The sequence below is a fragment of the Noviherbaspirillum pedocola genome, from assembly GCF_016632335.1.
In the GTDB taxonomy this organism is placed as follows: domain Bacteria; phylum Pseudomonadota; class Gammaproteobacteria; order Burkholderiales; family Burkholderiaceae_D; genus Noviherbaspirillum_A; species Noviherbaspirillum_A pedocola.
The window spans coordinates 974,114-1,086,448 of record NZ_JAEPBG010000001.1 but is presented as its reverse complement, the minus strand read 5'-3'; the positions used below and the strand labels follow the sequence as shown (position 1 = coordinate 1,086,448).

Below are 112,335 nucleotides of genomic sequence, written 5' to 3'. Positions count from 1 at the left end.
GAAGCGCTGCGCGCGCTGGCGCGCGGCGCCTGCGACATCGCCGGCTTTCATGTGCCTATCGGCGAGCTGGAAGCGCCCGCGCTGGAACAGTTCCGCGAACTGTTCAACGCATCGCAGGTGATCATCAGCGTCGCCACGCGGCGGCAAGGTCTGATGGTCGCGCACGGCAATCCGAAGAACCTGTGGACAGTGCGCGATCTGCTGCGGCCCGACATCGTGATCGTGAATCGCCAGCAGGGCTCGGGCACGCGGGTGATTCTCGATCTGCTGGTCAGGCGCGAAGGCGCGAGCGCGCAGGACATCGCCGGCTATGAAAGCGTGGAGCTGACGCATGCGGCGGTGGCCGCGTATGTCGCCAGCGGCAAGGCCGATGCCGGCCTCGGCGTGGAGACCGCGGCGCGCCAGTTCGACCTGGATTTCGTGCCGCTCTTGTCCGAGCGCTATTTCTTCGTGTGCGAGCGCGCCACGCTTGCCGATGCGCGCTTCCAGGATGTGCTGGCTTTCCTGAAGACGATGCAGTTCCGCGCGCAGATCAGCAAGCTGCCGGGCTATGACGCCGGCTCGACCGGCACGGTGATGGAGCTGGCGCAGGCGTTTCCGGAACTGGGCATGCAAGGCGCATGAGCGCAGCCATGCTTGCTGCTTGCCGCTTGCCCGATCAGGCCTCGCCTCGCATCGTTTCAGGTTCGCCCGGATCTCAGCGAAGATCCACGATCATTTCCGGCCTGGCCGCGCGAAGTTCTTCGCAGGCAGCTTTGATGCCTTTATCGTCGTGAGGGAAGCGAAGTATCAACATGACCAGGCCAGGATGATCCTTCAGTCCGCGTATCGTCGCGGCCCAAACCTTCGCATCGAACTCGTCATCACTGGCCAAGAGCTTGAGATCAAAATAATGAAGCGACTTGTTATGCGCAAGTCCGCGCAGCAGTTCTGAAGCGTCGAGCATATCCCGGGTCGTCACGCTGAGTTCGCGCAGGCTATCCGTTGCGGCGAGCGCATCGGCAAAACCTCCCAGATTCTCGGGGCGCAAATCGCAGTCAACGCTCAGTTTTGTTCTCAGCAGCTGTGCCAGCGGCGGCTGCACGGCATAGAGGCTGATGTCCTGCAACTGTGGATGAGCTTTCATGAATGCGGCCCAATCCATGCCGCCCTTTTCAAACTCCCCATCGGTCGAGCGCAGCAAAAGCCTTTCCAGATTCGGCCAGCTGGCCTCATGGCCTTTGAGCGCCAGGGCGGCATCGAGGTCCTCGGATGCGAATTCCAAGTGCATGTGTTGCAGGCTGCTCAGCTTCGCAAGCATCGGCATCAGAGGTTCGATCTGATCCAGTTTCAGGTCCACCGAGAGCGGCAATAGCGCAGGGCTGGAAAGCATATCGCCCAGAGTTTTCAGAGATTCGTCGGAAATCTCTTCGTCGCCATTCTTGTGATATTTGAAGGCCAGTGGCAGCGGACTTGCTTCGGGTCTGCTTTTGAGACGATGCAATAGCCGGATCGCAGTACGCTTCAATTCCTCATTCTGATGGTCGCCGAGCTCGAGCCGCATCGATTTGATAAATGGCGATGCCGCAAGGCCATCGAGGAACGGACCCAAGAGCAGGTCGTGGATGCGCTTATCCTTATCGCACAGATCAATCGCGACATGGCCGAATTCCTTTGCGCATTGCTGCCCCAGTGCATGAGCGGTTTTCCTCGTCTCCTCGTCAAGAGCCTCGATGTGCGCCTTTGCGCTTCCATCGTCCAGTGCGACGGAGTTCAAACGCTTGCGGTGAAGGTCCCAGGCGGCCCCCAGTTTGTGGCGAGTAAAGCACCATGCGTCGTCCCACAGTTCGGTATCGAATTTCGAAAAGTTGGTCAGCGCCTTGTGCGCCGGTCCGTTCTGGTTTTCCGTTTCCCGAGCGGCATCGAAAGTGTTTATTGCAGGAGTTGCGGGGCTATCGGTGCTTGTCGGCGCAAGTATGCGGGGTGCCGCTGTATTGCTTGGCGGCGCGGCCGGATTGATCACTGTGGTCAGGATGGCGGCCTCTGGCGTCGGTGCAGCGTTGACTTGAGGAAGATGGGAAGGAAGCGGCGACACGGGAAATACAGGAGTGCCGTTATGGACGTCGCCCTCATTCAGCCCTGGTTTGCCAACGATAATGTCCATTCAAAAAACTCCTTGTTTGATCGGTTCGTCGAGAAAAGCAAGCGTTCAAGCCATGCTTGCGGCCGACGTAGGTGACCGTTCGATGTAGCCAGTTCCCTGCCTCGATAACGACGTGAGGGACAGCGCGGTACGTCGCATCGAACTCTCGCTATATGCATATCTCTGCATATATAAATCCCCGAAATCTCTGCTCCTGTCGGTAAACCTTCTCATATTGCGATGTACTGTCTTCTGCGCCTACCATCGCCTCACTTGAACGGCATCCTGTGCATATAGGAATCACTTTGCATATATGCCGCTGCCGTGCTCACCACAAGCAACGAGGAGACGATCATGTCCACAGCCATCGCCGAAGCCGCATCGAATGCGGCCGTACGGCAAATCATCGAGGCCAGGCGCGCCATGTCCGGCGCACTCCTGCCCATCCTGCACGACATCCAGCATGCGCTCGGCCATATCCCGGCTGATGCGGTGCCGATGGTTGCCGAGGCGCTGAATCTGTCGCGCGCCGAGGTGCATGGCGTGATCAGCTACTACCACCATTTTCGCGAGCAGCCGGCTGGCCGGCATGTGGTGCAGATCTGCCGCGCCGAAGCCTGCCAGGCGCGCGGCGCGGACGCGCTGGTGGCGCATGCGAAGTCCGCATTGGACTGCGACTTCCATCACACCAGTGCCGATGGCGCGGTCACGCTGGAGCCGGTGTATTGCCTCGGGCATTGCGCGGTTGGCCCGAACATCGCGATCGACGATGCGCTCTTTGCGCGCGTGTCGCCACAGCGCTTCGACATGCTCGTCGCGGGCAAGCGGGGTGAGCAATGAGCATCAAGGTCTACGTTCCGCGCGACTCCACCGCGCTGGCGCTGGGCGCCGACGAAGTGGCCTCCGCGATCACGGCCGGCGCCATGGCGCGCGGTATCGAAATCGAACTCGTGCGCAACGGCTCGCGCGGCCTGTTCTGGCTGGAGCCGATGGTGGAAGTGGCCACGCCGCAAGGCCGCGTCGCCTTTGGCCCCGTCGCCATTGAAGACGTGCCGGCTCTGTTTGCAGCCGACTTCCTGTGGGGCGGCGAACATGCGTTGGGGCTTGGCCTGACAGAAGAGATCCCGTATCTGAAGCGACAGGAACGGGTCACCTTCGCCCGCGTCGGCATTACCGACCCCGTGTCTCTCGACGACTACCTCGCGCATGACGGCTATGCGGGCCTCTCCCGCGCGCTGGACATGGCAAGCGAAGCCATCGTGCAGGAAGTGCTGGACTCGGGCCTGCGCGGCCGCGGCGGCGCCGCCTTCCCGACGGGCATCAAGTGGAAGACGGTGATGCACGCGCAGGCCGCGCAGAAATACGTTGTCTGCAATGCAGACGAAGGCGACTCGGGCACCTTCTCCGATCGCATGGTGATGGAAGACGATCCGTTCATGCTGATCGAAGGCATGACCATCGCCGGCCTCGCGGTCGGTGCAACGCAAGGCTACATCTACGTGCGTTCCGAGTATCCGCATGCGGTAGCCGCATTGAACGAAGCGATTCGCCATGCACGTGAAGCCGGTTATCTCGGCAACGACATCCGCGGATCAGGACGCGCCTTCGAACTCGAAGTGCGCATGGGCGCCGGCTCCTATGTATGCGGTGAAGAGACGGCGCTGCTGGAAAGCCTGGAAGGCAAGCGCGGCATCGTGCGCGCCAAGCCGCCGCTGCCGGCGCTGCAGGGCCTGTTCGGCAAGCCGACCGTGATCAACAACGTAATCTCGCTGGCCGCGGTGCCGCTGATCATGAGCAAGGGCGCAGCTTACTACCGCGACCTCGGCATGGGCCGTTCGCGCGGCACGCTGCCGCTGCAGCTGGCCGGCAACTTGAAGCATGGCGGCCTGGTGGAAAAGGCGTTCGGTATCAGCCTGCGCGAACTGCTGTACGACTTCGGCGGCGGCAGCGCCTCGGGACGGCCGCTGCGCGCGGTGCAGGTCGGCGGGCCGCTTGGCGCGTATCTGCCCGAATCGCAGTTCGACACGCCCATCGATTACGAAGCCTTTGCTGCGATCGGCGGCACCGTCGGCCATGGCGGCATCGTCGCGTTTGATGACAGCGTCGACATGGCCAGGCAGGCGCGCTATGCGATGGAATTCTGCGCGGCCGAATCCTGTGGCAAATGCACGCCGTGCCGCATCGGCTCGACCCGTGGCGTCGAAGTGATGGACAAGATCATCAAGGGGGAAAGCCGGCCGCAGCAGGTGCATCTGCTGCGCGACCTGTGCGACCTGATGCTCAATGGCTCGCTGTGCGCCATGGGCGGGATGACACCTTATCCGGTGCTGTCGGCGCTGAATCACTTCCCGCAGGACTTTGGCGTCGACAGCGGCGCGCTCAACTGATCAGCCCGCAGCAGGGCAAAGGAATGACGATGAATGCAATCGACTTGAAACGGCCCGATCTCGGCACGCCGGAGAAGGAATCGGAAATCATGGTGACGCTGGAGATCGACGGCGTCGAGATCAGCGTGCCGCAGGGCACCTCGGTGATGCGCGCCGCAGCCATGGCTGGCACTTCGATACCGAAACTGTGCGCCACCGAAAGCCTGGAAGCCTTCGGCTCGTGCCGGCTGTGCCTGGTTGAAATCGAAGGCCGGCGCGGTTATCCGGCATCGTGCACCACGCCGGTGGAAGCCGGCATGCGCGTGCGCACGCAGAGTCCGAAGCTGCAGGACATCCGCAAGGGCATGATGGAGCTGTATATCTCCGACCATCCGCTCGACTGCCTGACCTGTCCAACCAATGGCAACTGCGAGCTGCAGGACATGGCCGGCGTGGTGGGTCTGCGCGAAGTACGTTACGGCTATGAAGGCGAAAACCATCTGAAGCTGAAGAAGGATGATTCGAATCCCTACTTCACCTACGACCCGTCCAAGTGCATCGTCTGCAACCGCTGCGTGCGCGCCTGTGAAGAGACGCAAGGCACCTTCGCGTTGACCATCGATGGCCGCGGCTTTGCCTCGCGCGTGACAGCCGGCCAGAAGGACAGCTTCCTCGCATCGGATTGCGTGTCCTGCGGCGCCTGCGTCACCGCCTGCCCGACCGCCACGCTTACCGAGAAGACCGTGATCATGATGGGCCAGGCCGAGCACAGCAAGGTCACCACCTGTGCCTATTGCGGCGTGGGCTGCTCCTTCATCGCCGAGATGAAGGGCAATGAAGTCGTGCGCATGGTGCCGAACCCGGATGGCCGCGCCAACCAGGGCCATGCCTGCGTCAAGGGCCGCTTCGCCTGGGGGTATGCGACGCACCAGGACCGTATGCTGAAGCCGATGATCCGCAGCAGGATCACCGACCCGTGGCGCGAAGTGTCGTGGGAAGAAGCGATCAGTTACGCCGCTTCCGAATTCCGCCGCATCCAGGCCAAGTACGGCCGCGCCTCGGTTGGCGGCATCACCTCGTCGCGCTGCACGAATGAAGAAACCTACCTGGTACAGAAGCTGGTGCGCGCCGCCTTCGGCAACAACAATGTCGACACCTGCGCGCGCGTGTGCCATTCGCCGACCGGCTACGGCCTGAAGCAGACGCTGGGCGAATCGGCCGGCACGCAGACCTTCGATTCGGTGCGCAAGTCGGATGTGATCATGGTCATCGGCGCGAACCCGGCGTCGGGCCACCCGGTGTTTGCTTCGCAACTGAAGCGCCGCGTGCGCGAAGGCGCAAAGCTGATCGTGATCGACCCGCGCACCACCGAGATGGTGAAGTCGCCGCATGTCGAAGCCTCGTATCACCTGAAGCTGATGCCGGGCACCAACGTCGCCATCGTCAATGCGCTGGCGCATGTGATCATCACGGAAGGGCTGCACCAGCCCGCGTTCATCAATGAGCGCTGCGATGTCGAGTCCTTCGATGAATGGGCCGAGTTCGTATCGCTGCCGGAGAACTCGCCGGAAGCGGTGGCCGAGATCACCGGCGTGCCGGCCGAGGACATTCGCGGCGCGGCACGACTGTATGCGACCGGCGGCAACGGCTCGATCTATTACGGCCTGGGCGTGACCGAGCATGCGCAGGGTTCGACCATGGTGATCGGCATCGCCAATCTCGCCATGGCCACCGGCAACATAGGCCGCGAAGGCGTGGGCGTGAATCCGCTGCGCGGTCAGAACAATGTGCAGGGCTCGTGCGACATGGGGTCGTTCCCGCATGAGTTGCCGGGCTACCGCCATGTGTCCGACACCACGGTGCGCTCGCAATTCGAAGCAATCTGGAATTGCACGCTGGATGCCGAGCCGGGCCTGCGCATTCCCAACATGTTCGACGCCGCGCTGGAAGGCAGCTTCATGGGCCTGTACTGCGAGGGCGAGGACATTGTGCAATCCGATCCGAACACCCAGCATGTGACCGCGGCGCTGGCGGCGATGGAGTGCATCGTGGTGCAGGACCTGTTCCTGAACGAGACCGCGAAGTATGCGCACGTGTTCCTGCCGGGTTCGTCCTTCCTGGAAAAGGATGGCACCTTCACCAATGCCGAGCGCCGCATCTCGCGCGTGCGCAAGGTGATGCCGCCCAAGGCCGGCAAGTCGGATTGGGAAGTGACGATGATGCTGGCCAATGCGCTCGGCTATCCGATGCATTACCGGCATCCGCGCGAAATCATGGACGAGATCGCTGCGCTGACGCCGACCTTCACCGGTGTTTCCTACAAGCGCATCGACGAGCTCGGCGGCAGCATCCAGTGGCCGTGCAACGATGCCGCGCCCGAGGGCACACCGACGATGCACGTCGAAGCCTTCGTACGCGGCCGTGGCCGCTTCATCAACACCAAGTTCTTCGGCAGCGGCGAGAAGGTCACGCGCAAGTTCCCGCTGGTGCTGACCACCGGCCGCATCCTGTCGCAGTACAACGTCGGCGCGCAGACCCGCCGCACGCACAACAATGTGTGGCACAGCGAAGACCGGCTCGAAATCCATCCGCACGATGCCGGGGAACGCGGCATTGCCGAGGGCGACTGGGTCGGCATCGCCTCGCGCGCCGGGCAGACCGTGCTGCGCGCCACTGTCACCGAGCGCGTGCAGCCGGGCGTGGTCTACACCACCTTCCATTTCCCGGAGTCGGGTGCGAACGTGATCACCACGAACTCGTCGGACTGGGCCACCAACTGCCCGGAATACAAGGTCACCGCAGTGCAGGTCACGCGGGTGAGCCAGCCTTCGGCATGGCAGCGTTCCTACAACCGCTTCAATACCGAGCAACTGAAGCTGGCTGGTGAAGAGCGCATCGCGCTCGATGCGAAATAGGGGGATGGCAATGGCAATACGCCTCGTTGAAAACGACAGCGCTTTGGTGCGCATTGCGGTGGAACGCTGGACCGCGCAGGGCTGCATGCCCTGTGTGGATGCCGTGGCCGAGGAAGCGCCGGTCGCGCTGGAATACAACGGCATCTCGCATGCGGTAATGCTGGCAACGCCGGCGGACCTGGAAGACTTCGCGCTCGGCTTTTCGCTGTCCGAAGGCATTCTGCAGAACCCCTCGGAACTGTATGACTGTGAAATCGTGGAAAGCTGCGATGGCTGGCGGGTGGCGATGACGATTGCCAGCGAACGCTTCCATGGCCTGAAGGAGCGGCGGCGCAATTTGACTGGCCGCACCGGCTGCGGCCTGTGCGGCGCCGAGACGCTGGCGCAGGCGATACGCCGGCCGGCGCCGACGCGCGGGCATGTCGTGTTCTCGTCCGAGAGCCTGCATGCCGGCATGCGCGCGATGGCGGCGCGCCAGCGGCTGCAGCGTGACACCGGCGCCACGCATGCGGCCGCATGGATGGATGCCGATGGCGCGATTCGCCTGGTGCGCGAGGATGTCGGCCGCCACAATGCGCTGGACAAGCTGATTGGCGCAATGGCGTCGGCAAGGATGAGCTTCACCGATGGCGCAGCCTTGATCACCAGCCGCGCCAGTTACGAGATGGTGCAAAAGGCGGCAACGATGGGCATCGGCCTCCTGGCCGCGATCTCCGCGCCGACGGGCCTGGCGGTGCGGCTGGCCGAGGAAAGCAATGTCACGCTCGTTGGTTTCGTGCGCGAGCGCGGGCATGTGGTGTATTCAGGATCGCAGCGGCTGGCGCAGGCCGCGTGAAAAGGGAGAAGCAATGAGCGGCAGCAATGTGGAAAACCTGGTCGCGATGGCGAATCAGATCGGCGATTTTTTCGAAACGATGAAGAACCGCGAGCGTTCGCTCGAGGAAATCACCGGGCATCTGAAGCGCTTCTGGGAGCCGCGCATGCGGCGCGCGCTGATGGCGCATGTCGATGCGCGGGGCGGGGAGGGCTTGAAGGCGATTGTGCTCGAGGCGTTGACGGCCCATCGGGAGATGATGGTTTGATGCGGTTGGGCTGACAAGCCCGGCATCGCGCTCCCGCGGAGCCCGCGAGCAGGTTGGGCTCCTTCGTCATCCCAACCTGCGCATTCCGCTTCACCTGCCGAAGCCGCGCAACAGAAAATCCATCGTCCCGTTCCACCGTGTCATCACCTCGGTATAGGGACTGTGCCGCAGCGTGAAGCCGCTGTCCTCCGGGCTCTCGCGCAGCACGCCATGCTCGGCCGGCTTGAACAGGTTGCCATTGTCGGGCCGGTCCTCCGCCTCGCGCCGTTGCTGCATGTTGATCACAAAGGTCTGCAGCAGCTTGTCGGTCATGCCTGGCGCGATGCTCATGAAGGTCGAGCCGGCAACCGAGGGCTCGCCGACATACACATCCCGCACCGGGTGCGCCGCCGCATGCAGGATCGCATCGGCCACGACTTTGGGCGCATACACCGGCGGCGGCAGCGCGGGCTTTTGCGGCAGATAATTGCGCGCATGCTCGGTCAGCATCGTCGAGACCGAAGCCGGCTTGATGAGCGTGATCGATACCGGCGCGCCTTCGTTATCCGACTCGACCCGCAGCGCATCGATAAAGCCTTTCACCGCATGCTTGGAAGCCGAATACATCCCCTGCAGCGGCAGGCTGAGGTCCGAGGCGACGCTGCCTACGGTGATGATCGCGCCGCCGTGTCCGCGCAGATGGCGGCGCGCCGCAAGCGCGCCATGCACCACGCCCCAGAAATTGGTGTCGAACAGGCGGCGGTTCTCCGCCATCGTCGCGTCATCGAGACGGCCATAGATGGAGACGCCGGCATTGTTGACCCAGGTGTCGTAATGGCCAAAGCGCGCGATTGCGTCGGCGCTGACGCGCTGCACCGCGGCTTCATCGCCGACATCGGCGGCGATCGCCAGCGCTTCGCATTGCCGCTGGCGCAGTTCATCGCCAAGCGCGGACAGGGCGCGTTCATCGCGTGCGACCAGCACCAGTTTGGCGCCGCGGCGCGCGGCTTCGCGCGCAGTTGCCAGGCCGATGCCGCTGGTGGCGCCGGTAATGACGATGACTTGCTCGGAAAGGGGTTTCAGTTGCGCTCGCATGCGGGCCTCCTTTCGTGACGAGGAAGCTTCGATGATAGGCAAAGAGTCGCGCAGGCAGTTGGAAAGCGATATTGCGTTTGTTTCGGAACAATCGGGCCTGGACGATGATTCGGCTGATACCCCGATCAGCTTCTCAACGAAATGTCATGCGTGCGCTACGCCAAAGCGTTCTGCCAAGCTTGCCAGGCGCCTGTCGAGCGTCCACAGGCTTGCACCTGGTGTAATCAGCGTGGATACCAGGAGCGCCATGTCCACAAAACCGCATCCGAGCCCATAGATTTGCTCCTGCTCAATGAAGCGCATCAGTTCGGCCAGAGTTACCTGTTTCGTGGTTTGCAGTGCGCCAATGAGGGAAAGGGTCCGTTCGCGTGGCGCGGGGGGGCGTGCCGCAAGCCAGCTCTCCGATGATCATCGGATGCGTCGCCACAAGATCGAGCTGCAACAGGGCTGTCAACGCATCGTTGTGCTTTCTAAAATGTGCAACCCATACCGATGTATCGACGAGTACTTTCATGACGAGGATGGGTCGCTTCTGCGGCGCGGTATGTCTTGCATCTCGGGTGATGTGCCACCCAGTGCGGCAAGACGTTTGCCCGCTTGCACTCTGATGAACGTCTTGATCGCTTCCCTGAAGAGATCGGATTCTTCCATGGAGGAATCGGCCATTGCGAGTGCCTTTTCATATAAGTCATCATCGATTGTGACAGTGGTTCTCATGGCAGCCTTCCACATAAGGTTTGATGCGATAGTGCATCGTCTTGAGAATCAAGACAAGCACCTTCAGGTTTCCCGATTGAACCATTAACCCCGGAAAATATCGAAAGGCTCGATGCGCAATACCTTCCTCGCGCCGATGAAGCTCGACACCGCTGCGATCACCATCACCATCGCGAGCGCAATGCCAAGATTCCACCAGGTGATCAGCGCCGCATAGCCGGGCAGCCGCCATTTCGCCAGCCCGATCAGCAGCGTGCACAGGCCAATGCCGAGGCCATAGCCGGTCAGGGCGGTGAAGCCGGCCTGGAACATGATCATCGCGATCAGCTCGCTGCTCTTCGCGCCGATGGCCTTCAGCGCGCCGAACTTGTCGAGGTTTTCCAGGATAAAGGTATAGAAGGTCTGGCCCGAGATCGACAAGCCGACGATGAAGCTGATCACCGTCATCAGGAGGATGTTGGTGCCGATGCCGGTCTGGTACTTGTAGAAGTCGCTGATGCGCTGGATGAATTCCTCGCGCGTCAATGCGAGATAGCCCAGGCGCGCGACTTCGCTCTTGATGCGGGCAATGTCCGCGCTCGTCTTGGCTTCGACCAGGATGTAGGACACGGTATAGCGGCTGGTGGGCAGATAGGCGGTGGCGCGGCTGTAGGTGGTGTACAGCGTGGGCACGCCGAACAGGCCGCCGGAAGCGACTTCGGCGATGCCGACCGTGACCGCGCGATGGTCATTGATCTGGAATTCCGTGCCGATGCCGGGCTTGCCCAGCTTGCCGTACTCAGCGTCACGCACGACGATGAAGCCGTTCTCGGCATAGATGTCGCGGATGTCGCCCTGCGCCAGCGGCGGCCGGCCCAACAGGCTGGTATCGTCCAGGCCGATCACGGACACGGCTTGGTAGCTGCCATCGCCAAGCTTGACCAGCGCGCCGCCGGAGTACAGCGGCACGGCATAGCGCACGCCGGGGATGCTGCGCACCGCGCTGACCAGATAGTCCGGCACCGGAATGGTGCTGGCCACGGTATTGACCGCCGGGTCCATCACCCAGATGCCGGCGCCGATGTTGGTGACCGTGGCCGAGGAGCGCGACAGGATGCCGGCGAAGATCGAGGTCATCTGCACCATCAGGAACACCGCGAAGGTAATGCCGATCAGCAGCGCCGAGAACTTGCCGCGGTCGTTGGTCAGAAGCTTGTAGGCGATGCGCAGCGTGCCGGGCAGCGTTGTCATGGCTGCACCTCCGCATTCCACCAGCCGCCGCCGAGCGCGAGATACAGCGCGGTGGTGTCCTGGAAGCGCTGCGCCTGCGCGGCGATATGGTTGATCTGCGCCTGCTGCAGCTGCGTATTCGCGACCAGCACATCGACATAGCCGACCAGGCCGGCCTGGTAGTTCGCCTGCACCAGCTTGAGCGCCATGCGCGCATGCTCCAGCGCTTCATTCTGCGCAGCCAGGGCCTGGGCGTCATGATCGAGCGCGCTCAATACGTCGGCGACCTGGGCATAGGCATTGATCACCGTTTGCCGGTAATCCGCCTGCGCCTTGTCATATGCCGCGCGCGCCGCTTCGCGCCTGTGTGCAAGCGTGCCGCCGTGGAACAGCGGCATGTTGACCGCGGGACCAATGCTCCAGAACTTCGCGTTGGGGTCAGTGAGGCTGCCGAGCGTGGCAGAGTTCCAGCCGAAGTTGCCCGAGAGGTTCACGCTGGGCAGCAGTGCCGCCGTGGCCACGCCGATATTGGCGCTGGCCACGTGCAGCAGCGCCTCGGCCTGCAGGATGTCGGGCCGCTGGCGTACCAGTTGCGAAGGCAGCGACAGTGGCAGGTCGGACGGCAGGCGCAGCGCGTCCAGCGTCAATTCGGGAGCACTGCGCTCGGATGGCGCGCTCCCGCACAGCGCGGCATACAGATGCGCCGCCGCATCGGCTTTCTGACGCAGCGCCTGCAGGCCGGCGCGACTGGAAGCCAGGGCGCTGGCGATGGCCAGCACGCTGGAATAGGGCGCGGTGCCGGCATCGGACTGCGTGCGCGCGATCTGCAGTTGCTCCTGCTGGCGCGAGATCAAGTCTTCGGTGGCCGTGATCTGGGCTGCATAAGCAGCGCGCGCGATCAGGGTGTTGACGACATTGCCGGTGAGTGTGAGATAGGTCGCCTGCAGCGCTTGCGCGCCATAGTCTGCCTGCGCGGCGAGCGCTTCGACGCCGCGGCGCTGGCCGCCGGAGAGGTCGAGCGCATAGGCCACCGAGGCACTCAGGGTATAGAGGTTGAAGATGCCGGAAAACGCATTGATGCCCAGGCGCAGCGGCGAAGTGCGTTCCCGGACCGCGGAAAAGCCGATGTCCAGGTTCGGATAGAACACGCCATCACCGGCGCGCAAATTCTCCTGGCTGGCGCGCAGGTTGGCCTGGGCCGATTGCAGGTTCGCATTGCCCGCGAGCGCTTGCGCGAGAGCATCGTCGAGCGCGACCGATCCGAACAGCCGCCACCATTGCGCATCGACTTCCTTTTGCGGCAGGAAGCGCTGTGCAACGCCCTGCGCCGCGGCGGTGGCGGCCGGCACCTCGTTTCCAATGTAATGCGCCAGCGCGGGCGCTTGCGGCCGCTGGAAGTCCGGCCCCGCGGCGCAGGCCGACAGCAGCAGGCAGGCAAGCGTAGCGATGTGTCTCATTGCGCCGCCTTCTGGCCGATATAGACATCGACCAGCTGCCCCGGATACAGCTGCAATGCCGCATTGCGCGTGAAGCGGAAGATCACCGGCAACACGCGCACATCGACGCGTTCCTGGCGCTGGTTCGACAAGGCGATCTTGGGCGATACATACGGCTGCACCCGCACGAATTCCAGCGGCAGCTTCACATCGCTGCCGCGCACCGACATCTGCGCGACGATTGCATTCGGGCTCGGCAGGCGCGCGATCAGGATCTCGTCGATATAGCAGCGCACCTGGTAGCTCTCGGGCATGCCGCCCATCAGGAGCACCGGCGCCATGGCCTGCGTATAGCTGTTGTAAATGCCCTGCGGCGATACATAGCTGCCGACCGCGGCGTTCACCGCCAGCACCACGCCATCGACCGGCGCGCGCAGCGTGTACTTCTGCAGCAGCGCCTCCGAAGCTTCCGCAGCCTTGCTCAAGGCGCTGTACTGCGCCTGCGCATTCTCGATGTCGTAACGCCATGCGCCGGCCTTGGTCAGAGCGTACTGCCGTCGCGCCACCTCCAGCGCCGCTTGCGCCGCGTTCAGCCCGTTGCGCGCATTGTCGATGGCTTCGCGGCTTACCGAGCGCGGCTCGATTGCCTGTGAGCGCTGCTGCTTGTCGTACTGGTCCTGCGATGTCTTCAGGCCCGCCTCGGCCTGTGCCACCTGCGCCCACGTGACAGCCAGGGTTTCCGCGCGCGGCTGCGCGCGCAGGGCCGACAGCGTGGCAAGCGCGCTTTGCGCCTGCGCGCGCTGCTGGCCGGCAGTGGCGCGCGGCACCGTGTCCTCGATCTGCAGGATCGGCGTGCCGGCCTTGACCGTCGCGCCTTCCTGCACCAGCAGGGCCTTTACGGTGCCGCTGACCTCGGGATAGATGCTGATGTTCTGCCCATCCGGCAAATCGCTTTCCACGATGCCGTTGGCATAAATGCCCTGCGCATACGGATTGGCGGCCGGCTGGAAGGCGGGCGGCTGCGCCGCGCTTTCCACGCCGAGAAAATAGGCCGCGCCCAGGCCGAGCGCAGCGCCGACGAGCGCGGCGATGAAGATGGGGCGATTGCTCATCGCGCCTCCCTTTCCAGTCCGGTGATGCGGCCGTCTTCCATGTGCAGGATGCGGTCCGCATAGTCGAAGACGCGCGCATCGTGGGTCACGACCAGGATGCAGCGCTGCTCACTCAGCAATTGCTCGCGCACGAAGCCGAGAATGCGCCGGCCGGTGTCGCCGTCGAGCGAGGCGGTCGGTTCGTCCAGCACGAGGATGTCGGGCCGGGCAACAATGGCGCGCGCGATCGCCACGCGCTGCTGCTCGCCGCCGGACAGCTTCACCGGCGGCAGTTGCGCTCGCGTCTCCAGGCCTACGACCTCCAGCATCTTCATCGCTTCGCCCAGCGCTTCATCCCAATTGCGCTTTTGCAGGATCAGCGGTATCGCGACGTTCTCTACGGTCGTCAGGCGTGGAAACAGGTGGTAATCCTGGAACACGAAGCCGAGGGTCTTCAACCGAAACGCCGCCAGCGCATCGCTGTCGAGCTTCCAGATATCGATGTCCTCCACCAGCACGCTGCCGGCGTCGGGGCGCAGAATGCCCGAAAGGATGCTCAACAGCGTGGTCTTGCCGCTGCCGGAGGGGCCGACGATGTACAGCATCTCGCCGTGCCAGGCGTCGATGCTGGCGTCATTGATGGCGAGGGTGCGCGCCGGTCCTTCGCCGAACCATTTCATCAGGCCTTTCGCGCTGACTGCAACGCTCGGCATCTTCAGAAGCTCCCGGTCGTGAGCAAAAGGCGAGAGTGGCGCAGGAAAGCAGGGGCGGGATGCGGCGTCATGGGATCGGTAGCGAGATTGGCGAGAGGCAGCATTGCTGCTGCCGTGTTGGCGGCATGACGGATGGCGATTCGTGCACGCTGCATGAGCAGTCTTGACGATGCCGTGCGCCGCTTCCCTGATCCAGGTCAAATTGTCATGGCTGGCAAGCAACGCAGGCTTCTGTATGCATTCGCGTTTTCGGCCCCGCCTGGCAGCGCAAAAATAATATGCATTCTTTCTGCAGATTTTGATACACTGCCTGCCGTCAACGAATTCCACACAACGATGCGCATCACACGCTTTTCCGACATCGGCCTGCGCGTGCTGATCTACCTGGCAGGAACCGGGCAGCGGCAAGGTTTGGCGACGGTTGGAGAAATCTCCAGGCAGTTCGATATCCCGATCAATCACCTGGTCAAGGTGGTGGCGCGGATGGCCCACGCCGGCTGGATACAGGCGGTGCGCGGCCGCAACGGCGGACTGTCGCTGGCATCGGACGCGAAGACGCTGCGCATCGGCGCGGTGCTGCGCGAGCTGGAAGGCGATGCCGAACTGGTCGACTGTGCCGGCATGGATTGTGCGCTGAGCAACGATTGCATGCTGCGCGGCGCGCTGGCTGCGGGATTGCGCGCGTTCTATCAGGCCATGGACCGCTATACGCTGGCCGACCTGGTGAAGGGAAGCGTTGGCGAACAAATCATCGTCATGCATCGGCGTTTCGCGCAGGAAGCGCTGCAGACATGAGGCATGAACAACAAGGATAGTCTGCCCGCAAGGGCAATTTTTTTGGATTTAAAACTGCATTTTTAATGCATATTCAGGAGAAGTCATGGTTTCCGCAGTCGCTCGTCCCTATATCGATGCCAGCGTTCCCGTGTTGCGTGAGCATGGCGTAGCCATTACGCGCACCTTTTACCGCAACATGTTCGCCGAGCATCCGGAGCTGACCAATTTGTTCAACATGGGCAATCAGGCCAGCGGCGTGCAGCAGCAATCGCTGGCGGCCGCGGTGTTCGCCTATGCGGCCAATATCGACAATGCTGCCGCGCTGGGGCCGGTGGTGAGCCGCATCGTGCACAAGCATGTGTCGGTCGGCATACGGGCCGAGCACTATCCGATCGTTGGCAAGCACTTGCTCGGGGCCATCAAGGAAGTACTGGGCGATGCCGCGACCGAGCCGCTGATCAATGCCTGGGCCGAAGCCTATGGCGAACTCGCAGATGCGCTGATCGCCGCGGAAAAGGCGATGTATGAAGCCGCCCGTACTGCTCCCGGCGAACTGCGCGCCATGCGCGTGACCTCGGTGTCGCATGAAAGCGAGGACATTCGTTCCTATCGCCTTGAGCCGGTGGACGGCAAACCGGCGCCAGATTTCCAGCCGGGCCAGTATGTGAGCGTGTCGGTCACCTTCGCGGACGGCCGCACCCAGCTGCGCCAGTACAGCCTGTCCGATGCGCCCGATGGCAAGACGCTGCGCATCTCGGTCAAGCGCGAGCTCGAGGCGGATGGCAAGCCGGCTGGCGAAGTGTCGAACTGGATCTACCGTCATGTGACCATCGGCAGCGTGCTGCAGCTCACCCATCCGTTCGGCGACTTCACGCCGGATGTGCGAGCGCAGGAACCCATCGTGCTGCTGTCGGCGGGCGTGGGCATCACGCCGATGATCTCGGTGCTCAATACGATCGCCAAGACCAATCCGCAGCGCGAGGTGGTGTTCGCCCATGCCGCACGCGGCGAAGCCTGGCAGGCGCATCGCGCTGACATCGAAGCGGCGCAGGCATTGATGCCGAAGCTGCGCGTGGCGACCTTCTACGAAGATGGCACGGGCACGGGCGCTGGCGTGTTCGCCGGCACCATGGATGCGGCAAAGCTGCCGCAGTGGGCGCATGCGGATGCAAAGGTGTATTTGTGCGGCCCGATCGCTTTCATGCAGGCGCAATGGGCGGACTTGCTGGCCGTGGGCGTGCCGCAGCAGAAACTGCACCGCGAGGTGTTTGGTCCGGAGCTGTTGAATTATCTGGGCTGATATCTGCAGCCTGGCGCGGCTGATCGGCCGCGCTTTTTTTGTTTAGTCCGTTCGCATCCTGCATGGCCTGCGTGCGTGCTCGCACATAGGCCGGTACCTGTGTGCATCGATCACTGCTGGACAGGCTTCCCGCCTGCGTCATGCGGCTTTTGCGCGGCCGATGCGGCGTGGTCAGTGAAGGCGTGGCGGATGGCTCCTTTCACAAACCGGTCACTGAATCTGTCCGCCGGGATGGCATCCTGGATCTGTTTTACGTCGACCCCCTTGCGCACAGCCAGCGCGATGCTTGCGGACAGCCAGTCGGCGGCAGCGGATTCGCGGTTGCCGTTTTGCGGCAGCAGCGGCGCAAGGCAGGACAAATATTGCAACACCTCTTCTCCGCTTCTTTCCTCAAGGAGCGACAGGCCGCCGATCAACCAATTGAATTGCTCCTCCCTGTCGGACGACTCCAGCGCGCCGAGTGCGTCGAACTGTTTCGTCTGGGTTGCCAGGCTAGGATCCGTCACGATGCGAACCAGCAGCGTAACGTTGCTTGTCTGAGTATTCTTCAGCATGGTTTCGCAAGTGGCATAGGCGAATAGTCCATTCCAGGGGTTGCTTCGCCCTACTGAAAGTACGACATTCCACAGCCCGGCGAGGGCAGTATCGATCAGTTCCTGATCGCCCTTGAAGGTCTTAATCGCATAGGAAGGCATGCCGGGAATATCGATATATGCATTCCACTCCATGACGTTCAGCATTTCCTTCGCGGCCTTGTCACTATCACCATCCGCAGCGTGTCCTGGAGCAAGCAGGCAGGCGGCAACCGCACCGCGTGTCGCCATGCCGTTCAACGGCACACCTGATTCTTCATTCTCCGGGATGGTCACGAGAACTCTGGGGACGTACACCGGGCGCAGTGTCGGCTTGAGCGAAAGGAGGAATTTTGCCGCGACCTTGGGCCGGTCTTCCACATCGATCGATCGAAGATTTCTATATGCCAATTGGTCCGGCATTGCCTTTGCTATCAGGTTTGTGCTCCCGAAGAACTTGTCGGCGGTAGTTTTATCGGTCAACCAGAATCCGGGGGGGTGGAAAGTTTCAGGCGTGACGACACGTAATGAAATGTTGACCAGGATATCGTCAGGACAGGTTGAGATGCTGAAAGTCGAGGTTTGCGGGGTAGAAGATGTTGAGTGTGCTGGCGAGTTGACAGACATGACGGTGTTTTCCGTAGAAAGTGAAGCCACGTATGTAGGCACTTCTCATTTTTTGTTCCGCCGGGCGGGCACCGCTCAGGTCAAGGCTGGTCTACGGTTTTTGTCAGTTTCGACATCATGTTTAAACATTGGAAGTGCAAACTTTCTCCACTCGCCAGGTTTCGCAGAGGCGCGTCTGAGTTCGCCGATTGCGACTTCCCACACAGTCACTCCAGAGGTTACGCATGCGTCACGACAGTCTTCCACCCGACCCAATGCCGGACCCGCTCCAGGAACCGCCGGCCGACATCGTTCCCGAACTGATTGCGAGCGTGTATGTAGAAGCGCCGCCAGTGCAGAAGCGCCAGTTGCTGGAAACACTGCTGCGGCCATTGAGCCTGCTGGCGCTGGTCGCGCTGGCTGGCGGCAAGTTCGCGCGTATTCGCCTGCGCAATGGCGAAGTGAAATCGCCGATCGCAATCGAGGATGCGCAAAGGGTGTCGGCCTATGAGGTGGCGGCGCTGGTGCGCTATGTGCAGCAGGCCAATGAGGAGGTGGTGGAGGTGCTGGTGAAACAGTTGCGCTCGCTGCCCTTGCTGCCGGAGCGCATCGCCAGCCTGAGGATGCGGCCGGCGTTCTGAAGACAGCGCGCTGACCATGCATGGGCGCATGGTCAGCGCGCAGGGCGATTACTCCACCGTTACCGACTTCGCCAGGTTTCTCGGCTTGTCGACATCGGTGCCGCGTGCCAGCGCGGTGTGATACGCCAGCAGCTGCAGCGGCACCACGTGCAGGATCGGCGACAGCAGGCCGTAATGCTCGGGCAGACGAATTACGTGTATGCCTTCGCTCGAGCTCATCTGCGAATCGCCATCGGCGAACACATACAGCTGGCCGCCGCGCGCGCGCACTTCCTGCATGTTGGACTTCAGCTTCTCGATCAGCGTGTCGTTCGGCGCCACCGTCACCACCGGCATTTCTTCGGTCACCAGCGCCAGCGGGCCGTGCTTCAGTTCGCCGGCCGGGTAGGCCTCGGCATGGATGTACGAAATTTCCTTGAGCTTCAGCGCGCCTTCCAGCGCGATCGGGTAATGCAGACCGCGGCCGAGGAATAGCGCATTTTCCTTGCGCGCGAAGGCTTCGGACCAGGCGATGATGTGCGGCTCCAATGCCAGCACGCTTTGCAGCGCCGTCGGCAGATGACGCAGGCTTTTCAGGTAAAAGGCTTCGGCTTCGGCGTCGAGTTTGCCGCGCATTTTGGCCAGCGTGGCCGTGAGCAGGAACAGCGCGGTCAGCTGCGTGGTGAAAGCCTTGGTCGAGGCCACGCCGATCTCGGCGCCGGCGCGGGTCAGGTAGGACAGTTCGGTTTCGCGCACCATCGCCGAGGTGCCGACATTGCAGATCGACAGGCTGTGCCGGTGGCCGAGCTCCTTCGCATACTTCAACGCGGCCAGGGTGTCGGCAGTCTCCCCGGATTGCGAAATCACCACCACCAGCGCCTTCGGATTCACCGCCGGCTTGCGATAACGGTATTCGCTGGCGATTTCCACCGAGGTCGGCAGATTGGCCAGCGATTCGAGCCAGTACTTCGCGGTCATGCCCGAGTAGTAGCTGGTGCCGCAGGCGAGGATCAGCACGCTGTCGATGTCGGCGAAGACGTCTTGCGCCTTTGGGCCGAACAGGTCCGGCGCGAAGCCGAGCACGCCTTCGAGCGTGTCGGAAATCGCGCGCGGCTGCTCGAAGATTTCCTTCTGCATGTAGTGACGATACGGGCCCAGCTCGATGGCGCCCGAATACGCCTGCACCGTCTGCACCCGGCGCTCGACGGGCTGGTCGTCGCGATCGTAGATGCGCACGCCGTCCAGGCGCACATCCACCACGTCGCCTTCCTCGAGATAGATGATCTGGTCGGTGCTGCCGGCCAGCGCCATCGCATCGGAGGCAAGGAAGTTCTCGTTGTCGCACAAGCCCACGATCAGTGGGCAGCCGAGGCGCGCGCCGACGATGCGCTGCGGCTCGTCCTTGGCGAACACCGCGATGGCGAACGCGCCATGCAGGCGCTTGACCGCCTTCTGCACCGTGGACAGCAGGTCGCCGTCGTACATGTGATTGACCAGGTGCGCGATGGCTTCGGTATCGGTCTGCGATTCGAACACATAACCCAGCGCTTTCAGTTCAGTGCGGATCTCTTCATAGTTTTCGATGATGCCGTTGTGCACCAGGCCGATGCGCTGCTCGCCATCCCGGGCCGAGAAATGCGGATGCGCATTGTTCGTCGCCGGCACGCCGTGGGTGGCCCAGCGGGTATGCGCGATGCCGGTGTTGCCCGCAAAGCCGCTGTCGTCGACCTGGCGCTCGAGTTCGGCCACGCGCGAGACGCTGCGGGCGCGCTTGAGGCCGCCGTTGTTGACCGCGACGCCGCAGGAGTCATAGCCGCGGTATTCCAGGCGCTTCAGGCCCTCGAGCAGGATGGGGACGATATTGCGTTGCGCGACCGCGCCGACGATTCCGCACATGGGATTTCCTATTTGGGTTGTTTGACCGGCCGCTTCCAGGCGTCGATCGTAATTTGTTGCGGACGGGTGATGGTCAGCTTGCCGGCTGGTGCGTTGCGGGTCAGCGTGGTGCCGGCGCCAAGCGTGGCGCCGCGGCCGACAGTGACCGGCGCGACCAGTTGCGTATCGCTGCCGATGAAGACATCGTCCTCGATCACGGTGCGGTGCTTGTTCACGCCATCGTAATTGCAGGTGATGGTGCCGGCGCCGATGTTCACGCGCGAGCCGACGGTGGAGTCGCCGACGTAGGCAAGGTGATTGGCCTTGCTGTGGGCGGCGATGGTGGCGTTCTTGACTTCGACGAAATTGCCGATGTGCACATCCTCGCCGAGCTCGGTGCCCGGACGCAGGCGGGCGTACGGGCCGATCTGCGAGCTTGCGCCAACGGCAGCCTCTTCGATGTGGCAGAACGGCTTGATCTGCGCGCGTTCGCCGATGCGGGCGTTGCGAATCACGCAATGAGCGCCGACGACGGCGCCGTCGGCGAGTTCGACATCGCCTTCGAAGACGCAGCCGACGTCGATGGTGACATCGCGTCCGCAGGTGAGCGTGCCGCGGATATCGATGCGCGCCGGATCGAGCAACGTCACGCCGGCTTCGAGCAGCCGGTTGGCGAGGTTGCGCTGGTGTATGCGTTCAAGTTCGGCCAGCTGTACCTTGCTGTTCACGCCCAAGGTTTCCCACACCGCGTCCGGCTGGGCCGATGTCACCGGCACGCCATCGGCCACGGCGCGCGCGACGATGTCGGTCAGATAATATTCGCCCTGCGCATTGTTATTGGACAGGGTGGACAGCCATTCCCGCAGCTTTGCGGTGGGCGCGACCATGATGCCGGTGTTGACTTCGGTAATGGCACGTTCTGCCGGAGACGCATCCTTCTGTTCGACGATGCGCACGATGTCGCCGCTTTCACGCACAATGCGGCCGTAGCCGGTGGGGTCGGGGAGATTGACTGTCAGAATGGACAACTTATCGGTTCCGGCCATGTCCAATAGCCGACGCAGCGATGCGGCAGCGGTCAGCGGCACATCGCCGTACAGCACCAGCGTCGGCACATCGTCCCGAAGTTGCGGCAGTGCCTGCATGACGGCGTGTCCTGTGCCGAGTTGCGGTTCCTGGCGCGCGAACTTCAAGTCGTCAGCGCCGAGTTTCTCCGGAACGATATCGCCGCCGTGGCCGTAGATGACTACCAGATTGTCCGGCGCGAGCGCGCGCGCGGTGTCGACGACATGGGACAACAGCGGCTTGCCCGCGAGCGGATGCAGCACCTTGGGAAGCGCGGACTGCATGCGTTTCCCCATGCCCGCTGCAAGTATGACAATGTTCATGAATACCTATCGGTCAAATGACACAAAATTCTAGCATGCACCCCCTGGCACGCTTTCTGCGGTGTAGCAGCATTTTGTTGCTAATCGGAATTCTGTGCGGTTGTAGTGTTGCAAGACTAGCCTATAACAATGGGGAAACAGTTTCTTATTTCTGGTTAAACCGATACGTTGACTTCGATGCCGATCAAAAACCCTGGGTAAAAAAGGAAATCGCTGCGTTGTTTGCCTGGCACCGTCAGGCGCAGCTGAAGGCCATTGCGGAAACGCTGGGCAGCGTGCAGAAACAGCTGGAAAACCCGGTAACCGAGGCGGACGTCGAAACGAGCTATGAAACAGCGCGGCAATACCTGCGCGCGGTGCTGGAGCGTGCGGCGCCAGCGATGGCGGACCTGGCGCTGTCCTTGCGGGAACAACAGATCGAGAACATCGCCAGCCGATTTGCCGACAACAACGAGGATTTTCGCAAGGAACGCCTGCGCGGCGACGTCGCGCAGCGTCAGGAAGCGCGTTACCGGCGCACCCTGAAGTCAGCGCAGCATTGGTTCGGCAGCTTTACTGCGGAGCAGCAGCGCGAGATGCGCATGCTGTCGGATGCCCGGCCGCTGGATGAGGATGCCGAACTGGCCGAGCGCATCGCGCGTCAGGAAGCGCTGCTGGGCCTGCTGCGCGCGATCCGGGCGGATAAGCCGACACGCGATACCGCGATCGCGATGGTGCGCGAGCATGTGCACCGGATGCTCCAGCCCAGCGCGGATGAGACGCGGCGCGATTATTTCGCGCGCTACCACAGCGCCACGGTGCACATGGTGGCCAACATCATCAACAATGCGACACCGCAGCAGCGCCAGCACTGCATCGCCGAAGTGCAGGCATGGATCGACGATGTCGAGAAGCAGTCGCCGCCGACACGTACGACGGCGCTGAAATCACCCTTAATCCCCCGGCTGGATTGAAATCACACCGGGCATCGCGGCGGGGGTGGCGCACGGATCTTCGTCGAAGGCGATGTCGCCGTCCGGTGTGGCTTCTCCTGTGACCTGCAGACCGGCAAAGTCGAACAGGTTCGCATCCATCAGGTGCGAAGGCACCACGGTAGACAGCGAGGAAAAGATGTTGTCGACCCGGCCCGGAAACTTCTTTTCCCAATCGCGCAGCATCGCCTTGATCTGCTTGCGCTGCAGGTTTTCCTGGCTGCCGCACAAGTCGCAGGGAATGATCGGGAACTGCCGCAGTTCGGCATAGCGCTCGGTGTCGGCTTCCTTCACATAGGCCAGCGGCCGGATCACGATGTGCTTGCCATCATCGGATTGCAGTTTCGGCGGCATGCCCTTGAGCTTGCTGCCGAAGAACATGTTCAGGAAGAAGGTTTCCATGATGTCGTCGCGATGATGGCCGAGCGCGATCTTGGTCGCCCCCAGTTCATCCGCAACACGGTACAGAATGCCGCGCCGCAGCCGCGAGCACAGCGCGCAGGTGGTTTTACCTTCGGGCACTACGCGCTTGACGATGCTGTAGGTGTCCTGGTTCTCGATGTGGAAGGGCACGCCGAGCTTCGTCAGGTATTCCGGCAGCACATGGGCCGGGAAGTTCGGCTGCTTCTGATCGAGGTTGACGGCGATGATGTCGAAGCGGATCGGCGCGCGCTCGCGCAGCGTCAGCAGGATGTCGAGCAGCGCATAGCTGTCCTTGCCGCCGGACAGGCAGACCATGACTTTGTCGCCGTCCTCGATCATGTTGTAGTCGCCGATGGCCTGGCCGACTTGCCGGCACAGTCGCTTGTGCAGCTTGTTGTTTTCATACGCCGCCTTTTCCGCCTGGCGGCGGGTCAGGGCGGCGTCTTCCAGCACGATTTCGCTCATTGCCCTGCTCCCTTGACGCGAAACACTTCCACGCCAACCGAATCGCAATCCGGATAGACATCCGGCTTCTCGGTGGACACCCGCACCGCGCGCACCTTGGGGTGCTCAAGCATCGCCCGGGCGACGTCGTCGCACAGCGTTTCCTGCAGGTGGATGTGGCCTTGCGCCATGCGGCGCGCGATGGTGTCGCGGATGAAGTCGTAGTCGACGACTTCCTCGAGATGATCGGCTTGCGGCGTGGAGACGGCCAGCGGGATGAACAGATCGACGTTGATCAGCACCCGCTGCTCGCCTTTCTTTTCAAAGTCATGCACGCCGATGTTGATCTGCACTTCATAGTTGCGCAGGAAAAGCCGGCGGCAGTCGGCAAGTTCGGGATAGCTCAGAAAGGAAACCATGGTAATTCCGTTGTGGATGGGCGACCTCAGGTCGCGAGAAACATGACGTCGCGCGGCAGCGGTATCAGGTGCTGACCGCCGTCGACCAGTATCGTGGTGCCGGTGATGGCCGGCGCTTCGGCGACAAAGCACACAGTGGCAGCAATATCCTCCGGCGTGCTCGAGCGGCCCAGCGGCGTGACACGGTGCGCGCGCTCGAAGCCTTCCGCCGTCTGGTCCCCGGACTGCATCGTGATGCCGGGCGCCACGCCCACCACGCGCACTTTCGGCGCAAGCGCCTGCGCCAGCATCGTGGTCGCGGTCTGCAGCGCCGCCTTCGACAGGGTGTAAGACAGATAATCCGGGTTCAGGTTGTACAGCTTCTGGTCCAGCAGGTTCACTACCACCGCCTGTGCGCCGTCGGGCGTGGCAGCAAACAGCGCCTGCGCCAGCAAGAGCGGCGCAGCCAGGTTCGCATGCATGTGCGCATCGAGCGCGGCGGTGCCGAACGTTGCGGCGTCGTCCTGCTCGAACAGCGAGGCATTGTTGACGATGCAGCGCACCGGCCCCAGTTCGGCGGCACGCGGCAGCAGGGTTCGCACTTCGGTTTCATCGCCCAGTTCGCATTGCAGCGTCAGCGCGCGGCGGCCGAGCGCCTCGATCTGTAGCGCGGTCATTTCCGCTTCGTCCTGGGAATGGCGATAATGCAGCGCGATGTCCCAGCCGCGCGCGGCGAGTTCCAACGCGATGGCGCGGCCGATGCGCTTGCCAGCGCCGGTCACCAGTGCAACTTTCCCGGTGCTCGTGGTCTGAGCATGTCTGCGAGCAAGCCTTGCGGCGCTGCGTAGATTCATTTACAACCTCAGGGACAGTTTTAACAATTAACCACCATCTTTCGTTTATGCAACTGCAACTGCCTGAACCTGGTCTCGACGCGCAGATGGCTTCGCGTTCGCTGCAAAGCCTGATCGCCAACGATATACGACACCATTCCGGCTGGATTCCGTTTTCCCGCTTCATGGAACTGGCGCTGTACGCGCCTGGCCTGGGCTACTACAGCGGCGGCGCCGCCAAGCTGGGCAAAGACGGCGATTTTACAACCGCCCCTGAAATCACGCCCCTGTTCGGCCAGACGCTGGCCGGCGTCATTGCCGATTTGATCGGCAAAACCACGCCGCAGATCATGGAATTCGGCGCCGGCACCGGCAAGCTCGCGCGCGACATTCTGATGGAATTGTCGAAGATGGGGGTGCCGGTGCATCGCTATTCGATCGTCGAATTGTCCGGCGAATTGCGTGCGCGCCAGCAGGAAACCCTGCGCGGCTTTCCGCAGGTGACCTGGCTCGACAGTTTTCCAACGGTGTTTTCCGGCATCGTCATCGGCAACGAAGTGCTGGATGCGATGCCGGTGCACCTGGTGACCAAGACCGCGCAGGGCTGGCGTGAACGCGGCATCGGCCTGTCGCCCAAGGGTTTCGTCTACCGCGACCATCCCTGCGATGCGACGCTGCTGGCGCAGATACCGAATCCCGATGCCTTGCCTGAAGGCTATCTGACGGAGGTGCATCCGATCGCGGTCGGCTTCATGCGCACGCTGGCGCAGATGCTCACCGCCGGCTTCGACTTTACTGGCTACGGCGGCGCGGCGCTGCTAATCGACTACGGCTTTCCGGCGCGCGAATATTACCTGCCGCAGCGCTCGGAAGGCACGCTGATGTGCCACTACCGCCACCATGCGCATGCCGACCCGTTCTATCTGCCGGGGTTGCAGGACATCACCGCGCATGTGGATTTCACCGCGATGGCCCAGGCTGCAGTCGAAGCCGGGCTCGATGTGCTGACCTACACCAGCCAGGCATCGTTCCTGATCGATGCCGGCATCGGCGAATTGCTGTCGCGGGTTTCGCCGAGCGACCAGCTACGCTACCTGCCGCGGGCCAACGAGGTGCAAAAGCTGACTTCGCCGGCGGAAATGGGCGAGCTGTTCAAGGTGCTCGCGATCGGCACGAAGGTGGAGCTGCCCGAGCGCTTCGCGCGTGGCGACCGCAGCCACCGGCTGTGAGGATTGCGGTCCGTGGCGCGGTACAATCGGCGCCTTTCTCACGTTCTTCTTTCATGGAAGGCCAGGCATGATCCGCTGGATGCTCGTCATCTTCCTCGCGCTGGTGCTGTTTTCCTCGGCGCTGCCCTGGCTGGAAAAGTTCGGCATTGGTCATTTGCCCGGCGATATCCGCTTCTCGCTGTTCGGCAAGAAGATCTTTCTGCCCTTTGCTTCCACCGTGTTGATGTGCACGGTGATCTTCCTGGTCGCTCGACTGCTGTAATGCCCGTCTGACGGGGAGGCTATACTCCCCAGCTCGTTTCCAAATTTCAAGAATCCATGGCCCTGACCCGGGAAGAATTGCTTGCGCGCCACGGCGAGCGCTACAAATGGCTGGTGCTCTTGACTGTGATGTTCGGGTCGATGGCGGCGATCATGTCTTCCACCATCGTCAATGTCGCGGTGCCGGCGCTGTCGCGGGAATTCGCGCTCGGGCAGGGCAGCGCGCAGTGGGTCTCGGCCTCCTTCATGCTGGCCATGACGCTGGCGATGCTGACCACGCCCTGGCTGCTGCAGCGTTTCGGCATGCGTCGCACCTATGGCGGCTCGATGCTGCTGCTGCTTTGCGGCGGCGTGATCGGCGGCCTGTCTCCGAGTTATCCGATTCTTCTGGCCATGCGCGTGGCCGAAGGTTTGGCCTGCGGCATCGTGCAACCGATACCGGCAATCCAGATCCTGCGCAACTTCGAACGGCAGGAGCAGGGCAGGGCGATGGGCCTGTTCGGTTTCGGCGTGGTGCTGGCGCCGGCGCTGGGGCCGAGCGTGGGCGGTTTTCTGGTCGAGCATTTCGGCTGGCGCTCGATCTTTTTCATCATGGTGCCGTTCTGCGTGGCGGTGCTGGTGATGGCGCACCGGCTGCTGGCGGCGAGTGTGCCCGAGTCTGAAGCCAGGCCGCTGGACTGGCGCGGCCTGCTGCTGGCCGGGCTGGCCATCGTCGGCATCCTTAACGGGCTGGTGCGGCTGCGCACCGATGTGCCGCTGGCCGCGGCGATGATCCTGCCCAGCCTGGCTTGCCTGGTCGGCTTCATCGTCTACCAGCTGCGGGCGAAACATCCGCTGATGAACATGGCGCTGTTCCGCTATCCGCAATTCGCCGCGGGCTCGCTGGTGGCCTTCATTTACGGCATGGGCCTGTTCGGCTCGACTTACCTGCTGCCGGTGTTCATGCAGATCGGCCTGCATTATTCGCCGTCGCAGGCAGGCTTGGTGCTGCTGCCGGCGGGCGGCGTGCTGGCGGTCACGATCTGGCTTGGCGCCCGGCTGGTCGATCGCATCCCAGCGCACGTGCTGGTGTCTTCCGGCGTGGCGCTCCTGGCGTTGTCCTTCGCGCTGATGGCTTTTTGCGGCCCGGACACCGCCTACGCGACCCTGATGTCGTGGGCCGTCGTCGGCCGCATCGGTCTTGGGCTGGTCTTGCCAGCGCTCAGCCTGGGCGCCATGCGCGGGCTCGACCGCAGCTTCATCACGCAAGGCTCAAGCACAATCAACTTCCTGCGCCAGCTCGGCGGCGCGATCGGTGTGGCGCTGGTCGGCATCGTGCTCGAATGGCGGTTGAAGGCGCATCCGGCCGGCGCCGGCGCGCACGGTTTGCGCGCTTTCGATGAAACCTTCCTGTTCATCGCGGCGATTTCGGTGCTTGCAGTGCTGGCGGCATGGCGGATCCGTGCAGGGCGTGTGGCGGCGGATACCGTCTGAGTCCACGCCAGGTCTGCCGCAGGCATGGCCTGCCCGTGCGCAGCCTGATGGAACCAGTGTTGCGCGGCCGGGTACATAGACGACCTTTTCAACCGACGGCCCGCGTCCCTTATGTTCCCCACCACAACCGGCTCTGCATTTGCAAGCTCGAACACGACGGCTAGCAGCACGACGCCTGATGTTGCCGATCCTTCGTCACAGGCAGAACCATCCATTTCCACTCCTTACGAGGAGCAAACCGGCTTTACACGACTGCATCCGCCATTGCCCGCAGAGCTGAGCAGGGATCTGGAATTCCTGATTGAGGAATTGGAAACATTGCGCAAGCCAGGCCAGTTGAACAGCAAAACGCTGTGTCGATTCTTTCAGTCCCTGCACGAGCGGCAAGCTTCATTTGAAAGCTTGCTTTCCGATTACCCCGCAGCGTCTCGCTTGTCCTGGCTGCGCAAGCTGATTACCGATGTCGTCGAACGCCTGGCGCAGACATCGGAACTGAATGCGGTTCCTTCCGCTCCGCGGAAAGCGGAAGGCCAGGACGTCCCTCTGCGATTGGCGGATCTCGGCCTGGACGAGTTGCATGCCATTTGCCTGGGCCTGAGTACCTGCTGTGGCCGACATGCGAGTCATCCGTTTCCGGCGACATGGCGGAACAATCCGGCTTCCCCCTTCAACGGATTGCTTGCCGCCTTGTGCGAGCGCTTGCATGCGCTGCAATTCCCGGATGGCGCAAGCGATTACGGCACCGTTTTGAATGTACAGAACCTGTTTAGCCGCGCATTGAAGGCGCAATTGCTTTCCCCTTCCGAACCCGTCAGGAAACACTGTGCCGCCTTCCTGAGGCTTGCTGGAATCTGGGCTAATCAACGCAAGGCCGATGTCCTGGATGCGCATCAGCTCGGCAAGTTCGCCATGCAAATCGATGCGCTCCTGCGTTTTGGCCTGTTTTCCGCATCCGATCGGAAACTTGTCGGCGCCATCATGGAGTGGCTGACTTCGAAAGCAGCCATGACGTTGTTGCGCCAGACGGAAAACATAGTCACGCTGAGTAATTTCTGCACCTTGCTCAAGACCCTGCTCAAGCATGGAATGCTTGCGCCGACCGAAGAGAGAAACGACCCGGTTTTCCTGGCATTGGCGCGCCTGATCGGCAGCATTAGCCCGGACCGCTTTCTGCAACCGGATACCCGCGCGCTTGCCGCCTGCGCGGTATTGCTGCGTTCCTGCATACTCAACGGTCAGTCGCGTCGGTGGGCAGCGAAGAGCGAGTTTTCCGGGGCATGCGATAAAGTGATTGCCACTGTTTGCGCTCCCGAGTTCCAGAAGTGCTCGGTGGATAGTCATTCCGCCTCCATGCTGGCGGAATTTTTGCAGGTACTGGAAAAGGAAGATTGGACGCAAGCAGCCCCGCCTGAAGCCAAAATCGTGGGCCAGCGTGACTACCGGCTCGCCGCACGGCAATTGCTCGGCCATCTTTCCACGAAGTCGCTATCTAGCCTTCGAAGCAGCAGAACCATTGAAGGACTCATGTCGGCGCTGGGCTGGATGATCGTTTGCAAGCGGGTTTCGGCGACCGATGTCGGCGGGCATATCGTGGCATTGGTGAATGCGATATCCCATACGGGCCTGGCAGACTGGAATGCGGACAGTGCACAACGTGTCAGCAAGTTGCTGAGCCGCTGGCGTCGTCAGGGAGTGCTGACGGAGCAGGTCTGGATACGCGGGACGGTCATGCTGACGCAGCGCAGTGTGGAGCGCAGCGGCACGGAGATGGCAAGCGCGGTGAACAACGAAGGTCAGCTGATTACGGAATTGCTGCTCAGCGACATCGCTGAAACACAGGGCAGCAGGCCAAGGTTCGGGGACCAGAACTGGGTTCCGGTCGGCGGCAATCTGGCGTCGGCTCCGGCGCTGAAGTCAGGCGAGCACGGGGCTGCGAAAAGGGTTGCGGTCAAGGATGCTTCGTCTCCGGCGCCAAACAGGCTGCCCGCTCGGGATGAATGGCGACAGATCACGGGCGCATCGAGAAGCGTGCCTGAAGTGGATGAATGGAAACCGATCGAGGTTCAGGCCGAGGAAGACACTGAAAAAGAAGTCGAACAGCCGGATGCGTCCCGATCGACGTCCAAGTCCGCCAAACCCGGCAATGGGAAACATCGGAAGCCGGGCACCAAGGCAAGGTCCAAGGACTCTGCGAACGATGCTTTTGCGGATGCAGCGAAGGCGTCGGAAAGTCGCGTTACGCCTCCAGCCAAACTACCGGGCAATTACGCCTCGGCACGCCAACTATGGTTCCAACGCCTTCGGGACAAGACGCGTGATCCCATGCAGATATTGCCGCATCTCGCAAAGGCTTTTCCTGCCTTGCTGACGGAACGCGAGCCGAAAAGCCAGCAGGATGCCATGGCGCTGGCCTTGAAGTATGAACAGGCTGAGGCAGCGATATGGCTGGCGCGGACGAGTATGCGCGCAAGCGATTTTCAGCTTATCCAAACATTCGACCGCTATCTGATGAGCCTGCCTCGGACCTTCAGGATGGAAGGAGCGATACGCAGGGCGATTCGCGGCGTGCTGGCCGATATGAACGATATGCCCGACGACATAAGGAATGCGCGGATACGAATATATGAAGAGGAAATGAGTGTGCTGGGAATGCGAGAGCTTCTTCAGGAAAGCGGTCTTCGTCGCAAGCCCGAGTCAAGCGCCTCATCGGAAACCGAGGAGGAAGATGTCTGGGAGTTACTAAGACGGAGTCTTGAGCGTGCATTCCGGTTTCAGCATGCGGATTTTGTGTTGAACGTTTTGCGAACGCCTGTAGGCGCGAAACTTGTCTCGATGCCTTGGCCCTATGGCGCTTCGCCGCTGCACTATGTGCTTTCTCTTCCGGATACACGGATGCTGCGCATGCTGCTCGCCATCCGTGGCGTGCCGGCCATGGCTGTCCGAGCCGATGCGACGGGGCTTACACCTTTGAAAGTAGCCATCTTCGCGGGCAGCCGTGAAAGTCTGCGATGCCTGCTCGCGCTTCCCGAAGTGCAGTCACGCATTACCGCGGACATGTCCGATGAAAACAGCAATCCGCTGCTTCTGGCGATACATAACAACAGGGTAGATGCCGTTGTTGAAATGCTCGAATTGCCTCCGGTAAGAGATTTTGTACTCAACAATGACTTGATGTTGTTTGGCTTGTGTATTGCTCGTGACTTGAATCCGATCATCGACCACTTGGCGGGTTTTGTAAAACATTACCGAAATTTGACACTCGAACAGGTGGGAGAGCGATTGACGCTTGCCATGAAACGCCTCATCTCCTCGTATGCAGAAGGAGCTGATACCGATAAAGGCTGAGCGCGTGTCTGGATCCACAGGATCATGAAACCACCTCGGCTCAATCCCATCCGTCCTCCCGCTCCGTCTTGCTTGCCTCAAGATCGCGAGCGAACATCTCCTCCAGTTCGTCGCGCGCCTGCTTGGACATGGAGACGAACTGCTTCTGGTCGCGGTAGTACGGATACACCGCCTGCAGCGACTTCAGGTTGTGGTCGCGGAACTTCATCGCCGCCTGGCGCGCGTGCCAGGCGCCGTACCCGAGTTGCTGCAGTACCCGCCGGCCCAGCAGCAGCGCGCTCTCGAAAGTTTCCCGTTCGATGATGGTCACGCCGCGGTCCATCAGGTCGTAGTAGTGGCTGACGTTGCGCGCGCGCGCCAGGATGGGAAGCTCGGGAAAGGCTTCGCGCGCCGCGTCTACCAGCGCCAGACTGTCCTCAACGTCGTCGATAGCTACGATCAGCGCCCGTGCACGCTCGGCGCCGGCGGCATGCAGCAGGTCGAGCCGGGTCGCGTCGCCGTAGTACACCTCCCAGCCGAAGCGGCGCAGCAGGTCGATCTGGTCGGGGTCGTGATCGAGCACGGTCAGGCGGATCCGGTTCGCATGCAACAGGCGCCCGATGATCTGCCCGAAGCGGCCGAAGCCGGCGATGATCACATGGTCCTCGCGCGCTTCAACCTCGTCGTCCGGCCGTTGCCGGCTGCCAGCCAGGCGCGGCGCCAGCACGCGGTCGTGCAACAGCAGGAGCAGCGGCGTGGCGACCATGGATAGCGTGACCGCAACCACCAGCATCGAAGCAATTTCCTGACTGAACACCCGCGCGGTGGCGGCTGCGCCGAAGACGACGAACGCAAATTCGCCGCCCTGGGACAGCACGATGGCAAACAAGGGGCGTTGCGCCCGCGCGATGCCGAGCCGGCCGCTCATTGCATACAACACGAGGATCTTGATTGCCAGGAAGACGAGCACCAGGCCGAGAATCCGCCATGGCTGACCGAGCAGCACGCCGAAGTCGACCGACATGCCAACTGAAATGAAGAACAGCCCCAGCAGCAAGCCCTTGAACGGTTCGATATCGGTTTCCAGCGCATGGCGGTATTCCGAGTCCGCCAGCAGCACGCCGGCGATGAAGGTGCCGAGCGCCATCGACAGACCGACCTTGTTCATCAGCAGCGCGATGGCAATGACCAGCAGCAACGCAAAGGCGGTGAAAATTTCGCGCAGGTCGGTCGCTGCGATGAAGCGCAGCGCCGGCCGCAGCAGGTAACGCCCGCCGATCACCAGCGCGGCGACGACGGCAACCACTAGCAGTGCGCCGCCGTATCCCTCCTGGCCGTGGTCGGTCGCCACGCCAAGCAGCGGGACAACGGCAATCATCGGAATGGCGGCGATGTCCTGAAACAGCAGTATGCCGAAGCCGGCGGTCCCGGCCGGCGTGCCGGCGAGATTGCGCTCGGAGAGTGTGGCCAGCGCAATCGCAGTTGACGACAGCGACAGGCCGAGCGCGGCGATCAGCGCGATTTTCCACGGTACGCCAACGGCAACGGCCGCGCCGGTCAATGCTGCGCTGACGAGCCCAACCTGGGCTGCGCCACCGCCGAAGATAGAGCGGCGCAGCGCCCAGAGCCGCTTCGGTTCCAGTTCGAGCCCGATCAGGAAGAGCAGCAACACCACGCCGAATTCGGAAAAGTGCAGCATTTGCTGCACGTCCGACACCAGTCGCAAACCCCATGGGCCGATTGCCGCGCCGGCCAGCAGGTAGCCAAGCACCGAACCGAGACCAAGCCGCTTGGCGATGGGTACCGCGAGCACCGCGGCAAGGAGGAAGATCAATGCGTCTTGCAACGGTCCCTGTTCCATGGCACTTCCTGTTAGAGGCCCGCGCTTGCAAGGCGATTCGCGGTCATTGCCGGACGGGAGTAGGTCGCCAGCGCATCGCAGTAGCGGGTGACATGCGCCTCAATCGCGGCCTCGTCCGCTTGGCGGGCGCCGTGAAGGACCAGCGGATCCAGCCAGCGCATGCCGCACAGTTGCGCGATTTGGCGGTAAGGCGGCAGGAAGGCTTCGAAAGGATGCCCATGCTCTCCCTCCAGCGAATAAGCCCCCTCGGCGCTGCCAGTGGTGACCGCGAGCCAGAAATCCTTGCCCGCCAGCGCGGCGCCGCGACTGCCATAGGCCCAGTTGTGCTCGAGCACCGTGTCCAGCCACTCCTTCTGCAGTGCAGGCATCCCATACCACTGTACGGGATGCTGCATCACGATCAGATCAGCGGCTTCAACCAGCGCCTGTTCACGCTGCACGTCGATAACAAAATCCGGATAAGTCTCGTAGAGATCGTTCACCGTGACGCCGGGAATCGTGCTGGCGCGTTCAATCATGCGGCGATTGACTCGAGAGTAATGCGGCATCGCATGGGCATACAGAATCAGCATTCGCGGCATGGGAAGAATCTGAGAGGTGTGAACGCGTGAATTATGGAGCCAATGGCAGTTTTGCCATCTCCGCTAACGCAAAATGTGCGGCAAAAGAAAACCCGACCGAAAAATTTTGCATTGCGCCACCGAAACCCGCTTTTAATTTCCGCTGGCCTCGTGATATGCTTCGGCCTCCTCAACGAGGAGCGCAATAAAAAGCGGCTCAACGTTGACAGACCGGGGGTTCCTCACTATAGTTTGGGGTTCCCTGCGGAGGGGTGGCCGAGTGGTTAATGGCAGCAGACTGTAAATCTGCCCTCTTACGAGTACGCTGGTTCGAATCCAGCCCCCTCCACCAGCAGGACAGAGCAGTCAGGTGTTAAGTGAGTGGCTGAGATGGTCGCCCTAGCGGGTGTAGCTCAATGGTAGAGCTGAAGCCTTCCAAGCTTACGACGAGGGTTCGATTCCCTTCACCCGCTCCAGGTTTTTGGTTGTACGTGCCTTTGCAAGGGGTATCGGACGACAAAATGCCCTTGTAGCTCAGTGGTAGAGCACTCCCTTGGTAAGGGAGAGGCCACGTGTTCAATCCACGTCAAGGGCACCAATTATGGAAGAGGCGCATCGCGGTGTCGCGATGCGCCTTTAGTAATTAGTAGTTATCGCGCACATCAGCAAGATAGTCGGGCAGTGCCGGACATTCTCATCAAATCGTTAGGAGTCTAAGATGGCAAAGAGCAAATTTGAGCGGACCAAACCGCACGTGAATGTGGGCACGATCGGCCACGTTGACCATGGCAAGACCACGCTGACCGCTGCAATCGCGACCGTGCTGTCCTCCAAGTTCGGCGGCGAAGCGAAGAAATACGACGAAATCGACGCAGCGCCGGAAGAGAAGGCACGCGGCATCACCATCAACACCGCACACGTCGAATACGAAACCCAGAACCGTCACTACGCGCACGTTGACTGCCCGGGTCACGCTGACTATGTGAAGAACATGATCACCGGCGCAGCGCAGATGGACGGCGCGATCCTGGTGTGCTCGGCCGCTGACGGCCCGATGCCGCAGACCCGCGAGCACATCCTGCTGGCGCGTCAGGTCGGTGTGCCGTACATCATCGTCTACCTGAACAAGTGCGACATGGTCGACGACGAAGAGCTGCTCGAGCTGGTGGAAATGGAAGTGCGCGAGTTGCTGTCGAAGTACGAATTTCCGGGCGACGATCTGCCGATCGTCAAGGGTTCGGCCAAGCTGGCGCTGGAAGGCGACAAGGGTCCGCTGGGCGAGCAGTCGATCATGGCGCTGGCTGAAGCGCTGGACACCTACATCCCGACGCCGGAGCGTGCTGTTGACGGCACCTTCCTGCTGCCGGTGGAAGACGTGTTCTCGATCTCCGGTCGCGGCACGGTGGTGACCGGTCGCGTCGAGCGCGGCATCGTGAAGGTTGGCGACGAGATCGAAATCGTCGGCATCCGTGACACCCAGAAGACCATCTGCACCGGCGTGGAAATGTTCCGCAAGCTGCTGGACCAGGGTCAGGCAGGCGACAACGTTGGCGTGCTGCTGCGCGGCACGAAGCGTGAAGACGTCGAGCGTGGCCAGGTGCTGGCCAAGCCGGGTTCGATCAAGCCGCACAAGCACTTCACCGGCGAGATCTATGTGCTGTCGAAGGAAGAGGGTGGCCGTCATACGCCGTTCTTCAACAACTACCGTCCGCAGTTCTACTTCCGTACCACGGACGTGACTGGCGCGATCGAGCTGCCGAAGGACAAGGAAATGGTCATGCCGGGCGACAACGTGTCGATCACCGTGCAGCTGATCAACCCGATCGCGATGGAAGAAGGCCTGCGCTTCGCGATCCGCGAAGGCGGTCGTACCGTCGGCGCCGGTGTTGTTGCCAAGATCCTCGACTAATCAGTTGTATCCACCGCGGTGCTGCGATCAAACGGCGCCGCGGAAAAGGGTGGCAGAAGCTTGTCACCTTATCGTTTTGATGTAGGGGCGTAGCTCAATTGGCAGAGCGTCGGTCTCCAAAACCGAAGGTCGGGGGTTCGAGACCCTCCGCCCCTGCCACCGATTCAGGTGCAGGGCACCGAAAGTAAATTCGTATGTCTAATCAACCCGTGCAGACCGTCAATACGTCAAGCGACAAAATGAAGGTCGGCTTGGCTATTTGTGTTGCTGTCGCCGGTGTGATCGGCTTCTACCTGCTCGCTGGCCAGTCGACTCTGGTGCGTTCCGTTGCGCTGGTTGTCGGTTTGCTGCTTGCAGTTGCTCTGCTGTGGACTTCCGATTCCGGTCAGGGCATCGTCACGTTCGCCAAGGAGTCGGTTCGCGAAACCAAGAAGGTGGTTTGGCCGACCCGCAAGGAGGCGATGCAGATTACGGGTGCGGTGTTTGCATTCGTGCTGCTGATGGCGATTTTCCTGTGGGGCACGGACAAAATTCTTGAATTCGTGCTGTACGACTTGATCCTGGGCTGGAAACAATAATGAGCGACAATTTGCAAGACGGCGCGCCGCAGGAAGCGGCTGCGTCCACTGCGCCGACCGGCAACAAGCGCTGGTATGTTGTGCACGCTTATTCCGGTATGGAGAAAAGTGTGCAGCGTGCGTTGACCGAGCGTATCGCGCGGGCTGGCATGGAAGATAAATTCGGCCGCATCCTGGTGCCTACCGAAGAAGTGATCGAAGTGAAGAACGGCCATAAATCCGTTACCGAGCGACGCTTCTTCCCTGGCTATGTGCTGGTCGAAATGGAAATGACCGACGATACCTGGCACTTGGTGAAAAACACCAGCAAGGTCACCGGTTTCCTTGGCGGTAAATCCAACAAGCCGACTCCGCTGCCTCAGCGTGAAGTCGACTCCATCCTGCACCAGATGCAGGAGGGCGTGGAAAAGCCGCGTCCCAAGGTGCTGTACGAAGTGGGTGAACTGGTCCGTATCAAAGATGGTCCATTCACCGATTTCAACGGCAACGTCGAAGAAGTCAACTATGAGAAATCCCGCGTACGGGTTTCTGTCACCATCTTTGGCCGTGCAACGCCGGTCGAACTCGAGTTCGGTCAGGTCGAGAAGGTTTAAACCCCGAATGCAACAAGCGCTCTGCCGGGCGTCGCATCCCGATGCGAAACGCGGCAGTAACCGAGGAGCCTCCTGCGCCGCCTAGTGCGGCGTGTCGGCGCTAATACTCACTTCCTATGGAGCCATCATGGCAAAGAAAATCATAGGCTTTATCAAGCTGCAAGTTCCGGCTGGTAAGGCAAATCCGTCTCCCCCGATCGGTCCGGCGCTGGGTCAGCGCGGTCTGAACATCATGGAATTCTGCAAGGCTTTCAATGCCCAAACCCAGGGCCTGGAACCGGGCATGCCGATTCCGGTGACCATCACCGCGTTCGCGGACAAGTCCTTCACCTTCACGATGAAGCAGCCGCCCGCAACCTATCTGCTGAAGAAGGCTGCCGGCATCCAGAAGGGTTCGCCGAAGCCGCATACCGACAAGGTTGCAACGATCACTCGCGCTCAAGTCGAAGAAATCGCCAAGGGCAAGATGGGCGACTTGACCGCCGCTGACATGGACGCAGCTGTCCGTACGCTGGCCGGTTCCGCTCGTTCGATGGGCATCACGGTGGAGGGTCTGTAATGGCTAAGCTGTCCAAACGCGCCAAAGCGATCAAAGGCAAAATCGATCGCACCAAGGTTTATCCGTTCGAAAACGCAATCACACTCGTGAAAGAGTGCGCGACTGCGAAATTCGACGAGTCGATTGACGTGGCTGTTCAGCTCGGCGTCGATGCAAAGAAATCCGACCAGGTGGTCCGCGGTTCCGTGGTTCTGCCGGCCGGCACTGGTAAGTCCGTTCGCGTAGCCGTGTTCGCCACCGGCGACAAGGCCGAAGCAGCACGCGCTGCTGGCGCCGATGTCGTTGGCATGGAAGACCTGGCTGACCGCATCAAGGGTGGCGACCTGCCGTTCGACATCGTGATCGCTTCGCCGGACACGATGCGTATCGTCGGTACCCTCGGCCAGATCCTGGGTCCGCGCGGCCTGATGCCGAACCCGAAGGTCGGCACCGTGACCCCGGACGTCGCTACCGCCGTCAAGAACGCCAAAGCCGGTCAGGTGCAATACCGTACCGACAAGGCAGGCATCATCCACGCCACCATCGGCCGCCGCTCGTTCTCCGACGAGAACCTGAAGGCGAACCTGGTCGCGCTGATCGATGCGCTGAACAAGGCCAAGCCGGCGTCGAGCAAAGGTATCTACCTGCGCAAGCTGGCGCTGTCGTCCACGATGGGCGCCGGTGTACGCGTTGACCAGGCTTCCCTGGCTGCGCAGTAAGAAGAATCAAGTCCTCGTGCACTGAGTGCGAGGCGCATCTTTGGGCCGGTCCACGGCAATATCTGCAGGGGACCGGGCAATCAAAGACCGTTGGGCGGCGTGCAGCAGGCAGGCACAAAGTTAAACACCGAAGCGAGCAATCGACGAGGCACCCAACGCAGATGGCGAGCCCGAACAAGTTTTGCAGTCTGCCCGCTGCGCATGAAGTATCGCGACAGCAGTGAACTCCTAACTTCGGACGCCGTGTTCGAACCGATGTGTCGTGGATGCAGTTTTTCCCGCGCATCATTTTTGGAGCTTGACCGTGGGTCTCAACCGGAATGAAAAACAGGCCGTAGTCGAAGAAATCTCCGCCAAGGTATCAACGGCGCAGACGATCGCTCTGGCCGAGTACCGTGGTATCGAGGTCGGTCAAATGACGCAACTGCGTGCCAAGGCACGTGCGCAAGGCGTGTACCTGCGCGTGTTGAAAAACACGCTCGCTCGTCGCGCTGTTGAGAACACCCAGTTCTCCGCACTCGCCTCCGACATGACCGGTCCGCTGATCTATGCGATCTCGGACGATGCTGTCGCCGCGGCCAAAGTCCTGTCGGACTTTGCCAAGGGCAACGACAAGCTGGTCGTCAAGGGCGGCAATTACGCAGGCAAGCAACTGGACAAGGCAGGCGTGACCGCGCTGGCCAACATCCCGAGCCGCGAAGTGCTGATCTCCCAGTTGCTGGGTGTGATGCAGGCGCCGGTTTCGGCCTTTGCCCGCGCGCTGGCAGCCCTCGCCGAGAAAAACGGCGGCGGCGCACCGGCGGAAGAAGCGCCGGCAGAAGCAGCGCAAGCGTAAGCCTGCAGCGTTCATATCGACTCGACTTAAATTCTCGAAAATCTAGGAGTATCAAATGGCAATCAGCAAAGACGACATCCTCGAAGCCGTAGGCTCGATGTCCGTGATGGAACTGAACGACCTGGTCAAGGCGTTCGAAGAGAAGTTTGGCGTTTCCGCAGCTGCGATGGCAGTTGCTGGTCCGGCCGGCGCCGGCGGTGCTGGCGGCGCGGCTGCTGCTGAAGAGCAGACCGAATTCACCGTGATCCTGGCCGACTTCGGCGCGAACAAGGTCGGCGTCATCAAGGCCGTTCGCGAGATCACCGGTCTGGGCCTGAAAGAAGCCAAGGACCTGGTCGACGGTGCACCGAAGCCCCTGAAGGAAGGTGTGTCGAAGGCCGACGCCGAAGCTGCGAAGAAGAAGCTGGAAGAAGCTGGCGCGAAAGCCGAGATCAAGTAATTCTCGCTTGCGCGCGAGTCAAACAGCGCCTGAGTCAAAGTGCAGAATCCTTCCCGAAAGGGAAGGGTTCGGCTTTGGCTCCTTTGTCGTTTTCGCGTGTCGAAAGCGACGGACGAGTTGCAACACCTGCGCCCGGTGGCGGTCTATAACAGTTTCACGTTATCGACAGCAATTGGCCGCGATTCATTAAAGCTGGTTCAAGAGGGTAAAGACTTGAGGTTTCGCAGACGAGCAGGAACGCCCGCTCGCCATGCCGAATCCTGAATTCTTCATCCTTCCTGTCACTCACGGAGTGTTCATGCACTACTCATTTACTGAGAAGAAGCGCATCCGCAAGTCTTTCGCGAAACGCGCTAACGTTCACCACGTTCCGTATCTGCTCGCAACCCAGCTCGAATCCTATACGGGCTTTCTGCAAGCGGACAAGGCACCGTCGCAACGCAAGAACGAAGGCCTGCAGTCCGCGTTCACCTCGATTTTCCCGATTGTTTCCCACAATGGTTTCGCTCGCCTCGAGTTCCTGTCGTATGTGCTCGGCGATCCTCCGTTCGATGTGAAGGAATGCCAGCAGCGCGGCCTGACCTTCGCGTCGCCGCTGCGCGCCAAGGTGCGTCTGGTGATTCTGGACAAGGAATCGCCGACCAAGCCCGTGGTCAAGGAGATGAAGGAGCAGGAAGTCTACATGGGTGAGTTGCCGCTGATGACCGTCAACGGCTCCTTCGTGATCAACGGCACCGAGCGCGTGATCGTGTCGCAGCTGCACCGTTCCCCGGGCGTGTTCTTCGAGCACGACCGCGGCAAGACGCACTCGTCCGGCAAGCTGCTGTTCTCGGCCCGCATCATTCCCTACCGTGGCTCCTGGCTCGACTTCGAGTTCGATCCGAAGGACATCCTGTTCTTCCGTGTCGACCGCCGCCGCAAGATGCCGGTGACGATCCTGCTGAAAGCCATCGGCATGACCTCGGAGCAGATCCTCGCGAACTTCTTCGTGTTCGACAATTACACGCTGCGCTCGGAAGGGGCGGAGCTGGAATTCGTCAGCGAGCGTCTGCGTGGCGAAGTCGCGCGCTTTGACATCGTCGATCGTGACGGCAAGGTCATCGTGCAAAAGGACAAGCGCATCAACGCGCGTCATGTGCGCGAGATCGAGTCCTCGGGCATGAAGACCATTTCGGTGCCGGAAGACTACCTGCTCGGCCGCGTGTTGGCGACCAACATCATCGATCCGGACACCGGTGAAGTGCTGGCCAGCGCCAACGACGAGCTGACCGAAGAACTGCTCGGCCGCCTGCGCGACGCCAACGTCTCCGACATCCAGACGCTGTTCACCAACGACCTGGACCAGGGCGCGTACATCTCGCAAACCCTGCGTACCGACGACACCGCCGACCAGAACGCCGCCCGCATCGCGATCTACCGCATGATGCGCCCCGGCGAACCGCCGACCGAGGAATCGGTCGAGGCGCTGTTCCATGGCCTGTTCTACAGCGAAGAGCGGTACGACCTGTCGGCCGTGGGCCGCATGAAGTTCAACCGCCGCGTCGGTCGCGATGAGCTGACCGGCCCGATGACGCTGTCCAACGAAGACATCCTGGCCGTCATCAAGATTCTGGTCGAGCTGCGCAATGGCCGCGGCGAAGTCGATGATATCGACCATCTCGGCAATCGCCGCGTGCGTTGCGTCGGCGAACTGGCGGAGAACCAGTTCCGCGCCGGCCTGGTGCGCGTGGAGCGCGCGGTCAAGGAGCGTCTCGGCCAGGCCGAGGCGGATAACCTGATGCCGCACGACCTGATCAACTCGAAGCCGATCTCGGCCGCGATTCGCGAGTTCTTCGGTTCTTCGCAGCTGTCGCAGTTCATGGACCAGACCAACCCGCTGTCCGAGATCACTCACAAGCGCCGCGTTTCCGCGCTGGGCCCGGGCGGTCTGACCCGCGAACGCGCCGGCTTTGAAGTGCGCGACGTGCATCCGACCCACTACGGTCGCGTGTGCCCGATCGAAACGCCGGAAGGTCCGAACATTGGCCTGATCAACTCGCTGGCTCTGTATGCGCGCCTGAACGAATACGGCTTCCTCGAGACCCCGTACCGCAAGGTCGAGAATGGCAGCGTGACCGACCAGATCGACTATCTGTCCGCGATCGAAGAGGGCCGTTATGTGATCGCTCAGGCGAATGCGACCATCAGCGACGAAGGCATGCTGTCCGACGAGCTGGTATCCGCGCGTGAAGCCGGCGAAACCATTCTCGTGTCGCCGGAGCGCGTGCAGTACATGGACGTGGCGCCGGGCCAGATTGTGTCGGTTGCAGCCTCGCTGATCCCGTTCCTCGAGCACGATGACGCGAACCGCGCGCTGATGGGTGCGAACATGCAGCGTCAGGCCGTGCCCTGCCTGCGCCCGGAAAAGGCGTTGGTTGGTACCGGCATCGAGCGCACCGTGGCGGTGGACTCGGGCACGACCGTGCAGGCGCTGCGCGGTGGCCAGGTTGACTATGTCGACGCCGGCCGCGTGGTGATTCGGGTGAACGACGACGAAGCCGCTGCCGGTGAAGTCGGCGTGGACATCTACAACCTGATCAAGTACACCCGTTCGAACCAGAACACCAACATCAACCAGCGTCCGATCGTGAAGGTTGGCGACCGTGTCGCCCGCGGCGACGTGATCGCCGACGGCGCATCGACCGACCTGGGCGAACTGGCGCTGGGTCAGAACATGCTGGTCGCGTTCATGCCGTGGAACGGCTACAACTTCGAGGATTCGATCCTGATCTCGGAGAAGGTCGTTGCCGATGACCGTTACACCTCGATCCACATCGAGGAACTGTCGGTCGTGGCGCGCGACACCAAGCTCGGCGCGGAAGAAATCACCCGCGACATCTCGAACCTGGCGGAAAACCAGCTGGCCCGCCTGGACGAGTCGGGCATCGTCTATATCGGCGCGGAAGTCGAAGCCGGTGACGTGCTGGTTGGTAAGGTCACGCCGAAGGGCGAAACCCAGCTGACCCCGGAAGAGAAGCTGCTGCGCGCGATCTTCGGCGAGAAGGCGTCCGACGTGAAGGACACCTCGCTGCGCGTGCCTTCGGGCATGGTCGGCACCGTGATCGACGTGCAGGTGTTCACCCGTGAAGGCATCCAGCGCGACAAGCGCGCCCAGCAGATCATCGACGATGAGCTGAAGCGTTATCGCCTGGACCTGAACGACCAGCTGCGTATCGTGGAAGGCGACGCCTTCGAGCGTCTCGAGCGCATGCTGATCGGCAAGGTCGTCAACGGCGGTCCGAAGCGCATCGCCAAAGGCGCCGAGATCACCAAGGAATACCTGGCCGATCTCGACCGCTATCACTGGTTCGACATCCGTCCGGCCGAAGATGACACCGCGGCCGCGCTGGAAGCGATCAAGGAATCGATCGCCGAGAAGCGCCACCAGTTCGACCTGGCTTTCGAAGAGAAGCGCAAGAAGCTCACGCAAGGCGACGAGCTGCCGCCGGGCGTGCAGAAGATGGTCAAGGTGTACCTGGCGGTGAAGCGCCGCCTGCAGCCTGGCGACAAGATGGCAGGCCGTCACGGCAACAAGGGTGTGGTGTCGCGCATCGTGCCGATCGAGGACATGCCGTACATGGCGGACGGCACCCCGGCCGACATCGTGCTGAACCCGCTCGGCGTGCCATCGCGGATGAACGTCGGCCAGGTGCTGGAAGTTCACCTCGGCTGGGCAGCCAAGGGCCTGGGTCTGCGCATCGGCGAGATGATGCAGCGCCATGCGAAGGCGGCAGAGATGCGCACCTTCCTGACCACGATCTACAACGAGTCGGGCAAGCCGGAAGAGATCGAAGCGATGTCGGATGACGAGATCCTGACGCTGGCCGAAAACCTGAAGCTGGGCGTGCCGTTCGCGACGCCGGTGTTCGACGGCGCGCATGAGAAGGAAATCCATCGCATGCTCGACCTGGCCTATCCGGACGAGATCGCAACGCGTCTGGGCATGACCCCGTCGAAGAACCAGGTGACGATGTACGACGGCCGCACCGGCGAAGCGTTCGAGCGCCCGGTCACGGTTGGCTACATGCACATGCTCAAGCTGCATCACCTGGTCGACGACAAGATGCATGCCCGCTCCACCGGCCCGTACTCGCTGGTTACCCAGCAGCCGCTGGGCGGCAAGGCGCAGTTCGGCGGCCAGCGTTTCGGCGAGATGGAAGTGTGGGCACTGGAAGCCTACGGCGCGTCCTACGTGCTGCAGGAAATGCTGACGGTGAAGTCGGACGACGTGAACGGCCGCACCAAGGTGTACGAGAACCTGGTCAAGGGCGATCACGTGATCGATGCCGGCATGCCGGAATCCTTCAACGTGCTGGTGAAGGAAATCCGCTCGCTGGGTATCGATATCGACCTGGAGCGCGACTAACCCCGCCGCCCGCGGTGCGCCTCCTGCAAGGAATGCGTGCCGCGGGGATAATGGCCGGTTCGCGGCTCGGTCTCAAAGATGAAGTTTTTTCACGCCAACCTGGAGTGATAGATGAAAGCACTGCTCGATCTATTCAAGCAAGTTCAGCAAAATGAACAATTCGACGCGATCAAGATTGGTCTGGCGTCCCCCGACAAGATTCGTTCCTGGTCCTACGGCGAAGTCAAGAAGCCGGAAACCATCAACTACCGTACCTTCAAACCGGAGCGCGACGGCCTGTTTTGCGCCAAGATCTTCGGCCCGATCAAGGACTACGAGTGCCTTTGCGGCAAGTACAAGCGCCTGAAGCATCGCGGCGTGATCTGCGAGAAATGCGGCGTGGAAGTCACGCTGGCCAAGGTGCGCCGCGAGCGCATGGGCCACATCGAACTGGCATCGCCGACCGCGCACATCTGGTTCCTGAAGTCGCTGCCGTCGCGTCTGGGCATGGTGCTCGACATGACGCTGCGCGACATCGAGCGCGTGCTCTACTTCGAAGCCTATGTCGTGACCGATCCGGGCATGACGCCGCTGAAGAAGTGCCAGATCATGTCCGAGGACGATTACGCCGCCAAATATGAAGAGTACGGCGACGACTTCACCGCGTTCATGGGCGCCGAAGGTATCCGCGAGCTGCTGCGCTCGATCGATATCGATCGCGAAGCAGACACGCTGCGCCAGGAACTGAAGGATTCGAAGTCCGAAGCGAAGATCAAGAAGTATGCGAAGCGCCTGAAAGTACTCGAGGCCTTCCAGCGTTCGGGCATCAAGCCGGACTGGATGATCATGGAAGTGCTGCCGGTGCTGCCGCCGGAGCTGCGTCCGCTGGTGCCGCTGGACGGCGGCCGCTTTGCGACCTCCGACCTGAACGACCTGTACCGCCGCGTCATCAACCGTAACAACCGCCTGAAGCGGCTGATGGAGCTGCGCGCGCCGGAAATCATAACGCGCAACGAAAAGCGCATGCTGCAGGAAGCCGTCGACTCGCTGCTCGACAACGGCCGCCGCGGCAAGGCCATGACTGGCGCCAACAAGCGTCCGCTGAAGTCGCTGGCTGAAATGATCAAGGGTAAGGGCGGTCGCTTCCGTCAGAACCTGCTGGGCAAGCGCGTCGACTACTCCGGCCGTTCCGTCATCGTGGTGGGTCCGCAGCTCAAACTGCATCAGTGCGGCCTGCCGAAGCTGATGGCGCTGGAACTGTTCAAGCCCTTCATCTTCAACAAGCTGGAACTGATGGGCCTGGCCACCACGATCAAGGCCGCGAAGAAGCTGGTCGAGATGCAGGAACCGGTGGTGTGGGACATCCTGGAAGACGTGATCCGCGAGCATCCGGTGATGCTGAACCGCGCGCCGACGCTGCACCGTCTTGGTATCCAGGCTTTCGAGCCGGTGCTGATCGAAGGCAAGGCGATCCAGCTGCATCCGCTGGTCTGCGCCGCGTTCAACGCCGACTTCGACGGCGACCAGATGGCCGTACACGTGCCGCTGTCGATCGAAGCGCAGATGGAAGCGCGCACGCTGATGCTGGCGTCGAACAACATCCTGTTCCCGTCGAATGGCGAGCCGTCGATCGTGCCGTCGCAGGATATCGTGCTGGGCCTGTACTACGCGACCCGCGAGAAGATCAACGGCAAGAACGAAGGCATGCTCTTCCCGGACGTCAGCGAAGTCATCCGCGCGTACGACAACAAGGAAGTTGAGCTGACCACGCGCATCACCGTGCGTATCGTCGAGTATCCGCGCAACCAGGAGACCGGCGAGTTCGAGCGCACCCTGACCCGTTACGAGACCACCGTCGGCCGCGCCATCCTGTCCGAGATCCTGCCGAAAGGCTTGCCGTTCTCGGTGCTGAACCGCGCGCTGAAGAAGAAGGAAATCTCGCGCCTGATCAACATCTCGTTCCGCCGCTGCGGCCTGCGCGCCACCGTGGTGTTCGCCGACCAGTTGATGCAGTCGGGCTTCCGTCTCGCAACGCGCGCCGGCATCTCGATCTGCGTGGACGACATGCTGGTGCCGCCGCAGAAAGTCACCATCATCGGCCAGGCAGAGCAGGAAGTGAAACAGATCGAGCAGCAGTATTCCTCGGGTCTGGTCACCGCTGGCGAGCGCTACAACAAGGTCGTGGACATCTGGGGCAAGGCGGGCGATGAAGTCGGCAAGGCGATGATGGATCAGCTGAAGGTGGAAGAAGTCACCAAGCGTGACGGCACCGTCAGCACCCAGGAATCGTTCAACGCGATCTACATGATGGCCGACTCGGGCGCCCGCGGTTCCGCCGCGCAGATCCGGCAGCTGGCCGGCATGCGCGGCCTGATGGCGAAGCCGGACGGCTCGATCATCGAGACGCCGATTACCGCGAACTTCCGCGAAGGCCTGAACGTGCTGCAGTACTTCATCTCGACGCACGGCGCCCGTAAGGGTCTGGCCGATACCGCGCTGAAGACCGCTAACTCCGGTTACCTGACCCGTCGCCTGGTCGACGTGACCCAGGATCTGGTGGTGATCGAAGACGATTGCGGCACCTCCAACGGCGCGTCGATGAAGGCGCTGGTCGAAGGCGGTGAAGTCATCGAAGCGCTGCGCGACCGTATCCTCGGCCGTGTTGCCGCAACCGACGTGGTGAATCCGGAAACCCAGGAAACCACGTTCGAAGCCGGCACGCTGCTGGATGAGGACACGGTCGAAGAGATCGAACGCCTCGGTATCGACGAGGTGAAGGTCCGCACGCCGCTGACCTGCGAAACCCGCTACGGCCTGTGCGCCAAGTGCTATGGCCGCGATCTTGGCCGCGGCATGCTGGTCAATGCCGGCGAAGCCGTCGGCGTGGTGGCGGCGCAGTCGATCGGCGAACCGGGCACGCAGCTGACGATGCGTACCTTCCACATCGGTGGTGCGGCATCGCGTGCGGCAGTGGCTTCCTCGGTCGAAGCCAAGTCGAACGGCACCGTGCGCTTTACCGCGACGATGCGCTACGTCACCAACGGCAAGGGCGAGCAGATCGTCATTTCCCGTTCCGGCGAAGTGCTGATCACCGACGACCATGGCCGTGAGCGCGAGCGCCACAAGGTGCCGTACGGCGCGACCCTGATCGTCAAGGATGGCATGGCGCTCAAGGCTGGCACCGCGCTGGCGACCTGGGATCCGCTGACCCGCCCGATCATCACCGAGTACAGCGGTACCGTGAAGTTCGAGAACGTGGAAGAAGGCGTCACCGTGGCGCGCCAGATCGACGAGGTCACCGGCCTGTCGACTCTGGTGGTCATCGACGCCAAGCGCCGCAGCGCCTCGACCAAGTCCGTGCGTCCGCAGGTGAAGCTGCTCAACGAGCAAGGCCAGGAAGTGAAGATCGCCGGCACCGAACATGCGGTGACGATCGGCTTCCAGGTCGGCGCGCTGATCACGGTGAAGGACGGTCAGCTGGTATCGGTAGGTGAAGTGCTGGCACGTATCCCGACCGAATCGCAGAAGACCCGCGACATCACCGGCGGTCTGCCGCGTGTGGCCGAGCTGTTCGAAGCGCGTTCGCCGAAGGATGCCGGCATGCTGGCGGAAGTCACCGGTACGGTCGCGTTCGGCAAGGAGACCAAGGGCAAGCAGCGCCTGGAAATCACCGACATGGACGGCAACAAGCACGAGTTCCTGATCACGAAGGACAAGCAGGTGCTGGTGCACGACGGCCAGGTGGTGAACAAGGGCGAGATGATCGTCGACGGTCCGGCCGATCCGCAGGACATCCTGCGTCTGTTGGGCATCGAAGCGCTGGCGCGCTACATCGTCGACGAGGTGCAGGACGTGTACCGTCTGCAGGGCGTGAAGATCAACGACAAGCACATCGAAGTGATTGTTCGTCAGATGCTGCGCCGCGTGCAGGTGGTCGATGCCGGCGACACCAGCTACATCCCGGGCGAGCAGGTCGAGCGTTCGGAACTGCTGGACGAGAACGATCGCGTCATCGGCGAGAACAAGCGTCCGGCGAGCTACGACAACGTGCTGCTGGGTATTACCAAGGCATCGCTGTCGACCGACTCGTTCATCTCGGCGGCGTCCTTCCAGGAAACCACCCGCGTGCTGACCGAGGCCGCGATCATGGGTAAGAAGGATGGTCTGCGCGGTCTGAAGGAAAACGTGATTGTCGGCCGCCTGATCCCGGCTGGTACCGGTCTGGCTTACCACCGTGCCCGCAAGGAAAAGGAGAACTGGGAAGCCGAAGAGCGCCAGGCATTGCTGCAATCCGAGCGTGCCGCGCGCATCGCCGAAGCCGAAGCGGAAATCGCCGCGGCCACCGGAGCCCACAATCCGGACGAGCAGGGCTGAGCGCGAGCTTTGTCCTGACACCGAAAACCTCGCAGCGATGCGGGGTTTTTTTTCGTCCATCGGTGCAGCAGGAAAGCAGTGACACGGTGGATGTCGGAGTCACAAGAGGCTATTCCTACCCCCTGCTTGACGACTCGAACGGAGTAAGAAAATGAATGCGATAGAAACGCTCTCAAGGAAGTTTCAAATCTCGATCCCAAAGTCGGTACGTGAGGAACAGCGCTGGGAGCCTGGACAGGAATTCGTCTTCATTCCCAAAGGTCGAGGTGTGCTGATCATGCCCGTGCCGGAACTCGATGAACTGCGCGGCATCGCGCCGGAAGCCAAGACGGAGGGATACCGTGATCAAAAGGACCGCTATTGATGGCCGAGTCCCTTTGCGCGGTCGACACGTCCGCGTGGATCGAGTGGATCATCGGCAGCGAACTCGCCAACTCGTTCGCCACGGATTTTCCCGACGAGTCTCGTTGCATCGTCCCGACGATCGTGCAACTCGAACTGGCAAAGTGACTATTGCGTGAGGTTGGTGAACAGGAGGCGGACCGGCTGTTCGCCTATACGCAGAAGTGTATCGTCGTTCCACTTGATACTGCGCTCGCCCTGATGGCAGCAGATTTACATCGTGACTGCAAACTGGCAACGGCGGATGCCATCGTGTATGCGACTGCAAGGCAGCACGGCGCGACTCTGCTCACCTGCGATGCACACTTCAGAGACTTGCCTGGCACTTGCCTGATCTCCAAAGAGCGAACCCGATGACCGGGGCACGGGCATTCAGGCCCGCCGGTTGACCCAAGCCCTTGACATCGCTATACTCGCCAGTTCTCGAATTTAAGCTTCCCGGCTTAAGCGCTCTTTGGTCAGTTTTCCCCGCCTCGTTGTCGCTTATTCCTCGCAGCCGATTCGTATCCCATATGAGCAGCATCGGCAGTACGCAAGCCCATATACCCAGTTTCCCCGTTCCGGGAAGGCCGCGAGCTTCCCGGTTTTCGTCATTAATGCCTTACTTAGTTGCATAGAGAACGATGCCAACCATCAATCAACTGATTCGCAGCCCGCGCGTTTCCGCGAAGGTGAAAAGCAAATCGCCGGCGCTGGAAAACAGCCCGCAGAAGCGCGGCGTTTGCACCCGCGTGTACACCACGACCCCGAAGAAGCCGAACTCGGCGCTGCGTAAGGTCGCCAAGGTACGCCTGACCAACGGTTTCGAGGTCATTTCCTACATCGGCGGCGAAGGCCACAACCTGCAGGAACACAGCGTCGTGCTGATCCGCGGCGGCCGTGTGAAGGACTTGCCGGGTGTGCGTTACCACATGGTGCGCGGCGCGCTGGATACCCAGGGCGTCAAGGACCGTAAGCAGGCCCGCTCGAAGTACGGTGCCAAGCGCGCCAAGGCTGCGAAGAAGTAATCAATGTGAATTCCGCCGCAAGGCGGATCGGAGTCGGCCCCGAATGGGTCGAGTAAGTGGATGGTCAGGATGGCCATCCGCGGGCAGGCGGAAAAGATCAGCCGCCGGCTCAACTGAAGATCGAAAGGAATACCAATGCCACGTCGTCGTGAAGTCCCGAAACGGGAAATTCTGCCGGATCCCAAGTTCGGCAATGTAGATGTCGCCAAGTTCGTCAACACCCTGATGCTGTCGGGCAAGAAGTCGGTTGCTGAAAACATCATCTACGGCGCCTTCGAATACATCCAGACCAAATCGGGCAAGGACCCGCTGGAAGTGTTCTCCGCAGCGCTGAACAACTGCAAACCGATGGTCGAAGTGAAGTCCCGCCGCGTCGGCGGCGCGAACTACCAGGTGCCGGTTGAAGTGCGCCCGGTGCGTCGCGTCGCGCTGTCCATGCGCTGGCTGCGGGAAGCTGCGAAGAAGCGCAGCGAGAAGTCGATGCCGCAACGTCTGGGTGGCGAGCTGATGGAAGCCGCGGAAGGCCGCGGCGGCGCGATGAAGAAGCGTGACGAGGTCCATCGCATGGCGGAAGCCAACAAGGCGTTCTCGCATTTCCGTTTCTAAGGGCCGCTTGAAGCCCCGTCTCGCGGCGAGGCTTCTCCCTTTGGCAACTGTTTCAAGCCGGGCACATTTTTCATGAAAAAGATGTCGCTCGGTTTTGTTCATTAAACGATTTAGGATCAATCATGGCTCGCAAGACCCCCATCGAGCGGTACCGTAATATCGGCATCTCCGCTCACATCGACGCAGGCAAGACCACCACCACCGAGCGCGTGCTGTTCTACACCGGCGTCAACCACAAGATCGGCGAAGTGCATGACGGCGCAGCCACCATGGACTGGATGGAGCAGGAACAGGAGCGTGGCATCACCATCACCTCCGCTGCGACCACCTGCTTCTGGCGCGGCATGGGCAACAACTTCCCGGAACACCGCATCAACATCATCGACACCCCGGGCCACGTGGACTTCACCATCGAGGTGGAGCGTTCCATGCGCGTGCTCGACGGCGCCTGCATGGTGTACTGCGCGGTGGGCGGCGTGCAGCCGCAGTCCGAGACAGTCTGGCGTCAGGCCAACAAGTACAAGGTGCCGCGTCTGGCATTCGTCAACAAGATGGACCGCACCGGCGCGAACTTCTTCAAGGTCTATGACCAGATGCGCGCTCGCCTGAAGGCCAACCCGATCCCCATCCAGGTGCCGATCGGCGCGGAAGAAAACTTTGCCGGCGTCATCGACCTGGTGAAGATGAAGGCGATCATCTGGGATGACGCTTCCCAGGGCATGAAGTTCGAGTATCAGGATATCCCGGCTGACCTGGTCGACCAGGCCAACGAGTGGCGCGAGAAGATGGTCGAAGCCGCCGCTGAAGCCACCGAGGAACTGATGAACAAGTACCTCGAGGAAGGCGAACTGACCGAGGAAGAGATCAAGTCCGCGCTGCGTCAGCGCACCATCGCCGGCGAAATCGTGCCGATGATGTGCGGCACCGCGTTCAAGAACAAGGGCGTGCAGGCCATGCTCGACGCCGTGATCGAATACCTGCCGTCGCCGGTCGACATTCCGCCGGTGCAGGGTCTGGACGAGAACGACGAGCCGGCTTCCCGCAAGGCCGATGACGACGAGAAATTCGCCGCGCTGGCATTCAAGATCATGACCGACCCGTTCGTTGGTCAATTGATCTTCTTCCGCGTGTACTCGGGCATGATCAAGTCGGGCGACACCGTCTACAACCCGGTGAAGAACAAGAAGGAACGCCTCGGCCGTATTCTGCAGATGCACGCGAACCAGCGTGAAGAGATCAAGGAAGTGCGCGCTGGCGACATCGCCGCTGCAGTTGGTCTGAAAGACGCGACCACCGGTGAGACTCTGTGCGATCCGAACTCGATCATCACCCTGGAGCGCATGGTGTTCCCGGAGCCGGTGATTTCGCAGGCTGTCGAGCCGAAGACCAAGGGCGACCAGGAAAAAATGGGTTTGGCACTGAACCGCCTGGCTCAGGAAGATCCGTCGTTCCGCGTCTACACCGACGAAGAGTCTGGCCAGACCATCATCGGCGGCATGGGCGAGCTGCACCTGGAGATCATCGTCGACCGTATGCGTCGCGAGTTCAACGTCGAAGCGACCGTCGGCAAGCCGCAGGTTGCTTATCGTGAAACCGTGCGCAAGTCGGTTTCTGACGTGGAAGGCAAGTTCGTCAAGCAGTCGGGCGGCCGTGGTCAATATGGTCACGCTGTCGTGACCCTCGAGCCGCAGGAACAGGGCAAGGGCTTCGAGTTCATCGACGCGATCAAGGGCGGTGTGATTCCTCGCGAATTCATCCCGGCGGTCGAAAAGGGCGTGCGCGAGTCGCTGAACAATGGCGTTCTGGCGGGCTACCCGGTTGTGGATGTGAAAGTCACCCTCACCTTCGGTTCCTACCACGACGTGGACTCGAACGAGAACGCGTTCCGTATGGCCGGCTCCATGGCATTCAAGGAAGCCTGCCGCAAGGCTAGCCCGGTTCTCCTCGAGCCGATGATGGCCGTGGAAGTGGAAACGCCGGAAGACTACGCCGGTACCGTGATGGGCGACCTGTCGTCCCGCCGCGGCATGGTGCAGGGCATGGACGAGATCGCCGGTGGCGGTGGCAAGATCATCAAGGCAGAGGTTCCGCTGTCCGAGATGTTCGGCTACTCCACCACGCTGCGTTCCGCGACCCAGGGCCGCGCGACCTACACCATGGAGTTCAAGCACTACGCTGAAGCGCCGAAGAACGTCACCGAGACGGTCATCAGCGCCAAGTCCAAGTAATTCATGCAGGCGGGCCCGGTCAATCCGGCCGGGCCGCTGCCAAACGACAACCTCATCAAGCGAAATCGTTTCCTGAAGGAAGAATCAAATGGCAAAGAGCAAATTTGAGCGGACCAAACCGCACGTGAATGTGGGCACGATCGGCCACGTTGACCATGGCAAGACCACGCTGACCGCTGCAATCGCGACCGTGCTGTCCTCCAAGTTCGGTGGCGAAGCGAAGAAATACGACGAAATCGATGCGGCGCCGGAAGAGAAGGCACGCGGCATCACCATCAACACCGCGCACGTCGAATACGAAACCCAGAATCGTCACTACGCGCACGTTGACTGCCCGGGCCACGCTGACTATGTGAAGAACATGATCACCGGCGCAGCGCAGATGGACGGCGCGATCTTGGTGTGCTCGGCCGCTGACGGCCCGATGCCGCAGACCCGCGAGCACATCCTGCTGGCGCGTCAGGTTGGTGTGCCGTACATCATCGTCTACCTGAACAAGTGCGACATGGTCGACGACGAAGAGCTGCTCGAGCTGGTGGAAATGGAAGTGCGCGAGCTGCTGTCGAAGTACGAATTCCCTGGTGATGATCTGCCGATCGTCAAGGGTTCGGCGAAGCTGGCGCTGGAAGGCGACAAGGGTCCGCTGGGCGAGCAGTCGATCATGGCGCTGGCTGAAGCGCTGGACACCTACATCCCGACGCCGGAGCGTGCCGTTGACGGTACCTTCCTGCTGCCGGTGGAAGACGTGTTCTCGATCTCCGGTCGCGGTACCGTGGTGACCGGTCGCGTCGAGCGCGGCATCGTGAAGGTTGGCGACGAGATCGAAATCGTCGGCATCCGCGACACCCAGAAGACCATCTGCACCGGCGTGGAAATGTTCCGCAAGCTGCTGGACCAGGGTCAGGCAGGCGACAACGTTGGCGTGCTGCTGCGCGGCACGAAGCGTGAAGACGTCGAGCGTGGCCAGGTGCTGGCCAAGCCGGGTTCGATCAAGCCGCACAAGCACTTCACCGGCGAGATCTATGTGCTGTCGAAGGAAGAGGGTGGCCGTCATACGCCGTTCTTCAACAACTACCGTCCGCAGTTCTACTTCCGTACCACGGACGTGACTGGCGCGATCGAGCTGCCGAAGGACAAGGAAATGGTCATGCCGGGCGACAACGTGTCGATCACCGTGCAGCTGATCAACCCGATCGCGATGGAAGAAGGTCTGCGCTTCGCGATCCGCGAAGGCGGTCGTACCGTCGGCGCCGGTGTGGTTGCCAAGATTCTCGACTAATCGTCGAACTCATCAAGTAGTACCCAATCCCGCGGGCGAACCCGCCCGCGGATCGCTCTTTAAAGGAAAGAAAGCATGTCGACCCCAAGCACCAAGCTCAACCAGAAAATCCGTATCCGCCTGAAGGCTTTCGACTACCGTCTGATCGATCAGTCGGCACTCGAAATCGTCGACACCGCCAAGCGTACCGGCGCAGTGGTGAAGGGCCCGGTTCCCCTGCCGACCCGCATCCAGCGCTTCGACATCCTGCGTTCCCCGCACGTCAACAAGACCTCCCGCGACCAGTTTGAAATCCGCACCCACGTTCGTCTGATGGACATCGTCGATCCGACCGACAAAACCGTGGACGCGCTGATGAAGCTGGACCTGCCGGCTGGCGTGGACGTCGAGATCAAGCTGCAGTAATTTTTCAACGCGGGGCTTTGACTTTCAAAGAATCCTGTTGTATGGGTCAAAATCCCGCGTTATAATCGCCGGCTCTGTCCAAAGCCGGCGCCACCCTTTTTCTGGCGCCGGTAGTTATTTGGCAAGACCAGCGGTAAAACACCAGTGGTACAACATCAGCCCCGCCCAATCGCAGGCGGGAATGGAGAAAAAATGAACCAAGATCAAGGCCAAGGCCTGGTTGGTCGCAAGGTTGGCATGATGCGCATCTTCACGGATGACGGGGATACGATCCCTGTGACCGTGCTGGACGTGTCCAACAACCGCGTGACTCAAGTCAAAACGCCTGAAACCGACGGCTATGCCGCAGTTCAGGTCGCATTCGGTCAGCGTCGCGCCTCGCGTGTGAACAAGGCATCCGCCGGTCACTTCGCGAAAGCTGGCGTCGAAGCTGGCTCCGTCCTCAAGGAATTCCGCATCAGCGCCGCCAAGGCCGCCGAACTGAAAGTCGGCGATGTGGTTCCCGTCAGCCTCTTTGAAGTCGGCCAGAAAGTGGACGTGCAAGGCACCTCCATCGGTAAGGGCTACGCCGGCACCATCAAGCGCTACAACTTCAGCTCCGGTCGCGCTACTCACGGTAACTCCCGTTCGCACAATGTGCCGGGTTCCATCGGTATGGCGCAGGATCCGGGTCGTGTTTTCCCGGGTAAGCGCATGACCGGTCACATGGGTGATGTCACCGTGACCACCCAGAACCTCGAGATCGCACGTATCGACGCCGAGCGCCAGCTGCTGCTGGTCAAGGGTGCTGTTCCTGGTGCCAAGAATGGCCAGGTCGTCGTGTATCCGGCAGTCAAAGTCAAAGCTAAGAAGGGAGCATAAACGATGGAACTCAAGCTCCTGAACGAACAGGGCCAGGCCGCTTCCAACGTCAACGCACCGGACACCATTTTCGGTCGTGACTACAACGAAGCACTGATCCATCAGATCGTCGTGGCCTACCACGCGAACGCCCGCAGCGGCAATCGCAAGCAGAAGGACCGCGAGGAAGTCAAGCACACCACCAAGAAGCCGTGGCGTCAGAAGGGCACCGGTCGTGCCCGTGCCGGTATGTCCTCGTCGCCGCTGTGGCGCGGAGGCGGCCGCATCTTCCCGAACTCGCCGGAAGAGAACTTCACGCACAAGGTCAACAAGAAGATGTATCGCGCAGGTGTCTGCTCGATCCTGTCTCAGCTGGCCCGCGAAGACCGTCTGTCGATCGTCGAGGATTTCGTCGTCGATGCGCCGAAGACCAAGCTGCTGTCGCAGAAACTGAAGGGCATGGGCCTCGAGTCCGTGCTGGTGATCACCGACAACCCGGGTGAAAACCTGGTTCTGGCCTCGCGCAACCTGCCGCACGTGCTGGTGTGCCAGCCGCATCAGGCTGATCCGGTGTCTCTGGTGTTCTACAAGAAGGTCCTGATCACCAAGGCCGCACTGGCCAAGATTGAGGAGATGCTGGCATGAACGCCAATGTGAAATTCAGCGAAGAGCGCCTGATGAAGGTGCTGCTGGCGCCGGTGATCTCCGAGAAGGCCACCTTCGTCGGCGAGAAAAACGAGCAGGTCGTTTTCCTGGTCGCTCCCGATGCCAACAAGCTCGAGATCAAGGCCGCCGTGGAAATGCTGTTCAAGGTTCAGGTGGAATCCGTGCAAGTCGCCAACCGTCAGGGTAAGCAGAAGCGCGCAGGCCGTTTCATGGGCCGCCGCAACCATACCCGCCGCGCGTTCGTGTGCCTGAAGCCCGGCCAGGAAATCAACTTCACCGAGGAGGCTAAGTAATGGCTCTCGTCAAAATGAAACCGACCTCGCCAGGCCGTCGCGGCATGGTGAAGGTGGTGAATGCCGACCTGTACAAGGGTCGTCCGTTCGCCGCCCTGGTCGAAAAGAAATCGAAGACCGCCGGCCGTAACAACAATGGTCACATCACCACCCGTCACATCGGTGGCGGCCACAAGCAGCACTACCGCGTGGTTGACTTCCGTCGCAACAAGGACGGCATCCCAGCGAAGGTCGAGCGTATTGAATACGATCCGAACCGTTCCGCGCACATCGCGCTGGTTTGCTATGCGGACGGTGATCGTCGCTACATCATCGCCAGCAAGGGCCTGAGCGTTGGCGACACGATCATGAACGGCGCCCAGGCGCCGATCAAGGCCGGTAACTGCCTGCCGCTGCGCAATATCCCCGTAGGCACCACGATGCACTGCGTCGAAATGCTGCCGGGTAAGGGCGCTCAGATGGCCCGTACCGCCGGTGCCGCTGTCGTGCTGATGGCGCGTGAAGGTACCTACGCTCAGGTTCGCCTGCGTTCCGGCGAAGTCCGCCGCGTGCACATCGAGTGCCGCGCGACGGTCGGTGAAGTCGGCAACGGCGAGCACAACCTGCGCAAGATCGGCAAGGCCGGTGCGATGCGTTGGCGCGGCGTGCGTCCGACGGTTCGCGGCGTGGTCATGAACCCGATCGACCACCCGCACGGTGGTGGCGAGGGTCGCACCGCGGCTGGCCGTCATCCGGTATCGCCGTGGGGCCAGCAAACCAAGGGCAAGAAGACCCGTCGCAACAAGCGCACGACGTCGATGATTGTCTCCCGCCGCGGCAAGAAATAAGGATTAACCATGGCACGTTCATTGAAAAAAGGGCCGTTCTGCGACGGTCACCTGATGAAAAAAGTCGAGACCGCGCAAGCGACCAAGGACAAGAAGCCCATCAAGACCTGGTCGCGCCGCTCGACCATCATGCCGGACTTCATTGGCCTGACGATCGCGGTTCACAACGGCAAGCAGCATGTGCCGGTGTATGTGTCCGAGAACATGGTTGGTCACAAGCTCGGCGAATTCGCACTGACCCGTACGTTCAAGGGTCATGCGGCTGACAAGAAGGCTAAGAAATAGGTCCGAACATGGAAACTAATGCAACCCTCCGTGGCGTGCGCCTGTCGGCCCAAAAAGGCCGCCTCGTCGCCGATCTGATCCGCGGCAAGAAAGTTGATCAGGCTCTGAATATCCTGGCCTTCAGCCCGAAAAAGGGCGCGGTCATCATCAAGAAGGTGCTCGAGTCCGCAATCGCGAACGCCGAGCATAACGATGGCGCGGATATCGACGAGCTGAAAGTCAAGACGATCTACGTCGAGAAGGCACCCGTCCTGAAGCGCTTCACCGCGCGTGCGAAAGGCCGTGGCGATCGTATCTCTAAACAATCCTGTCACATCTTCGTGACTGTCGGTAACTAAGGAGTCGCGATGGGACAGAAGATACATCCGACCGGTTTCCGCCTCGCCGTCACCCGTAACTGGGGCTCGCGCTGGTACGCCGGTAACAACAACTTCGCCGACATGCTTGGCGAAGACCTCGAGGTCCGCAAATACCTTAAAAAGAAGCTGAAGAACGCCTCGGTCGGCCGCGTGGTCATCGAGCGTCCGGCGAAGAACGCGCGCATCACGATTTTCAGCTCCCGTCCGGGCGTTGTGATCGGCAAGAAAGGCGAGGACATCGAAGTACTGAAGTCCACGCTGTCGAAGATGATGGGCGTGCCGGTGCACGTGAACATCGAAGAAATTCGCAAGCCGGAAACCGATTCGCAACTGATCGCCGATTCGATCGCTCAGCAGCTCGAGAAGCGAATCATGTTCCGTCGCGCAATGAAACGCGCAATGCAGAACGCGATGCGCCTGGGCGCGCAAGGCATCAAGATCATGTCATCGGGCCGTCTGAACGGCATCGAGATTGCTCGTACCGAGTGGTATCGCGAAGGTCGTGTGCCTCTGCACACCCTGCGTGCCGACATCGACTACGGTTTTTCGGAAGCTGAGACCACCTACGGCATCATCGGCATCAAGGTGTGGGTCTACAAGGGTGATCGCCTCGCCAGCGGCGAAGCGCCGACCGTGGAAGCCGCGCCGGAAGACGACAAGAAGCGCCGCGGCCCGCGCCGTGACGATGGTCGCCCGGGTGCAGGTCGCCCGCCGCGCGGTCGCCGTCCGGACGGTCAGGGTGCCCCCTCCGGTGAACCGGGCGCCAAGCGCGTTCGCACCAATAAGCCAGGAGCTTAATCATGCTGCAACCAGCACGCAGAAAATATCGCAAAGAGCAGAAGGGCCGTAACAAGGGCATCTCGCACGAGCGCGGCACTTCGGTGTCCTTCGGCGAGTTTGGCCTGAAGGCGGTTGCGCGTGGCCGCATCACCGCGCGTCAGATCGAAGCAGCGCGTCGCGCGATGACCCGTCACATCAAGCGTGGCGGCCGTATCTGGATCCGCATCTTCCCGGACAAGCCGATCTCCAACAAGCCGGCCGAAGTCCGTATGGGTAACGGTAAGGGTAATCCGGAGTACTACGTCGCCGAAATCCAACCGGGCAAGGTGCTGTACGAAATGGACGGCGTTGACGAGTCCCTGGCTCGCGAAGCCTTCCGCCTGGCCGCAGCCAAGCTGCCGCTGAGCACCACCTTCGTCGTCCGTCAGGTCGGCCAATAAACGGAGTGAACAATGAAAGCATCCGAACTCCAAGATAAAGACTCGGCAGGCCTGAACAAGGAACTGACCGAACTGTTGAAAGCCCAGTTCAGCCTGCGCATGCAGCGCGCGACCCAACAGCTGAGCAATACCTCGCAGCTGAAGAAGACTCGCCGCGACATCGCTCGCGTGAAGACTGTACTGGCTCAGAAGGACGCGAAGAAATGAACGACCAAGTAAAACAAACGCCCAAGCGTACGCTGGTCGGCGAAGTGGTCTCGGACAAGATGGATAAAAGCGTCACCGTCCTGATCAAGCGCCAGATGAAGCACCCGCTGTACGGCAAGATCATCGAGCGTTCCAAGAAGTATCACGCTCATGACGAGAGCAACACGGCTAAGGTCGGCGACCTGGTGGAAATCCAGGAAGGCCGTCCGGTCTCCAAGACCAAGGCCTGGCACGTGACCCGCGTGGTGCAAACCGCGCAAATCGTGTAATTGGTATTGCGTGGCAGGCAGTTTGCTGCCATAATGCGCAGCTTCCTCGAGTGAGTATCGCTCGGGGCGCTGCGTATAGTTGTTCTGCATCCTGGTGCAATCCCGCAGCAGTGATGCAGTAGATGTGATTCCGAAAATCGTCCACCCAAACAGCCTGCTTGATTCTGAGTGTGCTGGCGGGACCAAGACTGACCGCGAGATACCGCAATCCGGCGGAGCAAGCGGGTAAAGTTGGGAAAGAAAATATCATGATTCAAACTGAAAGCCGGCTCGAAGTAGCCGACAACACCGGCGCGCGCGAAGTGCTGTGCATCAAGGTCCTGGGTGGTTCCAAGCGTCGCTATGCCAGCATCGGCGACATCATCAAGGTCACCGTGAAAGATGCAACCCCGCGCGGCCGCGTCAAGAAGGGTGAGATCTACAACGCTGTCGTCGTGCGCACCGCCAAGGGCGTTCGTCGTCAGGATGGCTCCCTGGTCAAGTTCGACGGCAATGCCGCTGTGCTGCTGAACAACAAACTCGAGCCAATTGGCACGCGCATCTTTGGACCGGTTACCCGTGAACTGCGCACCGAGCGCTTCATGAAGATCGTCTCCCTGGCGCCTGAAGTTCTGTAAGGAGTCGATATGAGCAATATTCGTAAAGGCGACGAAGTCATCGTCCTGACCGGTAAAGACAAGGGCAAGCGTGGCGCTGTATCGCGTCGCGTGAATGAAGATTATGTTGTCGTGGCCGGCGTGAACGTCGCCAAGAAGGCGGTCCGCCCGAATCCAATGACCGGTACCACTGGCGGCATCGTCGACAAGGAGATGCCAATTCACGTGTCCAACGTCGCGATTTTCAACGCGGCCTCGGGCAAGGCAGATCGCTTGGGCAGCAAGGTCGTAGACGGCAAGAAGGTTCGCGTCTACAAGTCCAATGGCGAAGTCGTTAAGGTGTAAGAATCATGGCCCGTTTCCAGGAACTGTATAAAGAGAAAGTCGTCGGCGAGTTGACCAAGCAGTTCAACTACAAGTCGTCGATGGAAGTGCCGCGCCTGCTGAAGATCACCCTGAACATGGGTCTGTCGGAAGCCGTTGCGGACAAGAAGATCATCGAAAACGCCGTTGGCGATCTGACGAAGATTGCCGGTCAGAAGCCGGTGGTGACCAAGTCCCGCAAGGCAATCGCAGGTTTCAAGATCCGCGAGAACGTGCCCATCGGCTGCATGGTGACCCTGCGCGGCGAGCGCATGTATGAATTCCTCGATCGTCTGATCACCGTGGCCCTGCCGCGCGTGCGTGACTTCCGTGGCGTGTCCGGCAAGGCGTTCGACGGCCGCGGCAACTACAACATCGGCGTGAAAGAGCAGATCATCTTCCCCGAGATCGAGTACGACAAGATCGACGCGCTGCGTGGCATGAACATCAGCATCACGACGACTGCCAAGACCGACGAAGAAGCCAAGGCTCTCCTCGCCGCATTTAAATTCCCGTTCAGAAACTGAGGTTGCCATGGCAAAACTCTCACTGATTAACCGTGAAAAGAAGCGTGCCGACCTGGTGCAGAAATACGCTGGCAAGCGCGCTGAACTGAAGGCAATCATCGACGACCAGTCGAAGTCGGAAGAAGAGCGTTACGAAGCGCGCCTGAAACTCCAGGCCCTGCCGCGTAATGCAAACCCGACCCGTCAGCGCAACCGTTGCGCATTGACCGGCCGTCCCCGTGGCACCTTCCGCAAGTTCGGTCTGGCCCGTAACAAGATCCGTGAAATCGCCATGCGTGGCGAAATCCCGGGCATGACCAAAGCCAGCTGGTAATAGGAGAACAAGCAATGAGTATGAGCGATCCTATCGCCGATATGCTGACCCGCATCCGCAATGCACAGGGCGTGAAAAAGACCTCGGTTGCGATGCCGTCGTCCAAGCTCAAGGTTGCGATTGCCAACGTCCTCAAGGACGAGGGTTACATTGAAGATTTCGCTGTGACCGAAGCAGACGGCAAGGCGGAACTGAAAATCGGTTTGAAATATTACGCCGGCGCCCCGGTGATCGAGCGCCTGGACCGTGTGTCCCGTCCCGGCCTGCGGATCTACAAGGGCAAGGATGATATCCCCAGCGTAATGAATGGCCTCGGCGTGACCATCGTGTCGACCCCGAAGGGTGTGATGACCGACCGCAAGGCACGCCAGACCGGCGTGGGCGGCGAGATCATTTGCTACGTGGCCTAAGGAGAAGAAGCATGTCTCGTGTAGGTAAGATGCCGATCGTCCTGCCAGCAGGTGTGGAAGTAACGATCAGCGAAAACTGGATTACCGTTAAGGGCCCTCTGGGCACGCTGACCCAGGAAAACAAGGGCGGTCTGGTGAACGTCGCTAACGACAATGGCACCTTGAACTTGGCGCCTGCCGATGAAAGCCGCGAAGCGAATGCCATGTCCGGCACGATGCGCGCGCTGCTCAATAACATGGTTACCGGCGTGACCAAGGGTTTCGAGCGCAAGCTGACCTTGGTTGGCGTGGGTTACCGTGCTGCGGTTCAGGGCAATGCGCTGAATCTTTCCTTGGGTTTTTCGCATCCGGTCGTGTTCGACCTGCCGGAAGGCGTGACCGCCGTCACCCCGACTCAGACCGAGATCGTGGTGAAGGGTGCCAACAAGCAGCAAGTTGGACAGGTCGCCGCTGAGGTGCGCGCTTTCCGTCCGCCGGAGCCTTACAAAGGCAAGGGTGTTCGCTACGCTGATGAGCGCGTGGTGATCAAGGAAACCAAGAAGAAATAACAGGGGCTGACGATGGACAAGAAACAATCACGTCTGCGTCGCGGACGTCAGGCTCGGATAAAAATCGCCGAGCTGAAAGTAAACCGCCTGGCGGTGCACCGGACCAATCTGCATATCTATGCGCAGATCATCAGCCCGGACGCCAAGGTACTGGCTTCGGCCTCAACGCTGGAAGCCGAAGTGCGCCAGCAGCTCGCTGGTCAATCCGGCGCGGGCGGCAATGCTGCCGCTGCTGCACTCGTGGGCAAGCGCGTCGCCGAGAAGGCACTTGCTGCCGGCGTGACGGAAGTCGCGTTCGACCGCTCGGGTTTCCGTTATCACGGCCGTGTGAAGGCTGTGGCAGAAGCGGCTCGCGAAGCCGGTCTGAAGTTCTAAGGAAAAATCATCATGGCAAAGATGCAATCGAAAATGCAAAGCGACAAGCCGGATGATGGCATGCGCGAGAAGATGATTTCGGTCAACCGCGTGACCAAAGTGGTCAAGGGCGGCCGGATCATGGGCTTTGCGGCGCTGGCAGTCGTCGGCGACGGCGACGGCCGTATCGGCATGGGCAAGGGCAAGTCGAAGGAAGTGCCTGTGGCCGTGCAGAAGGCGATGGAAGAAGCCCGTCGCAAAATGATCAAGGTTCAGCTGAAGAACGGTACGCTGCAACACACCGTCGTTGGCAAACATGGCGCCTCCTCGGTGCTGATGTCGCCGGCGAAGGACGGTACCGGCGTGATCGCCGGCGGCCCGATGCGCGCGATCTTCGAGGTGATGGGCGTGACTAACGTGGTGGCCAAGTCTAACGGCTCGACCAACCCGTACAACATGGTCCGCGCTACCCTGGACGGTCTTTCGAAGATGAATACCCCGGCGGAAATTGCGGCCAAGCGCGGCAAGTCTGTCGAGGAAATCCTGGGCTAAGGTGACGACATGGCAAATACCATCAAGGTGCAACTGGTCAAGGGTCTGATCGGCACGCGTCAGGACCACCGCGCAACCGTGCGCGGCCTGGGCCTGCGCCGCGTAAATTCCGTCCGCGAACTCGAAGACACGCCGGCAGTGCGCGGCATGATCAACAAGGTTGCGTATCTCGTGAAAGTGGTGTCGTAAGCCCTCGGCTTGCGCACGGAGCAAAGCATGGAACTGAATAACATTCAACCGGCAGCAGGCGCCAAGCACGCCAAGCGTCGCGTCGGTCGTGGTATCGGCTCGGGCCTGGGCAAGACCGCCGGCCGTGGTCACAAAGGTCAGAAGTCGCGTTCGGGCGGCTTCCACAAGGTCGGCTTCGAAGGCGGTCAGATGCCGCTGCAGCGTCGCCTGCCGAAGCGTGGCTTCAAGTCGCTGGCGACGCCGTACAAGGCGGAAGTTCGCCTGTCCGACCTGCAGAACCTGCCGGTCGAAGACATCGATCTGCTGGCACTGAAGCAAGCCGGCGTCGTGTCTGACTTGGCGCGCGTCGTTCGTGTGATCGCCTCCGGCGAACTCACGAAAAAAGTCAGCCTCAAAGGCTTGATCGCAACCAAGGGCGCCAAAGCCGCAATCGAAGCCGCTGGCGGCTCGATAGCGTAATACGGCCCCCTGATCGGAGTACCAAGTGGCGACGACTCCCCAACTGGCCAAAGGCGCGGCGAGCGGTTTTCCGTGGAGCCGCCTGTGGTTCCTGCTCGGCGCCCTGGTGGTCTATCGGATAGGCGCGCACATCCCGGTGCCGGGCATCGACCCGACCCAGTTGGCGCAACTGTTCAAGCAGAACCAGGGTGGCATTCTGGGGATGTTCAACATGTTCTCGGGCGGTGCACTGTCGCGTTTCACAGTGTTCGCGCTCGGTATCATGCCGTACATCTCTGCGTCGATCATCATGCAGCTGCTTTCCATCGTGTCGCCGCAACTTGAGGCGATCAAGAAGGAAGGCGAAGCAGGGCGACGCAAGATCACGCAATACACCCGTTACGGCACGCTGCTGCTGGGCTCCTTTCAGGCGCTCGGTATCGCGGTGGCACTGGAGTCGCAGCAAGGATTGGTGCTGGATCCGGGCTATGCATTCCGCCTCACCACGGTCGTGACTCTCATTACTGGCACCATGTTCCTGATGTGGCTGGGCGAGCAGATCACCGAGCGCGGTCTGGGTAATGGTATTTCGATCATCATCTTCGCCGGTATCGCGGCGGGTCTGCCGAATGCTCTGGGTGGGCTTTTCGAACTGGTTCGCACCGGCTCGATGAATGCTCTGTCTGCCATTCTGATCTGCATCATCGTTGCCCTCGTGACCTTTGCGGTTGTGTTTATCGAGCGCGGTCAACGCAAGATCCTGGTGAATTATGCGAAGCGCCAGGTTGGCAACAAGATCTATGGCGGCCAAAGCAGTCACCTGCCGCTGAAGCTCAACATGGCAGGTGTGATTCCGCCGATCTTTGCGTCGTCGATCATCCTGTTCCCGGCAACGCTGACAAGCTGGTTCACCAGCGGTTCTAGCTCGAACGCCTTCGTGCGTTTCCTGAAGGACCTGTCGGCATCGCTGGCGCCGGGTGAGCCGATCCATGCGCTGTTGTATGCGATTGCGATTGTGTTCTTCTGCTTCTTCTATACCGCCCTGGTCTTCAACAGCAAGGAGACCGCGGACAACCTGAAGAAGAGCGGAGCCTTCGTTCCGGGTATCCGTCCTGGCGAGCAAACCGCGCGCTATATCGACCGCATCCTGATGCGCCTGACGCTGGCCGGTGCGGTGTATATCACGCTGGTATGTCTGTTGCCGGAATTCCTGATCGCGCGCTGGAAGGTGCCGTTCTATTTCGGCGGCACCTCGCTGTTGATCATCGTTGTCGTAACGATGGACTTCATGTCGCAGGTACAGAACTACGTGATGTCGCAGCAATATGAATCGCTGCTGCGCAAGGCAAACTTCAAGGGCGGCATCCCGTCGCGGTAAGCGGGATGTGACGGACGGACGCATGGCAAAAGACGACGTTATTCAGATGCAGGGCGAGATTCTCGAGAATCTGCCAAATGCCACATTCAGGGTGAAGCTTGAAAACGGGCATGTAGTGCTGGGACACATTTCCGGAAAGATGCGAATGAACTATATCCGCATCCTGCCGGGCGACAAGGTGACGGTGGAGCTCACGCCATACGACCTCTCGCGCGCCCGCATCGTGTTCCGTACCAAGTAATTCGATTGAACCAAGAACTATAGGAAGAGGGCCAACATGAAAGTGCTCGCATCAGTGAAGCGGATCTGCCGCAACTGCAAGATCATCAAGCGCAAAGGCGTCGTTCGTGTCATCTGCATCGAACCCCGCCACAAGCAGCGCCAAGGTTAATTAACGTTATTGATCGAGGAATAACGAATGGCACGTATTGCAGGGGTTAACATCCCCAACCACCAACACACCGTGATCGGCCTGACCGCCATTTTCGGTATCGGCCGTCCGCGCGCTGAAGAGATCTGCGCAACCACCGGCGTGGCGACCAACAAGAAGGTCAAGGACCTGGACGACAACGAGCTGGAAAAGCTGCGCGACGAGATCGGCAAGTTCGTCGTCGAAGGCGACCTGCGCCGTGAAGTCTCCATGAACATCAAGCGCTTGATGGACCTGGGTTGCTACCGCGGCCTGCGTCATCGTCGCGGCTTGCCGGTTCGCGGCCAGCGCACCCGCACCAACGCTCGCACCCGCAAGGGCCCGCGCAAGGCAGCGCAAGCGCTGAAGAAATAATCCGAAGCAGCATCGGGATTCAAGGAAAAGACCATGGCTAAAGCACCAAACAACGCCGCCGCCTCGCGCGTGCGCAAGAAAGTCAAGAAGAACGTTGCCGAAGGTATCGCGCACATCCACGCGTCCTTCAACAACACCATCATTACGATCACGGACCGCCAGGGCAATGCCCTGTCGTGGGCAACTTCCGGCGGCGCCGGCTTCAAGGGCTCCCGTAAATCCACGCCGTTCGCTGCTCAGGTCGCGGCCGAAGCCGCAGGCAAGGTGGCTGTGGAGTTTGGTGTGAAGAACCTGGAAGTGCGCATCAAGGGCCCGGGCCCGGGTCGTGAATCGGCCGTGCGCGCTCTGAACAATCTGGGCATGAAGATCACCCAGATCCAGGACGTCACCCCGATCCCGCACAACGGCTGCCGTCCGCCGAAGCGTCGTCGTATCTAATTCAGATCGGCCGCGCATGCCGCTGCAAGCGGCATCGCAGTGCCCGCCAGGGGAGCTTGGCGGGTTTTGTTCTTAAGACCACCGTCAGTTCTCACGCCGAACTGACTAGCGCCTGGTAATCGGCAAGCCGCAATAATCGGCAACCGTCGCCTGGGGCGTCATCAACAAAGGAAAATATCGTGGCACGTTATACCGGTCCTAAAGTTAAACTGTCCCGCCGTGAAGGCACCGACCTGTTCCTGAAGAGCGCCCGCCGCTCCGCAGATTCCAAGGGCAAGATGGATTCGAAGCCGGGCCAGCATGGCCGCACTTCGGGCGCCCGCACTTCCGACTTCGGCAACCAGCTGCGTGAAAAGCAGAAGGTCAAGCGCATCTACGGCGTACTCGAGCGCCAGTTCCGTCGCTACTTCGCTGAGGCTGATCGTCGCAAGGGCAACACCGGTGAGAATCTGCTGAAGCTGCTGGAAACCCGCCTCGACAACGTCATCTATCGCATGGGCTTTGGTTCGACCCGCGCCGAGAGCCGCCAGCTGGTGTCGCACAAGGCGTTCACCGTGAACGGTATCGTCGTGAACATCGCTTCCTACCAGGTCAAGCCGGGCGACGTGATCGCCGTGCGTGAAAAGGCCAAGAAGCAGACCCGTATCGTCGAGGCGCTGTCGCTGGCCGAGCAGGTTGGCATGCCGACCTGGGTCGCCGTCGACTCGAAGAAGATGGAAGGCACCTTCAAGAGCGTGCCGGAGCGCAGCGACATCGCTGGCGACATCAACGAATCGCTGATCGTCGAACTCTACAGCCGCTAATCCGGCTGACCGCAGTCTTGTAGCACCTGCTGTACCGTGCCCGCCGCTTGTCCGGCGGGCTTTCCACTAGTGCCGTCAGCCTTATCGGTGTAACGAGCCGAGGGTATTGAAAAGGACCATCCATGCAAAACAGCCTGTTGAAACCCCGAATCATCGAAGTCGAGGCGCTTGGCGCCGGCCACGCGAAAGTGACCATGGAGCCGTTTGAGCGCGGCTATGGCCATACGCTGGGCAATGCGCTGCGTCGCGTTCTGCTGTCGACGATGATCGGTTTTGCGGCCACCGAAGTGACGATCGCCAAGGTCGTGCATGAGTACTCGTCGCTGGACGGCGTGCAGGAAGACGTCGTTGACCTGCTGCTGAACCTGAAGGGCGTGGTGTTCAAGCTGCACAATCGCGACGAAGTGACGCTGACTCTGAAGAAGGATGGCGAAGGCCCGGTCTTCGCATCGGACATCGATCTTCCGCATGACGTCGAGATCATCAACCCGGATCACGTGATCGCTCATCTGACCGCCGGCGGTTCGCTCGACATGCAGATCAAGGTCGAGAAGGGCCGTGGTTATGTGCCGGGCAATGTGCGTCGCCTGTCCGAAGACACCAACAAGACCATCGGCCGCATCATCCTGGATGCCTCGTTCTCGCCGGTTCGCCGCGTGTCCTATGCAGTCGAGTCCGCTCGCGTTGAGCAGCGTACCGACCTGGATAAGCTGGTCATGAACATCGAGACCAATGGCGTGATCTCGCCGGAAGAAGCGATTCGCCAGGCCGCGCGCGTGCTGGTCGACCAGCTGAACGTGTTCGCCGCGCTGGAAGGCACCGAAGCCGCCGCTGAAGCGCCGTCGCGTGCACCGTCGGTCGACCCGATCCTGCTGCGCCCGGTCGACGACCTGGAACTCACGGTCCGTTCCGCGAACTGCCTGAAAGCCGAGAACATCTACTACATCGGCGACCTGATCCAGCGCAGCGAGAACGAACTGCTGAAGACCCCGAACCTGGGCCGCAAGTCGCTCAACGAGATCAAGGAAGTGCTCGCTTCGCGCGGCCTGACCCTCGGCATGAAACTCGAAAACTGGCCGCCCGCCGGTCTCGAGAAGTAATTGCAGTAGCCGGTGAAGAAACGCTGGAGGCGCGTCGCGTCTTCAGCTATCATCCACCGTTTTTCAAACTAGCCTTACCGGCCCGCGCCGCATCCTGCGACGATAGAAGAGCTGGAAACAAACTCAATCGAAAGGAAATACCATGCGTCACCGTCACGGCCTTCGCAAGCTGAACCGTACCTCCGCTCATCGCCTCGCAATGCTGCGCAACATGTCGATCTCGCTGCTGCGCCACGAAGCAATCAAAACTACCGTTCCGAAAGCCAAGGAACTGCGCCGCGTTGTCGAGCCGCTGCTGACCCTGGCCAAGACCGACAGCCTCGCCAACAAGCGCCTGGCATTCAACCGCCTGCGCGATCGCGATATCGTCGTCAAGCTGTTCAATGAACTCGGCCCGCGCTATGCCAACCGCAACGGCGGTTATACCCGCATCCTGAAGATGGGTTTCCGCGTTGGCGACAATGCGCCGATGGCATTCGTCGAACTGGTTGACCGTCCGGAAATCACGGAAGCCGTTGAAGACACCAGCGGCGAATAAGACCTGAAAAGGTCTTCATGCGGCCTGCGCAAAAGCGTGCCGCATGAACGATGTACAATCCGAAGCCAGGCAACCGCCTGGCTTTTTTTATTACCCATACCCGCATGACTTCCACCCCGGCGGCCTTGAAGCCGCAAACTACGGCGGCGGGCATCCCGGGCGCCGATTCAATCCTCATCGTCGACAAGCTGCGCAAGAGCTATGGCAGCGGCGACGCGCGCCAGCTCATCGTCAATGGCCTGTCCTTCGCGTTGCGACGCGGGGAATGCTATGGCTTGCTTGGACCGAACGGCGCCGGCAAGACCACGACGCTGCGCCTGTGTCTCGGGCTGACCTCTCCCGACGACGGTAGTGTCACACTCGTCGGCCACAAGGTGCCAGCGGATGCGCGCGCAGCGCGGCTGCGTGTCGGCGTGGTGCCACAGGGCGACAATCTCGATCCTGACTTCACGGTCTCCGAAAACCTGCTCGTCTTTGGCCGCTACTTCGGCATGCCGGATGCAGTGATCCTTGAACGCATACCGAAGCTGCTCGAGTTCTCGAACCTGACGTCAAAGAAGGACGCACGTATAGGCGAGCTCTCCGGCGGCATGCGCAGGCGTCTCACGCTTGCGCGCTCGCTGGTCAATGATCCGGACCTGATCTTCATGGATGAGCCGACCACCGGCCTCGATCCTCAGGCAAGGCACATGATCTGGGAGCGCCTGAAGACGCTACTGGCCGAAGGCAAGACGATCTTCCTCACAACCCACTTCATGGATGAGGCAGAGCGCCTATGCGATCGCCTGGCCGTCATCGATCTTGGCCGCATGATCGCCGAAGGCTCGCCGCGCGACCTGATCGCCGCGCACATCGAGTCGCAAGTGGTGGAGGCCTACGGTGAAAACGCGCTGAGCTGGGGCGAAACCGTCGGTCGTCGGCTTGCCGCGCGCTACGAGGTCAGCGGCGAGACCGTCTTCTGCTACACCAATGATGCGCAGCCGCTGGTCGACAGTCTGTCGACCACGCCCGGCGTGCGCTACATCCACCGACCGGCGAACCTGGAAGACCTGTTCCTGAAGCTCACCGGCCGCGAAATGAGGGACTGACGATGATGAGCTATGCGCTGCCGTCGTTCTCGACGCGCTTCATCCCGATCTGGCGCCGCAATTTCCTGGTATGGAAAAAACTTGCAGTTGCGAGCGTGCTGGGCAATATCGCCGATCCGCTGATTACCCTCATCGCTTTCGGCTATGGCTTGGGCAGCCTGCTGAAGAGCATCGATGGCATTCCGTACATCCACTATCTGGCATCCGGCTCAATCTGCATGTCGGTGATGATGGCCGCTTCCTTCGAGGCGCTGTATTCCGCGTTCTCGCGCATGCACGTGCAGAAGACCTGGGAAGCGCTGCTGAACGCGCCGCTGGACCTGGACGATGTGGTTCTGGCCGAAATGCTATGGGCCGCAACGAAGTCGCTGTTCTCCGGCATTGCAATCCTGGTGGTGATGTTCCTGCTCGGCATCGGCCTGCATCCGCATACGCTGCTCGCGCTGCCGCTGCTGTTCCTGGTCGGCATGACCTTCGCTTCACTGGGCCTGGTGTTCAATGCGATTGCCAAGGGCTACGATTTCTTCACCTACTATTTCACACTGGTATTGACGCCGATGATCTTCGTCTCGGGCGTGTACTATCCGGTCACGCAGCTGCCCGGCTGGCTGCAAGTCATTTCACACTATCTGCCACTTGGCGCCGCGGTGCGCCTGGTACGGCCGCTGATCCTCGGCGAATGGCCGGTGGATGCTGTCGGCAATCTGATGGTGCTGCTGGCGTATTGCCTTGGTGGCTTCTATGTCGCCACGCTGCTGACGCGCCGTCGCCTGCTGAAGTAAGCGAAGGACAGGAACATGGAAGAACCGACATTGCTGGTGCTGACCAACCTCGGCGACATCGACAGCGCGCGCCGCATCGCGCGCGCACTCGTCGAGCAGCAGCTCGCCGCCTGCGTCAACATGCTGCCCGGTGTGCAGTCGGTGTACCGCTGGCAGGGCGCTGTCGAGGAAGAGAGCGAGATCACGCTGCTGATCAAGACCACCGCGACGCGCTATGCCGAACTCGAAGCCGCGATCCGCGCGCTGCACCCCTATCAACTGCCCGAAGTGATCGCCGTGCCGATCGCGAACGGCTTGCCGGCCTATCTCGATTGGGTCCGGAAGGAAACGAAGAAGGATATCGATGTCTGAGCCTGTCCTGCGCCCGCGCCGCTTCCTGGCCTGGCTGCTGATGCTGTTTCTCGCGCTTGCGTTGCCGTTCGCGCATGCGGCAGATGATTATCTCGAGCCGGAAGCGGCGTTCAAGTTTTCCGCGCGCATGCTTGATCCGAAGACGATCGAGGTTTCCTATGCGATTGCCGACGGCTACTACATGTACCGCGAGCGTTTCGCCTTCCGCGCCGAGGGCGCGAAGCTCGGCGAGCCGGTGATCCCGAAAGGCAAGGTCAAGTTCGACGAGACCTTCAACAAGGAAGTCGAGACCTACCGGCACGCAGTGTCGATCACGATTCCCGTGGAAGCCGACGGCCCATTTACCCTGATCTCGACCGGCCAGGGTTGCGCCGATGCCGGACTGTGCTACACGCCGATCGACTCGAAGGCGCAGCTGTCGCCGAATGGCGGCGGCCTGCTGGCCGCGGTGCGCGGCGCGGCCAGCGCCGCTGGCATGTCGTCCGCGCCGTCAGGCGCAATCGATGTCGCGCCCACCGAAGCGGCTGCCTCGGTCACTGCCACGGATACCGACATGGGTCGCGTCGAATCCGCCTTGAAGAGCGGCAAGCTGCGTGTGATCGTGCCGCTGTTTCTGCTGCTGGGCCTTGGCCTGGCGTTCACGCCCTGCGTGCTGCCGATGGTGCCCATCCTGTCGACCATCATCCTTGGCAGCGGCGCCAAGACCAGCCGCACGCATGGCTTCATGCTGTCGGTGGCCTATGCGCTGGGCATGGCCTGTGTCTATACGCTGCTGGGTATCGCCGCCGGCCTGGCCGGCGAAGGCCTGTCCGCAAGCCTGCAGAATCCGTGGGTGCTGTCCGGCTTCGCGCTGCTGATGGCAGTCATGGCGCTGTCGATGTTCAATGTCTACCAGCTGCAGATGCCGGCCGCAATCCAGACCCGGCTCGCGCGCGTTTCCGAGCGACAGAGCGCGGGCCGCTACACCGGCGTATTCATCATGGGCGCGCTGTCGGCCCTGATCGTTGGACCCTGCGTGGCCGCGCCGCTTGCGGGGGCGCTGCTGTACATCAGCCAGACACGTGATGTCATGGTCGGCGGCAGCGCGCTGTTCTCGATGGCGGTCGGCATGAGCGTGCCGCTGCTGATCATCGGCGTATCCGCCGGTTCGCTGCTGCCGCGCGCGGGCACGTGGATGGAATCGGTCAAGCGCCTGTTCGGCGTGCTGATGCTCGGCGTGGCTCTGTGGATGGTCGCGCCGGTGATTCCGGCATGGCTGCAGATGGCCGGCTGGGCTGCGCTTGGCTTGGGCTATGGCGCCTGGCTGCTGCGCGGACCGGGCATGGTTGGCAAGCTCGCCGGACTGGTGTTCCTGCTGGCAGGCGCGGCCCAGGTCGCGGGCCTGGCCAGCGGCGCGCGCGACCCGCTGGCGCCGCTGGCGCGCCTGCGTGGCGGACAAGCGCAGGAAACCGCGTTCCAGCGCATCAAGTCGCCGGCCGACCTCGATGCGGCGCTGGTCGCGGCCAAGGGCAAGCCGGTGCTGCTGGACTTCTATGCCGACTGGTGCGTGTCCTGCAAGGAAATGGAAAAGCTGACCTTCAGCGATGCGCGCGTGAAGCAGCGCTTCGCCGGCATGCTGCTGCTGCAGGCCGATGTCACGGCCAACGATGCCGATGACAAGGCCTTGCTCAAACGCTTCCGGCTGTTCGGCCCGCCGGGCATCATCCTGTTTGGTGGCAATGCCGCCGAGGCCGGCCGGGTCATCGGCTACCAGGATGCGGACAGCTTCCTGCGCTCGCTCGCGCCCGTGTCGGGTGGTTAAGACGGCACCTCTACAATCGATGGTTATTTTCTTACTCGGGAAAAATCGTTGAGCCGGCAGTCAGGTTGGCGATATCCTTATCGCCCCGACAACTGATAGGAGAACGAAATGAGCTTGCGACTAGGCGATACCGCACCCGACTTCGAGCAGGATTCCTCGATCGGCAGGATCCGCTTTCATGAATGGGCAGGCGACTCCTGGGTTGTGCTGTTTTCGCATCCCGCCGATTTCACGCCGGTCTGCACCACCGAACTCGGCCTGACCGCCAAGCTGAAAGGCGAATTCGACAAGCGCAATGTAAAGGCCATCGCACTGTCCGTCGATCCGGCCGACAAGCACAAGGACTGGATCAAGGACATCGAGGAAACCCAGAAGACTGTCGTTGGCTTCCCGATCGTTGCTGATGCGGACAAGACCGTGTCGACGCTGTATGACATGATCCACCCCAACCAGTCCGAGACCGCCACCGTGCGCTCTCTGTTCGTGATCGATCCGAAGAAGAAGGTACGGCTGATGATCACCTATCCGATGAGCACCGGCCGCAATTTCGATGAAGTGCTGCGCGTGATCGATGCGCTGCAGCTCAGCGACAACTACACGGTGGCCACGCCAGGCAACTGGAAGGATGGCGATGACGTGATCATCCCGCTGTCGATCCAGGATGAAGCCACGCTGAAGCAGAAATATCCGAAGGGCTATACCGCGCCGAAGCCGTATCTGCGTCTGACGCCGCAGCCGAACAAGTAAAGCGCTTCGAGAAACGGTAGTTCGTAGGGTGGGCGCAGCCCACGCGGTTTGCGGCAAGCCACAGGAACCGCGTGGGCTGCGCCCACCCTGCATGTCATTCCGCTTTATGTTTTCCCGCATCCCCGCGCGAGCCGGGCAGATCCTGGTCCTCCAGGTAACGCCTGCGCCTGAAGTACAGCAGCAATACCACCACCAGCACACCCATTCCCGACATCGTGATCCAGAAGCCGTTGTGATGCTTCAATAGCGGCATCCATTCGAAGTTCATGCCGAAGATGCCGGTGATCAGCGTCAATGGCATGAAGAGGGCAGTCAGCACGGTCAGCGTGCGCATGATCTCGCTGGTGCGATGCGCCATTGCCGCGTAATGAATTTGCACCGCGGACTCCATCGAGGCTTCGAGCCGGCGCGCATGGTTCAGCACGCGGGCAATGTGTTCCATCACGTCATTGATGCGCACCATCAGCAGATCGTGCGCGCGCGCATCGCCGCCCGGATGCATGCTGTCGACCAGATGGTCGCGCAACTCCTGCATCGCGTCGTGCTGTTCTTCGCAGAGATGATCGAGCTTGCGCAATTCGATGCGCGCATCGAGCAGGGCGCTCCAGTCGGTGAAGGTGCGCTCGGTGTTGAGCAGCGCGCGCTGCCAGCGGTCGACCTGCAGCGACAGCGGCTGGCGCAGGTCCAGGTACTGGTCCACCATCGCGTTCAGGAGGCGCAGCATCAACTCGGTCGGCGAAGCTGGAAGACGGCCGCCATGGCCATTACCGGGACGCGCATGCACCTCCAGCAAGCGCGTGCGCGCGGCATTGATGATGCGGCTGTCCTTGGCCCGGACCATGACCAGCGCCTTGTCCATCAGCAGGAAGGCGACAGGCCGTGTGTCGATGCGCGCGATCGATGCTCGCTTGCCGTCATGGCCATTGCCCATGGCCAGCTTGCGGAATACCAGCAGCTCGTAATCGCGGGTCGGATCGAAATAGGACGGATGCCGCAGGTTCACCGCATCGGTGAGATGCGGATCGTAGATCTGCACGCCGGTGGCCGCTTCGACGGCGGCGCGCCAGGCTTGTGGATCGGCGGCAACTTCTTCATGCGTGGCATCGAGCCACAGGAAGCCATCGCCGGGTTCGGTCCTGTCGTCCTGCGCCAGCAGCGCCGCGCCGTGGTTGGCGATGCGTATGACGTCCATGCGGCGCTGGCGGCTTAAGGCTTCTGCTTCAGGCGACGCGCCACGTCCAGCGCGAAATAGGTCAGCACGCCATCGGCGCCGGCGCGCTTGAAGGCCATGATCGATTCCATCATCGTCTTGTCATGGTCGAGCCAACCGTTCTTGGCGGCGGCCTTGATCATCGCGTATTCGCCGCTGACCTGGTACGCGAAGGTGGGTACGCGGAACTCGTCCTTCACACGACGCACGATGTCGAGATACGGCATGCCGGGCTTGACCATCACCATGTCCGCGCCTTCGGCCAGGTCCAGCGCCACTTCGCGCAGGGCTTCATCGCTGTTGGCCGGGTCCATCTGATAAGTGGCCTTGCTGCCCTTGCCGAGATTGGCCGCCGAGCCGACAGCATCGCGGAACGGGCCGTAGAACGCGGAAGCATACTTGGCCGAATAGGCCATGATGCGGGTGTGGATATGGTGATGCGATTCCAGCGCGGAACGGATCGCGCCGATGCGGCCATCCATCATGTCCGAAGGCGCGACGATGTCCACGCCGGCTTCGGCTTGCGTCAGCGCCTGCTTGACCAGCAGGCTCGTGGTTTCGTCATTGAGCACATAGCCTTCGGCATTGAGCACGCCATCCTGGCCATGGCTGGTGTACGGGTCGAGCGCAACGTCGGTCAGGATGCCGAGCTCCGGGAAACGCAGCTTCAGCTCGCGCACCGCGCGCGGAATCAGGCCCTTCGGATTGGTGGCTTCGATGCCGTCCGGCGTCTTCAGCGAAGGATTGATCACCGGGAACAGCGCCAGCACCGGGATGCCAAGCGATACGCATTCCTCTGCAACACCCAGGAGCAGGTCCACACTGATGCGCTCGACGCCGGGCATGGACGCCACCTTCTCGCACTGGTTCGTGCCTTCCTGCACGAAGACCGGGTAGATCAGGTCGCTTGCGGTGATGACGTTCTCGCGCATCATTGCGCGCGAGAACGCATCTTTTCGCATGCGGCGCATGCGTATGGCGGGAAATTGCGGCGAAGGAATGGTCTTGGACATGGGTTTGTTCCTGGAAGAAATTGCAATCTTGCGGAAAAAAATCTGTGAACCTTTTCGCCACGGTGCATTCATAGCGATAGGTGCGTCAAGTGCCTCCCGCTTCTCCTCCCTGAGCGGGGCCTATCGTTCCTAACGATGAGGCGTTACTACCCTGGAGATACTCCCCTTTCTCCAGGGTTTTTTTATGACTGGCCTTCAGCGGACTCGTCTTCAGATGCCGACGCTTGCGGCTCGTTCAAGTGCAATAGCGCCTCGATTCTCTCGGTGGCTTCATCGAGCCCGGTGCGCTTCAATGCCGAAAACAGTTGCGCCGTCGCGGGGTAGGGCGAGCCATCCGGCATCGCATAGCTCGACAGCACGGCGCGTGTTTCGCGCAGCGCATTCGTCGATTCGTTGCGATTGAGCTTGTCGGCCTTGGCCAGCAGGCAATGAATGGGCTTGCCGGTCGGGGCGAACCACTCGAGCATCTGGACGTCGAGCTCAGTGAACGGGCGGCGCGCATCCATGATCAGCACCAGCGCTGCCAACTGCTCGCGCCGCGCGACGTAGTCCCCGAGCAGGTTCTGCCAGTGAATCTTCGCGTCACCGGACACTTCCGCGTAGCCATAGCCTGGCAAATCCACCAGCAGCGCGCGGATTTCATCGACGCGGGTTTCATCCTTGCGATGCTGGCCAACATGGGCGCCGCCTATCGAAAAGAAATTGATGTGCTGCGTGCGGCCTGGCGTCTTCGACGCGAACGCAAGCTTTTTCTGATTGCACAGCACATTGATCGCAGTGGACTTGCCCGCGTTCGAGCGGCCGGCGAAGGCGATTTCGGGAACCTGCGTCTTCGGCAGATCGCGCAGATGATTGACGGTAGTGAAGAAACGGGCCTGCCAGAGCTGGGACATGGGTGCGAGGAAAGTGATGCCCGGAAAGGCAAAAAGCGGAGGGAGCTATTGTACAATCATCGGCTGAACGCCGCCGCCCGGCGTGCTCGGCATCAGGAAGCATGCGGCAGGTGTAGTGAATACGGGCGGCGATGTCGATGCGAGCTCCATCTGCCAAGGCATCATGGCCTTCGCATCACGCAGTGCAATCGCCGATAAGCCATAACTCCAACAATTCTCCGGGTGTCTGAATGAATCGTGCGTTTTCCTCCTTTGTCAGTTCCTGCGCCGCAGTCCTGATGGCGCTTTCCCTGTCCGCCGGCGCTGAAGAAGCCAAGCCGGCCAAGGCCGATGCCGCAAAAGGCGAAACCATCTACACCAATGGCGATGCGGCACGCAACATCCCCGCCTGCCTGGCCTGCCATGGCGCCAACGGCAATTCCACGATTGCGCAGAACCCGAAGCTCGCCGGGCAGCATCCGCAATACCTCGCCAAGCAGCTTGCGAATTTCCGCACGCCCGAGCGCAACAATCCAATCATGTCGCCGATCGCCAAGGCCTTGTCCGATGCCGAAATGAACGACATCGCCGCCTATCTCGCCAAGCAGGCGCCCAAGCCCGGCGCGGCGAAGAACCGTGAATCCATCGATCTCGGCAAGAAGATCTGGCGCGGCGGCATCGCCGAAAAGAACGTGCCGGCCTGCGCAAGCTGCCATGGGCCTGCGGGCGACGGCATCCCGGTGCAGTATCCGCGCCTGTCCGGCCAGCATCCGGAATATACTTCGGCTCAGCTCGTCGCTTTCCGCACTGGCGGTCGGCGTAACAGTGAGCAGATGAGCGCTATCGCCATGCGCCTGTCCGATGCGGAAAGCGCCGCGGTTGCGGATTACATCGCTGGCCTAAAGTAAGCGCGGCATCATTCGATCGCGCGGTGTGAATCACAGGGGGCGACACGACGCCCCCTTTCTTTTTGAGGAAGCAGCCTTGCATTCCGGGCAGACAGATATCCCCGGCGGCGTCGACACCGGCGCCACCGGCATACCCTCCAGCAGCAAACGCGGCGCGCTGGCCGGCGTCGTCGAATTGCTGTCATCGATGCGTTTTGCGATCAGCCTGCTGTCGGTGCTCGCCATCGCCTCCGTGATCGGCACCGTGCTGAAGCAGAACGAGCCGATGCCGAACTACGTGAACCAGTTCGGGCCTTTCTGGTTCGACGTGTTCGACAAGATCGGCCTGTATGCGGTGTATTCGGCCTGGTGGTTCCTGCTGATACTGGGCTTCCTGGTGACGTCGACCTCGCTGTGCATCGTGCGCAATGCGCCGCGCATGCTGCGCGACATGGTGAGCTGGCGCGAGAATCTGCGCGAGCAATCGCTGCGCAACTTCCATCACAAGGCCGAGTGGCGCGAAGCGATGCCGGTCGATGCGTTGGTCGAGCAGAGCGCGCAGCGCATCCGCGCGCTGGGCTACCGGACGAAGCTGGTGCAGAAAGATGGCGCGATGCTGATCGCCGCCAAGCGCGGCGCTGCCAGCAAGTGGGGCTACATCCTGGCGCACAGCGCAATCGTCATCATCTGCATAGGAGGCCTGCTCGATTCCGACCTGCCGATCCGCCTGCAGCAATGGATGTATGGCAAGACGCCGTATGCCGGCAGCGGCCTGATCGCCGATGTGCCGGCGCAAAGCCGCCTCGGCCTGGGCAATCCGACCTTCCGCGGCAACACGCTGATCCCGGAAGGCGCGGCCAGCGACAATGCGATCATCCCGCGCGAGTCCGGCGTGCTGATCCAGCCGCTGCCGTTCACGATCCGGCTCAACCGTTTCATCATCGAGTACTACTCCACCGGCATGCCCAAGCTGTTCGCCAGCGAAGTGCAGGTCACCGACCATGACACTGGCAAGAGCTTTCCGGCAACCATCAAGGTCAATCAGCCGCTGATCCACAAGGGACTGGCGGTGTATCAGTCGAGCTTCGAGGATGGCGGCAGCAAACTGAAGCTCACCGCCTATCCAATGACGGGGCCGAAGGAAACCGGCTTCAACCTCGACGCTGAAGTAGGCGGCTCGACCGCGCCGAACGCCGGCAAGCAAGGCGACTACACCATCGAATGGTCGGGCTTTCGCGCCTTCAACGTCGAAAACATGACCGAGCCGGGGCAGGACGTGCGCGCCGTATCGAAGAATCACAGCCTGGCGGATGATCTCGGCAAGCAGCTCGGCTCGGCCGCGAAGAACGTCAACAAGCGCGACCTGAGGAATGTCGGCCCGAGCGTGCAGTACAAGCTGCGCGACAAGACCGGGCAGGCACGCGAGTACCACAACTACATGCAGCCGGTGCGCATCGAGGGTGAGTGGGTGTTCCTGTCGGGCATGCGCGAATCGCCGAACGAAGCTTTCCGCTATCTGCGCATCCCGGCCGACGACAAGGATTCCCTGGACGATTGGATGCGTTTTCGCGCTGCGCTGCAGGATCCGCAATTGCGCGCGCATGCCGCCGAGCGCTATGCGCAGCGGGCGCTGCCCGGCAGCGGCGATACGGTGCGTACGCAGTTGCGCGATTCCGCGAACAAGGGCCTGGACATCTTCGCCGGCAATGGCAAGGAAGCGGGCTATATTGCAGTGGCGCGTTTCCTGGAACGCCTGCCGCAAGGCGAGCAGGAAAAGGCCGCCGACATCTTCATGAAAATCCTGAACGGCAGCCTGTGGGAAGTCTGGCAACTGGCGCGTGACAAGGATGGCTTGCCGCCGGTGGCTGCGGATGAAAAGCATGGCCGCTTCCTGCAGCTGGCCACGAATGCGTATTCGGACGCGGTCTTTTATGGCGCGCCGTTCTATCTGCATCTCGATTCCTTCGAGGAAGTGAAGGCCTCGGTGCTGCAGGTCACGCGTTCGCCGGGCAAGAAAATCGTCTACTTCGGCTGCCTGCTGCTGGTAGCCGGTATTTTCGCGATGCTGTACGTACGCGAGCGCCGCCTGTGGGTGTGGATCAAGGAGGGCGGCGACGGCGCGCAAGCCATGATGGCGATGAGCACGCAGCGGCGCACGCTGGATTTCGACCGCGAAGCCGAAGCGATGCGGCAGGCGCTGACGCAAGGGCCGCCCGCGAAATGAGCGGCGGTGCGAAACCATCCACTATACTGACCGTTCGTCCAAAGCATTCTTCGCCGCACGACGCGGCGCATACGGAGCATCACCCATGGAACTGACGCGACAACCTTCCGCTTCCTACGCGCCGCCCGCCGGTTTTCTGCACCGGCTCGGCGTGCTTGACTGGCTGTATGCGCTGGCGCTGGTCGCCGGCGCGGCATTTGCGCTGCATCGCTATGGCCAGTACATGGATATCTACGAGCAGGCGATCCTGATCGGCGCCGTTCCAGTGTTCGCCTGGCTCGGCTGGCAATGGAAACCGGTGCGCGCGCTGATGGCGGCGCTGGCGATCCTGGCGTTGTCTGCCATTGCGCTGTACGGTGGCTCGCTCGACATGGCGAACAAGAAATTCCTGCTGAAGTACATGCTGTCGAGCCAGTCCGCGATCCTGTGGATGAGCACCTTCTTCTATCTGTCCACGCTGTTCTACTGGGGCGGTTTCCTGGCGCGCTCGAACTTCGGTGCCGCCATCGGCAGCAAGCTGTGCTGGGCCGCGGTGGTGATCGGCTTCACCGGCATGCTGGTGCGCTGGTACGAGTCCTATCTCGTTGGCGCGGACGTCGGCCATATCCCGGTGTCGAACCTGTATGAAGTCTTCATCCTGTTCTGCATGATCACCGCGCTGTTCTACCTGTACTACGAAGACCGCTACGCCACGCGCCAGATCGGGCCGTTCGTACTGCTGGTGATCTCGGCTGCAGTGGGCTTTCTGCTCTGGTACACCATCAGCCGCGACGCCGCGGAAATCCAGCCGCTGGTGCCGGCGCTGCAGAGCTGGTGGATGAAGATCCATGTGCCTGCCAACTTCATCGGCTACGGCACTTTCGCGCTGGCGGCGATGGTCGGCTCGGCCTACCTGTGCAAGTCGCACGGCATCCTGGCCGACCGCCTGCCCACGCTCGAGGTGCTCGATGACGTGATGTACAAGGCGATCGCCGTCGGCTTCGCCTTCTTCACCATTGCCACCATCCTCGGCGGCCTGTGGGCGGCGGAAGCCTGGGGCGGCTACTGGTCCTGGGATCCGAAAGAGACCTGGGCCCTGATCGTGTGGCTCAACTATGCTGCCTGGCTGCACATGCGGCTGATGAAGGGCTTGCGCGGGCAGATCGCGGCCTGGTGGGCGCTGGTGGGTCTGCTGGTGACGACCTTCGCTTTCCTCGGCGTCAACATGTTCCTGTCCGGTCTGCATTCCTACGGCCAGCTCTGAGCGCGCGGCAGGCGCCGAAAATTTCGGGTAACTTGCATCCAGCGCCGCATCTGCTGCGAATAAGGATGCAAGAACCTCTGAGGAGCCTGCCATGCTGATCAAACGTAATCCGAACGGCATCGATTTGCCGTTTCCTTCCGAAATCACGCCGCGCGAAGTGTTCGAATCGCGCCGCGATTTCATCCGCCGTCTGGCCCTGGGCTCCATCGCCGGCGGCGCGCTGTGGGAAATGGCCGCGCGCGAAGCCTTCGCGCAGACCGGCCAGAAGCTGGGCGCGAAGCCGAATCCGGCTTACGTGGTGATGGACAAGACCACGTCCTTCAAGGACGCGACCAGCTACAACAACTTCTATGAATTCGGCACCGACAAGGCCGACCCGGCGCGCAATGCCGGCACCTTGAAAACCCGGCCCTGGACCATCGCCATCGAAGGCGAAGTGAAAAAGCCGATGACGCTGGACATCGACAGCCTGATGAAGCTCGCGCCGCTCGAGGAAAGGCTGTACCGGCTGCGCTGCGTCGAGGGCTGGTCGATGGTAATACCGTGGACCGGTTATTCGCTCGCCGAGCTGATCCGGCGCGTCGAGCCGAACGGCAATGCGAAGTATGTGCAATTCATTTCGCTGGCCGATCCGAAGCAAATGAATGGACTCTCCAGCCGCGTGCTCGATTGGCCCTATGCCGAAGGCCTGCGCCTCGATGAAGCCAACCATCCGCTGACGCTATTGACCTTTGGCATGTATGGCGAAACCCTGCCGAACCAGAACGGCGCGCCTGTGCGGGTCGTGGTGCCGTGGAAGTACGGCTTCAAGTCGGCGAAGTCGATCGTAAAGATCCGCTTCGTGCGCGACCAGCCCAAGACGTCATGGAACGAGGCGGCGGCGTCGGAATACGGTTTCTATTCCAACGTGAATCCAAACGTGGACCATCCGCGCTGGTCGCAGGCAACCGAGCGGCGCATCGGCGAGGATGGTCTCTTCACACCGAAGCGCAAGACGCTGATGTTCAACGGCTATGAGCAGGTCGCGTCGCTGTATTCCGGCATGGACCTGAAAAAGTTCTTCTGATGGCCCGCCCGCTCGCCATGCTGGCGCCGCGCCAGCTTCAGGTCGTCAAGGCGCTGCTGTTTGTGGCGTCGCTGCTGCCGTTCGCCCGGCTGGTGCTGGCGACCTTCACCGATCGGCTGGGGGCGAACCCGGTCGAATTCATCACGCGCAACACTGGCGACTGGACGCTGTATTTCCTGTGCTTCACGCTGGCGGCAACGCCGTTGCGGCGCATCTCGGGCTGGAACTGGCTGATCCGGCTGCGGCGCATGCTCGGGCTGTATGCCTTCTTCTATGCCAGCCTGCACTTCATGACCTTCCTGTGGTTCGACCATTTCTTCAACGTGGCCGAGATGTTCAAGGACGTGGCCAAGCGGCCGTTCATCCTGGTCGGCTTCACTGCCTTCGTGCTGCTGCTGCCGCTGGCCGCAACCAGCACCAACGCGATGATCAAGCGGCTGGGCGCGAAGCGCTGGCAGTGGCTGCACCGGCTGATCTACCTGATCGCGCCGCTGGGCATATTGCATTACTGGTGGATGAAGGCGGGCAAGCATGATTTCGCCAATCCGACGCTGTATGGCGTGATCGTGGCCGTGCTGCTGGGGATGCGCTTGTACTGGAAATTTGCGCGGAGCGAGACGGAGAAGAAGGCAATGGTGAGCAGGGCAGGTTGATGCCGCGCTCCTGTAGGGTGGGTGAAACCCACGCGGCGTGGTTGTTTGAAAAGACGCGTGGGTTTCACCCACCCTACGGTGTACTCAATTCACGCTGCATCGTCGGGGCAGTTTCGTAGGTTGGGCTGCCAAGCCCAACGTCAAACGCCTGCGGACCGCAAGCATGTTGGGCTTCCTGCGTCAGCCCAACCTACGCTGCTACGCTGCATCGCCGGGCAGTAGCGACTCCAGCGCAAACAGCTCCTGCGGCGTCTCGCGCCGACGGATCAGATGCATCTCCGCGCCATCCACCATCACCTCGGCCGCGCGGCCGCGGGTGTTGTAGTTCGAAGCCATCGTCATGCCATAGGCGCCGGCGGACATGATCGCCAGCAGGTCGCCGGCTTCCATCGCCAGATCGCGCGAACGCGCCAGCCAGTCGCCGGATTCGCATACCGGGCCGACCACGTCGTACACCTTGCCCGGTTGCATGCGCTGCGTCACCGGCTTCACGCCATGCCAGGCTTCATACATCGCCGGGCGCATCAGGTCATTCATCGCGGCATCGACGATCGCGAAATTCTTTGATGCGCCATGCTTGAGGTATTGCACCTCGGTGACCAGCACGCCGGCATTGCCGACGATGGAGCGGCCCGGCTCGAACAAGACCTTGATCGGCGCGCCGCCATGCTTGGCATCGCGCCAGGCATTGACCCGCGCGAACAGGCGCTCGAGATAATCGCCGACCGCAACCGGCTTTTCCTCGTCATAGGTAATGCCGATGCCGCCGCCGATATCGAGGTGATGCAGCGCGATGCCTTCGGCTTCCAGCGCATCGACCAGGTCGATCACCTTGTCCAGGGCTTCCAGCAGCGGCGCGTCGTCCAGCAATTGCGAGCCGATGTGGCAATCGATGCCGACCACTTCCAGGTTCGGCAGCTTGGCTGCGGCGCGATAGGTCGACAGCGTGTCTTCGAAGGCCACGCCGAACTTGTTTTCCTTCAGGCCGGTGGAGATGTACGGATGCGTCTTCGCATCCACATTCGGATTCACGCGCAGCGACACCGGCGCCCGCTTGCCCAGCTCGCCCGCGACCTCGTTCAGCCGCTGCAGCTCGGGAATCGATTCGACGTTGAAGCACAGGATGTCGTGCGACAGCGCCAGGCGCATTTCCTCGCGCGACTTGCCCACGCCGGAGAAGATCACCTTGCGCGGATCGCCGCCGGCGGCGATCACGCGCAGCAGTTCGCCGCCGGAAACGATGTCAAAGCCCGAACCCTGGCTCGCCAGGAGGTTCAGCACGGCCAGGTTGGAATTGGATTTGACCGAGTAGCAGACCAGCGCATTGCCGCTCTTTGCATGCGCGCGGCAGGCGCGGTCGTAGGCGGCGAAGTTATCGAGCAGCGCCGCCTTGGAATACACATAGGTCGGCGTGCCGAAGCGCTCGGCGATGGCTTTCAATGGCACGGCTTCGGCGCACAGTTCGCCGTCGCGATAGGAAAAAATCGACATGGTGGTGGAAGACTATTCGGATGCGGGAGCGACTGGTGTCGGCGACCCTATGGGCGGCGATACCGGCACGGGTGGCGTGGCCACTGGCGGCGGCGTGGGCTTGTCGGTGGGTGCGGGCTGCACCGATTGTCCGACAGGCCGGGGCGCGGGTTTCTGCGGCAGATACAGCGGACCGGTCTGACCGCATCCCGCCTGCAGGAAAGCGCAGACCAGCATGGCAAACAATGCGAGGCGGCGGCGCGGAACCGAAGGAAGGGAGTTCACGATTAGAATCACGGTTGGCAAAAACTTTCGGAGTGTAGCATGACCGATTCGGAATTCCTGGTCCTGGCGGAACAGACGCTGAACAGCATTGAAGCCGCGATCGAGCGGACAGTGGAAGACAGCGATCTCGACATTGAATGCAGCCGCAGCGGCAATGTGCTCGAGATCGAGTTCGTCGACAACGGCTCGAAGATCATCGTCAACAGCCAGGCGCCGATGCGCGAAATGTGGATCGCCGCGCGTTCCGGCGGCTTTCATTACCGGCGCGACGGCGAACGCTGGATCAATACCCGTGACGGCTCGGAATTCTTCGAGGCGCTCTCTCGCATGGCCAGCGAGCAGGCCGGCGCGCCGGTGACGCTGGCGCCATAAACGACGCGGGGTTCCGACGCGACATCGGAACCCCGCTCGGCCTGCCGATCCGATGCTTTGGATCAGCAGTCTTCATCCATCCAGACGCAAGGCCTCAGAACAATTCGTTCTTGACCTCGTCGCGCGTCTTCGGCGCTTCTCCCGCGCCAGGCGCGGCTCCCGGCACCGCGCCAGCCACGCCCAGCGACGGCACGCCGCTGCCCGGCGGATACTCGGAATAGTAGTAATCGCCGCCGGCCTGGATGATGCCGTCCGGCATGCGCGGTTCGTCCACCGGCACATCCTTCAGGGCCTTCTGCATGTAGCCGATCCAGATCGGCAGCGCCAGTCCGCCGCCGGTTTCGCGGTTGCCGAGATTGCGCGGCTGGTCAAAGCCCATCCACGCGATGCCGACCAGGTGGCGCTGGTAGCCGGCGAACCAGGCATCGAATGAATCGTTCGTGGTGCCGGTCTTGCCGCCGATGTCCGGGCGCTTCAGCGTCGCCTGCGCTTTCGCGGCGGTGCCGTACTTCGCTACGTCCTTGAGCATGCTGTCCATGATGAACGCATTGCGCGCATCGATGACGCGGCTGGCTTCATCGCCGGCCTTGTCCGGGTGCGCTTCGGACAGCACGTTGCCGGCCGAATCGGTGATCTTCGAGATCAGGTAGGGGTTGACCTTGTAGCCGCCGTTGGCGAACACGGAATAGGCGCCGGCCATCTGCAGTGGCGTCACCGAGCCCGCGCCCAGCGCCAGCGTCAGATAGGCCGGGTTCTTGTCGGCATCGAAGCCGAAACGGGTCGCGTATTCCTGGCCGTACTTCGCGCCGATGCGGTTCAGGATGCGGATCGACACCACGTTCTTCGACTTGGTGAGCGCCTTGCGCATCGACATCGGGCCTTCGTACTTGTTGTCGTAGTTCTTCGGCTCCCAGGCCTGGCCGCCGGTCTGGCCGGCGTCGAAGCTGATCGGCGAGTCATTGATGATGGTCGCCGGCGACAGGCCCTTTTCCAGCGAGGCCGAATAAATGAAGGGCTTGAACGAGGAACCGGGCTGGCGCCATGCCTGCGTCACATGGTTGAACTTGCTGCGGTTGAAGTCGAAGCCGCCGATCAGTGCGTGAATCGCGCCATCCTGCGGATCGGCGGATACGAAGGCCGCTTCCACCTCGGGCATCTGGGTGATGTTCCAGGACTTGCCATCCTGCTCGACGCGGATGATGGCGCCGCGCTTGACCTTGCGGTTCGGCGGCGCCTTGTCCGACAGCAGATTCGCCGCGAAGGCCAGGCCCGGGCCAGTGATCGTGATTTCCTCGCCGGAGGACAGCACCGCGCGCACCGCCTTCGGGCTGGCCTGCAGCACTACCGCCGCGACCAGGTCATCGCTGTCGGGATGATCGGCAAGTTCGGATTCGATCGCATCCTCGGCTTCATTCTTGTCGTCCGGGATGTCGACATAGCCTTCGGGGCCGCGATAGCCGTGGCGCTTTTCATAGTCCATCACGCCGCGGCGCAGCGCGATGTAGGCGGCATCCTGATCAGCCTTGGTGATGGTGGTGAACACGTTCAGGCCGCGGGTGTAGGTCTCTTCCTTGAACTGTTCATACACCATCTGCCGCGTCATCTCGGCGACGTATTCGGCATGGATGCCGAACTCGCTGCTGTCGGACTTGATCTTCAGCTCTTCATTCTTCGCCTGTTCGTACTGTGCGTCCGTGATGTAGCCGAGGTCGTGCATGCGCAGCAGGATGTACTGCTGGCGCGCCTTCGCGCGCTTCGGGTTGACCACCGGATTGTTCGCCGACGGCGCCTTCGGCAGGCCGGCCAGCATCGCGGCTTCGGCCACGGTAATGTCCTGCAGCTTCTTGCCGAAATACACCTGCGCCGCCGAGGCGAAACCATAGGCGCGCTGACCGAGGTAGATCTGGTTCATGTAGACCTCCAGAATCTGATCCTTGGACAGGTTCTGCTCAATCTTCCATGCCAGCAGCGCTTCATACAGCTTGCGCTTCAGCGTCTGCTCGCTGGAGAGGAAGAAATTGCGCGCGACCTGCTGCGTGATGGTGGACGCGCCCTGGCGCTGGCCGCCGGTCATGTTGTGCACGGCCGCGCGCAGGATGCCGACGTAATCGACGCCGCCATGTTCATAGAAGCGGTCGTCCTCGATAGCCAGCACCGCCCGCTTCATGACGTCCGGGATGTCCTTGAAGCGCACCACGTTGCGACGCTCCTCGCCGAACTCGCCAATCATCACGTTATCCGCAGTAAAGATGCGCAGCGGCATCTTCGGCTTGTAGTCGGTCAGCGATCCCAGGTCTGGCAGCGTGGGATAGGCAATTGCCAACATAAAGGCGAGCAGTAAAACGCCGATAACAGCAAAGCCGGCAAACAAACCAACGAGGCCCAGCAGGATGCGGGTAACGGGATTCTTGCGCGGCCGGGGCGGCTGCTCTTTTGACGGCCGGGCGCCGTCACGGGGAGGGTTAGGAGGAGTCATGCGGGGAGCGGAAGAAAAACGGAGGGGAAAGAGGATGCTCATTATAGAGCGGTTTGCTTTCAGCCGGACTTTTCGCGGTTACATCTGGCGTGCGGGCAGGTCCGCACGCACGGTCGAACTACGACAGGAACTTGGCATTTGCTGTGCGAAAGACAACCGTTCCATTAATACCCAAGCACCGCGTGGGGTTTTGGCAACGAGGTTTGATGTTACCCTGCGGAAATTACTTTACATGCCGAGAAACTCGCTGCTACGATCAGCTGGCATTTCCTAAATTCAATAAGTTCAAGAATTTAAAAGCTTTTTTGCAATTTTCCTCAAGCACACGGTTTCGACGATCGCACCGATGCTGTGTTGACCAAGAAACATTCCGCGGGAAACGCCATTCATGATGGATTTCGCCTCACTACTCAAGAAAAAGAACATGCCACTGATCGGGCTGGATATCAGTACGTCCGGCATCAAGATCGTTGAACTCGCTGAAGGTGGCAAGGATGGCTTGCGGCTCGAACGCTGCGCCAGTGAGCCCTTACCACGCGGCGCCGTCGTGGATGGCAATATCGACAACATTGAGCAGGTCGTCGATGCCGTCAAGAATGTTCTGCGCAAGAGCGGCACCCGCGCCAAGCATGTCGCACTCGGTATGCCTTCCGCGTCGGTCATCACCAAGAAAATCGTTCTTCCCGGCGATTTGTCCGAGGACGAAATGGAGCTTCAGGTAGAAAACGAAGCGAATCAGTACATTCCGTTTGCTCTGGATGAGGTCAGCCTGGATTTCGACGTCATCGGCCCGGCACAGAATTCCATGGGCGATGTAGAAGTGCTGCTGGCGGCCTCGCGCAAGGAAAAAGTCGAAGATCGCGTGGCGGTGGCCGAAGCGGCCGGCCTGAAACCGACGGTCATGGATATCGAATCCTATGCCGCGCGTGCCGTGATCGACAGGATCATGCGCCGCCTGCCGCAGAACGGCCAGGGCCGCATCGTCGCGCTGTTCCAGATCGGCTCGCACATCACCCATATCTCGGTACTGCTCGATGGCCAGCCGCTATACGAGCGCGAACAGCCTTTCGGTGGCAACCAGCTGACGCAGGAAATCGTCCGCGCCTACGGCATGACGGCGGAAGATGCCGAGCAACGCAAGCGTCATGGCGGCCTGCCGGAAGCCTATGAGCGCGAATTGCTCGAGCCGTTTCTCGAGAGCGCCGCAGTCGAGGTAAGCCGCGCGATCCAGTTTTTCTTCACTTCCACGCCGTACACCCGCATTGATCAGATCTGCCTTGCCGGCGGCTGCGCGATCATTCCCGGCCTGGTGGATATCGTCGCCAGCCGCACCAAGGTGCCGACCGCGGTCATCAGCCCATTCGATGGCATGGGACTGGGTGCGGGATTGCGCGAACAGACAATCAAGAGCGAAGCACCGGCCTATCTGGTCGCCTGCGGCCTTGCGATGCGGAGGTTCGACTGATGGTGAAGATCAATCTTCTGCCGCACCGGGAAGCGCGGCGCAAGGAGCGCAAGACGGCGTTCTTTGCCATGCTGATCCTGTCGGCCTTTGCCAGCGTGCTGCTGGTGATGCTTGGCGGTTTCATCATCTCCGCGCGCATCTCGGCGCAGAACGAGCGCAATGCCTTCATCGAGGCGGAAAACACGAAGCTGGACGTGCAAATCAAGGAAATTGCCAGCCTGAAACAGGAAATCGAAGCGCTGAAGGCGCGGCAGCAGGCGGTGGAGGATCTGCAGGGTGACCGCAATCAGCCGGTGTACCTGATGGACGAACTGGTCAAGCAAGTCCCGGAAGGCATCTATCTGAAAGGCTTCAAGCAGACCGGCCAGAAGGTGCTGCTGAACGGTTATGCACAGTCCAATGAGCGGGTCTCGGAATTACTGCGCAACCTCGGCAATGCGTCGCCATGGCTGGAGCACCCGGAGCTGCTGGAAATCAAGGCGGCTACCGTGGGGCAGGGCAAGGAAGCGCGCCGGGTATTCGAGTTCTCGATGAACGTCGGCATCCGCCGCCCGCGCGACAAGGAAACCGGTCCCGCCGCGCCGAATGCGGCCAACGCCGTCGCCGCCGCTGCAACACCTGGCAAGCCATAACGACATCGCCCCATGAAGAATCTGACATCGTTTTCCGATATTGGCGCGCAGTTTCGCAACCTGAATGGCCGGCATCCGGGCCAGTGGCCGCTGGTGCCGCGCGCGCTGTGCGGCGTCGGCGTGCTCGCCGCTGTGCTGTTCCTCGGCTGGTTCCTGTACTGGAGCGGTCAGCTCGAGGAGCTGGATGCCGGCCACCAGAAAGAACAGCAGCTGCGCGACGCTTACAAGATCAAGATCCAGCAGGCGGTCAACCTGGACGCCTTGCGCAAGCAGAAAGAACAAGTCAGCGAATACGTCTCGACCCTGGAAAAGCAGTTGCCAAGCAAGGCGGAGATGGATGCGCTGCTGTCCGACATCAACCAGGCTGGTCTGGGTCGCGGGCTGCAGTTTGAGCTGTTCAAGCCGGGCCAAGTGGTGGTGAAGGATTACTACGCTGAACTGCCGATCGATATCAAGATCACCGGCAGCTATCACGACATCGGCGCCTTCACCGGCGACATCGCCAATCTGCCGCGCATCGTCACGCTGAACAATCTCGATCTGTCGGCGACCAAGGACGGCACCATGACGCTGGAAGCCATCGCCAAGACCTTCCGTTATCTCGACAAAGAGGAAGTCGCGGCACAGCGCAAGGCAGAGGCAGCCAAGAAGGGAGCGAAGAAATGATGTCGACGCGTATGGCAGGAATGCTCGCCTGCGTCGCGCTGCCCATGTTGCTGGCGGCTTGCGGCGATGGCGGCATCACGGAAGTGAAGGGGTGGATGGATGAAACCCGCAGCCAGGTCCGGCCGGTCGTGACCAAGCTGGCCGAGCCGAAGAAATTCACGCCATTCAGCTACAACGGCAAGGGCGGGGTGGATCCGACCAGCCCAGCCAAGATCGTTGACGCCATGGCGCCGGGAGGCGGCGCCGGTCACTTCAAGCCCGATCTCGAACGCCGGCGCGAGGCGCTGGAATCCTACCCGCTCGACACGCTAAGGATGGTCGGCACCTTGCGCCGCGGCAGCGAAACCTTCGCCCTGGTGCAGGCGGACCGCTCGATTTTCCGGGCCAAGGCCGGCAACTACGTCGGCCAGAACCTCGGCCGGATCACCGCCGTCACCGAAGGCGAAGTCCAATTGAAAGAAACCGTACAGGATGCGTCCGGCGAATGGGTCGAGCGCAATGCCAAGCTGGAGCTGCAGGAGAGCAAGAAATGATGAATCTCGATTACCGTAAGCTGTGGCAGAGCTGCGCCATCGTCTGCGTCGCCGGAGCGTGGAGCATCGCCCATGCCCAGGACAACGCCATTGAGTCGATCAGCGCCAGCCAGCATGGCAGCGACGTGGTGGTGAAAGTCGCGATGCGCGATCCGGTGCAGAAGGCGCCCATCGGCTTCTCGACCACGAACCCGGCGCGCATCGCGCTCGACTTTGCCGGCACAGGCAACGACACCAAGTCGGTCAGCCACGATATCGGCATGGGCGACGTGCGCAATGTGAATGTGGTCCAGGCCGGAGACCGTTCCCGCCTGGTGTTCAATCTGAACCGTCCGATGAGGTACAACACCTCGATCGAGGGCAAGACCGTCATGGTGATCATGGAAAGCGCGGCCGGCGCCAAGTCGGCGCAAGCCGCCGGCGCGATCGTGCCAGTGTCGGCGACGGGCACCGCCGCCGCTGCCGGCTATGCGCTCGCCCAGCGCACGCCGGAGATTCGCGACATCGACTTCCGACGCGGACCGAACGGCGAAGGCCGCATCGTCATCGACCTGCCGCCCGGCCAGCCCGGCGTCGACGTGCGCCAGCAGGGACAAAAGGTATTGATCGACTTCAGCAACACCGCGCTGCCCGAGACGCTGCGCCGCCGTCTCGATGTTGGCGATTTCGGTACGCCGGTCAGCACCGTCACCACCACGCGTCAGGGCAGCAATGTGCGCATGGTGATCGATGCGAAAGGCACCTGGGAACACAGCGCCTATCAAAGCGATTCGAAACTGGTGGTCGAGGTGCGGCCGGTCAAGGAAGATCCGAACAAGCTGGCGCAGGGCAATCAGGGGTATCGCGGCGAACGTCTGTCGCTGAGCTTCCAGAACGTCGAAGTACGCGCCGTGCTGCAGGTGATCGCCGATTTCACCGGCCTGAACATCATCGCCAGCGACACCGTGACCGGCAACCTGACGCTGCGCCTGAAGGAAGTGCCCTGGGATCAGGCGCTGGACATCGTGCTGCAGGCGCGCGGACTGGACATGCGCAAGAACGGCAACGTGATCTGGATCGCGCCGAAGGATGAGCTGCTGACCAAGGAAAAGCTTGAGCTTGAGCAGCGTTCGCAGATCGCCGAACTCGAGCCGGTGCGCACCGAGAACTTCCAGCTGAATTACCAGAAGGCCGATACCTTCAAGACCATCCTCGACAACGCGGGCGGCGGCGGCAAGAGCATCCTGTCCAAGCGGGGTAGCGCCGTGATCGATCCGCGCACCAACCAGCTGTTCGTCACCGACATTCCGTCGAAGCTGGAAGAAGTGCGCAAGCTGATCCAGAAGACCGACGTCGCCAGCCGCCAGGTGATGATCGAAGCGCGCATCGTCGAAGCCACCGATAACTTCAGCAAGGATCTGGGCGCGAAACTCGCCTTCGGCCTGCAGGGCAACAATTACGCGGCCGGTGGCCAGCAGTCAGCCACGAACGTCGGCCCGACCGTGAATTCGGTGGGAGGCTACTCGGTCAATCTGCCGGCGGCGACGTCGCCGTCGGCCGGCTCGGTGGCGCTTTCACTGTTCAATTCCGCAGCGACCCGCTTCATCAACCTTGAGCTCAGCGCCCTGGAATCCGATGGGCAGGGCAAGATCCTGTCCAGCCCGCGCGTGATCACGGCAGATCAGCTCAAGGCGACGATCGAACAGGGCACTGAACTGCCGTACCAGACGGCCACGTCGAGCGGCGCTACCGCATTGGCCTTTCGCAAGGCAAATCTGAAGCTGGATGTGATTCCGCAAATCACACCGGACGGCAACGTCATCCTGGATGTCGATGTCAACAAGGACAGCGTTGGCCAGAAAACCGATTCCGGTCTGGCTATCGATACCAAGCATGTGAAGACTCAGGTGCTCATCGAGAACGGCGGCACCGTCGTCATCGGCGGCATCTACATGCAGGAAGATCGCGATACAATCAACAAGGTGCCGTTACTCGGCGACATTCCTGTAATGGGGAACCTGTTCAAGAAGACATCGCGGGTCAACAACAAAACCGAACTGCTCATCTTCCTGACGCCCAAGGTCCTCAGCGATAAATTAGCAACGAGGTAAAAGTTTGACCGAATCACACGCGGCAGTGGCGAGCGCTGCAGAGGAAACGTGGTAAGCCCGCGCGAAGGCGCGGGCAATATTTTTCTGGTGGGGCTGATGGGGTCGGGCAAGACGACCATCGGCCGCGCGCTCGCAAAACGACTCAACAAGCGCTTCATCGATTCCGACCATGAAATCGAGGCGCGCACTGGCGCGTCCATTCCGCTGATTTTCGAAATCGAAGGCGAGGCATCTTTCCGCCAGCGTGAGGCCGCGATGATCCGCGATCTGACCGGCGAACGAAACATCGTGCTCGCCACCGGCGGCGGCAGCATCCTCGACGCAAGAAGCCGCGAATATCTGAAAGCACGCGGTACCGTCGTCTACCTGCGTGCCGGCGTCAACAACATCCTGCAACGCACTGCGCATGATCGCAATCGTCCGCTGCTGCAAACTGCCGATCCGCGCTCCCGGCTGGAGCAATTGTCCACGCAGCGGGATCCGTATTACCGCGAAGTTGCCGATATCATCATTGACACCGGTCGTCCCAATATACAATCGCTGGTCCAGGCCATCGTGGCCCAACTGGAAATCCTGGAACGCACTACGTCGCAGCAGGATCCACAACGATTGCATAACCCGATGTCTTCCCATTCCCAGATTGAACTGAAAGTCGAACTCGGCGAACGCAGCTACCCGATCCTGATCGGCCCGGACCTGCTTGCCAATGATGCCCGCCTGGCTGCGAGCGTCGCCGGTGCGCATGCCGCCATTGTCACCAACACCGTCGTCGGACCGCTGTATCTCGAACGGGTTGCAGGTGCGTTGCGTGCGGCTGGCAAGAAGGTGACCGAGATCGTGTTGCCGGACGGCGAAGAAGAGAAGACCTGGGAAAACCTGAATCGCATCTATGGCGCGCTGTTGCGCGACAAGTGTGATCGCAAGACCACCATCGTCGCGCTTGGCGGCGGCGTCATCGGCGACATGGCCGGCTTTGCCGCGGCGACCTACATGCGCGGCGTGCCTTTCATCCAGGTGCCAACCACGCTGCTGTCGCAGGTCGATTCCTCGGTCGGCGGCAAGACCGGCATCAATCATCCGCTTGGCAAGAACATGATCGGCGCGTTTTACCAGCCGCAAGCGGTGTTTGCCGACACCTCGACGCTGAACACGCTGCCGGACCGTGAGCTTTCCGCGGGTCTGGCTGAAGTGATCAAGCATGGCGCGATCATCGATGCGCAGTTTTTCGACTGGATCGAAGAGAACATCACCCGCCTGATGGCGCGCGATCCTGCGGCGCTGGCGTATGCGATCCAGCGCTCCTGTGAAATCAAGGCCGACGTGGTGCGCAAGGATGAGCGTGAGGGCGGTCTACGCGCGATATTGAATTTCGGCCATACCTTCGGCCATGCGATCGAGGCCGGCATGGGATATGGCGCATGGCTGCACGGCGAGGCGGTGGGGTGCGGCATGGTGATGGCGGCCGAGTTGTCGCAGCGGCTGGGATTCATCGACGCGGCTACACGCGCACGCGTCACAGCCCTGGTGCGTGCGGCTGGCTTGCCGATCGTCGCTCCGGACCTCGGCGCCGAGCGCTGGCTGGAATTGATGCAGGTGGACAAGAAGAACGAGGGTGGGCAAATCCGCTTCATCCTGTTGAAACCATTGGGCTCGCCACTGATCACCACGGCGCCGCAGGATACGCTGCTGGCCGCGATCGGGGCTTGCGTCGAATCTTAGAAAAACTGGGAGGCGAGCAGACGATGGACTTTGAAACCCACCTCGCTTCCTATGCCGTGCGCTCCGCCGATTCGCGCGGCCGGCGTTATCCCGAAGCGCCGGCAACTTCCCGCACCGAATTCCAGCGCGACCGCGACCGCATCGTTCACAGCGGCGCCTTCCGCCGGCTGGAATACAAAACCCAGGTATTCGTGAACCACGAAGGCGACCTGTTCCGAACCCGCCTGACGCACAGCATTGAAGTCGCACAGATTGCGCGCTCGATCGCCCGCAATCTGCTGCTGAACGAAGATCTGGTCGAAGCGATTTCGCTGGCGCACGATCTTGGCCATACGCCGTTCGGGCATGCCGGTCAGGATGCGCTGGACGAATGCATGAAACCCTTTGGCGGCTTCGAGCACAATCTGCAGAGCCTGCGCGTCGTGGATTTGCTGGAAGAGCGCTATGGCGGCTTTGACGGACTGAACCTGATGTTCGAGACGCGCGAAGGCATCCTGAAGCATTGTTCTCCGGCCAATGCGCGCACGCTGGGTGATATCGGCCAGCGTTTCCTGGAAAAGAAGCAGCCAACGCTGGAAGCGCAACTGGCCAACCTGGCCGATGAAATTGCCTATAACAATCACGACGTCGATGACGGCCTGCGTTCTGGCCTGATCACCGTGGCGCAGCTTTCCGAGATGGATTTTTATGCGCGTCACCAGCGGCAAGTCGAGGAAACCTTCCCCGGCATTACCGGCCGCCGTGCGATCAATGAAACCGTGCGACGCATGATCAATACGCTGATCGTCGATTTGATTGACACATCCCGCGAACACATTCTTGCCGCTGGCGTCGTCACTATCGATGATGTACGCAACGGGCCACCGCTGATCGCCTTTTCCGACGCGATACGGCGTGAAGCACAGCAGCTCAAGGCTTTCCTGCGCAGGAACCTGTATCAGCATTACCAGGTGAATCGCATGACCAGCAAGGCGCGGCGCATCGTCGTCGACCTGTTCCAGATTTTCATGCGGGAACCGACGCTGCTACCGCCCGGCCACCAGCCAGCCGCCCGGGACGAGGACGAAGCCGTGCGCGCGCGTCGCGTCTCGGATTACATTGCCGGCATGACTGATCGCTATGCGATGCGTGAACACCGGCGGATGTTCATGATCGACGAAATCTAGCGCGTAGTAGTCGACGCCTCGCGCCGCCTGCCTTCACAGTTCACGCAAGGGGTGCATGTGCGCCGGCCAAACCGGTTCAAAGTAGGCCGTCACCATCGCTTCATCAACGTCGGCTAGCGAAGCCGGTGACCAGCGCGGCGCATTATCCTTTTCGATCACGCGTGCCCGTATGCCTTCGAGTACCTCGGTGCGCTCGAAGCAGTGCCGCACCATGTCGCGCTCCATGCGCAGGCATTCGGCCAGGCTCATGCCGGCGCCGCGCCGCAGTTGTTCCAGCGTCACGCACAGCATCAGTGGCGAACCGCGTTCCATCGCGTGCAGCGTCGCAGCGGCGAAGTCATCGCCTTCCTGTTTCAAGCCTGAGACGATGGCAGACACGGTATCGGCGGCAAACAGGCGATCGATGCGTTCACGCGCATCGGCCAAGCGGCCATGGCCGGCATCGCGGACGTGAGGCGCGGCAAATTCACGAATCATGTTGACGATATCAGCAGCGTCCCGCGCGGCATGCTGTCCAAGCATTCCCATCAATTCGGGCAATAGCGCCGCAGGCAGGAAAACATCGGCCAGGTTCGCATGCAGCGCATCGGCCGCGCTGATGGTTTCACCCGAAAGCGCCAGCCAGCGACCGAGCTGCCCTGGCATGCGCGTCAGAAAATGACTGCCGCCTACGTCCGGGAACAGGCCGATGTGCACTTCGGGCATCGCCATACGGGTGCGTTCGGTGACGATGGCAAGTCGCTGCTTGCCAGCCTGGGTGATGCCCATGCCACCGCCCATGACAATGCCATCGAGAAGGGCGATATACGGCTTTGGATAATGGTGGATCAGATGGTTCAGCGCATATTCTTCGGTGAAGAAATCTTCCAGAAGTGCGCTGCCACCAGCCGGGGCAGCGTTGCCCACCTCATGAAAGAAGCGGATATCGCCGCCAGCGCAAAAGGCGCGTTCACTGCTGCTGCGAATCAGCACGGCGAGAACCGAATCGTCGTCTCGCCAGGCGCGGAGATGGGCGCTGATGGCACGCACCATGTCCAGTGAAAGTGCATTCAGCGCACGGGAACGATCAAGAGTGAGTATGCCGATCCGATTTTGGATCTCGGCGAGCACATGTGCGGTCATGGCAGGAAATTGGTGAAAAACAAACCGCACAGTGTACCGTTGTTTGATCGCCCCATCATGGGGGCGATCGATGCGCTGGTGGACTTATTGACGGCGGCTGGCGCGGGCCTTGGAGAGAGTAACCATCCAGCGGTTCAGCACGAGCATTTGCAGGTGGCCTGGATCGTCGCCGGGACGGCAGTCGAGAATGGGATTGACGCTGTAATGCGGCTTGGTCACTTCGCGGCGGATCTGCATTTCGCGCCGGCCAAGACGCAGCATGAAGGCTGCGGGCGGTTCATCGAAAGCGAAGCGGGTAGTCATCGAGCTATTGAAATTTGCCATGGCTGCATCTCCGTGTGGACGTTCAGTGGGCGTACTTTAGCACAACTACTGTATAAAAAAACAGTTATTTTGTGCGCTCTGCGTCCAGTACGTAACAACAAGAAAGGCGCCGATCGCGCCTTTCTTGTGTTGCCGGAGTTTGACTACATTGCAGCGGCGGGATCCGGTTCCGAATCCATGCGCTTCAAGCCCGGATGCTGATAATCCTGCAGGCGGGTTTTGTACTTCAGGACCTGGCGGTCCAGCTTGTCCATCAGGTTATCGATCGCGGCATACAGGTCATGCGCAATGCTTTCCACATGCACGTCCTTGCCGCGTAGTCGAACGGTGATCTCGGCGCGTTGCCTTCTTTCCTTTTCCGGGAGCTTGTCGACGGCAAGAATGACGGCGATATCGATCACATGATCGAAATGGCGCTTCACGCGCGCCAGCTTGCTTTGCAGGTATTCACGAATGGCGGGAGTCACTTCGACATGATGTCCACTGATGGTCAGATTCATACAATGCTCCTTGTGAATTGCCGCCTGCGGTTCGGTGAGGGCCTCCGCCCGGCGGCTGAGGGGAACTGCAAAACTACAATGACTTGCGCAGATTGACTGGTGGGATTTTCAAGGCTTCGCGGTACTTCGCGACGGTGCGGCGAGCGACAACCATGCCTTGCTCCGCCAGCATCTCTGCAATGCGGCTGTCGGAAAAGGGGTTCTTCGAGTCCTCGGCTCCTATCAGTTGTTTGATCAACGCCCGGATTGCAGTGGATGATGCTTCGCCTCCCGCGTCGGTAGCGACATGGCTGCCGAAGAAGTACTTCAGTTCGAACATCCCGTGGGGCGTGAGCATGTACTTTTGCGTGGTGACACGAGAAATGGTGCTCTCGTGAAGGCCCAGTGTATCAGCAATCTCGCGCAGCACAAGCGGACGCATGGCCACTTCGCCGTGCGAAAAGAAGTTGCGCTGGCGATCGACTATCGCCTGTGCGACACGCAATATCGTGTCGAAACGCTGGCGCATGTTCTTGATCAGCCACTTCGCTTCCTGCAACTGCGAGCTCATCGATCCTTCGCCCTTGTTCTGCTTCAGGATGCTGGCGTACATCGCATTGACCCGCAGCCGCGGCATCACGTCATGATTGAGCATCACCTGCCAGCCATTCTTGCCGCGCTTGACGATCACATCCGGCACCACATAGTCCGAGGCATTGCCGGCGAAGATCGCGCCCGGATGCGGATTGGCGGCCTTGATCAACACCTGTGCTTCGCGCAGGTCTTCCTCGTCGCAATCGAGTGCCTTTTTCAGCTTGTTGAAGTCGCGCTGCGCGAACAGCGCCAGATGGTTTTCAACGATGCTCAGCGCCATGCGCCGCGTCACCATCGGCACCTTCGGCATGCGCCGGATCTGCAATGCCAGGCACTCCGATGCGCTGCGCGCGCCCACGCCGGCCGGCTCGAAGCTCTGCACCAGCTTCAGCGCCATCGACAATTCTTCCACCTCGACTTCCAGCTCTTCCGGCAGCCGCGCGTGGATTTCCTCGAGCGGTTCTTCCAGGTAGCCATTCTCATCGAGCGCATCGATCACCAATTCAACCAGCGCCCGGTCGCGGATGCTGTGTACCGTGACGCGCATCTGTTCCAGCAGGTGTTCGCGCAGGGTGGTTTCATGCGCCTCCATCTGCGGACGCGCATCATCGTCCTCGGGCGCTTTCGATGTGCGCGCGACATCGTCGAAGCTCCAGTCGGAGTCGGCGCTGCTTGCACTCTCGCCGCCTTCACCGCCATCGCCGCCATCGAAGCCGCCTTCCGCATCGGCCGGCGCCGAATCGGACGTCGGGCTTTCCGTGGCGCTCGATGCAGGGCTCGCCGAACTGACCGCGCCATCGGCCAGCAGGCGCACCGAATGATCGAGTGGATCGTCCAGGCGTTCCAGAAGCGGGTTTTCCGACAGGATCTGTTCCAGCTCCTGGTGAAGTTCCAATGTCGACAACTGCAGCAGCCGGATGGACTGTTGCAGTTGGGGCGTCAGCGCGAGGTGCTGCGAAACGCGGAGTTGCAGGGTTTGTTTCATCTGTGCTCTTGCTTACATGCGGAAATGCTCGCCGAGATAGACGCGCCTTACCGATTCGTCGGCAATGATGTCGTCCGGCGTACCGCTGGCCAGCACCATGCCCTGGTTGATGATGTAGGCACGGTCGCAAATGCCCAGGGTTTCCCTAACGTTATGATCGGTGATCAGCACACCGATATTGCGCTCCTTCAGGAAACGCACGATGCGCTGGATCTCAATCACGGCAATCGGATCGACGCCAGCGAAAGGTTCGTCCAACAGGATGAAGCGCGGATTCGTTGCCAGCGCCCGTGCAATTTCCACGCGCCGGCGCTCGCCGCCGGATAGCGACAGCGCCTGGTTGTCGCGCAGCTTCTCGATCTGCAATTCCTTCAGCAAGGCGTCGAGCCGATGATTGAGGTCAGCCTTGGGCAGCGGCTTGCCATTAATCTGCTGCAGTTCCAGCACCGCGCGGATGTTTTCCTCGACGGTCAGCTTACGAAACACCGAAGCTTCCTGTGGCAGATAGGACAGGCCCAGCATCGCGCGCCGATGTATCGGCAGACGCGAAATGTCCACGCCGTTGAGCGCGATTTCCCCCGCGTCCGATGGCACCAGGCCAACGATCATGTAGAAGGAAGTCGTCTTGCCTGCGCCGTTTGGACCGAGCAGTCCGACCACCTGGCCGCTGGCCACATCGAGTGACACATCACGCACCACCTGGCGCGCGCCATAAGTCTTCTGCAGGCCGCGAACGGTGAGGGTGCTTTCCGGCGTCGTCATTGCCTGCGCGTTCATGGCGTGCCCGTGTTGCGCGGTTGTATCGTTGCGCGGATGCGTCCGGCGCCGGGCTGGCTGGCGCCGCTTGGCGTGTTATTGACCGAGTAGTATTCCTGCCGGCTGTCGTAGGAAATGAATTGCCCCTGCACCTCGTCGGTCACCTTCTTGCCTTCCAGCAGACGCACCTTCGCGTTCACATAGAACTTCGCGACCTCGGTCTTGTTGTCGTATTCGACGCGGTCGCCGGCTTCGCCTTCCATCCAGCTGTCCGGGCCGGCATCGCGCTTTTGCCGCAGCGTGGCCCGGCCGCCGGCCGGCGCATACAGCGTCGCATACTGGTAGCCAGCCGGATCCTGGGTGACCACCAACTTTTCTCCCTTCATGATCAGGCTGCCCCGGGTCAGCACTACGTTGCCGGTGAAGGTGTTGATCTGCTTGACGTCGTCATAGGCCATTTGATTGGCCTCGATATCGATGGGCTTGGTAGCGTCCGCCCGTTCCGCATGCGCGCCGCCGCAGACCGACAGCGCCAACAGGAACATCCAGGTATGAGTGCGTTTCATCACGTTGTTATTGGCTTGCAAATATGGATGGCAGACGTCTCAGCGCGTCGCCGTCTTCGGTGGCAAAACCGCGTGTACGCGGCTGGCCAGATGCAGTTCCCCGGTGGCATTGTTGACCTTCATGCCGGTGCCATTCAGGATCGATTTGCCGATCACCATATGCACGGGACGGTCGGTCTCCATGATTTCCTCGTCGGTCAGCATCACCAGATAATCGGTGTCGAGATGGAAATAATCCGCCTTCGGCGAAGCCGGCCGGTTCAGCTGCACATTGTCATACAGGTAGACCTTGTCGCTGTTCGAATCAACGCGGGCACGATCGGCGCGCGCGCTCATCGGCGCCCGCTCCGCCGACAGGCTGTTGACCACCGGCTGATCGATCAAATGGGTATCGGTGACCGGATCGTGGACCAGGCGCTTGCCGGAAATGTTGTACTGGGCTTCGCCGTTCTCGGCCATGCGTACATAGTTGAAATTGTCGACGTAATAATCCGGCTCGGTGCGCTTGACCGCGCGCGCGGTTTCAACGCCAGCGCGACGCACAACCTCCAACAGCCACAGGCTGCCCAGCGCCATCATCGCGCCGATCAGGATCAGCGTGACCAGGCCGAAGCGACCGCGCCTGGCCGTGCTCATCGCAGGTACGGCGCCAGCGCCGCCTCGTAATTGCCCTGCGCGCGCAGGATGAAGTCGCACAGCTCGCGCGCCGCGCCGGAGCCGCCGCGCGTCTCGGTAACGTAATGCACCCGGCTGCGCACTTCCGGATGGCCGTTCGGCACGCTGGCGGCAAAACCGACGCGCGTAAGAATGGGCAGATCGATGACATCGTCGCCGATGAAGCCGCAGCGCTCAGCCGCCACGCCGCATTCGGCGAGCAGCGCATTGAAAGACTGGAGCTTGTCATGCGCGCCCTGGCGCACGTGGCTGATGCCGAGGTCGGCCGCGCGGCGCGCCACCAGCGGCGATTGCCGCGCGCTGATGATCGCCGTGGCCACGCCGGATGCCTGCAGCAGCTTGATGCCGTGGCCATCCAGCACATTGAAAGTCTTGATGACTTCGCCTTCGGCGCCGAAGTGCAGGCTGCCGTCGGTCAGCACGCCATCAACGTCAAAGATCATCAGCGCCACGCCGCGGGCGCGCGTTTCGGCATCAATGCGATCCATCGCCATCAGATCACCTTTGCCCGGGTCAGATCATGGATATGCAGCGCACCGGCCAGCCGGCCGTCGCCATCGACGACCAGCAGCTGGTTGATGCGGTGTTGCTCCATCAATTCCACCGCTTCCACCGCGAGCTGGTCGGGGCCGACAGTGCGTGGATTGGCATGCATGACCTCGGCAATCGATAGGCGGTTGAAATCCTGCGCCTTTTCGATCAGGCGGCGCAGATCGCCATCGGTAAACACGCCGACCGGCCGATCCGCATCATCGACAATGGCCGTCATCGCCATGCCCTTGCGCGTGATTTCCAGAAGCGCTGCGTTCAGCGATACCGTGCGCGCCACCTTCGGAATCGCGTCGCCGGTGCGCATCACATCGCGCACATGGGTCAGCAGACGCCGGCCGAGCGCGCCGCCCGGATGCGAGCGTGCGAAGTCCTCCTCCCGAAAGCCGCGTGCGTCGAGCAGCGCCACCGCCAGCGCATCGCCCAGCGCGAGCGTGGCCGTGGTGCTGGCCGTCGGCGCCAGGTTCAGCGGGCAGGCTTCCTTGTCCACGGCGGTGTTCAGATGCACATTTGCCAACTGAGCAAGACTGGAAGCGTCGTCGCTGGTCATCGCAATCATCTTCGCGCCCATGCGTTTGATGATCGGCACAATGGACATCAACTCCGCGGTTTCGCCGGAATTGGAGATGGCAATGAAGGCGTCGTTCTCGGTGATCATGCCGAGATCGCCATGGGCGGCTTCGGCGGGATGAACGAAAAGGGCAGGGGTGCCGGTGGAAGCCAGGGTGGCGGAGATCTTGCGCGCAATGTGACCGGATTTGCCGATGCCGGACACTACGACGCGGCCGGTACAGCCCAGCAGCAGCGCGATGGCCCTGGCGAAGCTGTCGTTGCCGGGCACGGCGATTCTTTCCATCAACGCGAGAATGGCGTCAGCTTCGATCCGCAGCGTGCTTTGCGCCATTTCGAGCGCGCGTTGGGCGCGGTCGGCGTCGAAAGCCTTCGACAATGATTTTTCGTAAGGTACACTCATGCCCGAAGTATAAACGAATTGGTTAAGCAAAAAACCTGCCAGAAATAACAAAAACCCGGTCGCTTGATCGACTCCGCATGCCAGACGTCATTGCTCTACCCGATCATGGAACACGAAGATGTTCACCGCCCTTGAACTGACCCTGGTGCTGCTCGGCTTTGCCGTTTTGGGTGTGGTGGCCTTTCGCATGCTGCATCTGCCGCCAATGCTTGGCTATCTGACGGTCGGCATCCTGATCGGGCCACATGCGCTCGGGCTGGCCGAAGAGAATGCCACCACGCACACGCTGGCGGAGTTCGGCGTGGTGTTCCTGATGTTTTCTATCGGCCTGGAATTCTCGCTGCCAAAACTGTCATCGATGCGGCGCACCGTCTTTGGCCTCGGTCTGGCGCAAGTGCTGCTGACCATCGCGGTGACGATCGCCTTCGGCTATGCCAGCGCCTGGCTTCTACCGCCACGGCTGCAGATCGACTGGCGCGCCGCGTTTGCGCTCGGCGGCGCGCTGGCCATGTCATCCACGGCCATCGTGTCCAAGATGCTCACCGAGCGGCTCGAACTCGAAACCGAGCATGGCCGCCGCATCATCGGCATCCTGCTGTTCCAGGATCTGGCGCTGGTGCCGATCCTGATCATGGTGCCCGCGCTATCCCACCCGGCGAACCTGGCCTCGACGCTGGGCTGGGCCGCGGCCAAGGCGGTTGCCGTATTGGTGCTGCTGCTGTTCGTCGGACAAAAGCCGGTGCGCAAGTGGATGCACGTGGTGGTCAAGCGGCAGTCGCAGGAGTTGTTCATGCTGAACCTGCTGCTCATCACGCTGGGCGCCGCCTGGATCACCGAGCAGGCCGGCCTGTCGCTGGCGCTTGGCGCCTTCGTCGCCGGCATGCTGATTTCCGAGACCGAGTACAAGCACCAGGTGGAAGAAGACATCAAGCCCTTCCGCGATGTGCTGCTCGGCCTGTTCTTCATCACCATCGGCATGCTGCTGAACCTGCCTTTGGTGCTGGCCAACTGGTGGCTGGTGCTGCTGCTGCTCGCGGTGCCGGTGCTGCTGAAATTCCTGCTGGTGGCCGCGCTCACCCGGCTCTTCGGCGCATCCACCGGCACCGCGCTGCGCGTCGGCCTGGCGCTGGCGCAGGCCGGCGAGTTCGGCTTCGTGCTCTTGAACCAGGCCGGCGGCCTGGACCTGGTCGACCCATTCCTGGTGCAGCTGATCCTGGCCTCGATGGTGCTGTCGATGCTGGCCGCGCCGCTGATCCTGGCCAAGTCCGACGCCATCGTGCTGCGGCTGTCGGCCAATGAATGGATGATGCAGTCGCTGACGCTGACCCAGCTCGCCGCACGCACGATGTCCACGCAAAAGCATGTGATCATCGCCGGCTTTGGCCGCAGCGGCCAGAGCCTGGCCAAGCTGCTCGAAGAGGAAAAGATTGCCTACCACGCGCTCGACCTCGACCCGGAGCGGGTGCATGAAGCGCGCGCGGCCGGCGCAGCCGTGTCCTACGGCGATGCCTCGCGCCGCGAAAGCCTGGTAGCCGCCGGCATCCACCGCGCCTCGGCGATGGTGATCACCTACGCCAATACGCCGGCGGCGCTGAAGACCCTGCATCATGCGCACGAGCTTGCGCCGCTGTTGCCCGTGATCGTGCGCAGCCATGACGACACCGACCTCGACAAGCTCAAGAGCTCGGGCGCGGCCGAAGTCGTGCCGGAAGCCATCGAAGGCAGCCTGATGCTGGCTTCGCATGCGCTCCTGATGCTCGGCGTGCCGCTGCGCCGGGTGCTGCACCGGGTGCAGACGGTGCGTGGCGAACGCTATGCCGCGCTGCGCGGCTATTTCCATGGCGCCGATGATCCGGCCCATGCCGAGCACCTGAACGTGCGGCTGCATTCGGTGGCGCTGGCCGAGGATGCGCATGCGATCGGCAAGCCCCTGGCCACGCTGTCGCTGCATGAACTCGGCGCCGAAGTGACATCGATACGCCGCAGCCGCAGCCGCATCGATGTCACGCCCGACACCGTGCTCGAAGGCGGCGACATCGTCGTGCTGCGCGGCGCGACCGAAGCCATCGCGCTGGCCGAAGAAAGGCTGCTCAAAGCATAGTTTTTCCCTTTGCCGCATACTGCCGGCGCAGTCACCGCCACGCCCCTATTTCCATGCAGACGCTCGAACGCATTCTCTCCATCATTTTTCCCGTCCTTGCCATCATCGCCATCGGCTACGGCTATGCCCGCCTGCGCGGCGACAAGGTGCGCGCCGACATGGGCGCGGTCAACCGCGTCAGCATGGATGTGCTGTGTCCGCTGATGGTGTTTTCCGCGCTGGCCGCCAAGGACTTCGACATCGTTCACAACGCCAGCCTGATCGCCGCCGGCGTGCTGATCTCGCTGGGCTCGGGTCTTCTGGCCTGGCCGCTGGCAAAGCTGCTCGGCTATGATCCGCGCAGCTTCGTGCCGCCGATGATGTACAACAATTGCGGCAACATGGGCCTGCCGCTGGCGGCGCTGGCTTTCGGCCCGGCGGGCCTGTCGGCCGCGGTGGCGCTGTTCATGGCTTCGAACCTGGTTTATTTCTCGGTGGGCATCCGCATCATCGAAAGTGGCCGGGGCGGCGAGCATGCCTCGCTGCTGAGCTTCATGAAGAGCCCGATGATGCTGTCCATGCTCATCGGCATGGCCTTCGCGATCCTGCATCTGCATGTGCCCGAGCCGCTGATGATGGGCATGAAGATGCTTGGCGAAGCCTGCATTCCGCTGATGCTGTTCTCGCTGGGCGTGCGCATGCTCGACGTGAATTTCCGCAGCTGGCATATCGGCGCCATCGGCGCTGTCGCTTGCCCGCTGACCGGCATCGCCTGCGCCGCGCTGCTGAGCCATGTGCTTCCGCTGACCGAGATGCAGCGCGGCCAGATGTACCTGTTCGCCGCGCTGCCGCCGGCGGTGTTCTGCTTCATGATCGCCGAGCGCTACCGGCAAGAGCCGGACAAGGTGGCATCCATCGTGTTGTTGGGGAACCTGGCGTCGCTGGCCTTCGTGCCGCTGGGATTGTGGCTGGGGCTGGCATGAAAGGCGTATCACACGGCCTGAGCTGACCGGCGAAGTCGACGCTGCGTACGAGCGTCCGCTGCGCCGGTCCCTTTGCTCGATCGAACGGCATCGTCCTTGCGCGGGCAAGGCGTCTGCACAGGCACGAGGTCGAAAGGCGTCGTGTTCACAGCCCCCATGCCGTGAGCATGTCGCGCGTCAATCGCGGCAACTGGCTGCGATCTTTCACGCTTGCCGCGCCCCAGGCGGCAAGCGTGCCGGACACGGCCTCGTTCAAGCCCGGTGTGTTCAGCGTGATGGCCTGCTTCAGCATTGGCAACTCGTCCAGCGCCTTTTCAGCGGGGGTCAGCGCCGATTGCATGGCGATTGCAACCAGGCACTGGGCAGCTTGCGTCGGCGGCATCCGCTTCAGCCTGTCGAGCACCGTCTGCGCCTCTTTTCCCGTCGTCAGCTTCATCAGGCAGCTCGCGCCAACAACCTGTATCGCGGATTGCCTGAGCGTCGCAGTGGGCAGCGCACCTATGCTTGCTCCGCGCTCGATCAGCGCAAGCGCGCTCTCCGCGCGTTCGAGCTCGACTGCGACTGAAAACGCATCTCCACCGAAACTGTTCTTCGCACTGATGTCCACCCTGGGATCATCCAGAAGGGCCTGGACGATGGACACATCACGCATGGTGACGGCGTATTGAAGCGGCGGGATGTTCGCCTCCGTGATTTTCAGATTCGGATCCACGGCCTTGCTGCGCAATAGCAGGCGGACCATCGAGGCAGTTCCCTTTCCAATCGCGGCCAGAAGAGCCGTCGTCTTCTCAGGGCCGCAATGCTTGTTCACGAGGACCGATTGTTCCGCCAGCAGACGCGATACCACGGCTTCATGACCGTTCATGACGGCGGCAATCAGCGGCGTGACGTCCGCCTTCCCAAGATTGGGGTCGACGCGCTTTTCCTTGTGCTGGAGCAGGCAATCGATGATTTCCGCATGGCCTTGCTCTGCGGCGAGGTAAATCAGTGTTTCTCTTGTCGCAGTGCGCAGGCTTGCATCCACGCGCGCTTCGGCAAGCAGCCTCCGAACGATTTTCAGATGACCCTTGTAGGCAGCGACATGAAGCGGCGTCTCCTGCCCACCCCTTGTTACCGGATTGTGCTGAATCCCCGGGTGCTTGAGCAGTGCCGCCACGACGGTTTCATGACCTTGCTGGCATGCCAGGTACAGCGGGGTCGCGCCAATGGACACGTTCGGCAGATTGGGATCGATGTCCCTGTGATTGAGCAATGCCTGCACGAGCGCGAGATATCCCTCATAGGCTGCCTTGGTGAGCGGCGTGTTGCCGTCGCATTTCGGTCCTCCGAGGTTGGGGTTCGTTTTCGGATGCTTCAGCAGGCGCTTGACCATCTCGCCCTGCTGGTTCTGCGTGGCCACGTAGAGCGGGGCGACCCCGCTGTGGTCGTCGTGATTCGGATCGATGCCAGGGTGACCGAGCAACGCATCGAGAATGTCGGTACGTTTCTTCAAGATGGCCGTGGTCAGTGGATGGCACTTGTCGCGGCCTGCCCCGTTCGGATCCAGTCCCGGCTGCTCCAGCAGGAGCTTCACAATGGCGAAATGCTCCTTTTCGACAGCGATGCCCAGAAGGTTGTAGTTGTTGCACTTCTCCCATGGCGCATTGATATCGCAAGTGCCTTTCTGAAGCAGCTGCTTCACCACCGTGGTATTCCCCTCGTAGACCGCATAGCCGAGGCGATCTCTGAAGTCGTCGTTGGCTTGGCTGTCCAACCGGGATTCCCGGGCCGCTTGGGCCGTGCGCACGATCCCGTGCTGCGCGGGCGGGAGCGCGCTGGCAACACGCTGGCGCGGATAACGCAGGCCATTGGTGTCCTGCGGCGTGTCAAACAGCGCGTCGATGCGATTGTGCGGAATCTGATTGCCATTCAGGTAGACCTTGCAGCCGGCGGCAAGCTGGCTCAGGCTTTCGGGAAGCTGCTCGATCGCGTTCTCTCGCACATCGAGCAGCACAAGCGAGGCGTATGGCAGCGCCTGCGGCAAGTCGAGCAGGCAATTGTCGCGCAGATGCAGCTCTTCAATGGTGTGGGGCAAGTCTTCAGGCAGGCTGTTGAGCATATTGTTATTCGCCTTGAGCTTGCGCAGGCCTGGCGGCAAGGGCGGCAATTCAACCAGTTTGAGTTCGTCCAGGTTCAACGCCTCGCCGTCGTCTCTGCAATCCATCCAGGCGAGGATGCGTGCACGTGCTTTGCTACGTTCGGCTTTTCCTTCAACCCAAGCGTCCAGCTTTTGCATATAGGCGTTGGTAGCGGCAGAGGTGCTGGGCCGACCGAAGCGGGGTGCGCTGGCCGCGCTGAAAGCGATGCTGTCCATACTGGGTCCCTTCTTCATGAGCATGGTTGAACGGGCGCGAGCGCATGCTCGCGCGAGAGGGCCGCAAAACTAATGCAAGCGGCAACCAGCCTGAAGCTTTGTTAAGGGTCGGGCCAGATGTTGGCCCAGTGCGAATTACAAGGTCGGCCGCATCTCCATGCCGCCTCCCGGTTGCGCCTCCGGCGCATCCTCGATCGCCACCGCATCCACCCGCGCCAGCGTCGGTCCGCGCCGCGCCCATGCCGCAATGGCCTGCAACGCCGCGGCATCACCCGCCACCAGTGCTTCGACCGAGCCGTCGAGCCGGTTGCGCACCCAGCCCGACAGGCCCAGCCTTTGCGCTTCGTGCAGGAACGCGGCGCGGTAGCCCACGCCCTGCACCCGTCCCGTGATTCGCAAGCGCGTGGCCATCGCCAGCCTCACTTTTTCTTCTTCAGCATTGGCGCCAGGTACTTGCCGGTGAAGCTGCGCGGGTTCTTCGCCACTTCCTCGGGCGTGCCGGTGGCGATGATCTCGCCGCCGCCGGCGCCACCCTCGGGGCCGAGGTCGACGATCCAGTCCGCAGTTTTGATCACGTCCAGGTTGTGCTCGATGATGACAACCGTGTTGCCCTGGTCGCGCAGGCGGTGGATCACCTTCAGCAGCAGGTCGATGTCATGGAAGTGCAGGCCGGTGGTGGGCTCGTCGAGGATGTAGAGCGTTCTGCCGGTATCGCGCTTGGAAAGCTCCAAAGACAATTTCACCCGCTGCGCTTCACCGCCGGACAGCGTGGTCGCGCTCTGGCCGAGCTTGATATAACCCAGGCCCACGTCGAGCAGCGTCTGCAGCTTGCGCGCAATTACCGGCACCGGCTTGAAGAACTCGTGCGCATCTTCCACCGTCATGTCCAGCACCTCGGTGATGCTCTTGCCCTTGTACTGCACTTCAAGGGTTTCGCGGTTGTAGCGCTTGCCGTGGCAGACATCGCAGGGCACGTACACGTCCGGCAGGAAGTGCATTTCGACCTTGATCACGCCATCGCCCTGGCAGGATTCGCAGCGGCCACCCTTCACATTGAACGAGAAGCGGGCGGCCGAATAGCCGCGCTCCTTTGCGGTCGGCACGGTGGCGAACATTTCGCGGATCGGCGTGAACACGCCGGTGTATGTGGCCGGATTGGAGCGCGGCGTGCGGCCGATCGGCGCCTGGTCCACCGAGATCACCTTGTCGAAATGCTCCATGCCCGACACCGATTCATGCGCCGCCGGCTCGGCTTGCGAGCCGTACAGGTGGCGCGATGCCGACAGGTACAGCGTGTCGTTGACCAGCGTCGACTTGCCCGAGCCCGACACGCCGGTCACGCAGGTCAACAGGCCCACCGGAATCTTCAGCGTCACATCCTTCAGGTTGTTGCCGGTGGCGCCGGTGATGACGAACTGCCGCTTCGGATCCGGCGCGACGCGCTTTTCAGGCACGCGGATCTGGAAGCTGCCGTTCAGGTACTGCGCCGTGAGCGACTCCTTGCTCTTCAGGATTTCCTTCAGCGTTCCGGCCGCGATCACGTCGCCGCCATGCACGCCGGCGCCCAGGCCCATGTCGACGATGTAGTCGGCGCAGCGGATCGCATCCTCGTCATGCTCGACCACCAGCACGCTGTTGCCGATGTCGCGCAGGTGCTTCAGGGTTTCGATCAGGCGGTCGTTGTCGCGCTGGTGCAGGCCGATGGACGGCTCGTCCAGCACATACATCACGCCGGTCAGGCCCGAGCCGATCTGCGAGGCCAGGCGGATGCGCTGCGCTTCGCCGCCGGACAGCGTATCGGCGCTGCGCTCGAGCGACAGGTAGTCCAGGCCGACGTTGTTCAGAAAGCTCAGCCGCGCCACGATTTCCTTGATGATGCGGTCGGCGATCTCGCGCTTGGCGCCCTTGAGCTTCAGGTTCTGGAAGAACTCCAGCGTATCGCGCAGCGGCGTCGATTCGACTTCATAGATCGCCCGTTCCTGGCTGCCGCTGCCCACCTTCACATTGCGCGCTTCCACGCGCAGCCGCGCGCCCTCGCATGCCGGGCACGCCTTGCGGTTGATGAACTTGGCCAGCTCTTCCTTCACGGCGACCGAATCGGTTTCGCGGTAGCGCCGCTGCAGGTTGTTCACCACGCCTTCGAAGGTGTGCTCGCGTACCACCGCGCGACCGCGCTCGTTGATGTAGGTGAAGGGCACGGTCTGCCGGCCCGAGCCGTGCAGCACCACATCCTGCGCCTTCTGCGGCAGGTCTTCGAAGGGCGAGTCGACATCGAACTCGTAGTGGTTCGCCAGGCTTTGCAGCATCTGGAAATAGAACTGGTTGCGCCGGTCCCAGCCCTTCACCGCGCCCGAGGCCAGCGACAGATTCGGAAAGGCGACGATGCGCTTCGGATCGAAGAACTCGATATGGCCGAGGCCATCGCATTCCGGGCACGCGCCCATGGGATTGTTGAAGGAGAACAGCCGCGGCTCGAGCTCCTGCAGCGAATACCCGCAGATGGCACAGGCGAACTTGTTGGAGTACACCTGCTCGGCATTGGTATCCATGTTCATCGCGATCGCGCGGCCGTCGGCGATGCGCAGCGCGGTCTCGAAGCTTTCGGCCAGGCGCTGCTTGATGTCGGCCTTGACCTTCACGCGGTCGATGACGACATCGATCGAGTGCTTCTCGGTCTTCTTCAGCTTGGGCAGATCATCCACGTCATACACGCGCGCGTCATTGGTGCCGCTCTGTATGCGAAAGCGCACGAAGCCCTGGGCCTGCATGTGCTCGAACAGGTCGGCATGCTCGCCCTTGCGGTTGGCCACCACGGGAGCGAGGATCATCAGCTTGGTGTCTTCGGGCATGGCCAGCACCGCGTCCACCATCTGCGACACCGATTGCGCCGCCAGCGGGTTCTCCGGATGGTTCGGGCAGTAGGGCGTGCCGACGCGCGCGTACAGGAGGCGCAGGTAATCGTGGATCTCGGTGACGGTGCCGACGGTGGAGCGCGGATTGTGCGACGTGGCTTTCTGCTCGATCGAAATCGCCGGCGACAGGCCCTCGATCAGGTCGACGTCCGGCTTTTCCATCAGTTGCAGAAACTGGCGCGCATAGGCCGACAGCGATTCGACATAGCGGCGCTGGCCTTCGGCGTACAGGGTGTCGAAGGCCAGCGAGGATTTGCCGGAACCGGACAGGCCGGTGATGACGATGAGCTTGTTGCGCGGCAGGTCGAGGTTGATGTTCTTGAGGTTGTGCGTGCGAGCGCCTCGGATGCGAATCTCTTCCATGAATTCCTTCAGCATTAAAATCCCGGCAACGTTTTCGATCTTGACGGGCAGCCGGGTTCAGGCGGGTCAACCTGCTACTATAGCGGCTTTTGAAAAGCGCCGTATCCGGCCCTTTCCGGCTGACTTCTTCCTTCTTTTTGCGCTCAATCGCCAGAATCCTTCGTCCATGCCATCCCACTCTCCCGCCAAGCCCGGCTCCGGCATGAGCCGCACTGAAATCCGCGCCAGCGCATCATTGGCTTCGGTCTTCGCGCTGCGCATGCTCGGCCTGTTCCTGATCCTGCCGGTGTTCGCGGTTCACGCGCGCAGCATGCCCGGCGGCGGCAATGCCACGCTGATTGGTCTGGCGCTCGGCATGTACGGCCTGACGCAATCGATCGGTCAGATCCCGTTCGGCATCGCTTCCGACCGCTATGGGCGCAAGCGCATCATCTTCATCGGCCTGTTGCTGTTCGCGATCGGCTCCTTCATCGCTGCGGCGGCCAATCACATCGTCTGGGTCATACTCGGGCGCGGCGTGCAGGGCGCCGGCGCGATCTCGGCCGCCATCACCGCACTGATCGCCGACATCACCCGCGAAGAACATCGCACCAAGGCCATGGCCATGGTCGGCGCTTCGATCGGCTTGTCGTTCGCGGTGTCGCTGGTGGCGTCGCCCTTGCTGTACAGCGCCATTGGCATGAGCGGCATGTTCGTGCTGATCGGCCTGATGTCGCTGGCCGCGATCGTGGTGGTGCGCTACGTGGTGCCCGACGTGGCCGCGCTGCCGCCGGCAGCGGTGAAGTTTTCCCAGGTATTGAAGATGCCCGAGCTGTTGCGCCTGAATTATGGCGTCTTCACGCTGCACCTGTCGCAGATGTCGATGTTCGTCGTGGTGCCGGCAGCGCTGGTGAAAACCCTGGATCTGCCGGTGGCGCAGCACTGGAAGGTGTATCTGCCGGTGGTGCTGCTGTCTTTTGTACTGATGCTGCCGCCGGTCTTCGTCGGCGAGCGGCACGGCAAGATGAAAGGCGTTTTCGTCGGCGCAATCGCCCTGCTGCTGGCGGTGCAGGTCGGCATGTGGTTCGAACTGTCGCACGGCGTGCATTGGGCGCCGCTGGTCGGCCTGTTGCTGGCCTTCTTCGTCGCTTTCAACATCCTCGAGGCGAGCCAGCCTTCGCTGGTGTCGCGCTTTGCGCCGGCCGGCGGACGCGGCGCGGCGCTCGGGGTCTACAACACGCTGCAGGCCTTGGGCCTTTTCTGCGGCGGTGCGGCCGGCGGCTGGCTGACCCAGCATCTGGGGCCGTCGACGGTGTTCATCATGGGCGGATCGCTCACAGTGCTGTGGCTTATAATTGCCGCCGGCATGAAAAATCTACCGCGGCGCGGCAAGCAACAGCAGCCGGCCGCCGCTTAACAGAAGTAAGAGGAGAAAGCACTCATGGCTTCGGTCAATAAGGTCATTATCGTCGGCAACCTGGGCCGCGATCCGGAAACCCGTTACACCCAGGGCGGCGACGCGATCACGAACATCGCCGTGGCCACCACCGACAAGTGGAAGGACAAGGCCACCGGCGAGCAGAAAGAGCAAACCGAAT

114 protein-coding genes, 4 tRNA genes and 1 pseudogene (2 of these 119 only partly in view) are annotated in these 112,335 nt (G+C 61.5%); 86 read left to right on the top strand and 33 right to left on the bottom strand.

Features of this window, described 5'->3' with window-relative positions:
• Positions 1-624, top strand: partial view of a substrate-binding domain-containing protein gene (locus JJB74_RS04935; protein WP_200590656.1) — the 3' portion only. Its footprint begins 459 nt before the window's first position; only the last 624 of its 1,083 coding nucleotides appear in the window; the start codon falls outside the window, past its left edge; it ends in the stop codon at positions 622-624.
• A gap of 73 nt (positions 625-697) precedes the next feature.
• On the opposite strand, the gene JJB74_RS04930 is transcribed toward JJB74_RS04935, so the two are convergent.
• Complete coding sequence (locus JJB74_RS04930) at positions 698-2,143, bottom strand: hypothetical protein (RefSeq protein WP_200590655.1); 1,446 nt, start codon at positions 2,141-2,143, stop codon at positions 698-700.
• 333 nt (positions 2,144-2,476) lie between these two features.
• On the opposite strand from JJB74_RS04930, the gene JJB74_RS04925 reads away from it, so the two are divergent.
• From JJB74_RS04925 to JJB74_RS04905, 5 genes are read left to right on the top strand one after another with little or no spacing between them, the layout of a single operon-like run.
• On the top strand, positions 2,477-2,962 hold the full coding sequence (locus JJB74_RS04925; RefSeq protein WP_200590654.1) for a formate dehydrogenase subunit gamma: 486 nt from the start codon (positions 2,477-2,479) through the stop codon (positions 2,960-2,962).
• Entirely contained in the window at positions 2,959-4,509 is a 1,551-nt protein-coding gene (locus JJB74_RS04920) for a formate dehydrogenase beta subunit (RefSeq protein ID WP_200590653.1), read from the top strand. Before JJB74_RS04925 ends, JJB74_RS04920 begins: the two co-directional genes overlap by 4 nt.
• A 29-nt stretch (positions 4,510-4,538) precedes the next feature.
• Positions 4,539-7,403: a formate dehydrogenase subunit alpha gene (gene fdhF / locus JJB74_RS04915; RefSeq protein WP_200590652.1), complete on the top strand. Its 2,865-nt coding sequence runs from the start codon at positions 4,539-4,541 to the stop codon at positions 7,401-7,403.
• A gap of 10 nt (positions 7,404-7,413) precedes the next feature.
• A complete protein-coding gene (gene fdhD, locus JJB74_RS04910; protein ID WP_200590651.1) occupies positions 7,414-8,238 on the top strand; it encodes a formate dehydrogenase accessory sulfurtransferase FdhD in 825 nt (274 codons plus the stop codon).
• A 13-nt stretch (positions 8,239-8,251) separates the two neighbouring features.
• Complete coding sequence (locus JJB74_RS04905) at positions 8,252-8,485, top strand: formate dehydrogenase subunit delta (protein WP_200590650.1); 234 nt, start codon at positions 8,252-8,254, stop codon at positions 8,483-8,485.
• Positions 8,486-8,575: 90 nt separating this feature from the next.
• Here the strand turns inward: JJB74_RS04905 and JJB74_RS04900 are convergent, their stop codons facing one another.
• The 7 genes and pseudogenes from JJB74_RS04900 to JJB74_RS04875 form a co-directional block, all read right to left on the bottom strand.
• Positions 8,576-9,559 carry an SDR family oxidoreductase gene (locus JJB74_RS04900; RefSeq protein ID WP_200590649.1) on the bottom strand — a complete coding sequence of 328 codons (984 nt, stop codon included), beginning with the start codon at positions 9,557-9,559 and terminating at the stop codon, positions 8,576-8,578.
• Positions 9,560-9,703: 144 nt separating this feature from the next.
• Positions 9,704-10,073: pseudogene (locus JJB74_RS33065) on the bottom strand (type II toxin-antitoxin system VapC family toxin).
• A complete protein-coding gene (locus JJB74_RS04895) occupies positions 10,070-10,276 on the bottom strand; it encodes a type II toxin-antitoxin system VapB family antitoxin (protein ID WP_200590648.1) in 207 nt (68 codons plus the stop codon). Before JJB74_RS04895 ends, JJB74_RS33065 begins: the two are co-directional and overlap by 4 nt.
• A gap of 84 nt (positions 10,277-10,360) precedes the next feature.
• Positions 10,361-11,497 carry an ABC transporter permease gene (locus JJB74_RS04890; RefSeq protein ID WP_200590779.1) on the bottom strand — a complete coding sequence of 379 codons (1,137 nt, stop codon included), beginning with the start codon at positions 11,495-11,497 and terminating at the stop codon, positions 10,361-10,363.
• 5 nt (positions 11,498-11,502) lie between these two features.
• Positions 11,503-12,942: an efflux transporter outer membrane subunit gene (locus JJB74_RS04885; protein WP_200590647.1), complete on the bottom strand. Its 1,440-nt coding sequence runs from the start codon at positions 12,940-12,942 to the stop codon at positions 11,503-11,505.
• Positions 12,939-14,033, bottom strand: a complete 1,095-nt coding sequence (locus JJB74_RS04880; protein WP_200590646.1) for an HlyD family secretion protein — start codon at positions 14,031-14,033, stop codon at positions 12,939-12,941. The genes JJB74_RS04885 and JJB74_RS04880 overlap by 4 nt, the downstream gene beginning before the upstream one ends.
• On the bottom strand, positions 14,030-14,731 hold the full coding sequence (locus tag JJB74_RS04875; protein WP_200590778.1) for an ABC transporter ATP-binding protein: 702 nt from the start codon (positions 14,729-14,731) through the stop codon (positions 14,030-14,032). Before JJB74_RS04875 ends, JJB74_RS04880 begins: the two co-directional genes overlap by 4 nt.
• Positions 14,732-15,061: 330 nt before the next feature.
• On the opposite strand from JJB74_RS04875, the gene JJB74_RS04870 reads away from it, so the two are divergent.
• Entirely contained in the window at positions 15,062-15,520 is a 459-nt protein-coding gene (locus JJB74_RS04870; RefSeq protein WP_200590645.1) for an Rrf2 family transcriptional regulator, read from the top strand.
• Positions 15,521-15,605: 85 nt separating this feature from the next.
• Positions 15,606-16,802 carry an NO-inducible flavohemoprotein gene (gene hmpA / locus JJB74_RS04865; RefSeq protein ID WP_200590644.1) on the top strand — a complete coding sequence of 399 codons (1,197 nt, stop codon included), beginning with the start codon at positions 15,606-15,608 and terminating at the stop codon, positions 16,800-16,802.
• Positions 16,803-16,912: 110 nt separating this feature from the next.
• Here hmpA and JJB74_RS04860 read toward each other — a convergent pair whose 3' ends face one another.
• On the bottom strand, positions 16,913-18,001 hold the full coding sequence (locus JJB74_RS04860) for a hypothetical protein (protein WP_200590643.1): 1,089 nt from the start codon (positions 17,999-18,001) through the stop codon (positions 16,913-16,915).
• A gap of 254 nt (positions 18,002-18,255) precedes the next feature.
• Here JJB74_RS04860 and JJB74_RS04855 point away from each other — a divergent pair, with 254 nt between their 5' ends.
• Complete coding sequence (locus JJB74_RS04855) at positions 18,256-18,621, top strand: hypothetical protein (protein ID WP_200590642.1); 366 nt, start codon at positions 18,256-18,258, stop codon at positions 18,619-18,621.
• A gap of 48 nt (positions 18,622-18,669) precedes the next feature.
• On the opposite strand, the gene glmS is transcribed toward JJB74_RS04855, so the two are convergent.
• Together glmS and glmU are read right to left on the bottom strand one after the other, a co-directional pair.
• On the bottom strand, positions 18,670-20,496 hold the full coding sequence (gene glmS, locus JJB74_RS04850) for a glutamine--fructose-6-phosphate transaminase (isomerizing) (protein WP_200590641.1): 1,827 nt from the start codon (positions 20,494-20,496) through the stop codon (positions 18,670-18,672).
• Positions 20,497-20,504: 8 nt separating this feature from the next.
• The gene (gene glmU / locus JJB74_RS04845) at positions 20,505-21,863 is read right to left on the bottom strand and encodes a bifunctional UDP-N-acetylglucosamine diphosphorylase/glucosamine-1-phosphate N-acetyltransferase GlmU (protein ID WP_200590640.1); all 1,359 of its coding nucleotides are present in this window, start codon (positions 21,861-21,863) and stop codon (positions 20,505-20,507) included.
• Positions 21,864-21,880: 17 nt separating this feature from the next.
• Between glmU and JJB74_RS04840 the strand changes: the two genes are divergently transcribed.
• On the top strand, positions 21,881-22,816 hold the full coding sequence (locus tag JJB74_RS04840) for a DUF6279 family lipoprotein (RefSeq protein ID WP_325170084.1): 936 nt from the start codon (positions 21,881-21,883) through the stop codon (positions 22,814-22,816).
• On the opposite strand, the gene ttcA is transcribed toward JJB74_RS04840, so the two are convergent.
• Genes ttcA through JJB74_RS04825 form a run of 3 tightly spaced genes read right to left on the bottom strand, consistent with a single transcriptional unit; the run spans position 22,796 to position 24,953 of the window.
• Positions 22,796-23,722 (bottom strand): tRNA 2-thiocytidine(32) synthetase TtcA, encoded by a 927-nt coding sequence (gene ttcA / locus JJB74_RS04835; RefSeq protein ID WP_200590638.1) that lies wholly within the window; start codon positions 23,720-23,722, stop codon positions 22,796-22,798. The genes JJB74_RS04840 and ttcA overlap by 21 nt on opposite strands.
• On the bottom strand, positions 23,719-24,120 hold the full coding sequence (locus JJB74_RS04830) for a dihydroneopterin aldolase (protein WP_200590637.1): 402 nt from the start codon (positions 24,118-24,120) through the stop codon (positions 23,719-23,721). The genes ttcA and JJB74_RS04830 overlap by 4 nt, the downstream gene beginning before the upstream one ends.
• Before the next feature lie 26 nt (positions 24,121-24,146).
• The gene (locus tag JJB74_RS04825; RefSeq protein ID WP_200590636.1) at positions 24,147-24,953 is read right to left on the bottom strand and encodes an SDR family oxidoreductase; all 807 of its coding nucleotides are present in this window, start codon (positions 24,951-24,953) and stop codon (positions 24,147-24,149) included.
• A gap of 47 nt (positions 24,954-25,000) precedes the next feature.
• Here JJB74_RS04825 and JJB74_RS04820 point away from each other — a divergent pair, with 47 nt between their 5' ends.
• From JJB74_RS04820 to JJB74_RS04805, 4 genes are all read left to right on the top strand, one after another.
• Entirely contained in the window at positions 25,001-26,161 is a 1,161-nt protein-coding gene (locus JJB74_RS04820; RefSeq protein WP_200590635.1) for a class I SAM-dependent methyltransferase, read from the top strand.
• A gap of 67 nt (positions 26,162-26,228) precedes the next feature.
• Entirely contained in the window at positions 26,229-26,423 is a 195-nt protein-coding gene (locus JJB74_RS04815) for a DUF2905 domain-containing protein (protein WP_200590634.1), read from the top strand.
• A gap of 56 nt (positions 26,424-26,479) precedes the next feature.
• Positions 26,480-27,895 carry a DHA2 family efflux MFS transporter permease subunit gene (locus JJB74_RS04810; RefSeq protein WP_200590633.1) on the top strand — a complete coding sequence of 472 codons (1,416 nt, stop codon included), beginning with the start codon at positions 26,480-26,482 and terminating at the stop codon, positions 27,893-27,895.
• 111 nt (positions 27,896-28,006) lie between these two features.
• Positions 28,007-31,240: an ankyrin repeat domain-containing protein gene (locus JJB74_RS04805; RefSeq protein ID WP_200590632.1), complete on the top strand. Its 3,234-nt coding sequence runs from the start codon at positions 28,007-28,009 to the stop codon at positions 31,238-31,240.
• Between the two features lie 40 nt (positions 31,241-31,280).
• On the opposite strand, the gene kefC is transcribed toward JJB74_RS04805, so the two are convergent.
• Both kefC and kefF read right to left on the bottom strand, forming a co-directional pair.
• The gene (gene kefC, locus JJB74_RS04800) at positions 31,281-33,080 is read right to left on the bottom strand and encodes a glutathione-regulated potassium-efflux system protein KefC (RefSeq protein ID WP_200590631.1); all 1,800 of its coding nucleotides are present in this window, start codon (positions 33,078-33,080) and stop codon (positions 31,281-31,283) included.
• An 11-nt stretch (positions 33,081-33,091) separates the two neighbouring features.
• Positions 33,092-33,661 (bottom strand): glutathione-regulated potassium-efflux system oxidoreductase KefF, encoded by a 570-nt coding sequence (gene kefF / locus JJB74_RS04795; protein ID WP_200590630.1) that lies wholly within the window; start codon positions 33,659-33,661, stop codon positions 33,092-33,094.
• Positions 33,662-33,906: 245 nt separating this feature from the next.
• Between kefF and JJB74_RS04790 the strand changes: the two genes are divergently transcribed.
• From JJB74_RS04790 to JJB74_RS04530, 54 genes are all read left to right on the top strand, one after another.
• A tRNA-Tyr gene (locus tag JJB74_RS04790) sits at positions 33,907-33,992 on the top strand.
• A gap of 50 nt (positions 33,993-34,042) precedes the next feature.
• Positions 34,043-34,116: transfer RNA gene (locus JJB74_RS04785), tRNA-Gly, on the top strand.
• A gap of 47 nt (positions 34,117-34,163) precedes the next feature.
• Positions 34,164-34,238, top strand: a tRNA-Thr gene (locus JJB74_RS04780).
• Positions 34,239-34,358: 120 nt separating this feature from the next.
• Complete coding sequence (tuf, locus tag JJB74_RS04775) at positions 34,359-35,549, top strand: elongation factor Tu (protein WP_200590618.1); 1,191 nt, start codon at positions 34,359-34,361, stop codon at positions 35,547-35,549.
• Between the two features lie 83 nt (positions 35,550-35,632).
• Positions 35,633-35,708 (top strand) — tRNA-Trp (locus JJB74_RS04770).
• Positions 35,709-35,743: 35 nt separating this feature from the next.
• On the top strand, positions 35,744-36,127 hold the full coding sequence (secE, locus tag JJB74_RS04765) for a preprotein translocase subunit SecE (RefSeq protein ID WP_200590629.1): 384 nt from the start codon (positions 35,744-35,746) through the stop codon (positions 36,125-36,127).
• A complete protein-coding gene (nusG, locus tag JJB74_RS04760) occupies positions 36,127-36,720 on the top strand; it encodes a transcription termination/antitermination protein NusG (RefSeq protein ID WP_200590628.1) in 594 nt (197 codons plus the stop codon). Before secE ends, nusG begins: the two co-directional genes overlap by 1 nt.
• Before the next feature lie 127 nt (positions 36,721-36,847).
• Entirely contained in the window at positions 36,848-37,279 is a 432-nt protein-coding gene (gene rplK / locus JJB74_RS04755; RefSeq protein ID WP_200590627.1) for a 50S ribosomal protein L11, read from the top strand.
• Positions 37,279-37,977 carry a 50S ribosomal protein L1 gene (gene rplA / locus JJB74_RS04750; RefSeq protein ID WP_200590626.1) on the top strand — a complete coding sequence of 233 codons (699 nt, stop codon included), beginning with the start codon at positions 37,279-37,281 and terminating at the stop codon, positions 37,975-37,977. Before rplK ends, rplA begins: the two co-directional genes overlap by 1 nt.
• Before the next feature lie 304 nt (positions 37,978-38,281).
• A complete protein-coding gene (gene rplJ, locus JJB74_RS04745; RefSeq protein ID WP_200590777.1) occupies positions 38,282-38,812 on the top strand; it encodes a 50S ribosomal protein L10 in 531 nt (176 codons plus the stop codon).
• Between the two features lie 55 nt (positions 38,813-38,867).
• The gene (gene rplL / locus JJB74_RS04740; protein WP_200590625.1) at positions 38,868-39,251 is read left to right on the top strand and encodes a 50S ribosomal protein L7/L12; all 384 of its coding nucleotides are present in this window, start codon (positions 38,868-38,870) and stop codon (positions 39,249-39,251) included.
• A 298-nt stretch (positions 39,252-39,549) separates the two neighbouring features.
• Positions 39,550-43,656, top strand: a complete 4,107-nt coding sequence (gene rpoB / locus JJB74_RS04735) for a DNA-directed RNA polymerase subunit beta (protein ID WP_200590624.1) — start codon at positions 39,550-39,552, stop codon at positions 43,654-43,656.
• A gap of 111 nt (positions 43,657-43,767) precedes the next feature.
• Positions 43,768-48,009, top strand: a complete 4,242-nt coding sequence (gene rpoC, locus JJB74_RS04730) for a DNA-directed RNA polymerase subunit beta' (RefSeq protein WP_200590623.1) — start codon at positions 43,768-43,770, stop codon at positions 48,007-48,009.
• Between the two features lie 151 nt (positions 48,010-48,160).
• Positions 48,161-48,373 (top strand): AbrB/MazE/SpoVT family DNA-binding domain-containing protein, encoded by a 213-nt coding sequence (locus tag JJB74_RS04725; RefSeq protein ID WP_200590622.1) that lies wholly within the window; start codon positions 48,161-48,163, stop codon positions 48,371-48,373.
• Positions 48,373-48,519, top strand: a complete 147-nt coding sequence (locus JJB74_RS33060) for a PIN domain-containing protein (protein WP_234483750.1) — start codon at positions 48,373-48,375, stop codon at positions 48,517-48,519. Before JJB74_RS04725 ends, JJB74_RS33060 begins: the two co-directional genes overlap by 1 nt.
• A 3-nt stretch (positions 48,520-48,522) precedes the next feature.
• Positions 48,523-48,768 (top strand): type II toxin-antitoxin system VapC family toxin, encoded by a 246-nt coding sequence (locus JJB74_RS33055; RefSeq protein ID WP_234483742.1) that lies wholly within the window; start codon positions 48,523-48,525, stop codon positions 48,766-48,768.
• 266 nt (positions 48,769-49,034) lie between these two features.
• On the top strand, positions 49,035-49,418 hold the full coding sequence (rpsL, locus tag JJB74_RS04715) for a 30S ribosomal protein S12 (protein WP_200590621.1): 384 nt from the start codon (positions 49,035-49,037) through the stop codon (positions 49,416-49,418).
• Positions 49,419-49,553: 135 nt separating this feature from the next.
• Positions 49,554-50,024, top strand: coding sequence for a 30S ribosomal protein S7 (gene rpsG / locus JJB74_RS04710; RefSeq protein WP_200590620.1), 471 nt, complete (start codon positions 49,554-49,556; stop codon positions 50,022-50,024).
• Between the two features lie 122 nt (positions 50,025-50,146).
• A complete protein-coding gene (gene fusA / locus JJB74_RS04705) occupies positions 50,147-52,252 on the top strand; it encodes an elongation factor G (RefSeq protein ID WP_200590619.1) in 2,106 nt (701 codons plus the stop codon).
• 88 nt (positions 52,253-52,340) lie between these two features.
• Positions 52,341-53,531, top strand: a complete 1,191-nt coding sequence (gene tuf, locus JJB74_RS04700) for an elongation factor Tu (RefSeq protein WP_200590618.1) — start codon at positions 52,341-52,343, stop codon at positions 53,529-53,531.
• A 75-nt stretch (positions 53,532-53,606) separates the two neighbouring features.
• Positions 53,607-53,936, top strand: coding sequence for a 30S ribosomal protein S10 (gene rpsJ / locus JJB74_RS04695; RefSeq protein ID WP_200590617.1), 330 nt, complete (start codon positions 53,607-53,609; stop codon positions 53,934-53,936).
• A 192-nt stretch (positions 53,937-54,128) separates the two neighbouring features.
• Entirely contained in the window at positions 54,129-54,797 is a 669-nt protein-coding gene (gene rplC / locus JJB74_RS04690; RefSeq protein ID WP_200590616.1) for a 50S ribosomal protein L3, read from the top strand.
• A gap of 3 nt (positions 54,798-54,800) precedes the next feature.
• The gene (gene rplD, locus JJB74_RS04685) at positions 54,801-55,421 is read left to right on the top strand and encodes a 50S ribosomal protein L4 (RefSeq protein WP_200590615.1); all 621 of its coding nucleotides are present in this window, start codon (positions 54,801-54,803) and stop codon (positions 55,419-55,421) included.
• Positions 55,418-55,735, top strand: coding sequence for a 50S ribosomal protein L23 (gene rplW / locus JJB74_RS04680; RefSeq protein WP_200590614.1), 318 nt, complete (start codon positions 55,418-55,420; stop codon positions 55,733-55,735). Before rplD ends, rplW begins: the two co-directional genes overlap by 4 nt.
• Positions 55,735-56,562: a 50S ribosomal protein L2 gene (gene rplB / locus JJB74_RS04675; protein WP_200590613.1), complete on the top strand. Its 828-nt coding sequence runs from the start codon at positions 55,735-55,737 to the stop codon at positions 56,560-56,562. Before rplW ends, rplB begins: the two co-directional genes overlap by 1 nt.
• A gap of 9 nt (positions 56,563-56,571) precedes the next feature.
• Positions 56,572-56,847, top strand: coding sequence for a 30S ribosomal protein S19 (rpsS, locus tag JJB74_RS04670; RefSeq protein ID WP_200590612.1), 276 nt, complete (start codon positions 56,572-56,574; stop codon positions 56,845-56,847).
• Positions 56,848-56,855: 8 nt separating this feature from the next.
• Positions 56,856-57,185 carry a 50S ribosomal protein L22 gene (rplV, locus tag JJB74_RS04665; RefSeq protein ID WP_200590611.1) on the top strand — a complete coding sequence of 110 codons (330 nt, stop codon included), beginning with the start codon at positions 56,856-56,858 and terminating at the stop codon, positions 57,183-57,185.
• A gap of 9 nt (positions 57,186-57,194) precedes the next feature.
• Positions 57,195-58,004: a 30S ribosomal protein S3 gene (gene rpsC / locus JJB74_RS04660; protein ID WP_200590610.1), complete on the top strand. Its 810-nt coding sequence runs from the start codon at positions 57,195-57,197 to the stop codon at positions 58,002-58,004.
• 2 nt (positions 58,005-58,006) lie between these two features.
• The gene (rplP, locus tag JJB74_RS04655; RefSeq protein WP_200590609.1) at positions 58,007-58,426 is read left to right on the top strand and encodes a 50S ribosomal protein L16; all 420 of its coding nucleotides are present in this window, start codon (positions 58,007-58,009) and stop codon (positions 58,424-58,426) included.
• Between the two features lie 12 nt (positions 58,427-58,438).
• Positions 58,439-58,633: a 50S ribosomal protein L29 gene (gene rpmC, locus JJB74_RS04650; protein ID WP_200590608.1), complete on the top strand. Its 195-nt coding sequence runs from the start codon at positions 58,439-58,441 to the stop codon at positions 58,631-58,633.
• Positions 58,630-58,902 carry a 30S ribosomal protein S17 gene (gene rpsQ / locus JJB74_RS04645; protein WP_200590607.1) on the top strand — a complete coding sequence of 91 codons (273 nt, stop codon included), beginning with the start codon at positions 58,630-58,632 and terminating at the stop codon, positions 58,900-58,902. The genes rpmC and rpsQ overlap by 4 nt, the downstream gene beginning before the upstream one ends.
• Positions 58,903-59,150: 248 nt before the next feature.
• Positions 59,151-59,519 (top strand): 50S ribosomal protein L14, encoded by a 369-nt coding sequence (gene rplN, locus JJB74_RS04640; protein ID WP_200590606.1) that lies wholly within the window; start codon positions 59,151-59,153, stop codon positions 59,517-59,519.
• A gap of 9 nt (positions 59,520-59,528) precedes the next feature.
• On the top strand, positions 59,529-59,843 hold the full coding sequence (gene rplX, locus JJB74_RS04635) for a 50S ribosomal protein L24 (RefSeq protein WP_200590605.1): 315 nt from the start codon (positions 59,529-59,531) through the stop codon (positions 59,841-59,843).
• A 5-nt stretch (positions 59,844-59,848) separates the two neighbouring features.
• A complete protein-coding gene (gene rplE / locus JJB74_RS04630; RefSeq protein ID WP_200590604.1) occupies positions 59,849-60,388 on the top strand; it encodes a 50S ribosomal protein L5 in 540 nt (179 codons plus the stop codon).
• A gap of 7 nt (positions 60,389-60,395) precedes the next feature.
• On the top strand, positions 60,396-60,701 hold the full coding sequence (rpsN, locus tag JJB74_RS04625) for a 30S ribosomal protein S14 (protein ID WP_200590603.1): 306 nt from the start codon (positions 60,396-60,398) through the stop codon (positions 60,699-60,701).
• A gap of 14 nt (positions 60,702-60,715) precedes the next feature.
• Complete coding sequence (gene rpsH / locus JJB74_RS04620) at positions 60,716-61,111, top strand: 30S ribosomal protein S8 (protein ID WP_200590602.1); 396 nt, start codon at positions 60,716-60,718, stop codon at positions 61,109-61,111.
• An 11-nt stretch (positions 61,112-61,122) separates the two neighbouring features.
• Positions 61,123-61,659 carry a 50S ribosomal protein L6 gene (gene rplF, locus JJB74_RS04615; RefSeq protein ID WP_200590601.1) on the top strand — a complete coding sequence of 179 codons (537 nt, stop codon included), beginning with the start codon at positions 61,123-61,125 and terminating at the stop codon, positions 61,657-61,659.
• A gap of 12 nt (positions 61,660-61,671) precedes the next feature.
• Positions 61,672-62,034, top strand: a complete 363-nt coding sequence (gene rplR, locus JJB74_RS04610) for a 50S ribosomal protein L18 (RefSeq protein ID WP_200590600.1) — start codon at positions 61,672-61,674, stop codon at positions 62,032-62,034.
• Positions 62,035-62,046: 12 nt separating this feature from the next.
• Positions 62,047-62,565: a 30S ribosomal protein S5 gene (rpsE, locus tag JJB74_RS04605; RefSeq protein ID WP_200590599.1), complete on the top strand. Its 519-nt coding sequence runs from the start codon at positions 62,047-62,049 to the stop codon at positions 62,563-62,565.
• A 9-nt stretch (positions 62,566-62,574) separates the two neighbouring features.
• Positions 62,575-62,754 (top strand): 50S ribosomal protein L30, encoded by a 180-nt coding sequence (gene rpmD / locus JJB74_RS04600; RefSeq protein ID WP_200590598.1) that lies wholly within the window; start codon positions 62,575-62,577, stop codon positions 62,752-62,754.
• A 27-nt stretch (positions 62,755-62,781) separates the two neighbouring features.
• The gene (gene rplO, locus JJB74_RS04595) at positions 62,782-63,213 is read left to right on the top strand and encodes a 50S ribosomal protein L15 (RefSeq protein ID WP_200590597.1); all 432 of its coding nucleotides are present in this window, start codon (positions 62,782-62,784) and stop codon (positions 63,211-63,213) included.
• A gap of 25 nt (positions 63,214-63,238) precedes the next feature.
• Entirely contained in the window at positions 63,239-64,570 is a 1,332-nt protein-coding gene (gene secY, locus JJB74_RS04590) for a preprotein translocase subunit SecY (RefSeq protein ID WP_200590596.1), read from the top strand.
• A gap of 22 nt (positions 64,571-64,592) precedes the next feature.
• A complete protein-coding gene (gene infA / locus JJB74_RS04585; protein WP_005663428.1) occupies positions 64,593-64,811 on the top strand; it encodes a translation initiation factor IF-1 in 219 nt (72 codons plus the stop codon).
• A 36-nt stretch (positions 64,812-64,847) separates the two neighbouring features.
• Positions 64,848-64,961 carry a 50S ribosomal protein L36 gene (gene rpmJ, locus JJB74_RS04580; RefSeq protein ID WP_012081231.1) on the top strand — a complete coding sequence of 38 codons (114 nt, stop codon included), beginning with the start codon at positions 64,848-64,850 and terminating at the stop codon, positions 64,959-64,961.
• Positions 64,962-64,988: 27 nt separating this feature from the next.
• On the top strand, positions 64,989-65,354 hold the full coding sequence (rpsM, locus tag JJB74_RS04575; protein ID WP_200590595.1) for a 30S ribosomal protein S13: 366 nt from the start codon (positions 64,989-64,991) through the stop codon (positions 65,352-65,354).
• A gap of 33 nt (positions 65,355-65,387) precedes the next feature.
• Positions 65,388-65,792 (top strand): 30S ribosomal protein S11, encoded by a 405-nt coding sequence (gene rpsK / locus JJB74_RS04570; RefSeq protein ID WP_200590594.1) that lies wholly within the window; start codon positions 65,388-65,390, stop codon positions 65,790-65,792.
• A gap of 179 nt (positions 65,793-65,971) precedes the next feature.
• Positions 65,972-66,595, top strand: coding sequence for a 30S ribosomal protein S4 (rpsD, locus tag JJB74_RS04565; protein ID WP_200590593.1), 624 nt, complete (start codon positions 65,972-65,974; stop codon positions 66,593-66,595).
• 122 nt (positions 66,596-66,717) lie between these two features.
• Positions 66,718-67,695: a DNA-directed RNA polymerase subunit alpha gene (locus tag JJB74_RS04560; RefSeq protein ID WP_200590592.1), complete on the top strand. Its 978-nt coding sequence runs from the start codon at positions 66,718-66,720 to the stop codon at positions 67,693-67,695.
• A 142-nt stretch (positions 67,696-67,837) separates the two neighbouring features.
• Entirely contained in the window at positions 67,838-68,233 is a 396-nt protein-coding gene (rplQ, locus tag JJB74_RS04555) for a 50S ribosomal protein L17 (protein ID WP_200590591.1), read from the top strand.
• 104 nt (positions 68,234-68,337) lie between these two features.
• The gene (locus JJB74_RS04550) at positions 68,338-69,321 is read left to right on the top strand and encodes an ATP-binding cassette domain-containing protein (protein WP_200590590.1); all 984 of its coding nucleotides are present in this window, start codon (positions 68,338-68,340) and stop codon (positions 69,319-69,321) included.
• Between the two features lie 2 nt (positions 69,322-69,323).
• On the top strand, positions 69,324-70,103 hold the full coding sequence (locus JJB74_RS04545; protein WP_200590589.1) for an ABC transporter permease: 780 nt from the start codon (positions 69,324-69,326) through the stop codon (positions 70,101-70,103).
• A 15-nt stretch (positions 70,104-70,118) separates the two neighbouring features.
• Entirely contained in the window at positions 70,119-70,454 is a 336-nt protein-coding gene (gene cutA, locus JJB74_RS04540) for a divalent-cation tolerance protein CutA (RefSeq protein WP_200590588.1), read from the top strand.
• Positions 70,447-72,255, top strand: coding sequence for a protein-disulfide reductase DsbD (gene dsbD / locus JJB74_RS04535; protein ID WP_200590587.1), 1,809 nt, complete (start codon positions 70,447-70,449; stop codon positions 72,253-72,255). The genes cutA and dsbD overlap by 8 nt, the downstream gene beginning before the upstream one ends.
• 108 nt (positions 72,256-72,363) lie before the next feature.
• Complete coding sequence (locus tag JJB74_RS04530) at positions 72,364-73,002, top strand: peroxiredoxin (RefSeq protein WP_200590586.1); 639 nt, start codon at positions 72,364-72,366, stop codon at positions 73,000-73,002.
• Positions 73,003-73,096: 94 nt separating this feature from the next.
• Here the strand turns inward: JJB74_RS04530 and JJB74_RS04525 are convergent, their stop codons facing one another.
• From JJB74_RS04525 to yihA, 3 genes are all read right to left on the bottom strand, one after another.
• Positions 73,097-74,194: a magnesium transporter CorA family protein gene (locus JJB74_RS04525; protein ID WP_200590585.1), complete on the bottom strand. Its 1,098-nt coding sequence runs from the start codon at positions 74,192-74,194 to the stop codon at positions 73,097-73,099.
• A gap of 14 nt (positions 74,195-74,208) precedes the next feature.
• Positions 74,209-75,225: a porphobilinogen synthase gene (gene hemB / locus JJB74_RS04520; RefSeq protein WP_200590584.1), complete on the bottom strand. Its 1,017-nt coding sequence runs from the start codon at positions 75,223-75,225 to the stop codon at positions 74,209-74,211.
• Positions 75,226-75,407: 182 nt separating this feature from the next.
• The gene (yihA, locus tag JJB74_RS04515) at positions 75,408-76,118 is read right to left on the bottom strand and encodes a ribosome biogenesis GTP-binding protein YihA/YsxC (RefSeq protein ID WP_200590583.1); all 711 of its coding nucleotides are present in this window, start codon (positions 76,116-76,118) and stop codon (positions 75,408-75,410) included.
• 278 nt (positions 76,119-76,396) lie between these two features.
• Here yihA and JJB74_RS04510 point away from each other — a divergent pair, with 278 nt between their 5' ends.
• The 5 genes from JJB74_RS04510 to msrQ all read left to right on the top strand — a co-directional run bounded on the left by JJB74_RS04510 (position 76,397) and on the right by msrQ (position 82,170).
• Complete coding sequence (locus tag JJB74_RS04510) at positions 76,397-77,005, top strand: c-type cytochrome (RefSeq protein WP_407672271.1); 609 nt, start codon at positions 76,397-76,399, stop codon at positions 77,003-77,005.
• Between the two features lie 187 nt (positions 77,006-77,192).
• Complete coding sequence (locus tag JJB74_RS04505) at positions 77,193-79,208, top strand: cytochrome c biogenesis protein ResB (RefSeq protein ID WP_200590776.1); 2,016 nt, start codon at positions 77,193-77,195, stop codon at positions 79,206-79,208.
• A gap of 85 nt (positions 79,209-79,293) precedes the next feature.
• Positions 79,294-80,451 (top strand): c-type cytochrome biogenesis protein CcsB, encoded by a 1,158-nt coding sequence (gene ccsB, locus JJB74_RS04500; RefSeq protein WP_200590581.1) that lies wholly within the window; start codon positions 79,294-79,296, stop codon positions 80,449-80,451.
• 91 nt (positions 80,452-80,542) lie between these two features.
• On the top strand, positions 80,543-81,517 hold the full coding sequence (gene msrP, locus JJB74_RS04495) for a protein-methionine-sulfoxide reductase catalytic subunit MsrP (protein ID WP_200590580.1): 975 nt from the start codon (positions 80,543-80,545) through the stop codon (positions 81,515-81,517).
• Positions 81,517-82,170: a protein-methionine-sulfoxide reductase heme-binding subunit MsrQ gene (msrQ, locus tag JJB74_RS04490; protein ID WP_234483733.1), complete on the top strand. Its 654-nt coding sequence runs from the start codon at positions 81,517-81,519 to the stop codon at positions 82,168-82,170. Before msrP ends, msrQ begins: the two co-directional genes overlap by 1 nt.
• 198 nt (positions 82,171-82,368) lie before the next feature.
• Here msrQ and lysA read toward each other — a convergent pair whose 3' ends face one another.
• Positions 82,369-83,661, bottom strand: coding sequence for a diaminopimelate decarboxylase (gene lysA / locus JJB74_RS04485; protein ID WP_200590579.1), 1,293 nt, complete (start codon positions 83,659-83,661; stop codon positions 82,369-82,371).
• Between lysA and JJB74_RS04480 the strand changes: the two genes are divergently transcribed.
• On the top strand, positions 83,660-83,842 hold the full coding sequence (locus JJB74_RS04480) for a hypothetical protein (protein WP_200590578.1): 183 nt from the start codon (positions 83,660-83,662) through the stop codon (positions 83,840-83,842). The two genes, lysA and JJB74_RS04480, sit on opposite strands and share 2 nt — an antisense overlap.
• A 122-nt stretch (positions 83,843-83,964) precedes the next feature.
• Complete coding sequence (gene cyaY, locus JJB74_RS04475) at positions 83,965-84,297, top strand: iron donor protein CyaY (RefSeq protein WP_200590577.1); 333 nt, start codon at positions 83,965-83,967, stop codon at positions 84,295-84,297.
• Positions 84,298-84,391: 94 nt separating this feature from the next.
• On the opposite strand, the gene JJB74_RS04470 is transcribed toward cyaY, so the two are convergent.
• Positions 84,392-86,773 (bottom strand): penicillin-binding protein 1A, encoded by a 2,382-nt coding sequence (locus JJB74_RS04470; protein WP_200590576.1) that lies wholly within the window; start codon positions 86,771-86,773, stop codon positions 84,392-84,394.
• 388 nt (positions 86,774-87,161) lie between these two features.
• Here JJB74_RS04470 and JJB74_RS04465 point away from each other — a divergent pair, with 388 nt between their 5' ends.
• From JJB74_RS04465 to JJB74_RS04435, 7 genes are all read left to right on the top strand, one after another.
• Positions 87,162-88,238 carry a pilus assembly protein PilM gene (locus tag JJB74_RS04465; RefSeq protein ID WP_200590575.1) on the top strand — a complete coding sequence of 359 codons (1,077 nt, stop codon included), beginning with the start codon at positions 87,162-87,164 and terminating at the stop codon, positions 88,236-88,238.
• Positions 88,238-88,870 carry a PilN domain-containing protein gene (locus JJB74_RS04460; RefSeq protein WP_200590574.1) on the top strand — a complete coding sequence of 211 codons (633 nt, stop codon included), beginning with the start codon at positions 88,238-88,240 and terminating at the stop codon, positions 88,868-88,870. The genes JJB74_RS04465 and JJB74_RS04460 overlap by 1 nt, the downstream gene beginning before the upstream one ends.
• A gap of 12 nt (positions 88,871-88,882) precedes the next feature.
• Positions 88,883-89,536 (top strand): type IV pilus inner membrane component PilO, encoded by a 654-nt coding sequence (locus tag JJB74_RS04455; RefSeq protein WP_200590573.1) that lies wholly within the window; start codon positions 88,883-88,885, stop codon positions 89,534-89,536.
• Positions 89,533-90,069 carry a pilus assembly protein PilP gene (locus JJB74_RS04450; protein ID WP_200590572.1) on the top strand — a complete coding sequence of 179 codons (537 nt, stop codon included), beginning with the start codon at positions 89,533-89,535 and terminating at the stop codon, positions 90,067-90,069. The genes JJB74_RS04455 and JJB74_RS04450 overlap by 4 nt, the downstream gene beginning before the upstream one ends.
• Complete coding sequence (pilQ, locus tag JJB74_RS04445; protein ID WP_234483725.1) at positions 90,066-92,159, top strand: type IV pilus secretin PilQ; 2,094 nt, start codon at positions 90,066-90,068, stop codon at positions 92,157-92,159. Before JJB74_RS04450 ends, pilQ begins: the two co-directional genes overlap by 4 nt.
• Before the next feature lie 96 nt (positions 92,160-92,255).
• Positions 92,256-93,878 carry a bifunctional shikimate kinase/3-dehydroquinate synthase AroKB gene (gene aroKB, locus JJB74_RS04440; RefSeq protein WP_200590774.1) on the top strand — a complete coding sequence of 541 codons (1,623 nt, stop codon included), beginning with the start codon at positions 92,256-92,258 and terminating at the stop codon, positions 93,876-93,878.
• Between the two features lie 23 nt (positions 93,879-93,901).
• Positions 93,902-95,044, top strand: a complete 1,143-nt coding sequence (locus JJB74_RS04435) for a deoxyguanosinetriphosphate triphosphohydrolase (protein WP_200590570.1) — start codon at positions 93,902-93,904, stop codon at positions 95,042-95,044.
• A 33-nt stretch (positions 95,045-95,077) separates the two neighbouring features.
• Here the strand turns inward: JJB74_RS04435 and JJB74_RS04430 are convergent, their stop codons facing one another.
• The 9 genes from JJB74_RS04430 to JJB74_RS04390 all read right to left on the bottom strand — a co-directional run bounded on the left by JJB74_RS04430 (position 95,078) and on the right by JJB74_RS04390 (position 102,067).
• Positions 95,078-96,166: an enoyl-CoA hydratase/isomerase family protein gene (locus tag JJB74_RS04430; RefSeq protein WP_200590569.1), complete on the bottom strand. Its 1,089-nt coding sequence runs from the start codon at positions 96,164-96,166 to the stop codon at positions 95,078-95,080.
• Between the two features lie 84 nt (positions 96,167-96,250).
• On the bottom strand, positions 96,251-96,490 hold the full coding sequence (locus JJB74_RS04425; protein WP_200590568.1) for a hypothetical protein: 240 nt from the start codon (positions 96,488-96,490) through the stop codon (positions 96,251-96,253).
• A 143-nt stretch (positions 96,491-96,633) separates the two neighbouring features.
• Positions 96,634-96,990: a ribosome hibernation-promoting factor, HPF/YfiA family gene (gene hpf / locus JJB74_RS04420; protein WP_200590567.1), complete on the bottom strand. Its 357-nt coding sequence runs from the start codon at positions 96,988-96,990 to the stop codon at positions 96,634-96,636.
• Positions 96,991-97,063: 73 nt separating this feature from the next.
• Entirely contained in the window at positions 97,064-98,548 is a 1,485-nt protein-coding gene (locus JJB74_RS04415; RefSeq protein WP_200590566.1) for an RNA polymerase factor sigma-54, read from the bottom strand.
• A gap of 12 nt (positions 98,549-98,560) precedes the next feature.
• Positions 98,561-99,325 (bottom strand): LPS export ABC transporter ATP-binding protein, encoded by a 765-nt coding sequence (gene lptB, locus JJB74_RS04410; RefSeq protein ID WP_234483708.1) that lies wholly within the window; start codon positions 99,323-99,325, stop codon positions 98,561-98,563.
• Positions 99,322-99,870 (bottom strand): lipopolysaccharide transport periplasmic protein LptA, encoded by a 549-nt coding sequence (gene lptA / locus JJB74_RS04405; protein WP_200590565.1) that lies wholly within the window; start codon positions 99,868-99,870, stop codon positions 99,322-99,324. Before lptA ends, lptB begins: the two co-directional genes overlap by 4 nt.
• A gap of 39 nt (positions 99,871-99,909) precedes the next feature.
• The gene (lptC, locus tag JJB74_RS04400) at positions 99,910-100,506 is read right to left on the bottom strand and encodes an LPS export ABC transporter periplasmic protein LptC (protein ID WP_200590564.1); all 597 of its coding nucleotides are present in this window, start codon (positions 100,504-100,506) and stop codon (positions 99,910-99,912) included.
• The gene (locus JJB74_RS04395; RefSeq protein WP_200590772.1) at positions 100,503-101,033 is read right to left on the bottom strand and encodes a KdsC family phosphatase; all 531 of its coding nucleotides are present in this window, start codon (positions 101,031-101,033) and stop codon (positions 100,503-100,505) included. The genes lptC and JJB74_RS04395 overlap by 4 nt, the downstream gene beginning before the upstream one ends.
• Before the next feature lie 5 nt (positions 101,034-101,038).
• Positions 101,039-102,067: a KpsF/GutQ family sugar-phosphate isomerase gene (locus tag JJB74_RS04390; protein ID WP_200590563.1), complete on the bottom strand. Its 1,029-nt coding sequence runs from the start codon at positions 102,065-102,067 to the stop codon at positions 101,039-101,041.
• Positions 102,068-102,185: 118 nt separating this feature from the next.
• Between JJB74_RS04390 and JJB74_RS04385 the strand changes: the two genes are divergently transcribed.
• Both JJB74_RS04385 and JJB74_RS04380 read left to right on the top strand, forming a co-directional pair.
• A complete protein-coding gene (locus JJB74_RS04385; RefSeq protein WP_200590562.1) occupies positions 102,186-104,168 on the top strand; it encodes a monovalent cation:proton antiporter family protein in 1,983 nt (660 codons plus the stop codon).
• Positions 104,169-104,221: 53 nt separating this feature from the next.
• The gene (locus JJB74_RS04380) at positions 104,222-105,130 is read left to right on the top strand and encodes an AEC family transporter (protein ID WP_200590561.1); all 909 of its coding nucleotides are present in this window, start codon (positions 104,222-104,224) and stop codon (positions 105,128-105,130) included.
• 145 nt (positions 105,131-105,275) lie between these two features.
• Here JJB74_RS04380 and JJB74_RS04375 read toward each other — a convergent pair whose 3' ends face one another.
• The 3 genes from JJB74_RS04375 to uvrA all read right to left on the bottom strand — a co-directional run bounded on the left by JJB74_RS04375 (position 105,276) and on the right by uvrA (position 110,758).
• A complete protein-coding gene (locus JJB74_RS04375) occupies positions 105,276-107,483 on the bottom strand; it encodes an ankyrin repeat domain-containing protein (protein WP_200590560.1) in 2,208 nt (735 codons plus the stop codon).
• Between the two features lie 135 nt (positions 107,484-107,618).
• Positions 107,619-107,906 (bottom strand): acylphosphatase, encoded by a 288-nt coding sequence (locus JJB74_RS04370; protein WP_407672265.1) that lies wholly within the window; start codon positions 107,904-107,906, stop codon positions 107,619-107,621.
• Positions 107,903-110,758 carry an excinuclease ABC subunit UvrA gene (uvrA, locus tag JJB74_RS04365; RefSeq protein WP_200590559.1) on the bottom strand — a complete coding sequence of 952 codons (2,856 nt, stop codon included), beginning with the start codon at positions 110,756-110,758 and terminating at the stop codon, positions 107,903-107,905. Before uvrA ends, JJB74_RS04370 begins: the two co-directional genes overlap by 4 nt.
• A gap of 202 nt (positions 110,759-110,960) precedes the next feature.
• On the opposite strand from uvrA, the gene JJB74_RS04360 reads away from it, so the two are divergent.
• Entirely contained in the window at positions 110,961-112,154 is a 1,194-nt protein-coding gene (locus tag JJB74_RS04360; RefSeq protein WP_200590770.1) for an MFS transporter, read from the top strand.
• Between the two features lie 24 nt (positions 112,155-112,178).
• Positions 112,179-112,335 carry the beginning of a single-stranded DNA-binding protein gene (gene ssb, locus JJB74_RS04355; RefSeq protein ID WP_200590558.1) on the top strand. Its footprint extends 335 nt past the window's final position, so only the first 157 of its 492 coding nucleotides appear in the window; its start codon is at positions 112,179-112,181; the stop codon falls past the right edge of the window.

Coding starts and splice junctions, on each gene's coding strand:
- kefF (WP_200590630.1), bottom strand. CDS start 33,661: ATGCCGCGAATGCTGATTCTGTATGCCCATGCGATGCCGCATTACTCT.
- rplF (WP_200590601.1), top strand. CDS start 61,123: ATGTCTCGTGTAGGTAAGATGCCGATCGTCCTGCCAGCAGGTGTGGAA.
- rpsL (WP_200590621.1), top strand. CDS start 49,035: ATGCCAACCATCAATCAACTGATTCGCAGCCCGCGCGTTTCCGCGAAG.
- rplR (WP_200590600.1), top strand. CDS start 61,672: ATGGACAAGAAACAATCACGTCTGCGTCGCGGACGTCAGGCTCGGATA.
- uvrA (WP_200590559.1), bottom strand. CDS start 110,758: ATGGAAGAGATTCGCATCCGAGGCGCTCGCACGCACAACCTCAAGAAC.
- rpsN (WP_200590603.1), top strand. CDS start 60,396: ATGGCAAAACTCTCACTGATTAACCGTGAAAAGAAGCGTGCCGACCTG.
- JJB74_RS04425 (WP_200590568.1), bottom strand. CDS start 96,490: ATGGCAAATTTCAATAGCTCGATGACTACCCGCTTCGCTTTCGATGAA.
- JJB74_RS04855 (WP_200590642.1), top strand. CDS start 18,256: ATGCCGGACCCGCTCCAGGAACCGCCGGCCGACATCGTTCCCGAACTG.
- JJB74_RS04505 (WP_200590776.1), top strand. CDS start 77,193: ATGCGTTTTGCGATCAGCCTGCTGTCGGTGCTCGCCATCGCCTCCGTG.
- JJB74_RS04550 (WP_200590590.1), top strand. CDS start 68,338: ATGACTTCCACCCCGGCGGCCTTGAAGCCGCAAACTACGGCGGCGGGC.
- rpsG (WP_200590620.1), top strand. CDS start 49,554: ATGCCACGTCGTCGTGAAGTCCCGAAACGGGAAATTCTGCCGGATCCC.
- tuf (WP_200590618.1), top strand. CDS start 52,341: ATGGCAAAGAGCAAATTTGAGCGGACCAAACCGCACGTGAATGTGGGC.
- JJB74_RS04805 (WP_200590632.1), top strand. CDS start 28,007: ATGTTCCCCACCACAACCGGCTCTGCATTTGCAAGCTCGAACACGACG.
- infA (WP_005663428.1), top strand. CDS start 64,593: ATGGCAAAAGACGACGTTATTCAGATGCAGGGCGAGATTCTCGAGAAT.
- lptB (WP_234483708.1), bottom strand. CDS start 99,325: ATGAACGCGCAGGCAATGACGACGCCGGAAAGCACCCTCACCGTTCGC.
- JJB74_RS04825 (WP_200590636.1), bottom strand. CDS start 24,953: ATGAATCTACGCAGCGCCGCAAGGCTTGCTCGCAGACATGCTCAGACC.
- JJB74_RS04470 (WP_200590576.1), bottom strand. CDS start 86,773: ATGACTCCTCCTAACCCTCCCCGTGACGGCGCCCGGCCGTCAAAAGAG.
- nusG (WP_200590628.1), top strand. CDS start 36,127: ATGAGCGACAATTTGCAAGACGGCGCGCCGCAGGAAGCGGCTGCGTCC.
- fdhF (WP_200590652.1), top strand. CDS start 4,539: ATGAATGCAATCGACTTGAAACGGCCCGATCTCGGCACGCCGGAGAAG.
- JJB74_RS04430 (WP_200590569.1), bottom strand. CDS start 96,166: ATGACCGCACATGTGCTCGCCGAGATCCAAAATCGGATCGGCATACTC.
- hemB (WP_200590584.1), bottom strand. CDS start 75,225: ATGTCCAAGACCATTCCTTCGCCGCAATTTCCCGCCATACGCATGCGC.
- rplX (WP_200590605.1), top strand. CDS start 59,529: ATGAGCAATATTCGTAAAGGCGACGAAGTCATCGTCCTGACCGGTAAA.
- JJB74_RS04930 (WP_200590655.1), bottom strand. CDS start 2,143: ATGGACATTATCGTTGGCAAACCAGGGCTGAATGAGGGCGACGTCCAT.
- JJB74_RS04450 (WP_200590572.1), top strand. CDS start 89,533: ATGATGTCGACGCGTATGGCAGGAATGCTCGCCTGCGTCGCGCTGCCC.
- JJB74_RS33060 (WP_234483750.1), top strand. CDS start 48,373: ATGGCCGAGTCCCTTTGCGCGGTCGACACGTCCGCGTGGATCGAGTGG.
- lptC (WP_200590564.1), bottom strand. CDS start 100,506: ATGAGCACGGCCAGGCGCGGTCGCTTCGGCCTGGTCACGCTGATCCTG.
- JJB74_RS04560 (WP_200590592.1), top strand. CDS start 66,718: ATGCAAAACAGCCTGTTGAAACCCCGAATCATCGAAGTCGAGGCGCTT.
- JJB74_RS04435 (WP_200590570.1), top strand. CDS start 93,902: ATGGACTTTGAAACCCACCTCGCTTCCTATGCCGTGCGCTCCGCCGAT.
- rplC (WP_200590616.1), top strand. CDS start 54,129: ATGAACCAAGATCAAGGCCAAGGCCTGGTTGGTCGCAAGGTTGGCATG.
- hpf (WP_200590567.1), bottom strand. CDS start 96,990: ATGAATCTGACCATCAGTGGACATCATGTCGAAGTGACTCCCGCCATT.
- rplN (WP_200590606.1), top strand. CDS start 59,151: ATGATTCAAACTGAAAGCCGGCTCGAAGTAGCCGACAACACCGGCGCG.
- JJB74_RS04385 (WP_200590562.1), top strand. CDS start 102,186: ATGTTCACCGCCCTTGAACTGACCCTGGTGCTGCTCGGCTTTGCCGTT.
- rpmJ (WP_012081231.1), top strand. CDS start 64,848: ATGAAAGTGCTCGCATCAGTGAAGCGGATCTGCCGCAACTGCAAGATC.
- rpsJ (WP_200590617.1), top strand. CDS start 53,607: ATGTCGACCCCAAGCACCAAGCTCAACCAGAAAATCCGTATCCGCCTG.
- rplP (WP_200590609.1), top strand. CDS start 58,007: ATGCTGCAACCAGCACGCAGAAAATATCGCAAAGAGCAGAAGGGCCGT.
- yihA (WP_200590583.1), bottom strand. CDS start 76,118: ATGTCCCAGCTCTGGCAGGCCCGTTTCTTCACTACCGTCAATCATCTG.
- JJB74_RS04455 (WP_200590573.1), top strand. CDS start 88,883: ATGAAGAATCTGACATCGTTTTCCGATATTGGCGCGCAGTTTCGCAAC.
- rplD (WP_200590615.1), top strand. CDS start 54,801: ATGGAACTCAAGCTCCTGAACGAACAGGGCCAGGCCGCTTCCAACGTC.
- kefC (WP_200590631.1), bottom strand. CDS start 33,080: ATGGAACAGGGACCGTTGCAAGACGCATTGATCTTCCTCCTTGCCGCG.
- JJB74_RS04900 (WP_200590649.1), bottom strand. CDS start 9,559: ATGCGAGCGCAACTGAAACCCCTTTCCGAGCAAGTCATCGTCATTACC.
- JJB74_RS04415 (WP_200590566.1), bottom strand. CDS start 98,548: ATGAAACAAACCCTGCAACTCCGCGTTTCGCAGCACCTCGCGCTGACG.
- rpsH (WP_200590602.1), top strand. CDS start 60,716: ATGAGTATGAGCGATCCTATCGCCGATATGCTGACCCGCATCCGCAAT.
- JJB74_RS04830 (WP_200590637.1), bottom strand. CDS start 24,120: ATGGTTTCCTTTCTGAGCTATCCCGAACTTGCCGACTGCCGCCGGCTT.
- JJB74_RS04395 (WP_200590772.1), bottom strand. CDS start 101,033: ATGGATCGCATTGATGCCGAAACGCGCGCCCGCGGCGTGGCGCTGATG.
- rpsQ (WP_200590607.1), top strand. CDS start 58,630: ATGAACGACCAAGTAAAACAAACGCCCAAGCGTACGCTGGTCGGCGAA.
- rpsC (WP_200590610.1), top strand. CDS start 57,195: ATGGGACAGAAGATACATCCGACCGGTTTCCGCCTCGCCGTCACCCGT.
- JJB74_RS04860 (WP_200590643.1), bottom strand. CDS start 18,001: ATGTCTGTCAACTCGCCAGCACACTCAACATCTTCTACCCCGCAAACC.
- JJB74_RS04880 (WP_200590646.1), bottom strand. CDS start 14,033: ATGAGCAATCGCCCCATCTTCATCGCCGCGCTCGTCGGCGCTGCGCTC.
- glmU (WP_200590640.1), bottom strand. CDS start 21,863: ATGAACATTGTCATACTTGCAGCGGGCATGGGGAAACGCATGCAGTCC.
- JJB74_RS04460 (WP_200590574.1), top strand. CDS start 88,238: ATGGTGAAGATCAATCTTCTGCCGCACCGGGAAGCGCGGCGCAAGGAG.
- msrP (WP_200590580.1), top strand. CDS start 80,543: ATGCTGATCAAACGTAATCCGAACGGCATCGATTTGCCGTTTCCTTCC.
- JJB74_RS04925 (WP_200590654.1), top strand. CDS start 2,477: ATGTCCACAGCCATCGCCGAAGCCGCATCGAATGCGGCCGTACGGCAA.
- JJB74_RS04380 (WP_200590561.1), top strand. CDS start 104,222: ATGCAGACGCTCGAACGCATTCTCTCCATCATTTTTCCCGTCCTTGCC.
- cutA (WP_200590588.1), top strand. CDS start 70,119: ATGGAAGAACCGACATTGCTGGTGCTGACCAACCTCGGCGACATCGAC.
- rplK (WP_200590627.1), top strand. CDS start 36,848: ATGGCAAAGAAAATCATAGGCTTTATCAAGCTGCAAGTTCCGGCTGGT.
- rplV (WP_200590611.1), top strand. CDS start 56,856: ATGGAAACTAATGCAACCCTCCGTGGCGTGCGCCTGTCGGCCCAAAAA.
- rpmC (WP_200590608.1), top strand. CDS start 58,439: ATGAAAGCATCCGAACTCCAAGATAAAGACTCGGCAGGCCTGAACAAG.
- rplE (WP_200590604.1), top strand. CDS start 59,849: ATGGCCCGTTTCCAGGAACTGTATAAAGAGAAAGTCGTCGGCGAGTTG.
- rplB (WP_200590613.1), top strand. CDS start 55,735: ATGGCTCTCGTCAAAATGAAACCGACCTCGCCAGGCCGTCGCGGCATG.
- rpoB (WP_200590624.1), top strand. CDS start 39,550: ATGCACTACTCATTTACTGAGAAGAAGCGCATCCGCAAGTCTTTCGCG.
- secE (WP_200590629.1), top strand. CDS start 35,744: ATGTCTAATCAACCCGTGCAGACCGTCAATACGTCAAGCGACAAAATG.
- JJB74_RS04815 (WP_200590634.1), top strand. CDS start 26,229: ATGATCCGCTGGATGCTCGTCATCTTCCTCGCGCTGGTGCTGTTTTCC.
- JJB74_RS04820 (WP_200590635.1), top strand. CDS start 25,001: ATGCAACTGCAACTGCCTGAACCTGGTCTCGACGCGCAGATGGCTTCG.
- JJB74_RS04375 (WP_200590560.1), bottom strand. CDS start 107,483: ATGGACAGCATCGCTTTCAGCGCGGCCAGCGCACCCCGCTTCGGTCGG.
- glmS (WP_200590641.1), bottom strand. CDS start 20,496: ATGTGCGGAATCGTCGGCGCGGTCGCGCAACGCAATATCGTCCCCATC.
- ccsB (WP_200590581.1), top strand. CDS start 79,294: ATGGAACTGACGCGACAACCTTCCGCTTCCTACGCGCCGCCCGCCGGT.
- rpmD (WP_200590598.1), top strand. CDS start 62,575: ATGGCAAATACCATCAAGGTGCAACTGGTCAAGGGTCTGATCGGCACG.
- JJB74_RS04360 (WP_200590770.1), top strand. CDS start 110,961: ATGAGCCGCACTGAAATCCGCGCCAGCGCATCATTGGCTTCGGTCTTC.
- rpsM (WP_200590595.1), top strand. CDS start 64,989: ATGGCACGTATTGCAGGGGTTAACATCCCCAACCACCAACACACCGTG.
- JJB74_RS04885 (WP_200590647.1), bottom strand. CDS start 12,942: ATGAGACACATCGCTACGCTTGCCTGCCTGCTGCTGTCGGCCTGCGCC.
- rpsK (WP_200590594.1), top strand. CDS start 65,388: ATGGCTAAAGCACCAAACAACGCCGCCGCCTCGCGCGTGCGCAAGAAA.
- pilQ (WP_234483725.1), top strand. CDS start 90,066: ATGATGAATCTCGATTACCGTAAGCTGTGGCAGAGCTGCGCCATCGTC.
- JJB74_RS04510 (WP_407672271.1), top strand. CDS start 76,397: ATGGCGCTTTCCCTGTCCGCCGGCGCTGAAGAAGCCAAGCCGGCCAAG.
- fdhD (WP_200590651.1), top strand. CDS start 7,414: ATGGCAATACGCCTCGTTGAAAACGACAGCGCTTTGGTGCGCATTGCG.
- JJB74_RS04870 (WP_200590645.1), top strand. CDS start 15,062: ATGCGCATCACACGCTTTTCCGACATCGGCCTGCGCGTGCTGATCTAC.
- JJB74_RS04895 (WP_200590648.1), bottom strand. CDS start 10,276: ATGAGAACCACTGTCACAATCGATGATGACTTATATGAAAAGGCACTC.
- JJB74_RS04810 (WP_200590633.1), top strand. CDS start 26,480: ATGGCCCTGACCCGGGAAGAATTGCTTGCGCGCCACGGCGAGCGCTAC.
- cyaY (WP_200590577.1), top strand. CDS start 83,965: ATGACCGATTCGGAATTCCTGGTCCTGGCGGAACAGACGCTGAACAGC.
- JJB74_RS04920 (WP_200590653.1), top strand. CDS start 2,959: ATGAGCATCAAGGTCTACGTTCCGCGCGACTCCACCGCGCTGGCGCTG.
- aroKB (WP_200590774.1), top strand. CDS start 92,256: ATGGGGTCGGGCAAGACGACCATCGGCCGCGCGCTCGCAAAACGACTC.
- rpsE (WP_200590599.1), top strand. CDS start 62,047: ATGGCAAAGATGCAATCGAAAATGCAAAGCGACAAGCCGGATGATGGC.
- dsbD (WP_200590587.1), top strand. CDS start 70,447: ATGTCTGAGCCTGTCCTGCGCCCGCGCCGCTTCCTGGCCTGGCTGCTG.
- msrQ (WP_234483733.1), top strand. CDS start 81,517: ATGGCCCGCCCGCTCGCCATGCTGGCGCCGCGCCAGCTTCAGGTCGTC.
- rplQ (WP_200590591.1), top strand. CDS start 67,838: ATGCGTCACCGTCACGGCCTTCGCAAGCTGAACCGTACCTCCGCTCAT.
- JJB74_RS04390 (WP_200590563.1), bottom strand. CDS start 102,067: ATGAGTGTACCTTACGAAAAATCATTGTCGAAGGCTTTCGACGCCGAC.
- rplA (WP_200590626.1), top strand. CDS start 37,279: ATGGCTAAGCTGTCCAAACGCGCCAAAGCGATCAAAGGCAAAATCGAT.
- JJB74_RS04480 (WP_200590578.1), top strand. CDS start 83,660: ATGGTGGTGGAAGACTATTCGGATGCGGGAGCGACTGGTGTCGGCGAC.
- JJB74_RS04840 (WP_325170084.1), top strand. CDS start 21,881: ATGACACAAAATTCTAGCATGCACCCCCTGGCACGCTTTCTGCGGTGT.
- hmpA (WP_200590644.1), top strand. CDS start 15,606: ATGGTTTCCGCAGTCGCTCGTCCCTATATCGATGCCAGCGTTCCCGTG.
- JJB74_RS04525 (WP_200590585.1), bottom strand. CDS start 74,194: ATGGACGTCATACGCATCGCCAACCACGGCGCGGCGCTGCTGGCGCAG.
- rplL (WP_200590625.1), top strand. CDS start 38,868: ATGGCAATCAGCAAAGACGACATCCTCGAAGCCGTAGGCTCGATGTCC.
- ttcA (WP_200590638.1), bottom strand. CDS start 23,722: ATGAGCGAAATCGTGCTGGAAGACGCCGCCCTGACCCGCCGCCAGGCG.
- lysA (WP_200590579.1), bottom strand. CDS start 83,661: ATGTCGATTTTTTCCTATCGCGACGGCGAACTGTGCGCCGAAGCCGTG.
- JJB74_RS04545 (WP_200590589.1), top strand. CDS start 69,324: ATGATGAGCTATGCGCTGCCGTCGTTCTCGACGCGCTTCATCCCGATC.
- JJB74_RS04905 (WP_200590650.1), top strand. CDS start 8,252: ATGAGCGGCAGCAATGTGGAAAACCTGGTCGCGATGGCGAATCAGATC.
- rpsS (WP_200590612.1), top strand. CDS start 56,572: ATGGCACGTTCATTGAAAAAAGGGCCGTTCTGCGACGGTCACCTGATG.
- rplW (WP_200590614.1), top strand. CDS start 55,418: ATGAACGCCAATGTGAAATTCAGCGAAGAGCGCCTGATGAAGGTGCTG.
- JJB74_RS04530 (WP_200590586.1), top strand. CDS start 72,364: ATGAGCTTGCGACTAGGCGATACCGCACCCGACTTCGAGCAGGATTCC.
- lptA (WP_200590565.1), bottom strand. CDS start 99,870: ATGAAACGCACTCATACCTGGATGTTCCTGTTGGCGCTGTCGGTCTGC.
- rpoC (WP_200590623.1), top strand. CDS start 43,768: ATGAAAGCACTGCTCGATCTATTCAAGCAAGTTCAGCAAAATGAACAA.
- JJB74_RS04465 (WP_200590575.1), top strand. CDS start 87,162: ATGATGGATTTCGCCTCACTACTCAAGAAAAAGAACATGCCACTGATC.
- tuf (WP_200590618.1), top strand. CDS start 34,359: ATGGCAAAGAGCAAATTTGAGCGGACCAAACCGCACGTGAATGTGGGC.
- JJB74_RS04725 (WP_200590622.1), top strand. CDS start 48,161: ATGAATGCGATAGAAACGCTCTCAAGGAAGTTTCAAATCTCGATCCCA.
- fusA (WP_200590619.1), top strand. CDS start 50,147: ATGGCTCGCAAGACCCCCATCGAGCGGTACCGTAATATCGGCATCTCC.
- rplO (WP_200590597.1), top strand. CDS start 62,782: ATGGAACTGAATAACATTCAACCGGCAGCAGGCGCCAAGCACGCCAAG.